Origin of the sequence: Caballeronia telluris, assembly GCF_001544495.1 — a bacterium.
Classification (GTDB): domain Bacteria; phylum Pseudomonadota; class Gammaproteobacteria; order Burkholderiales; family Burkholderiaceae; genus Caballeronia; species Caballeronia telluris.
The window spans coordinates 55,405-169,874 of record NZ_FCNZ02000009.1; the positions used below are offsets into that span (position 1 = coordinate 55,405).

Consider the following 114,470-nt stretch of genomic DNA (forward strand, 5'->3'; position numbering starts at 1 on the left):
TTCTGGCACTCGGCGAACTCGCGCCGCACGAGACGCCAACGGCTGCCGTGTGGGACGCGATCGAGCGGCGTCTGAATCTTGGCGGCGCGCGCCGCCCGGCGCCCGCCGCGCCGCCGCCGCGCTGGTTCGAGAGCCTGTCGTTCTGGCGCGGCTGGTCGATCGCGGCGACCGCCGTGGCGGCGATCGCGCTCGTCGTCGCGCTGCGGCAACTGACGCCGGTTCCGGCGCCCGTGCCCGCGCCGCAGGTCGCGGAGGAACCGCACGTCGGCTACGTCGTGACGCTCGCCGACAAGGAATCGCGCACGACGATGCTCGTCACCTGGGACGACCGTACGTCCGAGATGACCGTGCGCCGCATGAGCGGCGTCACCGATCCCGCCGGCAAGTCGATGCAGCTCTGGGGCTTGCCGAAGGAAGGTCATCCGGTGTCGCTCGGCGTGCTCCCGCCGGGCGGAACGGCGCGCTTCAAGGCGGCGTCGGTGAACACGTTCCCGGCGCTCGCGGTGTCGGTCGAGCCGCCGGGCGGATCGCCGAACCCGAACGCGCCGACCGGACCCGTCGTCTACACCGGCAAGGTAGTTCCGGCCGCGTGATAGCGTGCTTCGCGGCGTGCGCCGGGCCGGCGCACGCCGCGTAATGGGAAAGCGCCGATGTTAAAATCGCGGATTCCCCGGCTTCGCGCCGCCTGCTGCCGCTCTTTCCCCGAATTCACATCACCATGACGTCCCAACTGCACAAAAAAGGCGAAGCCTGGTCGGCTCGCTTCTCCGAGCCGATGTCGGAACTCGTCAAACGCTATACGTCGTCGGTGTTCTTCGACAAACGGCTCGCGCTCGTCGACATCGAAGGATCGCTCGCGCATGCGTCGATGCTCGCCGCGCAGAAGATCATCGGCGCGGACGATCTGCAAGCGATTCAACGAGGCATGGCGCAGATCAAGGGCGAAATCGAGCGCGGCGAATTCGAGTGGAAGCTCGATCTCGAAGACGTCCATCTGAACATCGAGGCGCGCCTGACGGCGCTGATCGGCGATGCCGGCAAGCGTCTGCACACGGGCCGCTCGCGCAACGACCAGGTCGCGACCGACATCCGCCTGTGGCTGCGCGGCGAAATCGACCGCATCGGCGGTCTGCTGAAGGACCTGCGTCTCGCGCTGATCGATCTCGCCGACCAGCACGCCGGCACGATCATGCCCGGCTTCACGCACTTGCAGGTGGCGCAACCGGTGACGTTCGGGCATCACCTGCTCGCCTACGTCGAAATGTTCGGTCGCGACAGCGAGCGCATGCGCGACTGCCGCGCGCGCGTGAACCGCCTGCCGCTCGGCGCGGCGGCGCTCGCGGGCACGAGCTATCCGATCGACCGTCACGCGGTGGCGAAGACGCTCGGCTTCGACGGCATCTGCGCGAATTCGCTCGACGCGGTGTCGGATCGCGATTTCGCGATCGAATTCACGGCGGCGGCCGCGCTCGTGATGACGCACGTCTCGCGCTTCTCGGAAGAACTCGTGCTGTGGATGAGCCCGCGCGTCGGCTTCATCGACCTGGCGGACCGCTTTTGCACGGGTTCGTCGATCATGCCGCAGAAGAAGAATCCGGATGTGCCCGAACTCGCGCGCGGCAAGACCGGGCGCGTGAACGGGCACCTGATGGCGCTCCTCACGCTGATGAAGGGCCAGCCGCTCGCGTACAACAAGGACAATCAGGAAGACAAGGAACCGCTCTTCGACACGGTCGATACGGTCGCCGATACGTTGCGCATCTTCGCGGAAATGGCGGCGGGCATCACGGTGAAGCCGGACGCGATGCGCGCGGCGGCGCTCCAGGGCTTCTCGACGGCCACCGATCTCGCGGATTATCTGGTCAAGCGCGGCCTGCCGTTTCGCGACGCGCACGAGGCCGTCGCGCATGCGGTGCGGATCTGCGTGGACCGCGGGTGCGATCTCGCGGACTTGTCGCTCGACGAGATGCGCGCGGAATTGCCGAAGGTCGCGCATCTGCTCGGCGACGATGTGTTCGAATACCTGACGCTCGAAGGGTCGGTCGCGAGCCGCAATCATCCGGGCGGAACGGCGCCGGAGCAGGTTCGCGCGGCGGTGAAGGCGGCGCGGGCGGCGTTGGCGTAAGCCACGACGCACGCGAACGGCGCCTGGAACGTAGCCAAAAAAGCTACGTTCGTAGCCGACCTTGCTACGTTTTCCCGCCGGCCCTGACCGATGATCATCCGCCCCAAGCTCCACTGGTTCCGTCTGCTCTTCGTCTGGCGCGGCTCCGTCCTCCCGCAGTTGTTGCCGCGGCTCATGCTGATTCTCGCGCTGTCGATCGTCGCGATCTTTCTACACGATCACATGCGTAATTATCCCGTCGGTCTCGGCACGCCGCCGTTTGCGCTCGTCGGCATCGCGCTCGCGGTATTTCTCGGCTTTCGCAACAGCGCCAGTTACGAGCGCTGGTGGGAAGGCCGCAGGCTCTGGGGCACGCTCGCGATCACCGCGCGCTCGCTGACGCGTCAGGCGCTGACGCTGCCGAGCCCGCGCCAAGCCGCGCATACGCGCGAGTTCATTGCCGCGCTCGGCGGATTCGCTCACGCGCTGCGCCACCAACTGCGCGGCACCGACGCCTGCGACGACCTCGCGCCGCGCCTGCCGCCCGATCTCCACGCGCGCGTGATGGCCGCGCGGTTTCGCCCCGCGACGATCCTGCTCTGGCACGGCGAATGGGTCGCGGCGCGCTCGCGCGAAGGCGCCATCGACGGCTACGCGCTGCTCGCGTTCGAGCACAATCTGAATGCGCTGTCGGAAGTGATCGGCGGATGCGAGCGGCTGGCGAACACGCCGCTGCCCTTCTCCTACTCGGTGATGATCCACCGGACGGTCTATCTCTTTTGCGCGCTGTTGCCGTTCGGTCTCGTCGATGGAGCGGGTCTGCTCACGCCGCTCTTCGCGCTCCTGCTCGCCTATGCGTTCATGGCGCTCGAAGCCATTGCCGCGCAGATCGAGGACCCGTTCGGAATGGAAGAGAACGACCTCGCGCTGAATTCGATGTGCGAGACGTTGGAGATTGCCCTGCACGACATGGCCGCCGACACCGCGTTCGAACGCGCGCCGAAGCCGCCTTCGCGCGCGAGCGACTATTTGCTCGATTGACCGGCTGCCGTCAGTCAAACAACTTTCGTCTCTTGCGCTGACACAGTTTATTGCACGGCTTGCGGTCCACCGCGTGTCTCGCATCGACCATAATTCTCCGGTTCCACTCTGGAGATATGACTTGAAACTGTTCTACAAAGCGGGCGCCTGTTCGCTCGCGTCGCATATTGCTCTGCGGGAGTCGGGCCTGCCGTTCGACATCGAAGCCGTCGACCTTCAGAAGAAGCTCACCGCGAGCGGCGCCGATTTCCTGCAAATCAACGCGAAGGGCTACATCCCCGCGCTGCAGCTCAACAGCGGCGAAGTGCTGACCGAAGGCGCCGCCATCCTGCAATACATCGCAGATCAAACGCTCATCGCGCGGCTTGCACCGGTGAACGGCTCCATCGAACGCTACCGCCTGCAAGGCTGGCTGAATTTCATCGGTACGGAGTTGCACAAGAACTTCTCGCCGTTCTTCAACCCGGCCGCGAACAGCGAATGGAAAGCCGCGGCGATGGCGAATCTGGAACGCCGTCTCGCCTACGTGGCGCAGCAGCTCGAAGCCACGCCTTATCTGCTCGGCGACGCATTCGGCATTGCCGACGCGTATCTCTTCACCGTGCTCGGCTGGGCAAAGCACATCGACCTCGACCTCGGCAAGTGGCCGGCGCTGGTCGCCTACCAGACGCGCGTGGGCGCGCGCGCTAGCGTGCAGGCAGCGATGAAGGCGGAAGGGCTGATCTGAGCGATCAGCGGTTCTTCGCCTCAAAACGAAACGGCCCTCGCGGGCCGTTTTTTCATTGCAGCACGTCACGCGGACATCAATCCCGCACGCAGTCCACGAAATACTCGATGCGCCCGTTGATCATCTCGCCCACGAGGCCGTGGATATCCGTATGGAAGCCCGGGAAGCGTTCGTTGAACTCGCGCGCGAAGCGCAAATAATCGACGATCGTGCGGTTGAAGCGCTCGCCCGGAATCAGGAGCGGAATGCCCGGCGGATACGGCGTGAGCAGGATGCTCGTCACGCGGCCTTCGAGTTCGTCGATCGGCACGCGGTCGATCTCGCGGTGCGCGAGTTTCGCGAACGCTTCGGACGGCTTCATCGCCGGCTCCATGCTGGAGAGATACATCTCCGTCGTCAGGCGCGCGATGTTGTTCGCACGATAGACGCTGTGAATCTGCTCGCACAGATCGCGCAGCCCGATGCGCTCATACGACGGATGCTGCGCGATGAATTCCGGCAGCACGCGCCAGAGCGGCTGGTTGTTGTCGTAGTCGTCCTTGAACTGCTGGAGTTCGGTGACCATCGAGTTCCAGCGGCCTTTCGTGATGCCGATCGTGAACATGATGAAGAACGAGTACAACCCCGTCTTCTCCACGATGATGCCGTGCTCGGCCAGATACTTCGTCACGATCGCGGCCGGAATGCCGGACTCTCCGAACTCGCCGTCCACGTCGAGCCCCGGCGTGATGATCGTCGCCTTGATCGGGTCGAGCATGTTGAAGCCTTCCGCGAGCGGCCCGAAGCCGTGCCAGCGGTCGTTCGGCTTCAGAACCCATTCCTCGCGGTCGCCGATGCCCTCTTCCGCCAGCGCGTCCGGGCCCCAGACCCTGAAGAACCAGTCGTCGCCGTATTCGGCGTCGACCTTGCGCATCGCGCGCCGGAAATCGAGCGCCTCCGCGATCGATTCCTCGACGAGCGCCGTGCCGCCCGGCGGCTCCATCATCGCCGCGGCCACATCGCACGACGCGATGATCGCGTACTGCGGGCTCGTCGACGTGTGCATCAGGTACGCCTCGTTGAAACGATGCCGGTCGAACGTGCTGTTCTCGCTGTCCTGCACGAGAATCTGCGACGCCTGCGAAATGCCCGCGAGCAGCTTGTGCGTCGAGTGCGTCGCGAAGACGAGCGCGCCGGTGCGCGGACGGCCCGCGCCGATCGCGTGCATGTCCTGATAGAACGAATGGAACTCGGCGTGCGGCAGCCACGCTTCGTCGAAGTGCAGCGTGTCGAGCAGGTCGCCGAGCAGGTCCTTGATCATCTCGACGTTGTAGATCACGCCGTCGTAGGTGCTTTGCGTAATTGTCAGAATGCGCGGCTTGACCTTCGGATTCTTCGCAAGCGCCTCGCGTGCGAACGGATTCGCCTCGATCTTCTTGCGAATGTTCTCAGGCTTGAATTCGTCGCGCGGAATCGGACCGATGAGGCCGAAGTGATTGCGCGTCGGCGTGAGGAACACGGGGATCGCGCCCGTCATCGTGATCGCGTGCAGGATCGACTTGTGGCAGTTGCGGTCGACGAGCACGATGTCGCCAGGCGCTACGGTCGCGTGCCAGACGATCTTGTTCGACGTCGACGTGCCGTTGGTCACGAAGAACAGATGGTCCGCGCTGAAGATGCGCGCCGCGTTGCGCTCGGACGCGGCGACCGGCCCGGTGTGATCGAGCAGTTGGCCGAGTTCGTCGACCGCGTTGCAGACGTCCGCGCGCAGCATGTTCTCGCCGAAGAACTGGTGGAACATCTGGCCGAGCGGGTTCTTCAGGAACGCGACGCCGCCCGAGTGGCCGGGACAGTGCCACGAGTACGAGCCCTCTTCCGCGTACTGCACGAGTTCCTTGAAGAACGGCGGCGCGAGCGAATCGAGATAGACCTTCGCCTCGCGGATGATATGGCGCGCGACGAACTCCGGCGTGTCCTCGAACATGTGGATGAAGCCGTGCAGCTCGCGCAGGATGTCGTTCGGCAGATGGCGCGAGGTGCGCGTTTCGCCGTAGAGGAAAATCGGGATGTCGGCGTTGCGGCGGCGCACGGCCGTGACGAACGCGCGCAACGCGACGATCGCGGCCGCGAGTTCCGGCGTGTCGCCTTCCGCGACCACGACGTTTTCCGCGTACGGCAGCAACTCGTCGTCGTCGATCGACAGGATGAAGCACGACGCGCGGCTCGACTGCTGCGCGAACGATGTCAGGTCGCCGTAGCTCGTCAGGCCGAGCACTTCGGCGCCTTCGCGCTCGATCGCCTCGGCGAGCGCGCGGATTCCAGAACCCGAGATGTTCTCGGAGCGAAAGTCTTCGTCGATGATGACGACGGGAAAACGGAACTTCATTGGGCGAATCTCCAAATGGAACGACCGCTGGCCGGGCGCTCGATGCCCGATTCCAGCGGTCTTTCGTCAACCGGTGCGGGTTCAACTCCCGGTTCGACTTGCTTCACGACGCTTCGTGCGGTCCCGCTCAGGTTTTCGGCAGCGTCACGCCGTGCTGCCCCTGGTACTTGCCGCCGCGATCCGCATACGACGTCTCGCAGACCTCGTCGCTCTCGAAGAAGAGCACTTGCGCCACGCCTTCGTTCGCGTAGATCTTGGCAGGCAAAGGTGTCGTATTCGAGAATTCGAGCGTCACATAGCCCTCCCATTCGGGTTCGAACGGCGTCACGTTGACGATGATCCCGCAGCGCGCGTACGTCGATTTGCCGAGACACACGGTCAGGCACGAGCGCGGAATGCGGAAATACTCGACCGTGCGGGCGAGCGCGAACGAATTCGGCGGAATGATGCAGACGTCGCCCTTGAAGTCGACGAACGACTTCTCGTCGAAATTCTTCGGATCGACGATGGTCGAATTGATGTTCGTGAAGATCTTGAATTCGTCGGCAACGCGGATGTCGTAGCCGTAGCTCGACGTCCCGTAGGAGACGATCTTGCGGCCGTCTTCGGCCACGCGCACCTGATCGCGCACGAACGGCTCGATCATCTTGTGCTCTTCGGCCATGCGCCGAATCCACTTGTCGGACTTGATGCTCATAAGGGACGCTACCAACGGTGAGCGGCGCGGACACGAAATCCGGCGCCTTGCGTGAAACGGGGCATGGCCGGACGGCGCTTCGGGAAGCCAAAAGGCGCTGCCGGACAAACGAAAGCGCGTATTTTACTTGAATGACGTGACGGTTCGCCGCGCGCCGGGAAGCGGCCGTTATTGTCTTACGACGCCGCACGCGAGCGCCGGGCCGGCGCTGTGCGGGCCGATCACGTAGGGGTCGGAAGCATCGCGATGCAGGATGAGCGCGCGCGACACCACGGAGCGCACGCCGTCGAGCGACACGTCGGTCGCGACGATAAAGCCGGTTGCCGTGCCGTTCGCGTCGGAGCGGATGTTGGCGAGATCGCCTTCGGCGCGCGAACTCGACCGCCTGCGGTCGGCCGCCAGCGCGAAGACGGGGCCGGCGTCGGGCTGGCTCGTGACGATGCAGTCGCCGCGCTCGTGCACCTGCAACGCGTGCTCGCTGTTCGGCGGCATGCCGGCAAGGTTATAGGAGATCTGGACGCCGTCCGCGCGTTCGATCAGTGTGACAGTGCCGCGCGTGGCGCTGCCGGGCGTGGACAGAAGCGTCGCGTCGGCGCGCTTCTCGTGGTTCTGAAAAATGATGCCGCAGCCCGAGAGCAGGAGCGTGCTCGCGGCCATCGCGATCAAGGCGGCGCGCGACCATCCGTCGAATCTCTGTCTCATGCGATCCTCTTGGCGGCCGCGCACGCCCCATGCATGCGCGCTGCCGCACCAATCGAAGGCAACATGATACCGCGAGCCGCACGGCGTCAGGCTCGCGCCAGAGGGGTCGATCAGGTGTTCTGCACGACGATGCTGGGGAACTTCGACGTCATGTCGCGCTGACGCTCCGCGATACCGATCGCCACCTTGCGCGCGATGGCCCGATACGTCTCGGCGGCGCGGCTTTGCGGATCGGACACGACGGTCGGCGCGCCCGCGTCGGTGCGCTCGCGGATCGCGATGTCGAGCGGCAACTGGCCGAGTATGTCGACGCCGTATTCCTTCGCCATGCGCTCGCCGCCGCCCGCGCCGAAGATGTGTTCCTCGTGGCCGCAGTTCGAGCAGACGTGCGTGCTCATGTTCTCGACGATGCCGAGGATCGGAATGCCGACCTTCTCGAACATCTTGAGGCCCTTCTTCGCGTCGAGGAGCGCGATGTCCTGCGGCGTCGTGACGATCACGGCGCCCGTCACCGGCACCTTCTGCGAGAGCGTGAGCTGGATGTCGCCCGTGCCCGGCGGCATGTCGACGACGAGGTAGTCGAGGTCCTTCCAGTTGGTCTGGCGCAGCAGCTGTTCGAGCGCGGACGTGACCATCGGGCCGCGCCAGATCATCGGATTGTCCTGCTCGATCAGAAAGCCGATCGAGTTCGCCTGGATGCCATGGCCGACGAGCGGGTTCATCGACTGGTTGTCGGGCGACTCGGGGCGGCCGGTGATGCCGAGCATCATCGGCAGCGACGGGCCGTAGATGTCCGCGTCGAGCATACCGACCGACGCGCCCTCGGCCGCGAGCGCGAGCGCGAGGTTCGCGGCCGTCGTGCTCTTGCCGACGCCGCCCTTGCCCGATGCCACCGCGATGATGTTCTTGACGTTCGGCAGCAGTTTCACGCCGCGCTGGACCGCGTGCGCGACCACCTGCGACGATACGTCCACCTGCACCTCGCCCACGCCCGCGACCTGCCGCAGCGCCTCGCCGACGAGCGCGCGGACCGCCTCGAACTGCGACTTCGCCGGATAGCCCAGCACGACACTCAACGAGACTGTCGAACCGTCGACCGCGATGTTGCGAAAGGCCTTGGCGTCCGCGAACTTGCGATGGGTGTTGGGATCGATCAAGGTAGCGAGTGCGGTGTCGATCTGGGCGCGGTCAATACTCATCGAAGCTCCATGGAACGGTGGTTGCTGGCGCCAGACGGCTACCCATGACCACGCAAAATTGAAAGGAATTGTTAAGTGCGGTTGCGCACGGCACGGCCGCGCTGCACTATCCGACGCGGCAATTGGCCTGGAACCAGCGCCTTGTCCCGTGCGCAAGCTAGAAGCTTATTGTAGTGTCTGCGGCGCGGGACCGCCGGAAGACCCCTCGGACCGCGTGTCCGCGATCGTCCGGATCGTTAGTTGATTACTGGAGAATACTGAAAATGAATGCAAAATTGTTGACCCGCTTGTCCGTTTTCGCCGTGGCAGGCGCGCTCGTCGCGGGTTGCGCCTCGCAGCAAGGCAACAACACGGCGGTCGGCACGGGCGTCGGCGCGGCCACGGGCGCGGGTCTCGGCGCGATCTTCGGCGGCGGCAAGGGCGCGGCGATCGGCGCAGGCGTGGGCGCGGCGGTCGGCGGCATCACGGGCTACAACTGGCAGGCGATCAAGGGCAAGATTTCGGGCGACGCGAAGGGTACCGGCACGCAAGTCACCGAGCAGCAGGACGGCTCGCTCAAGGTGAACATCCCGAATTCGATTTCCTTCGACACGAACAGCTACGCAATCAAGCCGTCGTTCGATCCGGTGCTCAATTCGGTCTCGCAGACGCTCACGCAGCATCCCGAGCTGATCGCGTCGGTCGTCGGCCATACGGACAACACCGGCCAGCCGGCTTACAACCAGACGCTGTCGCAGAATCGCGCGCAGAGCGTCACGCAGTATCTGGGCGGACACGGCGTCGCCGCGCAACGTCTGTCGGCGCAGGGCATGGGTCAGAACCAGCCGATCGCGGACAACTCGACCGAAGCCGGCCGGGCGCAGAATCGTCGCGTGGAAATCTACCTGCGCGCGACGGCGCAGCCGGGCCAGGTGCAGTAAGCGCCTGATCTGAAAGGAGAAATGGGACGCGCCAGCGGCGCGAACCGACGTCGGTCGAGCGAATCGAAAAAAATTTTGAAACTTGGCCGCGCGTCGCGTGTCTCTCATTACGGTGGGTGGCTGGCGATGCCGCCACCCGCCATTCTCCTCTTGTCGTTGTTGCTCCGGGGCCGATCATCGAGCCCCGGTTTTTTTTTGGGCGCGCGGTTTTAGCGGGCCCGTTTTCTCCGGTGGACAGCCGCCGCTGGTTCCCCGCAACCGTCGCACCTGACCGCCTCCCCGCGTCGCCATTGCCACCCCTGCTAGAATCGTGATTCCGTTTTTCACGCAATCACGCAACTCAACCCGCAGGCCCGCGTCTTTTATGTCAGCACCGATCTCCGCCACCGCATCCACCGCGGCTCCGGCCCAAGCCGGCCGCCGCCAGGTTCTCGTCACGTCCGCGCTTCCGTACGCGAACGGCCAGATTCACATCGGCCACATGGTCGAATACATTCAGACGGACATCTGGGTTCGGGCGCTGCGAATGCACGGTCATGAGGTCTACTACGTCGGCGCCGACGACACCCACGGCACGCCGGTCATGCTGCGCGCCGAGAAAGAAGGCATCACGCCGAAGGCGCTGATCGAGCGCGTCTGGAAGGAACACAAGCGCGATTTCGACAGCTTCGGCATCTCGTTCGACAACTACTATTCGACCGACGCCGACGAAAACCGCCTGCTGTGCGAAAAGATCTACGGCGCGCTCAAGGAAGCCGGGCTGATCGAGGCGCGCGACATCGAGCAGGCCTACGATCCCGTCAAGGAAATGTTCCTGCCGGACCGCTTCATCAAGGGCGAGTGCCCGAAATGCGGCGCGAAGGATCAATACGGCGACAACTGCGAAGTCTGCGGCTCGACCTACCAGCCGACCAAACTGATCAACCCGTACTCGGTGGTCTCGGGCGCGACGCCGATCAAGAAAACCTCGACGCACTACTTCTTCCGCCTGTCCGATCCGCGCTGCGAAGACTTCCTGCGCGGCTGGGTGAGCGGCCTCGCGCAACCGGAAGCGACCAACAAGATGCGCGAATGGCTCGGCGACAAGGGCGAAGCCAAGCTCGCCGACTGGGACATTTCCCGCGACGCGCCCTACTTCGGCTTCGAGATTCCGGGCGCGCCGGGCAAGTACTTCTACGTGTGGGTCGATGCGCCGGTCGGCTATTACGCGAGCTTCAAGAAGCTCGCCGACGAGCGCGGCATCGACTTCGATGCCTGGGTCGCGCCCGGTTCGAAGGCCGAGCAGTATCACTTCATCGGCAAGGACATCCTGTATTTCCACACGCTCTTCTGGCCCGCGATGCTGCAATTCTCCGGCCATCGCACGCCGACGAACGTGTTCGCGCACGGTTTCCTGACCGTCGACGGCGCGAAGATGTCGAAGTCGCGCGGCACGTTCATCACCGCAGAGAGCGTGATCGACACCGGCATCAATCCGGAATGGCTGCGCTATTACTTCGCGGCGAAGCTGAACAACACGATGGAAGACATCGACCTGAACCTCGACGACTTCCAGGCGCGCGTGAACAGCGATCTCGTCGGCAAGTACGTGAACATCGCGAGCCGCGCGGCGGGTTTTCTCATCAAGCGTTTCGACGGCCGCGTGCAGGACAGCGCGATGCATCATCCGCTCGTCGCGCAGTTGCGCACGGCGATTCCGGCGATCGCGGGCCTGTACGAATCGCGCGAATACGGCCGCGCGCTGCGCACGACGATGGAACTCGCCGACGCCGTGAACCATTACGTCGATGCCGCCAAACCGTGGGATCAGGCGAAGGACCCGGCGAATTCCGTCGCGTTGCACGAGACGTGCAGCGTGAGCCTGGAGGCGTTCCGCCTGCTGTCGCTGGCGCTGAAGCCGGTGCTGCCGAAGCTCATCGAAGCGGTCGAGGCGTTCCTCGGCATCGCGCCGCTCGTCTGGGCCGATGCGGCGAAACCGCTGAGTTCGGAACAGACGATCAACGCGTACAAGCACCTGACGACGCGCGTCGATCCGAAGCAGATCGAGGCGTTGCTCGCGGCGAATCGCGAATCGCTGCAGCCGGGGCAGGAAGGCGCGGCGGCGGCTTCGGCTGCATCCGCTTCCTCGACCGAGGCGGCCAAGGCGACCAAAGCGGTGAAGGCGAAGGAACCAGAAGCTGAAGGCACGATTTCCATCGACGATTTCGCCAAGATCGATCTGCGGATCGCGAAGATCGTCGACTGCAAGGCGGTCGAGGGTTCCGACAAGCTGCTGCAACTGACGCTCGACGTCGGCGAGGACAAGACGCGTAACGTGTTTTCCGGCATCAAGTCGGCGTATCAGCCGCAGGATCTCGTCGGCAAGCTGACGGTGATGGTCGTGAATCTGGCGCCGCGGAAGATGAAATTCGGCTTGTCGGAAGGCATGGTCCTGGCGGCGTCCGCGACGGACGAGAAAGCCGAGCCGGGGCTGTATATCCTCGAACCGCACAGCGGCGCGAAACCGGGGATGCGGGTGAAGTAAGCGTCACGAACGCGAGACCAACAGGGCACGCCAGCGGCGTGCCCTTTTTTTACGGCCCGCCCCTTCTCGACCACGAATCGAAGCGCCGCGTATACAGCAGATCGACGCCCTGGAACGTCCCGCCGTAAGCTGCCACCGACCAGAATCGCGAGAGGTTGATCGTCGCCTTGACGGCGTTGCTGGCCGACTGCAAGCCCTGCTCGTACCCGATGACGAGTCGCTCGTTGATCGCCTTCGAAATCATCACGACCTGCGGATCGGTCAGCCCGACCTCGCTCGTCCCGATCGAAAACTCGTCGAGCCCGAACGTCTGCGCGATCCGCTTGCCGCTCGCGCTGCCGAGCAGCGCGAGCGCGTTGGTCATCGCGCTCTGCTGGCCGAGGTTGTTGCCCTGATCCGTGCCATGACCGAACAGCAGCCACGAGAGCTTTTCGTTATCGGGCACGTTCGGCTCGGAGATCAGCTTCGCGTTCGGCGACTGCACCGTGCCCGTCACCTGCACGCCGGCCTCGATCTCCTGATTGCGCCGCATCGCCAGAATGTTGATGCCCGGATTCGCGACCGGTCCGTTGAACGTGAAGAAGCCGTTCTCGATATTGAGCTTGCGCCCAAACGCCGTGTAGGTGGACCCCGGCGTCACGCGCACGTTGCCGATCGCGCGCAGCGGCATGTTTGGCGCGCTCATCGCCGTGATCGTGCCGGCGAGGCCCAGGTCCGCGCCCGCGCCGCGAAAGCGGAAGTTGCCGCCCAGGTCGACGTCGACGTTGGCGCGCGGCGCGAACTTCACCGGCTTGTCCGTGGTGGCGACGACCTGCTGGTTGTTGCGGTCCTCGCCCTTCACGGTGCCGTCGGGCCGCACGATCACGACGTCGTCGCCGAGCGATGGCGCCGACTTCTCCGGCAAGTCGAAGAGCGCGTGATCGACCTTGAACTTGCCGTCGATCATCATGCCGCCCAGCACGCCGCCATTCGCGATGCTCGCGCTGCCCGAGAGCGACAGTTGCCGGTCGGGCGAAGCGAACAGTTCGAGCTTGTCCGCGACCACGCTCGCGGTCAGGTCCGGCTCGTTCTGGTCGAGGCGCACCTTGCCGGTCGCGCGCAGCGTTCCGCTCGCGCCGTGGAACTCGACCTTCTGCAAGTCGACGAGATTCTCCGAAAGCGCGATGCGGATCACGCCGTCCTTTAGCTGGACGCCCTGTCCGACGAGCGTCGCCGAAAGTTCGTCGCCGGTCAGCATGCCCGACAGGTTCGGTTTCGCGACGATCCCCGCGATCGTCAGCTTGAGCGCCATCCGTCCGCCGAGCAGATACGTCGGTCCGAGCAGACCGCCCGTCGTGCGCAACTGCGGAATGTTCGCGTCGATGCCGCCCGTGAGCGGCGATTCGTCGGCGACCGTGAGAATGCCGTCGCGCACGACGAGCGGCGTGTGCACGTTCGCGTCGATCGTGCCGATGCGGCTCGCCTGCGCGCGAAACGTCGCGTTCAGGCGATGGCCCTCGGTGAAGTCGGCGCGCGCGACGATATCGGTGATGCCGAGCGCCGCCACGCCGCGCGCGGCGTCGATCGACACGTCGCCGCTGCGGCGCTTGACCTGAAGGTAGCCGGTCGCGGTGGTGCCGAGCGAGAAGTTCCAGTCGCCGTCGAACACGAGATCGCTTTTCACGGGCGGCTCGGCGCCCGTCAATTCCTGGCGGATTTCGAGAATGCGGGCGACCGACACGTTCGTGAGCGTCCCCGCCGACTGCATGCGCCCGCCTTCGAACGCGAACGACTTCAAATCGAGGACGGCGCCCTCGGCCGAAAGCCGCGTCGCGCCGAGCACGATGCGATTGGGCGCGTAGCTCACCGAAAGCGGCGATTCGAGATTCACCGCGGGCGTGCCCTTGTTCGTGAGCCGCGTGATGCTGCCGTCCCAGTGCGGGCCGTCGCGGGCATCGACGAGCTTGCCGTTCGCCGCGAGCGTCAGGTTGACCGCCTCGCCGCGCACCTTGCCGGTCGCGCTGGCGTCGAGTTTGTGGTTGGCGCGCGTGCCCGTGAGGCTGGCGTCGAGCGTCGCGAGTTCGACGCCTTCGGTGGTGAAATCGCGCGCTTTCGTCGTGAAGACGAGCGCGCCGTTCGCGCCGTCGCGCAATTCCGCGCGCCCTTCCGCGTGTCCGAGCCGGTTCGGGCCGAACACGACGCCATCGGCTTCGTAGTTCGCCGCGACGTTCGGATGCGCGAACGAGCCGGTCAGGTCGCCGTCGGCCTTCACGAGACCCGCGAGGCCGAACCCGAGCCGCTCCAGCGCGGGCGCATCGATGCGAAAACGCAGCCGGTCGCCGGGCGCGCCGAAGCTGCCGTTCAGATCGACGTCGTTGCCCGCCACCGACAGCTTCGCCGTGCTCGGCAAAATCCGCGTGCCCGCGACCTGCACGGTGCCCGCGCCCGTCAGCGGCAGGTCGTCGTAGACGCTCTCGCCGAGCTTGAACTGCGCTTTCGTGGTGAGCACCGGGGCGAGCACGCCCGTCGCAGCGAGCGTGCCGTTCACGCGCGCCTCGATCGTGCGCGCGGGCGGCGCCGCCTTGCCCTTACCCTTGCCCTTCCCTTTCGCGGGCGCGGCGGGCTTCTGCTGCACGAGCAAGAGCGGATTGAACTCAACGAGCGTCGCCTTCAGGTCGTAGCTCGAACTGGCGTCCTTCTTCAGCGCGCCTTTCAGTTCGACGCGCCCTTTGCCCACGGTCAGCTTCACGCCGTCGAACGCGGTCTCTTTCGCGTCGAGCTTGACCTTGCCCTCCGCGCGGATCGCGGCCTTCGGATCGTTCAGATCGAGCGTGATGGTCTGCGTGTCGCCCGCGAGCGTGACGCCGATCGGCCCGGCGAACTGCGTCGGCCGGATGGCGGACGAAATCGCGTTCAGATCGAGCTTGGCGACCTTCAGGTCGAACTGGCCGCGACTGCCCGTGAGCTTGCCGCCGCCCGTGACCGTCGCGTCCTTCACGAGCCGCACGGACAAATCGGAGATGGTCTGCGCCGACGCGTCGAGCCGCACGTTCGCGTGCGCGTCGATGAGCGGGAGCAGCTTGTCGTCGATGGAACCCGGCTTCGCGTTGACGATCGACACCGGCCCCGTCACGACGAGCGCGCCGGGCTTATCCGTTTGCGCGGGCTTCACCTCGGCGCGCACGGCGAGATCGGCGAACGGCGCGCCCGGACTGAACGCCTGCGGATTCACGTGATCGACGGTGATGAGGGCGTTCTTCAGCGGCACGTCGTCGAACGGCGTCGCTTCGACGTGCGCGTTGCCATTCAGCTTCATGCCGCTCGCCTGCACGTCGGCGAGAAGCGTCGCAAGCGAGCCGCCCAGATGCGCGCCGACCTGCACGGCCTCGCCGTTCACCTTGCCCGAGTAGCCGGCGTCGCCCGACAGCGGAAACGGCCGCGCGCCGCCATCCAGTTTCAGCGCCGCCGTGACGCCGCCGAACGGCGTATCGAGCCGCTCGATGCTCGCTTCGTGATGACGGCCGTCGCTGCGTCCGTGGAACAGCAGGCGCGAGAATTCGGTCGTCGTCGCGCCTTGGAGCAGACGCAGCTTCGCCACGCTCACATCGCGGATCGCGAGCTGGATCGGCAGGCGCAGGTCCTTCGGCAACTCGGTCTTCGTGGTCGGCGAAGGCGACGGCGCGATACGCGCGTCGATCGTCCCGATATGCAGATAGTCGATCGTGAAGCGCCACGGCTCGCGCGTCAGCGCCCAGCGGCCCGAGACGCTGTCGACGGCGATATCGGTGCCATCGGGACCTTTCCAGTGGACGTTGCGCAGACGCACGCCGGTGGCGATCGCGCCGCCGTCGAGCGTGCCCGAGAGCTTTCCGCGAAGCAGCGACGTCGCCGCCTGCCAGACGTAATGCGTGCCGCGCTCGCTCGTGAGCGCGTAGAAGATCAGCCCGACGCCGAGCGCGAGACACAGCACGAGGACGAGCACGATCCCGCCGAGCCACTTCGCGAGCCGCCGCCCGCCGCCGCGGCGGCGCGGCGGCGGCGTGTCGGGCGTGCCGGCGTCCCCGTTGCTGCCGGGTTCGTCTGCGTTCGCTTCGGTGGTCGGTTCGCTCATGCGTCGTGGATTCGAGAAAAATCAGAAGGCGATGCCGAGCGTCAGATACGGCTTGACGCTCTTGTTCTTGAAACCGTACGCCAGGTCGATGTTCACCGGCCCGACCGGACTGCGCCAGCGCACGCCGAGGCCCGCGCCCGGCTGGAAGACGCGCTCGCTCCAGGTGTCGGTGGCGGTGCCGATGTCAAAGAACGTCGCGCCGCCCCAGTCGTGCGTGAACCAGTGCTGGAACTCGGCGCTGCCCGTGACGAGATACTTGGTCGGCAGGATCGAGCCGTCGACGTTATTACCGATGCTCTGATAGCTGTAGCCGCGCACCGAGTTCGAGCCGCCCGCGCGAAACAAGAGCGACGCCGGAATGCTGTTGGTCGGACCGCTCGTGAACACGCCGCCGAACTCCGCGCGGAACACGAAGAGATCGCGCTTCGTGATCGGCACGTACTGCAGCAGGTTCGTGTAGAGCCGCCCGAAGGTCTGCTCGGTCGCCACGCCCTTGATCGCGAAGCCCGCCTCCGCGCGGATCAGGTTGCCGCTCCTCGGAAACAGCGGATCGTCGACGTTGCGGCGAATCCACTGCCACGCGGGCACCAGCGCGCGCGCATTCGACGGGTTCGGCGCGTTCTGCGTCAGGCGGTCGTCGTAGAAGATCAGCGAATAGGTCGTGTCGATGTTCTGCGTCGAGCGCGAACGCTGCACGCCCACGCGCGCGCTGTAGATGCGCGTGTCCGACACGTTCGTGTTCGTGTACGACGCGAGCACGCTGTTCACCCAGCCGCGCGTGCCCGGCGGCATCGCGAGCGTCACCTGGCCGTACTGCTGGGTCTGGTCGAGCCGCCCGGAGACCGTGAACGGATAGGCCGCGCCGAACGTGTCGAGATAGCTGTACGAGCCCTGGATGTGCGGGCCGGTATCGGTCGCGTAGCCGACGCCGTAGCGCACGCTGTTATACGGATACTCGCTGACCTTCAGGTGGATCGGCGTGCGCTCGGGCTTGTTGACGTCGTTGTCGGCGTCGATCGCGACGCTCGCGTAGTACGGCGTGTTCTGCAACTGGCGCTGGAGTTCGTTCACGCGCGCGATGTCGTAGATGTCGCCGGGGTGGATCGGGTCGACGTTGTGGATGATCTGTTCCGGATAGCGGCGCACGCCGCTCACGTCGAGATCGCCGAACGTGAAGGTCGGGCCGCTGTCGAACACCACCGACAAATCGACGATATGCGTGCGCGGGTTCACCCGCGCCTGCGAGCGCGCGATTTTCGCGCCCAGATAGCGGCGCGCCCGGAGCGCCTTGAGCGAGGCGTTCTTGGCGTCGTCCCACGCGCTCTCCGAGAACGGATCGCCCTCCTTCACCGAAAAGGCGAAGCGCGCGGCGTTCTCCCGCGCGCGGTCCTCGGTCGTCACGGCGCCCTTGAACGTCAGGTTGACCGAGGCGACCTTCGTCTGCGGCCCGGGATCGACGCTCACCGTGACCGATTTCTTGTCGTCGACCGTCTTGACGTCGGTGCGCACGACCGGCGTGAAATACCCCTCGGTCGCGACGAGACCGCGCACCGACTGCGGCGCCGCCGTGACGAGGAACTCGAACTGGTCCTCGCTGATGTCGTCGCGTTTCGCAAAGCGCGACAAATCGAGATGGTCTTTCAGCAAGGAGCGCACGCTGCGCGGCGCTTCGATATCGACGTCGTATTTCGCCCAGGCCGGATGCGCGGCAGCGAGGAGAACCAGCGGCAAGAACAGGCCGCGCACACGCGCCGCCGCGGCTCGCCGCCAGCCGGCTGTGGCGCGCGCGTGGCGCAGCGGATCGAACAGGCCAAACAGGCGCCCCGCCAAACGTGACCTCCGGCGTTGGGATGGTTATCGAGAAAAAAATGAATCGCGGAATCGATTCGTCGGATTGCTCCGGCGGACGGCTGCCCGGGCGGCCGGATATCGACGGGCTGCACGCTGCAACCGAATGGCGCAGGCGCTATTTCACCACATCGGTAAGACCTGCCGTCCTAAAAACGACTCGGTGAGAAGCCGCGACGGGCCGCAGAGCCGGCCGCAAAGCGTCGGAAAGGTCAGCCGAAACGCGGACCGTGCGCCGTTGGACGATTCGCCCGCGCACTTGTTCCGCGCGCGAGCATGGCGCGGGGCCGCCTTTTTCGGCGTGTTCCGATAGACCTTCGGCGAATCATGCCTTTCCGTCCCGCCGATATCGAACCGGGGCGGGTCGCTTGCGGTAAAATTGCGACGATACATCGCGCCGGTCCTGACGCTATAACAGGGCCGCCGCCACCCGGACGCAACGTCCCGGCCCCACGCGGACCTTAACGGAAGTCGAACCATGTACCAGTCGGACATCACCCAGTTCATCAATCAGCTGAAAACGCAGAAGCCGTCGCTGGAAGAAGAACAGCGCCGCGGCCGCGCGCTCCTGTGGGACAAGCAGCCCATCGACCTCGACGAGCGCACGAAGCAGCAAACCTCGCGCGTGCAACAGACGCCCTACGTCTACTACCAGAACTTCTGAACGTGAGTTCCGCCCGCGAGGCGCAGCCGGCAACGGAACCGCCTCACCCGGACGCGCGCCACGGACATGCGCGCGATGAGCGCGCAGAAGCGCTCGCCACGCCCGCCACCGATTCGACGCCCGATACCATCGACGGCGTCGCTTTCGCGCATCTGTACGGCGAACCGCTCTGGAAGCTCCCGACGGATCTGTACATTCCGCCGGACGCGCTCGAAGTCTTTCTGGAAGCGTTCGAAGGTCCGCTCGACCTGTTGCTCTACCTGATCCGCAAGCAGAACTTCAACGTCCTCGACATTCCGATGGCGGACGTCACCGCGCAGTATCTCGGCTACGTCGAGCAGATCCGCGAGTCGAATCTGGAACTTGCGGCGGAATACCTGCTGATGGCGGCGATGCTGATCGAGATCAAGTCGCGCATGCTGCTGCCGGTGAAGAAGGCGGACACCGGCGAGGAAGCCGAAGACCCGCGCGCCGAACTCGTGCGGCGCCTGCTCGAATACGAGCAGATGAAGCTCGCCGCGATGCGGCTCGACCAGTTGCCGCAGCTCGGGCGCGACTTCCTGCGCGCCGAGGTCTATATCGAGCAGGCGCAGACGCAGCGTTTCCCCGACGTCGAAGTCGCCGACCTGCGCGCCGCCTGGGCCGACGTCATCAAGCGCGCGAAGCTCGTGCAGCATCACAAGATTTCGCGCGAAGAGCTTTCGGTACGCGAGCACATGAGCGTGATTTTGCGGCGTCTGCAAGACACGCGCTTCATGGAGTTCTCCGAGCTCTTCGACACCTCGCGCGGCGTGCCCGTCGTCGTGGTGAATTTCATCGCGATGCTCGAACTGTCGCGCGAATCGCTGATCGAGATCACCCAGGCCGAACCGTATGCCCCCATCTACGTGAGACTGGCGTATTCGCCTGCCTGAGCGCCCTTGCGCCCTTGCGCCTCCAATAAACCTTGTGCCCCGGAACAGCCTTCGCGGGCAACCCAGGAGACACCCGCTCGATGAAAGTCATCAGCTCGATCCATGAACTGCGCGACCAGTTGCGCGGCCAGAACCGAACCGCCTTCGTCCCGACGATGGGCAATCTTCACGAAGGCCATCTCTCGCTGATGCGGCTCGCGCGCCAGCATGGCGATCCGGTCGTCGCGAGCATTTTCGTGAACCGCCTGCAGTTCGGCCCGAACGAGGATTTCGAGAAATATCCGCGCACGCTCGAAGCCGACATCGATAAGCTGCAGAAGGAAAACGTCTACGTGCTCTTCGCGCCGACGGAAAAGGAACTGTATCCGCAGCCGCAGGAATATCGGGTGCATCCGCCGCACGATCTCGGCGACATCCTCGAAGGCGAGTTCCGCCCGGGCTTCTTCCAGGGCGTGTGCACGGTCGTGATGAAGCTGATGTCGTGCGTGCAGCCGCGCGTCGCCGTGTTCGGCAAGAAGGACTACCAGCAGTTGATGATCGTGCGCCAGATGTGCGACCAGTTCGCGCTGCCGACCGAAGTGATCGCCGCCGAAACCGTGCGCGACACCGACGGCCTCGCGCTCAGTTCGCGCAACCGCTTTCTCTCGACCGGCGAGCGCGCCGAAGCGCCCGCGCTCGCCGCCGCGCTCAACCGGGTGCGCGATGCGGTGCTCGCCGGCAATCGCGATTACGCGTCGGTCGAAAAGGACGCGATGAATTCGCTTGCCGTGCGCGGCTGGCAGCCGGACTACATCGCCGTGCGCAAGCGCTCTAACCTGCTGCCGCCGGGCGCCGGCGACACGGACGCCGACGCGCCGCTCGTCGTGCTCGCCGCGGCGAAGCTCGGCACGACACGCCTTATCGACAATCTGGAAATCTGAGCAAGACAAACGACATGCTGCGAACCCTGCTGAAATCGAAGATTCACCGCGCGACCGTCACGCATTGCGAGTTGCATTACGAAGGCTCGTGCGCCATCGACGAAAACCTGCTCGAAGCGGCCAATCTGGTCGAAAACGAGCAGATCGACATCTGGAACGTGAACAACGGCGAACGCCTGACCACTTACGCGATCAAGGGCGAGCGCGGCAGCGGCATGATTTCGCTGAACGGCTCGGCGGCGCGGCGCGCGCAACTGGGCGATCTGGTGATCATCGCCGCGTTTGCGCAAGTCGATGAGGCGGAACTGAAGGCGGGCTGGAAGCCGGATCTCGTCTTCGTCGACGAGAACAACCGCATCAAGGGCAGCCGCGACCACGTTCCCACGCAGAACTGGACCTGAACGCGCGGGCGGACGCGCTCAACGCCCCGCCCACGCGACGATCGGCTGCCACTGCTCCAGATCCTTCTCGACGCGGCTTTTCGCGACGTCCCACACCGTCAGCCCGTGCGCCGCGAGTTGCACGTAATTCTGCGTATCGCGCAAGAATCCCAGCACCGGCAGATCGAGCCCTTCGACGAACCGGTGCAACTGCTCGGCCGAGCGCGTGCGCGCATCCACGCGCATGCCCACCACGCCGATTTCGATCGTGCCCTTTCGCACCGCCTTTTCCTTCGACAATTTCTGCAGGAAATCCTGCGTCGCGAGAATGTCGAACATGGATGGCTGGAGCGGCACGATCACCTTGTCCGCTAGTTCGAGCGCGAGCGCGAGCCGATTGCCGTGAACCCCGGCGGGCGTATCGACGACCGCTTTCTCCAGACCTTTCGGCGGCTTCGCGGGCGCATCGACGTCGAGCGTCCATTCCTCGATTTTCGCCAGCGTGTCCGGCCGCAAGGCGAGCCACGCGTGAGCGGAGCGCTGCTTGTCGAGGTCCGCGAGCGCGACCCACTCGCCGTTCGCCGCGAAATACCCCGCCAGATTGGTCGCGAGCGTGCTTTTGCCGACGCCGCCCTTCGGATTCGCCACCACGATCACCGTCATGAAGTTTCCCGAGTGTTCTGACGACGGCCGGCATCGCCCGGAACTGCGGCGATCCCGCCCGCCGGTTCATTGTTTTGGAACCTGCAATGCGCGAGCCGTTGATATTATCGGTAAAACCGGCGCGACCGGAACCTCTCCCGAACAGCCAACCCGCTCCCCATGACCCTACTTCGTCCCGATGTCACGCTCGAATACCTGCGCAAGCGCCAGCGCGGCTGCCTGCCGGAGCTTTTGGGCGTCGAGCTTGTGTCGCTCGAAAGCGGCGCGCTCGTCGGCGAACTGCCGATCCGGCCCGAACTGCTCGCCCCGAACGGCTTTCTGCATGCCGCGAGCGTGATCGGCCTCGCGGATACCTGCTGCGGCTACGCGTGCATCGCGCATCTGCCCGAAGGCGCGAAGAATTTCACGACCGTCGAGCTGAAAAGCAACCACGTGGGGACCGCGCGCGAAGGCAAAATCATCGCGAAGGCAACGGCCGTGCACCTCGGCCGCAGCACGCACGTCTGGGACGCGACGGTGACGAACGCCGACGGCAAGACCGTCGCGCTCTTTCGCTGCACGCAGATGATTCTGTATTGATCCGCTTTGATCGGCTCCCGGCGCGTCAGCCGAACGCCGCCGCGACCTTATCCAGATCGAGCGATTGAGCGAGCGTATCGGCGAGCCGGTCGAGCGACGCTTCGCGCAGCGCCGGATAGTCGAGCGCCTCCGCCCCGTCGACGCCCGCCCACGCGAGCAGCGCCGCGCACGCCTCGGGCGTGTCGAAGAGGCCGTGCAGGTAGGTGGCCGCGATCTGGCCGTCTTCCGATACGGCGCCGTCCGGCCGTCCGTCGGCGAGCCGCACCGCCGGCCGCGCGAGCGCCGCGCCGCTTGTACGCCCCATGTGGATCTCGTAGCCGCGCACGGTGGCCGCATCGTCCCCGAAAGCGAGCCGCCCGCCGACGTTCTCGAGCAGCTTGTGCGGCGTGAGCGTCGTCGACAGATCGAGCACGCCGAGCCCTGTTACCCGCCCCGCCGGACCTTCGATGCCGTCCGGATCGTCGATCTCGCGTCCGAGCATCTGCATGCCGCCGCAAATGCCGAGCACCTTGCCGCCATAGCGCAGATGCCGCCCGATCGCGCGATCCCAGCCGTTCTCGCGCAGCCACGCGAGATCGCGCTGCACGCTTTTCGAGCCGGGCAGCACGATCAGATCGGCCGGCGGCGGCGCCATGCCGCCGCGCACGTATTCGAATTCGACCTGGCGATGAGCGCGCAACGCGTCGAAATCCGTGTGATTGCTGATGCGCGGCAGCGCGGGCACGATCACCTTCAGCGCATGGCGCGCGCTGCGCGTGCGGGACTCGCGCGGCAGCATGTCCTCGGCGTCGAGCGTGAGACCGTGCAGATACGGCACGACGCCCAGCACCGGCTTGCCCGTCCGCGCTTCGAGCCAGTCGAGCCCGGGCTGCAACAGGCCGATGTCGCCGCGAAACCGGTTGATGACGAAACCGCGAATCCGCGCGCGCTCGCTGTCGGAGAGACACGCGAGCGTGCCGACCAGATGTGCGAACACGCCGCCGCGATCGATGTCCGCGACCAGCACGACCGGACAATCGACGCGCTCCGCAAAACCCATGTTCGCGATGTCGCGATCGCGCAGGTTCACTTCGGCGGGACTGCCCGCGCCTTCGACGATCACCGTGTCGAAGCCCGTCGTAAGGCGCCCGTAGGACGCGAGCACGGCCTCGAACGCGACGCTCTTGTACTCGTGATACGCCCGCGCGTCGAGGTTCGCGTGCGCGTGGCCGTGGATGATGACCTGCGCGCCGCGATCGCTCGTCGGCTTGAGGAGCACGGGATTGAAGTCGATCTGCGCATCGACGCCGGCCGCGAGCGCCTGCAACGCCTGCGCGCGGCCGATCTCGCCGCCGTCGACGGTGACCGCGCTGTTGAGCGCCATGTTCTGCGGCTTGAACGGCGCGACCCGCACGCCGCCGCGCCGCGCGAGCCGGCACAGGCCAGCGACGAGCGTGCTCTTGCCGGCATCGGAGGTCGTGCCCTGGATCATCAGCGTGCCGTGCGGGGCGAAGTGCATGGGTTGGTTTTCCGTGTGATGCGCGGGTTAGGACGGGCCCGATATCTTAGCCCGCCGTTACAATGTCGCGATGACCTCCTCTGCTCCATCGCGCGATCTCACCTTCGTGCTCGGCGGCGCGCGCTCAGGCAAGAGCGCGCATGCCGAGCGGCTCGCCATCGAAAGCGGCCTGCCCGTGACCTACGTCGCGACCGCGCACATCGGCGACGCGGAGTTCGAAGCGCGCGTGGCGCTGCATCGCGAGCGGCGGCCCGCGCACTGGTCGCTCGTCGAGGCGCCGCTCGATCTCGCGGGCGCGCTCTCTTCGGCGGCGCGCGCCGGCCATTGCGTCCTGATCGACTGCCTGACGCTGTGGCTCGCCAATCTGTTGTGCCCCGCCGAAGACACCGCAAGCAACGAAGCGCCCGCCGTCCCCGAGCACACCCTGAACGCCTTCGATACTGCCTTGGCCGATGCGCCGGGCAAGATCATCGTCGTGAGCAACGAAATCGGCATGGGCGTCGTGCCGCTCGGCTCGGTGACGCGTCTTTACGTCGACGAACTCGGGCGCCTGAACCAGCGCGTCGCCGCCACGAGCACCCGCGCGCTCCTGATGGCCGCGGGGCTGCCGCTCGTGCTCAAGGGCTAGCCGCGATGCTCGTCCTCTCCTTCTACGCCATGGCGATGCTCGCGATTGCGGGCGTCGTCGTCGACCGGCTGATCGGCGAGCCGCGCACACGCCATCCGCTCGTCGGCTTCGGCACGCTCGCGGCGCGCCTCGAAGCGCGCATGAACAGCGGTTTTCGCGCGCGGCCGGCGGGAATACTCGCGTGGTTCGCCGCCGTCGTGCCGCCCGTCGCGATTGCGTGGCTGCTGGTGAGCGTGCTGCCGTTCACGCTCGCATGCATCGTCCACGTCGTGCTGCTGTGGTTCGCGCTCGGCGCGCGAAGCCTGCGCGACCACATCGCGCCGATCGCGCGCGCGCTCGGCCGCGGCGACCTCGACGAAGCACGCATGCTCACCGCGCGCATCGTGTCGCGCGAGACCGCGAACGCCGACGAAGGCGCGCTGTCGCGGGCGGCGGTCGAATCGGCGCTGGAAAACGGCAACGACGCGATCTTCGGCGCGCTCTTCTGGTTCGCCGTCGCGGGCGGTCCGGGCGCGCTCGCGTTTCGTCTCGCCAATACGCTCGATGCGATGTGGGGCTATCGCACGCCGCGCTATCTGCGTTTCGGCTGGGCCGCCGCGCGCTTCGACGACGTCCTCAACTTCGTGCCCGCGCGGCTCACCGCCGCGAGCTACGCGCTCCTCGGCGACACGCGCACGGCGTGGCACTGCTGGCGCACGCAGGCGCCGTCGTGGGACAGCCCCAACGCGGGCCCGGTAATGGCGTCGGGCGCGGGCAGCCTGAACGTGCTGATCGGCGGACCGGCCATCTATAACGGGACGCTGGAATCGCGTCCGGTGCTCGGCGCGGGAATGGCCGCGATGCCCGTGCACGTGGTCGCGGCATTGAAGCTCATCGAGCGCTCGACGGTACTGTGGCTCGCGCTTTTGCTCGTGGCCGCGTTCATCAGCGTGGGCGCGCATGTCTGAGCCGATTCATGAGCCGATCCGCCACGGCGGCAACCTGCGTGAAGCTGCGCGCCGCTATTCGATTCCGCTCGAAGACTGGCTCGACCTCTCGACCGGCATCAATCCGCTCGGCTTTCCGGTGCCGCCGGTGCCGCCCGACGCGTGGCGGCGTCTGCCCGAAGACGACGACGGTCTCGCCGAAGCCGCCGCGCTTTATTACGGCGCGAAGGCGGCGCTGCCGGTGGCGGGAAGCCAGGCGGCGATCCGCGTCCTGCCGACGCTTCTTGCGCACGGCGAGGCGGCGGTTGCACCGCTGACCTACGGCGAGTACGCGCCCGCCTTCGAGCGCGCGGGACATCGCGTCGTGCCGCTCGATGTGTCGGCGCACGAATTGCCCTTGCACGTCGATCACGCGATCGTCGCGAACCCGAACAATCCGACCGCCGAACGCATCCCGCGCGACACGCTGCTCCGCTGGCATGCGCAGCTCGCGAAGCGCGGCGGCACGCTGATCGTCGACGAAGCATTCGCCGATGCCTTCGATCCCGCCGGTCCGCACGCGTCGCTCGCCAACGAGACGGATCGCGAAGGTCTCGTCGTGTTGCGCTCGGTCGGCAAGTTCTTCGGTCTCGCGGGCATTCGCGCGGGTTTTGTGCTCGCCGCCGCGCCGTTGCGCGCCGCGCTCGCCGGGACGCTCGGCGCGTGGACGGTGAGCGGCCCGGCGCGTCACGCGGTCGAGGCCGCGTTCGCCGACCGCGCATGGCAACGCGCGACGCGCGAGCGGCTCGCCAACAACAGCGCGCGTCTCGCCGCGCTGATCGCGCAGCACGGTTTCGACGACGTGAAGTCAACGCCGCTCTTCGTCTGGTTTCAGGACACCGATGCCGCGACGCTGCAGCACGCGCTCGCCACGCGCGGCATCTGGACGCGCCTTTTCGACCGCGCCGGAATGACGCCGAGCCTGCGCATCGGCCTGCCCGGCTCCGAGGACGACTGGGCGCGACTTTCGCGTGCCTTGTCGGAGAGTCGCGCATGATGGCGCGAGGGGTGGCGCGATGGGCGGCGATGTTCGCCGCGTTGGCGTTCTGCGTTCAAAGCGAGGCCGCGCTCACCGTCACCGACGACACCGGCGCCGCCGTCACGCTCGACGCACCCGCGCAGCGCGTCGTGAGTCTCGCGCCGCACGTCACGGAACTGCTCTTCGCGGCGGGCGGCGGCGCGCGTGTCGTCGGCGCGGTGACTTACAGCGATTACCCGAGTGCCGCGCAGTCGATCCCGCGCGTCGGCGACAACAAGGCGCTCGATCTCGAACGCATCGTCGCGATGAAGCCGGACCTGATCGTCGTGTGGCGGCATGGCAATGCGGCGCGCCAGACCGAGCGTCTGCGCGACCTGCACGTGCCGCTCTACTTCAGCGAGCCGCAGCATCTAGCCGACATCCCCACGACCATCGACAGGCTCGGCGTCCTGCTCGGCACGAAAGAGGCCGCGGCGAGCGCATCGAATGCATTTCGCCGCGACATCGCGCAGTTGCGCGCGCGGTATGCGAGCCGTCCGGCGGTCGGCGTGTTCTATCAGGTCTGGGACGATCCGCTGATGACGCTCAACGGCGCGAGCGTCTTCAACGAAGTGATCGAATTGTGCGGCGGACGCAACGTGTTCGCGAACCTGAAGCCGAACGTGCCGACGATCTCGACCGAGGCCGTGCTTGCAGCCGACCCCGAGGCGATCGTCACGGCGACCGTTGGCGCGACGGGTTCTGACCGGCCGTTGCCGGCATTCGAGCGCTGGAAGAAGTGGCCGTCCTTGATGGCGGTTGCGCGCAACAACCTCTTTGGCATCGACGGCGATCTGATCAGCCGCCCGACACCGCGGCTCGCGCTCGGTGCAGCGCAACTCTGCGAAGACCTCGACGCGGCGCGGGGGCGGCGTCCGAAGTAATCAAGCGTTCCAGCGCACGAGAAACCACTCGCCACGCGTGCGCCTGAGCCACACGATGCCGCCATGATCGATCGCCCATTGCAGCACGCGCGCCGTTCTCGCTTCGATGAGCCGCGCCGTCAGCACGCGAATCACGCCCGCATGCGTGACGACATGAACGGGCGCATCGCCTTCGCGGCACGTCTCGTCGAACCATCGGCCGACGCGCGCGCTGAACTGCGCGAGACTCTCGCCGCCATGCGCGCGCGCGTGTTCGAGATCGTCGGCCCATGCATCGAGCGACGCGCGGTCGATGTCGTCCCACGCGCACCCTTCCCAAGCGCCGAAGTCGATTTCCATGAGACGCGCATCGGCGTGCGATGCGCCGAGCGCGTCGGCAAGCAACGCACAGCGTTGCAGCGGACTCGTATGCCAGACGCCTGCGCACGCGGGCACCTTCAGTGCGCGCATCCGTTCATCGAGCCCGCGCGCCGACGCCGCGACATCGTCCGCGAGCGGCACATCGCTTCGACCGTAGCACATGCCCGCTTCGACGCCGACGGCGGGATGACGTATCAGGACGAGATCCATCCGAGTCCGATCAGGTAGATCGCCAGTTCGAAGAGTTGCTGCGCGAAGCCGAGACAATCGCCCGTATAGCCGCCTAAGCGCCGCACGAAGTACCGGCCGATGAGAAAACGCAGCGCGGCGAGGACGGCCAGCGTCAGACAGCCGAGCCGCCAGTCGGGCCAGAAAAGCCACGGCAGCCCGCAGACCGCCGCGAGCGCAAACGCCGTCGCACTCATGCGTTGCGCCACTGGCTTCGCCTTGCCTTCGGCGCGCACGTAATCGAGCGTCAGCAGATAGCTGATCGCGAACGTGCGGCTCGCGGCGTGCGCGGCGAGCATCAGCCATACCGCGTGCATCAGCGGTAACGCGGCGAGCGTCTGCCACTTCAGCGCGAGCGAGACGACGAGCGCAATCGCGCCGAACGCGCCGATGCGCGAGTCATGCATGATACGCAGCACGTCGTCGCGCGTGTAGCCGCCGCCGAAGGCATCGACGCAGTCGGCGAGACCATCTTCATGGAAGGCGCCCGTCAGAACGAGCGTCGCGGCCATCGAGAGCAGCACGGCGACGCTCGCCGGCAACACGCGCAACGCCGCGAGATAGACCAGCGCGGCAACGCCGCCCACCATCAGCCCGACGAGCGGAAAGTAGCGCGCCGCCGCGTTCAGATAGTGCCGCTCGAAGCCGACCCAGCGCGGCACCGGCACGCGCGTGAAGTAGCCGAGCGCGGTGAGGAAGTAGCGCAGTTCGTCGAGCAGACGCGGCGTGGGATCAGGCATCGCGGTCCGAGACGCCGGCGGATTCGAAGCTCGCCATCTCGTCGACGAACGCGACGGCCGCGCGCAGGAGCGGTAACGCGAGCGCCGCGCCCGTGCCTTCGCCGAGACGCAGGTCGAGTTGCAAGAGCGGCGCGGCATCGATGTACTGAAGCATGCGCGCGTGCCCCGCTTCGTTCGATGCATGCGCGAACACGCAGTAGTCGAGCACGTCACGCGAGATCGCATGCGCGACGAGCAGCGCGGAGCTGGCGATGAAGCCGTCGACCAGAATCGTCATGCGCGCTTTCGCGGCGGCGAGGCAGGCGCCCGCGATCATCGCGATTTCGAAGCCGCCGAAGGTCGCGAGCGTATCGACGGGATCGGCGCTTTTCGCGTGACGTTCGAGCGCCGCCGCGAGCACGTCGCGCTTGTGGCTGACGCCCTCGTTCGACAAACCCGTGCCGCGCCCGACGCAGACGTCGATCGGCAAGCCGCACAAGCGGCTCATCAGGCACGCCGCCGCCGAGGTATTCGCGATCCCCATCTCGCCGAAGCCGATCACAGTGGTCCCGAGCGACGCGTGATGACGCACGCGCGACGCGCCGCGTTCGATTGCCTGCAAGGCTTCGTCGCGCGTCATCGCCGGCTCGTGCGCGAAGTTGCACGTGCCGCCGCGCCGGATCGCGATGTCGACGAGACCTTCCGTTGCGGGCAGCGCTGTCGCGACGCCCGCATCGACCACTTCGAGCGTCATGCCGACCGAGCGCGAAATCGCATTGATCGCGGCGCCGCCGGCAAGAAAATTCGCGACCATCTGCACGGTCACTTCCTGCGGATACGAACTCACGCCTTCAGCGGCGATGCCGTGATCGCCTGCGAACACGATCATCGCGGGACGTTCGATGCGCGGCTTCGTCGTCTGCTGGATCAGGCCCATTTGCAGCGCGAGCGATTCGAGGCGGCCGAGACTGCCGGGCGGCTTCGTCTTCGTGTCGATGATGCGTTGCAGCTCGGCCTGCAAAGAGCGGTCGAGCGGTTGCGGCAGGTCCTGGATGAGAGACATCGGTTCGTCCTTTGAAGGCGGTTCAGTTCGGGAAGCGGGGCACGAGCGCTTCGTGACCGCCCTCGCGGATCAGCGTGAGCGGATAGCCGAACGCAGCGCTCGCGCGCTCCGCGCTCAGCACGTCGCGAGCGAGGCCGGCGTGCGCGCGGCCCGCGCCATCGAGCAGGAGCGCATGCGTCGCGTAACGGCGCGCGAGGTTCAGATCGTGACACGAGAAGATCACCGTGCGCGTATCGCCGCGCTCGCGCATCCATGCGTTCAGCGCGTGCAGACAGTCGATCTGGTGATGCAGGTCCAGATGCGAAAGCGGTTCATCGAGCAACAAGAGCGGCGCGTCCTGACACAGCGTCGCGGCCAGCGCGACGCGCTGCCGCTCGCCGCCCGACAGCGACAGCACGTCGCGCGCCGCGAACGCAGCGAGCCCGAGCCGATCGAGCGCCGCGTGCGCCGCGTGGCGGTCGGCTTCGCTCTCCCAGCCCCAGCCGGTCAGATGCGGAAAGCGGTTGAGCATCACGATGTCGAGCACGGTCGCATCGAACGCATCGTGGCTGCTTTGCGGCATCAGCCCGCGACGGCGCGCGAGGTCGGCGGCGCGCCAGTCGGCAAGATCGACGCCATCGAGCGATACCGAGCCTGCCGCGGCCTTCGACAAACCGGCCAGCGCGCCGATGAGCGTGGTCTTGCCCGCGCCGTTCGGCCCCGCGATGCACCACATTTCGCCGGGCGCGAAGGTCTGCGTGAGCGATTCGACGAGCGTGCGGCTCGCGGCCTTCAACATGAGGCCGGTGACGCGAAGGCGCGCGTTCATCGCGGCCTCCGCAGCAGCATCCAGAGAAAGACGGGCACGCCGATCAGCGCCGTAATCACGCCAACCGGCAACTGCGCCGGCGCGATCGCCGTGCGCGCGATCAGGTCCGCGCCCATCACCGCGACGCCGCCGCCGAGCGCGGCGGCGGGCATCAGCATGCGCTGGTCGTTGCCGAACGCAAGCCGCAGCATGTGCGGCACGACGAGCCCGACGAAGCCGATCGTGCCCGCCGTCGTCACGGCCGCTGCCGCCGCGAGCGACGCCACGAGATAGATGAAGAGGCGCAGGCGCACGACGGGCACGCCGAGCGCCTGCGCCGCGGCATCGCCGCGCAGCAGCACGTTGAGCTGCGGCGCGACGGGCACGACGACGACGAACGCGACAGCGAGCGCGACGAGCGCGGTCCACGGCGTCGCGACGCCGTTCAGGTCGCCGGTCAGCCAGAAGACCATGCCGCGCAGCCGGCTCTCCGGCGCGAGCGCGAGCATCAGCGTGATGAGCGCGCCCCAGCCCGCGGCGATCACCGCGCCCGTCAACAGCAAGCGCGGCGAGGCGTCCTGCGGCTCGCCGCGCCACAATTCGCGGCGCGCCAAGCCGAGCACGAGCAGGATCGACAGCAAGGCGCCTGCGAACGCGGCGACATCGACGCCCCACCACGGCGTCGACACCAGCATCGCGCCGAGCGCGAAGGTCGCGGCGCCGCCGGACACGCCGAGCACGTAGGGCTCCGCAAGCGGATTGCGCAGCAGCACTTGCAGCAGCGCGCCGGCCATCGCCAGCAGCGCGCCGGAGGCGAACCCGGCGAGCGCGCGCGGCAGGCGCAGACTCAGCACGATCTCGTCGATCACATCGGACGACGATGCGCGCGCATGCAGCAACGCGTCGATCACCCGCAGCGGCGACAGCGCAATGCTGCCGAGCGCGAGCGACGCCACGAACACGACGAGCGCCGCTACCGCGAGCGCCGTCCAGATCGCGGCGGCGCGACCCGCGTTCATGCCGCGCGCGCTCGGGCGCCCGGCGCTCACGTTAGCGCGCACCGTTCGCATCAAAGCTGCCGCCAGCCGATCGTGAGATACGCGCCGCGACGCGGCGTGTTGTACGAGTAAGCGAGTTCATAGTCCTTGTCGAACAGGTTGTCGATGCGCGCGTCCACGTACCACGACTTCGTGATGTCATAACGCGCCGACAGGTTCACGAGGCCGTAGCCCGCGAGCGTCGACTCGTAGTCGCTGCGCGCGCCGCTCACGATCCATTCGCCGCCCACGCGCCAGTGGCCGATCGAACGATGCGCCGTGAACGCTGCGAAACGGCGCGCGCGGCGCGTGAGTTCCTCGTGATTGGTCTCGTCGACGGGATTTTGCAGCGTGAAGCTCGCGCGCACGTCGGTGGCGCCGACCTGCCCCGCCCACGATCCCTCGATGCCCTGCACCTTCGCGCGCCCCACGTTCTGCGCGATATAGAAACCGCTGCCATCGGCGACATAATCGATCAGGTTCGAATAGCGCGTCTGGAACGCCGTGAGACGCAGCACGCCAAGCCGCGACGACGCGTACTGCAACGCCGCTTCCACCGAATGACTGCGCTCGGGCTGGATCGACGGATTGCCGGAGAACGGATAGTACAGATCGTCGAAGCTCGGCGCGCGAAACGATGCGGCGTAGCTTGCGCTCGCCTTCCAGTGCGCGTCGAAGTTGTAGCCATAGCCGAGATAGTAGCTGTTCGCGCCGCCGAAATCGGAGTACTGGTCGCGCCGCAGGTTCGCCTGGAACTGGCTCGCGCCGATGCGCCCCACATAGCCCGCGAAGATCGAATTCACATGACGGTCGGGCGCGTCGAGCTGGTCGGAATCGAGCGACTGGTCCGTGTGCTCGTAGCCGAAGAGCAGCTTGTGACCGGCCGCGAGCCGCACATCGTTCTGCCACAGGTACTGCCGGTTCTCCGAGTTGAAGCGGTTCGTATAGACGCCGTTCTGTTCGATGTTCGCGCGGTCCTGGCCTTGCGCAATCGTGAAGTGCGTGGTCCAGCGGTCGGTCAGCCGGCCGTTCGCGAATACCGATGCCGAGCGCACGCGGTCGTGCGATTCGTTGAGATCGGACGGGCGGCCGTAGGCGTCGTCGAAACTATTGATGCCGTTCGACTGCAAGAATCGTACGCCGCCGTCCCACGTGTCGCTGAATGTATGGCGCAGCGTCGCGGCGACGCTTTCATTCAGATAGCCGTTCGCGTTCGGGTTCGCGCCGGGTGCGAGCGCCGGATCGATCGACGAGAAGCCGTCGGTCTTTTCGCGCGAGACGGTGAAGTCGAAAGTCGTGCGGCCTTCGCGGTCGAGCGCGCCGTTCACGCCGAATTGCTGGCGCTGCGTGTGATAGCTACCGTATTCGGCTTCGACGTTCACGCGCGGCGGATGATCGCCGCCCTCTTTCGTGAAGATCTGCACGACGCCGCCGATCGCGCCCGATCCGTACAGCGCGGACACGTTGCCGTTCACCACTTCGATGTGGTCGATTTCATCGAGCATCAGTTGCGAGAGCTGCGCGGCGCCGACTCCCGCCGACTCGACGCGCACGCCGTCGATCAAAACGAGCGACTGCGCCGACGACGCGCCGCGCACGTAGAGGCCCGAGGTCGCGCCCGGCCCGCCGTTGCGCGTGATCTGCACGCCGGGTGCGAGGGCCAGCAGGCCGAGCGCATCGGAGGCGTTGGTATCGGCGATGTCCTGCGCGTCGAAGAGCGAGGTCTGCGCGATCGTGTCGGCGAGCGGCTCGCTCGCGCGCGTCGCGGTCACGACGACGGGCGCGAGCGTCGTCGTGCCTGCATGGCGGTCAGCGGAATCGATGGATTGCGCGGACGAAGCGAACGGCATGCCACAGGCGACGAGCAGCACCGGACGCGCCGCGCGGGCGAAGATTGAAGACATGTGTGAAGCGTTTCCTGTCGATGACGAGCGCGGCCCGCTCCCCGCGGGCTTCATGCGCGTATCGGCACGGCGCGCGAACAAAGCAACGCGCGACGCACCCGACTCCTGGCCGGTATCCGGGCTGGCGACAGCATCGTCCCGCCTTCCCGCGCGTTGGCGCAGTGGCATTTAACGTTTGCCTCGGCCGCCTATTTCAAGTGACGAAAAATGCGGGCAAAAACGCGGGCAAAACGTATCGGGGACGACTTGCAACTTGCGTTGCGGTCGCTTACCGTTGCGGGGGCAGCACAGGTCGGCTCGTCCTTGCCGGACTTCGCTCCCTGTTTCCCGTTTGACTGCGTCCGCTTCGAAGGCGGGCGCGAGCACCAAAAGTGCGGCAAGTTTAGGAGCCGAGCCCGTGAGCGTCAAGAAAGCGGCGCGGATGCAAGCGGTCGGCGCGCGCTGCGATTGACGCGACGCAACGACCCGCTCTTTCCACACGTATTGCGCTGAAGAAATGCGTTTTTACGCATGAAGGCGTGCTGTTACGTCTCGAAACGAGACATTTATCGGAAGCCCGGTTGAACCGCGCTAAAATGCGAGGTCTTTAGAGGACGCAGCACATGCTCAACGAACTCGAATCACTTTCACAGAACATCGGCCGGCTGATCAAGATCAGCGAGCGCCATCATCAGGCCCGCCGCGCACTCGAAGAACAACTCGACCAGGTGCGTGCCGACTTCGCCGCCGTGCAGGTCGAACTCGCGCAGGTGCGCGAAGAGCGTGACACGCTGCAGGCGGAACGCGACGGACTCTCGGCGAAAATCGACGACGCGCAGGTGCGCCTGAACGCCATCCTCGAAAAACTGCCGCGCGCGAAAGCCGCGCCCGAGCCCGACAATCAACTGGATCTCCTTGGCCCCGCTGCGTCGTCCGATTCTTCGTCCGCTGCGCCCGAACACGCGCACGCCGGCGAGATGAACGGTGAACACAGCCACGGAGAAAAAGCATGAGCACCAAACAGATCGAAGTCTCCATTCTCGGCCAGCAATACCGTCTCGCGTGCTCGGCCGAAACCGAAGACGCATTGCGCGAAGCCGTGGCGCGCGTCGATGCAGAGATGAACAAGGTGCGCAATGCAAGCAGCGTGCGCGGTACGGACCGCATCGCGGTGATGGCGGCGCTCTCGCTGGCGTCGGAATTGCTTAAGCTGCAGAACAGCGTGCGTCATGGCGAGGCCTTCCCCGCCGAAGAAATCCGCCACACGGTGCACCGGATGAACGAGCAACTGGGTGCTGTCATCGCGCAATATGAAGCGCAGTAAGCACACTCTCGCGACGAGCGTGCTCATCACGTGGCCGCCAGCGTGACAAGCGTCCTTAAATCGCGAAAGCTTAAAGTCGTTGCTGCATCCGGCTGGCGATTGGTGTAGAGTTAGTACTCCCTGCCTGGTTCGCCAAGGTCATATATTCCTTGAACCAATGCCATTGTGCACGGTTGCGGAAATTTGTAGCACGGGCGCGCGCGTCACTCTGTCTGATGTACCCGAAGTGCTGCTTACTGCGACCAATCTTGAACCCCGGTTCAGGATGCCGGCCTAGCGGCTGAGGCGGGGACCTTATTTGAAACGGCATCGGTTTTTCCGATGCCGTTTTTCTTTGGCTGCTCGGTTTGGCAGGCTGCTCAACACGCCCTCACATTCAATCGATCATGCGTTACTGGCTGATGAAGTCCGAACCGGACGAAGCGAGCATCGATCATCTCGCACACGCGCCGAAGAAAACCCTGCCGTGGACCGGCGTGCGCAACTATCAGGCGCGCAACTTCATGCGCGACGCCATGCAGGTCGGCGACCGCGTGCTCTTCTATCATTCGAGCTGCCCGCAGCCTGGCATCGCGGGTCTCGCGGAGGTCGTCTCGACGGCTTATCCCGATCCCACGCAGTTCGATCCGAAGAGCCCCTACTACGATCCGAAGTCGACGCAGGAAACGCCGCGGTGGCTGCTCGTCGATGTGCGCTTCGTGAAGAAGACGCCGCTCGTCGCGCTCGCGACGCTGCGCGAACACAAGGAGCTTGCCGACATGCAGGTGCTCGCGCGAGGCAATCGTCTCTCCATCACGCCCGTGACCGAGGCGCAATGGCGTTTTATCACCGAGCATCTCGTCTAAAAGCGCGCAGGAACTTCGCGCGCTCGCGAGCCGCCTAAGTGACGTCGCAAATCAAGCGATTCAACGCTCCCGGAGTTCCACGATGATCAAAAACAAAACCGCGTTCGCGCTCGCAGCCGCCGCCATTTCGAGCGCGGCGCTCACGATGTCGGCGACGGTCGCCGCGCAAACCGTGCTCACGCAACCGCAGCCTTCGGGCGTGCTGTCGCTGTCGGCGCAGGCGAGCACCGAAGTGCCGCAGGACACCGTCAACATCACGCTTTTCTACGAGCAGGAAGCGCAGGACGCATCGTCGCTCACGACGACGCTCAACCAGCGCGCCGACACCGCGTTGCGCGCGGCAAAGGGCGTCGAGGGCGTGACGGCGCGTAGCGGTTCGTTCACCGTGTTCCCGTCGACCGATCGCGACGGCCGCATTTCCGCCTGGCGCGGCCGCACGGAAGTCGTGCTGGAATCGCATGATTTCGCGGCGGCATCGAAGCTCGCGGGCAAGATGAGTTCGTCGATGCAGGTCGGCAATGTCGCGTTCTCGCTGTCGCCGCAGGCACAGCGCGCGGCCGCGCAGAAGCTCTCGACGCAGGCGATCGAATCGTTTCGCCAGCAGGCGCAGGCCTCGGCGCAGGCGTTCGGCTACAGCGGTTATTCGATCCGCGAAGTCAGCGTGAATCACGACGGCTCGTCGCCGCGACCCGTGATGATGATGCAGGCGCGCGCGATGAGCGCCGATGCGAAGATGGCCGCGCCCATGGCCTTCGAGGCGGGCACGTCGACGGTGACGGTCAACGTGTCGGGGTCGGTGCAGATGGCGCGCTAAAACGGAACGACGCCTCGCGATGGCGAGGCGTCGTTCATGGATCAGGCGGCGTTCGCGGGCGTCGACGGCAACCGCCCGTCGCGCCGGTAGGCCCAGATCATCACGACGATGCCCGCGACGATCATCGGCAGCGAAAGCCACTGCCCCATTGAGAAGCCGAGCGCGAGGAGGCCGAGATAATCGTCCGGCTCGCGCGCGAATTCCACCGTGAAGCGCGCCAGTCCATAGCCGATCAGAAAGAGCGCCGAGCCGGCGCCCACGGGACGCGGCTTGCGCGAAAACGTCCAGATCACGATGAAGAGCACGAGCCCTTCCAGCGCGATCTCGTACAACTGCGACGGATGGCGCGGCAGCATGTGATAACGCTCGAAGATCTCCGTCAGATGCCAGCGCACATCCGCTTGCGGGTGCTTGGCGAGCCAGATCGCGTCGTCGTTCGATGCGCCCGGAAAGAGCATCGCCCACGGCGCGTTCGGATCGGTCACGCGGCCCCACAGCTCGCCGTTGATGAAGTTGCCGAGACGCCCCGCCGCGAGCCCGAGCGGCACCATCGGCGCGACGAAATCGGTGACTTGCAGCCAGGTGCGCTTGCGCTGATACGCGAAGAGGACCATCGCGAGCGTCACGCCGAGAAAGCCGCCGTGAAACGACATGCCGCCTTCCCACACCTTGAAGATATCGAGCGGATGCGCCGCATACCAGCTCGCCTTGTAGAAGATCACATAGCCGAGCCGGCCGCCGAGGATCGTGCCGAGCACGCCGTAGAACAGCATGTCGTCGATGTCGCGCGCGGTCCAGCCTTGCGCCGCGACATGCGGCAGCCGCAGCCGCAGCCGGCCGACGACGACCGCCGTCACGAACGCAACCAGATACATGAGGCCGTACCAGCGCACGGCGAGCGGGCCGAGATGAATCGCGACGGGATCGAAATTGGGGTGTATGAGCATCGTAAGTTGTAGTAGCGGTTCGAGATGCGCGAACTATAAAGCGCGAACTATGAAGCAGGCAGCGCCGCGCCGTGGGCGCGCACGATGTCGATGAAACCGGCGAGCACGGGACTCACCTCCGCCGCGCGCCACACGAGACCGGTCTCGACGAGCGCGCCGTTGCCCGCGCCGGATTCAGCAAGCGGACGATACACCACGCCCGTGCGCCGCAGATTACGAAGCGACTGCGGCACGAGCGCGACGCCCATGCCGGCGGACACGAGACTCACGATGGTCTGCATCTGGATCGCCTCCTGTCCGATGCGCGGCGTGAGTCCACACGCGCCGTAGCAACCCATAATGATGTCATAGAAACCGGGCGCGAGCCGTCTCGGAAAGACGACGAGGGGCGTGGACGCCAGTTCCCGCAAGCTCACGGGCGTGTCGGCCCATTCGGGCGCGCCCTGCCCGAGTTGCGCGGCGAGTTCCGCCGGCAGCGCGACGACGAGCGGCTCGCGCGCGACCGGCAGATACGAGAGCGCCGCGACATGGCGCGGCGGCAGCGGCGGAATCGCGAGGCCCGCGTCGATGCGGCCCGCGATCAGTTCCTCGATCTGCACGTCGCTGGTGGCCTCGGTGAGTTGCAACCGCACGCCGGGATAACGCGCGCCGAAATCGCGCAAGAGCGACGGCAGGAGGCCGTAGTCCGCCGTCGAGACGAACGCGAGCGACAGCACGCCCGCCTCGCCGCGCGCGAGCGATTGCGCGAGCGGCCTGAGCGCCTCGGCGGCCGACAGCAGGCGCCGGACTTCCGGCAGCAGGTCGTGGCCGACCGGCGTAAGCTCGACAGATCGCTTCGTGCGCGCGAAGAGCGCGACGCCGAGCGCGTCTTCGAGCGCGCGAATCGCCTGCGACAGCGGCGGCTGCGTCATCGCGAGGCGCGCGGCCGCACGGCCGAAATGCATTTCTTCCGCGACGGTCACGAAGTAGCGCAGCAGCCGCAATTCGACGGGGGGATTGCGCGGGTCCATTGATATGTCTGGCGACCTAATAAACCCTGAATAATATATTGGACAGACACTTGCCGACGCTGCATTCTTCCGGCACTAGACGAAAAAATCCTCAAGGAGCCCCCAAATGGCCTTCAATCGCCGCTCGAAAAACATCACCCAGGGCGTGGCGCGCTCGCCCAATCGCTCGATGTACTACGCCCTTGGCTACAAGGAAGAAGACTTCGACAAGCCGATGATCGGCATCGCCAATGGTCACTCGACGATTACGCCGTGCAACGCCGGCCTGCAGCGTCTCGCCGACGCCGCCATCGAATCGATCAGGAAATCGGACGCGAACCCGCAGATCTTCGGCACGCCCACCATCTCCGACGGCATGTCGATGGGCACCGAAGGCATGAAGTATTCGCTCGTGTCGCGCGAAGTGATCGCCGACTGTATCGAGACGGCCGTGCAAGGCCAGTGGATGGACGGCGTCGTCGTGATCGGCGGCTGCGACAAAAACATGCCGGGCGGCATGATCGGCCTCGCGCGCATGAACGTGCCGGGCATCTACGTGTATGGCGGCACGATCCGTCCGGGCAACTGGAAGGGTAAGGATCTGACCATCGTGTCGTCGTTCGAGGCGGTCGGCGAATTCACGGCCGGACGCATGTCGGAAGAAGACTTCAAGGGCATCGAGAAGAACGCGTGCCCGTCGAGCGGTTCGTGCGGCGGCATGTACACGGCCAACACGATGAGTTCGTCGTTCGAGGCGCTCGGCATGTCGCTGATGTATTCGTCGACGATGGCGAACCCGGATCAGGAAAAGGTCGACTCCGCCGCCGAATCGGCGCGCGTGCTGGTCGAAGCGGTCAAGAAGGACCTGAAGCCGCGCGACATCATCACGAAGAAATCGATCGAGAACGCGGTCGCGCTCATCATGGCGACGGGCGGCTCGACCAACGCGGTGCTGCACTATCTGGCGATCGCGCATGCGGCCGAAGTGGAATGGTCCATCGACGACTTCGAGCGCATGCGCAAGAAAGTGCCGGTGATCTGCGACCTGAAGCCGTCGGGCCAGTTCGTCGCCACCGACCTGCACAAGGCCGGCGGCATCCCGCAAGTGCTGCGCATCCTGCTCGACGCGGGCATGCTGCACGGCGACTGCATCACGATCACGGGCCGCACGATCGCCGAAGAACTGAAGGACGTGCCGGGCAAGCCGCGCGCCGACCAAAAGGTGATCTACCCGATCGACCAGGCGCTCTACGACGAAGGCCACCTCGCGATCCTGAAGGGCAATCTCGCGCCGGACGGCGCCGTTGCCAAGATCACCGGCCTGAAGAACCCGGTGATCACGGGCCCGGCGCGCGTCTTCGAAGACGAGCAAAGCGCGATGGAAGCCATTCTCGGCGACAAGATCAAAGCGGGCGACATCGTCGTGATGCGCTATCTCGGACCGAAAGGCGGCCCGGGCATGCCGGAGATGCTCGCGCCGACATCGGCGATCATCGGCAAGGGACTGGGCGAATCGGTCGGCCTCATCACCGACGGGCGCTTTTCCGGCGGCACGTGGGGCATGGTGGTCGGCCACGTCGCGCCAGAAGCGTTCGAGGGCGGCACGATCGGACTCGTGCAGGAAGGCGATTCGGTCACCATCGACGCCCACAAGCTCTTGCTGGAACTGAACGTCGATGCCGCGGAAATCGAGCGCCGTCGCGCCGCGTGGAAGCAGCCGGCGCCGCGCTACACGCGCGGCGTGCTCTCGAAGTACGCAGCGCTCGCGCTGCCCGCCAACAAGGGCGCCGTGACAGGCTGACGATCCGTCGCTGAGGTCTGAACGCCGACGAACGAAGGGGCGCACGATGCGAATCGTGCGCCCCTTGTCATTGGGCCGCGGCTTTTATAATGCCGCGAAAAAAGCCTGCACGCGGCGCTCGCCCGCAAGATCGTGGAAGGCGGCGCGGGCGTCTGAGGCCCGGTGCCGATGCCCGCGAATGCGCAATTGACCGCCGCTCAGGCGCTCCGGCGCCGCTGCAGCTCTTCGTCCACCGCCTCGCGCACCCAGTCCGTCATCTCCGCTTCCAGCGCGAGCGCGACTTCGCGCGTGATCTGATGCACGAGCCAGGTCGAATGCTCGCGCAGCGCGTCGCGGCAACGCGACTCGATCAACTCGCGGCCATCGCCCGTCAAGAAGTTCGTGAAGCGCCCGTGCAGGCGCTCGGCGAGGAATTCCGCGTCGTAATCCGTGCCGTGCGCGGGCGCGGGCGTGCCCTGTCCCGGCGTGCGCGCGTATTGCGCCTTGCCCGGCATGACGACCTCGGTGAGAACGGGGATCGAGGTATCGAATTCTTCTGGCGTTTTGGACACGTTCTGCTCCGTCTCTCTGTAGGTGTGCGGCCGATCTTATCGCGACCCGTCGCGCGACTTATGTTCGGTCAACCGCCTTGCTTGTGCATGTTGAGCGCGTAGCCGCGGTCGCGGTAGAAGCGAAAGCGCTGGCGGCCGGCGGCGAGTTCGTCTTCGTCGTCGCCGATGACTTCGATCAGCCGCTCGAAACGCGCGAACTGCGCCGGCACACTCTGCGCCAGATTGATGAGGATGCGATGGTGCGGCGCGTCATCGAGAGTGGCCGCGAGCACGACGGGCGTATCCTTCGCAAGCGCGCTGCCCGCCATGCAATGCGGCACGAAGTCGAGCGGCGAGAAGGTCCAGAGCTGCTCGTCGAAGGCCGCGAGCCGCGCGGGCTCGGCGAGCACGATGATCGGCTCGCCGCTCAGATACGCCTTGCGCACGAGGCGGCACGCATAGGCCACCGAATCGCCGACGTTCGTATGAAAGTCGATGCGCGTCATGCGTGCGCCCCGCTCAACCGCACTGCGCGAGAAAAGCCGGCCTTCATTGGCCCGCGCGGTCGATCAGGAACTGGGCGAGGAGCGGCACCGGACGGCCGGTCGCGCCCTTCGCGGCGCCGCTCTTCCATGCGGTGCCCGCGATGTCGAGGTGCGCCCACGGATAGTTCTGCGCGAAGCGCGACAGGAAACACGCTGCCGTCACGCTGCCCGCCGGGCGGCCGCCGATGTTCGCGAGATCCGCGAAATTCGACTTCAGCTGGTCCTGATATTCGTCGTCGAGCGGCAGGCGCCACGCCGGGTCGACCGCTTCGCGCGACGCGTCGAGCAGTTCGCCCGCGAGCGCGTCGTCCTTCGAGAAGAGGCCCGAGTTGTGATGGCCGAGCGCGATGATGCAGGCGCCCGTGAGCGTCGCGATGTCGACGACCGCCGCCGGCTTGAAGCGCTCCGCGTAGGTCAGCGCGTCGCACAGGATGAGGCGGCCTTCGGCGTCGGTGTTGAGCACTTCGATGGTCGTGCCGTTCATCGCGGTGATGATGTCGCCCGGTTTGAGCGCGTTGCCGGCCGGCATGTTCTCGCAGGTCGGCACGATGCCGACGACGTTGAGCTTGAGCCCCATCTCCGCGACCGCGCGCAGCGTGCCGAACACCGATGCCGCGCCGCACATGTCGTACTTCATCTCGTCCATGGCTTCGCCGGGCTTGATCGAGATGCCGCCGGAGTCGAACGTGATGCCCTTGCCGACCAGCACGATGGGCGCGCCCGCGTTCTTGCCCGCGCCTGCGCCCTGATACTGCATGACGATGAACGCCGGCGGCTCGACCGAGCCCTTCGCGACCGCGAGGAACGAGCCCATGCCGAGCGCTTCGATCTGCTTCTGGCCGAGCACCTCGACCTTCAGCTTCCAGTCGCGGCCGAGCTTCTTCGCGGTCTGGCCGAGATAGGTCGGCGTGCAGACATTGGGCGGCAGATTGCCGAGATCGCGCGTGAGGTCCATGCCGTTCGCGAGCGCGGCGCCCTGCTTCGCGGCGAGCTTGGCCGCCTTTTCTTCGGCCGGGTCGATGCTGAACACGATCTTCTTGAGCGCGCGCGCACCGTTCTCCGGCTTGCTCTTCATCTGCGTGAACCTGTAGGTCAGTTCGCGCAGCGCGAGGATCGCGGCGCGCACGGCCCAGTCGCCGGTGCGCTCCAGCACGGGCAATTGCGCGAGCGTAAATGTGACCTGCGCGATCTTCGTGCCGAGAATGGCGCGCCATGCCGCGCGCGCGGCTTCGGCATAAGCCTTCTGACTGAAGGCATCCTGCTTGCCGAGTCCGACGAGCAGGATGCGCGATGCGCCGATGCCCGTGATCTCGTGCAAAAAGAGCGTTGTGCCCGCCTTGCCGTTCATGTCGCCGGCCTTCACGACACGCGTGATGAGCCCTTTGGTAGCCAGGTCGAGCTCGAGTGCGGCGCCCGTCAGCGTCTGCGCTTCGAACACCCCGACCACCATGACGTCGGCCTTCCCGTTGAGGAAACCATTTGCCGCGCCTTTGCTCCAATCACAGGCTTTTATGCTAAAGTCCATCGCGCTTATCCTCGGATAAAATCTGGGCTGAAGGATGAAAGCCGCAATTATCCGCTATTTTTTCCGCGGCGGTCACAGGCGGGAGTCTCCGGGAACGTTCACATCGCCCGGGCGTCTTTCAAAGCATGCGCTTGCAAAAGCATCGCCGCCGGCCATCACGCGGTTATCGACGCGGTTATCTGTTACCAATCAATGATCTTCGAACGCTCCCTCCAGCGCGAACTCGCGTATACGGCCGGTGCCGTATTCATGGTGCTGCTCACGATCATGCTGACGACGATGATGATCCGCATCGTCGGCTTCGCCGCGTCGGGAGAAATCGATCCGCGCGATGTCGTCGTGCTGATCGGTCTCACCGTGATCGGCTATCTCGCCGTCATGCTGATCGTCACGCTGTTCGTCTCGATTCTCTTCGTGCTCACGCGCTGGTATCGCGATTCGGAAATGGTCGTGTGGCTCGCCTCGGGCGTGAGCCAGACGCAGCTCATCAAGCCGGTCGCCGTCTTCTCCACGCCGATCATCATCCTGATCGTGTTCTTCGCGTTCGTCGGCTGGCCGTGGTCGAATCAGCAGAGCAAACTCATCAAGCAGCGCTTCCAGCAGCGCGATGAAGTGTCGCTGCTCGCGCCGGGCCAGTTCCGCGAATCGCCCGGAAGCCATCGCGTGTTCTTCATCGAGAAGATGTCGCCGGACCAAGGGCAGGTCGAAAACGTGTTCGTCACGAGCACCGAAGGCGGCAAGGTCAACGTGATCGTCTCGAAGACGGGCCACACCGAAACGCACGAGGACGGCGACCGCTTCATCGTGCTCGAAAACGGCCGCCGCTACGACGGCGAACCCGGGCAGCCGAACTTCCGCATCATGGAGTTCGAGCGCTATGGTGTGAAGATACAGAGCCGCCAGGTCGTCAACACGCCGACCACCACTGGCATCTCCACGCCCGACCTGCTCGCCAATCCGACACACAACAATCTCGCCGAATTCGCATGGCGCGCGGGCCTGCCGCTCATCGCGATCAACCTGATGCTGCTCGCCATTCCGCTCTCGTACCAGAACCCGCGCCGAAGCCGCACGATCAATCTCGTGATGGCGGTGCTGATCTACCTGACGTACTCGAACCTGCTGAACGTGGTGCAGTCGTGGATCGAGCAGGGCAAGATGTCGTTTGGCGTCGGCATTGTCGGCTTGCATGTTCTCGTGGCGCTGCTCGTCGGCTTCATCTTCTGGCTGCGCATACGCAACCGGCCGCTCTTCAGGCTGTCGTCCTTGCGCCGTTCGAAGGAGGCCTGACGCAATGCGCATCTACGAACGGTATTTCGCGCGTCAGATCTACTTCGCGTTCATCTTCATCCTGTTCGCGTTCTCGGGCCTGTTCTTTTTCTTCGACCTGATCAACGAACTCAACACGGTCGGGCACGGCAACTACAAGTTCGGCCTCGCCGTGCTGCGCGTCGGCCTGCAGACGCCATCGCGCTTCTACGAGATCATTCCGGTCGCGGCGCTCATCAGCGCGATCTACGTGTTCGCGCAGATGGCAGCAGCCTCCGAGTTCACGATCTTCCGCGTGTCCGGCCTCTCGACGGGACAGGCGCTGCGATCGCTCCTGAAGATCGGCATCCCGCTCGTGTTCGTGACGTACATCATCGGCGAAGTGGTCGGGCCTTACTCGGACCAGCTGAGCGAGCGCGTGCGGCTGGAGGCGCTCGGTTCGTCGGTGTCGACGAACTTCCAGTCGGGCGTCTGGGTGAAGGACACGCTCACTGCCCGCGACAACGGCGAGCAGGTCACGCGCTTCGTGAACGTCGGGCAACTGAATCCGGACACGACGATCGCCAACGTGCGCATCTACGAGTTCGACTCGAAGTTCCGCCTGCAGAACGTGCGCATCGCGAAGACGGGCGTGTACCAGCCGCCGGGGCACTGGAAGCTCACGGGCGTGACCGACACGCAACTGATCGACGCGGCGCCGCAGGCGGTGAATCCGGGCGATGCGCTGAACCCGGTGTATCGCGCGAAGCAGACGACGCTGCCCGAATATTCGCTGCGCTCGGAACTCACGCCGCAGATTCTGTCGGTGCTGCTGGTGTCACCGGACCGCATGTCGATGTTCAACCTGTTCCGCTACATCCAGCACTTGACGGAGAATCATCAGGACACGCAGCGCTATCAGATCGCGTTCTGGCGCAAGATCCTGTATCCGTTCGCGGTATTCGTGATGCTGGTGCTCTCGCTGCCGTTCGCGTACCTGCACACGCGAGCGGGCGTCGTGGGCGTGAAGGTGTTCGGTGGCATCATGATCGGCATGAGCTTCCAGTTGTTCAACACGCTCTTTTCGCACATCGGCAACCTGAATACGTGGCCCGCGCCGGTCACCGCGGCCGTGCCGGCGCTCGCCTATCTCGTGATCGGGCTGGTCGGCCTCAAGTGGGTGGACCGGCACTAGTCCACGCGCAGGAGGAAGCATGAGCAAGCACGGCATCATCCTGTTCGGCCACGGCGCGCGCGATGCGCGCTGGGCAGAGCCGTTCGAGCGCCTCGCCGCCCGGCTGCGCGCGGCGCGCAGCGAACCCGTCTCGCTCGCCTTCCTCGAACTGATGACACCCGACCTGCCGGGCGCCGTCGCCGAGCAGGCCGCGAGCGGCTGCGATGCGGTGACCGTGGTGCCGGTGTTCTTCGGACAAGGCGGACACGTTCGACGCGACCTTCCCCAAATCATCGACGCCTGCCGCGCGGCGCACCCGGCCCTGACGATTCATTGCGCGACGGCAGTCGGCGAGGACGATGCCGTGCTCGATGCGATCGCGGCGTACTGTATGCGCCAGTTGGATGCCTAAAAAAAAACGCACCGTCGAGACGGTGCGTTCTTCATTGAAGCTCAGGCGTTTCAAGCTGCGAACTGCAACGCCTTCAGCTTGATCTTCGCCTTGGCCGATGCGCGCTCGGCAAACGCCTCGCCGATCATCAGGAGACTCGGTTGCGACGCATCGAGCCAGTCCTGCGCTTCGCCGCGCGCCATGCGTTCGAGCGTGAGCGTCAGCGTGCGTTCGCGCGGCGTGCTGCATGCCTCGACGATCGCCACCGGCGTCGATCCCGCACGGCCCGCGTCGATCAGTTGCTGCGCGATATCCGGCGCGCTATCGCGGCCCATGTAGAACACGAGCGAATCCGCGCTTGCCTGCTGGCGAATCTCGTCGCTGTCCGGCGCGCGGCTGTGCGTGGCGAGCGCGACGCTGCGCGACACGCCGCGCAGCGTGAGCGAGCGCTTGAGCGTCGCCGCACTCGCGAGCGCCGCCGTGATGCCCGGCACCACTTCGTATTCGATGCCCGCCGCTTCGAGCGCGCGCATCTCTTCATCCGCACGGCCGAAGAGCATCGGATCGCCGCCCTTCAGGCGCACGACGACATCATGCTCGCGCGCCGCATCGACAATCTGCTTGTTGATGAAATGCTGCGCCGTCGAGCGCTGGCCGCAACGCTTGCCGACCGCGATCCGGCGTGCGTTCGGCGCATAGTCGAGCATCGCGGGTTCGATGAGCGCGTCGTGCAGCACGACGTTCGCCCCGCTCAGGATGCGCGCGCCGCGAACCGTGATGAGGTCCGCCGCGCCCGGCCCTGCTCCGATCAGATAGACCTTGCCCATCGCGCTCACCCTTCGTCCGTCAAGCCGAGAACGAACGGATCATGCCGGCCGCGACCGTATGATGCGTCGCTTCGTCGATCAGCACGAACGCGCCGGTGCCCTGATGCGTGTCGTAAGCGTCGGCGACGAGCGGCTTTTGCAGCGTCAGCGCGACGCGGCCGATGTCGTTCATCGCGAGATCGCGGCGATCAACCGCGTGCGACAGCGTATGCACGTCGAGCACTTCCTTGATGGCGCCGATGCGCGCGAAGACCGTGTTCGTCGTCTGCTTGAGCAGGTACTTGCGTTGCAGCGAGAGCGGCTCTTCGTCGAACCAGCAGAGGTCCGCTTCGAGCTTCTTCGCCGGCTCGACCTTCGATGCGCTCGGCACGAACGTATCGCCGCGCGACACGTCGACGTCTTCCGTCAAACGGATCGTCACCGTCTGGCCGGCGAATGCGCGGTCCACTTGCGCGACGCCGCCCGGCACCGGCGCGATGATCTCGGCGACGGTCGCTTCGCGGCTCGCGGGCAGCACGGTGATCGTATCGCCCACGCGCACTTCGCCCGCTTCGACGCGGCCCATGTAGCCGCGGAAGTCGTCGGCCTGGCTGCCGTCCTGACGCGCGACCCATTGCACCGGAAAGCGCAGCGCCTGATCGGTCGGCTGCGTGACCGGCAGCGCTTCGAGCAGGTCGAGCAGCGGCTCGCCCGCGTACCACGGCATGCGCTCGCTCGCGGTCACGATGTTGTCGCCCTTCAGCGCCGACACCGGCACGAAGCGCACGTTCGAAATGCCGAGCTGGCGCGCGAGTTCGACATAGGCATCGCGGATTTCGTTGAAACGCGTCTCGCTGTATTCGACGAGATCCATCTTGTTGATCGCGACGATCACGTGCTGAAGCCCAAGCAGCTTCACGATCGCGCTATGGCGCTTGGTCTGCGGCAACAACTGTGCGACGCCATCGACGAACGTGACGCGCGTGGCATCGACGAGAATGATCGCGGCATGCGCCGTCGATGCGCCCGTCACCATGTTGCGCGTGTACTGCTCGTGGCCCGGCGTATCGGCGATGATGAACTTGCGCTTCGCGGTCGCGAAGTAGCGGTACGCGACGTCGATCGTGATGCCCTGCTCGCGCTCGGCTTCGAGGCCGTCGGTCAAGAGCGACAAATCGATTTCGTCGCCGACGGTGCGCTTGTTCTTAGCACGCGAGATCGCGGAGAGTTGGTCCGACAACACCGCCTTGCTGTCATAAAGCAGGCGGCCGATCAGCGTGCTCTTGCCGTCGTCGACGCTGCCTGCCGTGATGAATCGCAACACGCCGAGGTCTTCAGCTTGATAAATGCTCATGATCCGTTTTCCTTTGGCGTGATGCTTAGAAATAACCTTGCTTCTTGCGCTGTTCCATCGCGGCTTCGGACGCCTGGTCGTCCATCCGCGTCGCGCCGCGCTCCGTGATCTCCGTCACGGCCGTTTCCGCGATGATCTTCTCGACGTCGTCCGCATCGCTCGCGACCGGGCACGTGCAACTGATGTCGCCGACGGTACGGAAACGCACCTGCGCGACTTCGGCGGTTTCGCCTTCGCGCAACGGCGTGAGCGGCGTGAGCGGCACGAGCAGGCCGTTGCGGCGAATGATCTCGCGATCGTGCGCGTAGTAGATCGACGGCAGTTCGAGCTTCTCGCGGGCGATGTATTGCCACACGTCGAGTTCCGTCCAGTTCGAGATCGGGAACACGCGCAGGTGTTCGCCCGCATGCAGGCGCGCGTTATAGATGCTCCACAGTTCCGGGCGTTGCGCCTTCGGGTCCCATTGGCCGAATTCGTCGCGGAACGAGAAGATGCGCTCTTTCGCACGCGCCTTTTCTTCGTCGCGGCGCGCGCCGCCGATCATCGCCGTGTAGCCGTATTGCTCGATGGTTTCGAGCAGCGTCACCGCTTGCGCGGCGTTGCGCGAATCGGTCTCGCGGCGCAGGCGCACGGTGCCCTTCTTGATCGAATCCTCGACATGGCCGACCACCAGTTCCGCGCCGATTTCAGCAGCACGGCGATCGCGGAAGTCGATCACTTCGTCGAAGTTATGGCCCGTGTCGATATGCACGAGCGGGAACGGCAGCTGAGTCTTGCGGCCGCCGCCGAGACCGAACGCCTTCAACGCAAGATGCAGCACGACGACCGAATCCTTGCCGCCCGAGAACAGGAGCGCCGGCTTGCTGCACTCGGCGACGAGTTCGCGCAGGATGTGAATCGACTCGGCTTCGAGCCAGTCGAGGTGGTCCATCCGGGTCGCCGTGTTGGCGATCGGGGCGGTGACGGTTGAGTCGAGCGTGGTGCTCATGTTCGTCGATCCTTTTCTTTGCATCGCCTTCAGCTTGTGACGAAAGCGCTGCGTTTCAATGACAGAGGTTTGATGCGAGGCGCGTCTTGATGGGCGTCCTGGATGCGCGCCTTAGATCGCGGAGCTTGGCGCTTCTTCGACGATCCTGATGTTCGTGATGTGCAGGCCGCATTCCTTCGTGTCGCGCGATTCCCACCACCAGCGTCCGGCGCGGCTGTCCTCGCCCGGACGGATCGCGCGCGTACAGGGCTCGCAGCCGATGCTCGGATAGCCGCGCGCATGCAGCGGATTCACGGGCACGTCGAAGGCTTTCAGGTAGTCCCACACGTCGGCTTCGGTCCAGTCCGCGAGCGGATTGAACTTCGCGATGTTGCGCGGCGCGTCGTGCTCTTCCTCGTGCAACTCGACGCGCGTCACCGACTGTTCGCGACGCTGCCCCGTCACCCAGGCGCTCACGTCCTGCAAAGCGCGATTGAGCGGCTCGACCTTGCGGATGCCGCAGCACGACTTGCGCAGATCGACGCTCTCGTAGAACGCGTTCAGACCGTGATCGCGGACATAAGCCTCGACCGCTTCCGGCTGCGGATGAAACTGCTCGATGTCGTAGTCGTAGCGTTCCTTCACGCGATCGATCATGCCGAGCGTCTCCTGATGCAGACGCCCCGTGTTCAGCGAGAAGATGCCGATTTTTACACCGCGCGAAAGAATGGCATGCGTGAGCAGCATGTCTTCGGCGGCGAGGCTGCTGGCTAGCTTGACGTTCGCGTGGCGTTGCGCGATCGAATCGAGCAGCGCGTCGAGCCGTTCAACCTTGGCTTGCAGTTCGGGGGTCATCACGCGGCTCCGGATGCGGCCAGCACGGCGGCACGTCGACGGAAAAGCGGCTCGGGATTGTCCGTCGCGCCCTGATACCGCTCGCTGAATTCGCTAAACGCGTTCAGCGCGTCGTTGATGTCCTTGTCTTCGCGCACGGCGAAGGCGTCGAAGCCGCAGCGCGAGTGGAACAGCAACTGGTCGCGCAGCACGTCGCCGATCGCGCGCAGTTCGCCCGTCCACTGATAGCGCTCGCGCAGCAAGCGGCCGATGGAGAAGCCACGGCCATCGCGGAACACCGGGAAGTCGACGGCGACGAGCGCGATCCTGTCGAAATCGGCGACGAGATCGGCGGGTTCGTCATCGGGCGCTAGCCACACGCCGAGTTCGTCCCTCGAGCGCGCTGCAACGAGCGCGTCCTTGTGCTCTTTCCAGAGCGAAAACGGCACGAGGACGCGGCCGGCGGCAAGCGCATCGACTGCGGGCAATGCGCCGTCTTCAGCTGCACGCACCACGGTCCAGTCGTCGTTCACCACGGCGCGGTTCTTGATAATCAAAGCCATCTGCAATTTCCTCGATGAGGGCCGTGTCTTACGCGTGCGCCTGGCGCGACGCGTACACGCGATCCTTGAACGGCGCGATGCCGATGCGGTTGAACGTCTCGATGAAGCGCTCGCCTTCCATGCGGTTGTCGACGAACGTGTCGATCACCTGCGACACCACATCGGGCATCTCTTCCGCCGAGAACGACGGGCCGATCACACGGCCGAGATGCGCGCCGGTCGCGCCCGAGCTTTGCTCGCCGCCGAGCGTGACCTGATACCACTCCGAGCCGTCCTTATCGACACCCAGCACGCCGATGTTGCCGATGTGGTGATGTCCGCAAGCGTTAATGCAGCCCGAGATGTTGAGCGTCAGGTCGCCGAGGTCGTACACGTAGTCGAGATTGTTGAAGCGCTCCTGGATCGCCAGCGCGATCGGGATCGACTTCGCGTTCGCGAGCGAGCAAAAGTCGCCGCCCGGGCACGCGATGATGTCCGTCAGCAAGCCGATGTTCGCGGTCGCGAAACCCGTCGCCTTCGCGCGTTCCCACACGGCGTACAGATCGCGCTTCTTCACGTTGGCGAGAATCAGGTTCTGCTCGTGCGACACGCGGATCTCGCCGAAGGAGAATTCGTCGGCGAGGTCGGCGACGTCGTCCATCTGCTTGTCGGTGGCGTCGCCGGGGGCGATGCCCGACGGCTTGAGCGACAACGTGACCGATGCGTAACCCGCCACCTTGTGCGGACGCACGTTGCGCTCGACCCAGCGCGCGAACGGCTTGCTGTCGATCAGATGCTTTTCATACGAGGCGTCCGTGTCCGGCAGCTTTTCGTAGACGGGCGGCGCGAAGAACTTGGACACGCGATCGAGCTCTTCCTGCGTGATCGTCGACGGACCGTCCTTCAGGTGCTGCCACTCTTCCTCGACCTGCTTCGCGAATTTCTCCGGCGACAGCGCCTTCACGAGAATCTTGATGCGCGCCTTGTACATGTTGTCGCGGCGGCCGTAACGGTTGTACACGCGCAGCACGGCTTCGCAGTACGTCAAGAGATGCTGCCACGGCAGGTCTTCCTTGATCACCGCGCCGACGATCGGCGTGCGTCCCAGCCCGCCGCCCGCAAGAATGCTCGCGACGACTTCGCCCGCCGCGTTCTTCTTCAAATACACGCCGAGATCGTGCACCTGCACGGCCGCGCGATCCTCGACCGAGCCGTTCACCGCGATCTTGAACTTCCGCGGCAGCCACGCGAACTCGGGGTGGAACGTGGACCACTGACGCAGGATTTCAGCCCACGGACGCGGATCGACGATCTCGTCCGGCGCGACGCCCGCGAACTGGTCGGCGGTGATGTTGCGGATGCAGTTGCCCGAGGTCTGAATGGCATGCATCTGCACGGAAGCCAGCTTGCGCAGGATTTCCGGCGTTTCTTCGAGCTCGACCCAGTTGAACTGGATGTTGGTGCGCGTCGAAAAGTGGCCGTAACCGCGGTCGTGCTCGCGCGCGATGGTCGCCAGCACGCGCATCTGGTCGGAGCGCAAGTTGCCGTACGGAATCGCGATGCGATGCATGTACGCGTGACGCTGCATGTAGAGACCGTTCTGCAGGCGCAGCGGACGGAATTCCTCTTCGCTCAACTCGCCCGACAGCCGGCGGCGGACCTGGTCGCTGTATTGGGCGACACGTTCGTCGACGATGGTCTGGTCGATCTGATCGTATTGGTACATTCGGGGACCCCAAGTTTTTTGTCACACGCGAGCGTCGTGCACGACGCTGCATTGATACCCATTGAGTCGTCGCGCCGAGCGTCGTTCAGACGGAACGCTCATTAGCTAATGACAAATACAGATATGGATATTGGAAAAATTGGACAAATCGTAATAAACTTTCTTTATATAGCAAACGACTGAAAAATTACTTTGATATGCGGACGGGTTATAAATGAACCTGCATCAGTTCCGGTTCGTGCGCGAGGCCGTCCGGCAGAACTTCAACCTCACCGAGGCGGCGAAGGCGCTGTTCACGTCGCAGCCGGGCGTGTCGAAGGCGATCATCGAGCTGGAAGACGAGTTGGGCGTCGAGATCTTCACACGCCACGGCAAGCGCGTGCGCTCGCTCACGGAGCCGGGCAGGATCATTCTGGCGTCGGTGGAAAAAATACTGCAGGAAGTCGAGACGCTCAAACGCGTCGGTAAGGATTACGCGGCGCAGGATCAGGGCCGGCTCGTGATCGCCGCCACGCACACGCAGGCGCGCTATTCGCTGCCCGCCGCGATCGCGGAGTTCAAGAAGCGCTTTCCGAAGGTGCATCTCTCGATTCTTCAGGGCAGCCCGACGCAGGTCGCGGAAATGGTGATCCACGATCAGGCGGATATCGCCATCGCGACCGAGGCGATCGCCAACTATAAAGAACTGGTCTCGCTGCCGTGCTTCCAGTGGCAGCACCTCGCCGTGATGCTGCCGGATCATCCGCTGCTCGAACGCAAGCTGCTCGCGCTCGACGACCTCGTTCAGTACCCGCTCATCACCTACGACGCCGCGTTCGCGGGCCGCTCGAAGATCAATCAGGCGTTCGCGCTGCGCAATCTGGCCCCGGATATCGTCCTCGAAGCGATCGACGCCGATGTCATCAAGACCTATGTCGAACTGGGGCTCGGCGTCGGCATCATGGCGGACATCGCGTTCAATCCAGAACGCGACAAGCATCTGCGCGCGATGCCCGTCGGCCATCTGTTCGGGACCAACGTCACGCGCCTCGCGCTCAAGCAGGGCGCGTATCTGCGCAGTTATGTCTACACGCTCGTCGAACTGCTCTCGCCTTCGATGAACCGCAAGCTCATCGAACAGGCGCTTTCCGGGGAACATGAAAGCTACGAGCTGTGAGCGGTTCGATTCATCTAACAACCAACCCACCATCCGCCACGGAGACCAGCCCATGAAGTTGTCGAAGTCCCTTCGCCGCATCGCGCTCGCGAGCGCATTTTCGGCGTTGAGCGCCGCTGCACAGGCGCAACTGAAGGTCGGCATCGACCTGTCGAGCACCGGGCCCGCCGCGGCGATCGGCATCACGAGCAAGAACGCGATGCTGATGTGGCCGAAAACCATCGCCGGGCAGGACGCGCAATACCTGATCCTCGACGACGGCTCCGATCCCGGCGCCGCCGTGCGCAACATCAGGAAGCTGATCACCGAGGACAAGGTCGATGTGATCGTCGGCCCGAACATTACGCCGGCGGCGCTCGCGGCGCTCGATCCGGTCGCCGAGTACGAAACGCCGATGATCACGCTGATCGGTTCGGCGTCGGTGGTCGAGCCGCAGGAAGGCAAGAAGGTGTGGGCGTTCAAGATGGCGCAGACCGACCGCGCGATGGCCGACGTGATGACGCGCTACATGTCGAACCACGGCGTGAAGACGGTCGGTTTCATCGGTTTCGCGGATAGCTACGGCGACAGCTGGTTCAACGAGTTCTCGAAATTCGCGGACTTGCGGCATATCAAGATCGTCGCGAGCGAGCGCTTCAACCGCACGGACGCGAGCGTTACCGGCCAGATTCTCAAGCTGATGGCCGCGAAACCCGATGCGGTACTGATCGCGGGCGCCGGGACGCCGACCGTGCTGCCGCAGCGCACGCTCGTCGAGCGCGGGTTCAAGGGCGCGATCTACCAGACGCACGGCATCGCGACGCCGGAGTTCATCAAGCTCGGCGGCAAGGACGTCGAAGGCACGCTGTTCCCGACCCAGCCGGTGGTCGTCGCGCGCACGCTGCCGGCCGATCATCCGTCGAAGAAGGCGGCGCTCGCGTTCGTCAACGCCTACGAGGCGAAGTACGGGCCGGGCACGGTCACGCAGTTCGCGGGCGACGCGGCGGGCGTGTACCCGCGACTTCAGGATGCCGTCGCACGGGCGCTGAAGGCCGGCCAGCCGGGGACGAAGGCGTTTCGCGTGGCGCTGCGCTCGGAACTGGAACACGCGCATGAACTGGTGGTGCCGAACGGCGTCGTGAATACGAGCGCGACCGATCACGTCGGCCTTGATCAGCGGGCGAGCGTGATGGGCGTGATCAAGAACGGCTCGTTTACCTATCTGAGCCAGTAAGCGGGGTCGGAAACGCGGACGGCACTCTTGTCGCGGCCCGCGTTTTCCGACATAATCGCTGACTTGCCGATCGGCGTGCCTCTTCGCGGTGCGTCGGCCCGACAAATGAAAATGCAAGTGCCCAGGTGGTGAAATTGGTAGACGCAGGGGACTCAAAATCCCCCGCCGCAAGGCGTGCCGGTTCGATTCCGGCCCTGGGCACCAACAAATTTCCAAGCAACACCCAAGTTTCACCAGAAACCCCGACAGCGTAAGGCTCTCGGGGTTTTTTGTTTCTGATCGTCGTCGAGGTTCCACCATTGACGCTGGGCGCATTTTGCGGATACCCGCGGATCTATGCCTCCATAAGTGCCCTATTCCGCTCACGACGGCGTGCGCCATGGTTTCGTCGGCTCGATCCGCGCGGCCAGCTTCTTGATCTCGGTCGACATCGCGAGGAAGCGCAGAGCGCAGCCGGGAATGGGCGCCGTGTTCCTCATCCAGCGGATCGGCGTGCATAGTCGGCGTATCCGATAAACAACTACGTGCGGCAATCTGCTAGGTTTACGCCGTCATAAGCGACGGGGTTGCCGATGGGTGGAACTGAACTGAAGACGGATTCGTTTCAACGCTGGGTGCTTTACAGTAAGGACGCCTACGGAAGCGGGCGCATCTTTCTTTCTACCGAGGAGAAGCAGGCTGTTGAGCAAGGCAAGAAGTCGTGTCGGCGCGTGGTCACTGCATATCCAATGCGACTGGACAGCCGAGCAAGGCGCTACGGTCCTGGCGGCCTATCGTGATTTTGCGGCGTCTCAAACGAGCCCGCACGAGATAACGCATCGCATCCGCGACTTGATCGTCGACGATGGGCCGACCGCAGTTCAAGCGATTGAGGTCGGCGATAACGGTACGGTGCACATCGGCTTATCCAGAGATATCCGACTTTCCCTCACCACGGACGGAAGATCAGACGAGGAAGACTGGCGGTTCTTTGCTTCGGGCTCCGATGCGAAGCACTTTGTGATTACAGGTGGCAAGGTCGATCCTTGGTCCCTATCGTAACCGGCCGTCGCAAACAAAACCGTCTGGCCGGGGAGTTACGTTGCTTCGTACAACGGTACGGCCGCAAGGCGCAGAAACAGGGCGACCCGAATGACCCCCGATACGATAAGAAAGTTGAAAAGGCGATGCAACGCATGCTGCCCGCAGACTTGTCCGAGTTGCTCACCGGCGATGGCGACGACGAGTCGCGCGGTCGAGATTGATGAGTACCGGTGCGCGGCACCGACTCCTCCGCTCGCATTTCCAACGCACCTCGCCTCCAGTCCGTAAAAAGCCGTCCATATCCGTCTGAATCCGCCAATTGTCGGACAAGTGTGCGCAGCCGCGTAGTCGCGCTCAATTTTCGCTGACATACTCGTTTCGCCGCACGAACTCTCGCCGCAATTTATGCGGTGCGGCGAAACGTCGACAAGGGCGCGAACAATCAAAAATCTCGTCATTGTTGAGAAATTTGCCAGCGAACACGCCGATTGTTCGCCTTCCCGAGTTATTCTGCGGCCAAGTACGTTACGCCCGGCCATTGTTGTCCAGGCGAAAACTCAACGGGTGCGGCATGAGTCGCTCTAAGTATTCACTGCAGCTCGATTCGGTCATCTGCGCGCGCTGTGGCGCTGCGTCGAGAGCCGAAGACGATACCTGCCCGCAGTGCGGCGCCGATCGCGAAGGCGCGATCTTCAGCGCCGACGCCCTGCGCCTCGCCGAAGAGATGCCGCGCGCGGGCTGGCTCGTCACGAAAGTGCGTCGCAATGCGCTCGTGACCTATCCGAGCATCCGCGAACAGGGCGATGCCGCGCCGGCAATCGAAGCGCCGAAGAAGCGCTCGTTCCTCGGCGGCGTGCTCGCGACAGGCGGCGTCGTCGTGATCGGCTTTGCGGCCGGCGCGTTCATCCTCGCCAACATCGACACCACCATCCAGGCGCCGCGCGTTACAGAAGCACAAAGCTCGGGCGGTTCGATCGCGCCGGACCCGCGAAATCCGGCGCTCGCCGCCGCCCGGCGCGCGCCGCCGCCCGTGTCCAGGGGCGCAGTCGCCGCGACCCTACCCGCAGCGCCGGCGCACCCGGCAGCGGCCAGTTCCGCCAAACCGGCGAACACGACCGCGCTCGCCAATTCGCCCAGACCTTCCGGCGCATCGTCGGCGCACGCACCGTCGAGTCAGGTCGCGAACGCGCCGCCCTCCGCTCCCGCCTCGCCGAAGACCGCGCTTGCCAGCCCCCCTCTGACGATCGCACCGCCCGCCGCGCCGCGCACGGCGCCGCCACCGCCCGTTCTCGCCGAGACCGTGCCGCGCGACGCCCAGCCCGCCCGCAGCGCGTCGGCAGCTCGCAAGGCGATGGTCAATCGCGATCTCGCCGCCGCGCGCCGCTATGTCGACGAGGTGCCGGACAGCGAGCAAAGCAGCCCGGACGTGCAACGCGTCGCGACGCGCCTCACGCGACTCGAACGCCAGCGCGACGCCGCGCTGCAGCGCGCGAAGGCGTGCCCGACGAAGTCGTCGGCGTGTGTCGCGCGCAACGCGAATCAGGCGCTCGCGCTCGACGCGCGTAATCCGCAGGCGCTCGCGCTCGCGCGGCGCGTGTCGACGCGGACCAAACCCGCGCCGGCGCGGCCCGACATCGTCGCTGCGTCGCCCGCTCCGGCGCCGGAAGCGCATCCGAATCCGCCGAAACGCAAGCCCGACCCCGCGCCGCAGCCCGATCGCTCGTTCACCTGGTTCGGCTGGGGCGTCCCGACCGTCGCGAAGGGCCGCGGCGAAGCGCACTGAATCGGGTGCGCGAGCGACGCACTGCTTTCGCCGCCTGCGCCTGCCCGGCATCCGGATTGCGCCGAACCGCACCAAGCAAATCTCCCGCCGCACCGGAATAAGCCCCGCCCGGCGTCCGTTTAGAGATGACGACACACAACTACGGGCGCACCTCGCGCCAGGGAGTCGTCATCATGAAACCAGCAGCCATGCGCGCGCGTGCGGCGATCCTCATCGCATCGATGGCCGCGGTGGCGGCCCTGTCGGGCCTCGCCTCGTGCGGCGGTTCGGACGACAACCACCCGATGGCAACGCGTTTCAAATCGACGATCCTCGTCTCCGACGGCGCGGTCGCAGCGGCACACACGGACCCCAATCTCAAAAACGCGTGGGGCGTCGCGTTCAACCCGAACGGCTTCGTGTGGGTCGCGAACAACGCCACCCAGACGGCCACGCTCTACGACGGCAACGGCGTCGTGCAATCGCTCGTCGTGGCGATTCCCGCGACCACAATCGGCCTCGCCGGCCCGACCGGCATCGTGTTCAACGGCAGCACCACGGATTTCATGGTGTCGCAGACGGGCAAATCGGGCGCGGCGGCGTTCATTTTCGTCGGCGAAGGCGGCTCCGTCACCGCGTGGTCGCCAACCGTCGATCTGACGCACGCCATCACCGTGTCGGATTCCAGCCGGGCGGGCGCCGTCTACAAGGGCCTCGCCATCGCGACGGCGTCGACCGGCCAGCGGCTCTACGCGACGGACTTCCACAACAACCGCATCGACGTGTTCGACACCGCATTCCAAAAGGTCACGCTCGCGGGCGCGTTCCAGGACTCGCAGATACCCGGCAATTTCGCGCCGTTCGGCATTCAGGCGATCGGCCAGAAGCTCTACGTGACGTACGCGCAACAGGACGCGGACGCGCACGACGACGTCGCGGGCGCGGGGCTCGGTTTCGTCGACGTGTTCGATACGGACGGACATCTGCTGCAAAGGCTCGATCACGTCTCGGAACTCAACGCGCCATGGGGCATCGCGCAGGCGCCGGGCAACTTCGGGACGCTCTCCAACGACATCCTCATTGGCAATTTCGGCGACGGCACACTCCACGCGTTCGACCCGACGAGCGGAAAGCTCGTCGGCACGGTGACGAACCCGGATGGCACGACCTTCGCGCAGTTCGGTCTCTGGGGCCTCGCGTTCGGCAACGGACTCAACGCCCAGCCGACCAACACGCTCTTCTTCGCGGCCGGCCCGAATCGCGAAGCCGACGGCGTCTATGGCCGGCTCGACATGCAGTAACGCAAGCGTTTGGTCGGTTTCCCCGGCACGGCATCGGATTCGCCGTTGGAATCCGGTGCACGGTGCCCTTGACGCGCCGCCTGCTTAGCTGGCGGCGCGTTCTTTTTCGTCCTGATTCATCCGGCCGCCCGGGCCCGGCGCATTGTTAAAATGCGCGACTCACTCCCGACGCCTCCGATGGATCTCGAACGCATTCTCTTTTCCCAGGGTTTCGGTACGCGCCGCCAGTGCCGGGGCATCGTCGCGGATGCTCGCGTGCGGGTCGCGGGCGCGCTCTGCACGGACCCCGACGCGGATTTCCCGCTGACCGCGCCGCTCGATTTCGAAGTCGACGGCCAGCCGTGGCGCTATCGCGAGAAGGCTTATCTGGCGCTCAACAAGCCGGCGGGATACGAGTGCTCGCGCGATCCGCAACATCACCTGAGCGTGTTCCATCTGCTGCCGCCCCAGTTGACGACGCGCGGCGTGCAATGCGTCGGCCGGCTCGATCAGGATACGACCGGCCTGCTGCTCCTCTCCGACGACGGCGCATTCGTCTACGCCTTCACGTCGCCGAAGCGCAAGGTGCCGAAGGTCTATCTCGCGACGACGCGCCATCCGCTCGACGAAGCGCAACTCGCCGCGCTCGTCGAAGGCGTGCTGCTGCACGGCGAATCGAAGCCGAGCGCGGCACTCGCCGCCGTTCGGCGCGACGACCATCTGCTCGAACTGAGCGTGGTCGAAGGCAAATATCACCAAGTGAAACGCATGGTCGCGGCGGCGGGCAACCGGGTGGAAAAACTGCATCGCGAGAGGATCGGCGGCTTTGCGCTTCCGGCGACGCTCGCCGCCGGCGCCTGGTGCTGGCTCGACGAAGCGGAACTCGCGGCGCTGCGGCGCGAATAGCCGCAACGTCGCCGCGCGGCGTCGCGGCTGGAAAATCGAACGGTCATGCAAGTCCGTAAAAACCTGACGCCCTACGCTGCGGCGCAGCATGCCTTCTCGCCGGCGGACTCTTATACTCGTCTAACGGGTAGCTGAATAACGACTATCAAAAAAGGCAGGAGGGCATCATGGGCTCCCACATGACCGTCGCGCTCGTGGCGTTCGTCGCGCTGAGCGCAGTCCTGATCGGCGCTTTGCTCGTCGCCATGCATATGCGACACAAATACGCGCCGAACCTCATCGGCGCGCTGATCGGTGCCTTGCTCTGCTTCGTGCTGCTGGAGACGATCCCTGCGCTCATCTAGCGCGAAGGAAATCGTCGACGGTCGGATAGCGCAACGCGTAGCCGAGCTCGCGCTTGAGCCGCGCGTTGGTCAGGCGGCGCGACTCGCGCATGAAAGAAAGCGTCAGCGGCTCCAGTTGCGCCTCGGCGGCTTCCCGCGTGATGCGCGGCACGCGCGGCATGCCCTTCGCGTCCGCCACGCGATCAAAATAGTCTCCCATCGGCAGGTCGGTGTCGTCGGTCGCGTTGATCGCGCGCTGCGGCTTCGCGCGCCGGATCGCGCGCACGAGGATGGCGGCGAGGTCGTCGGCGTGGATGTGGTTCGTGAAGACGTCGTCGCGCGCGACGAGCGCCGGCATACCCTTTTCGATGCGCGCAAGCGGCAGGCGGTTGGCCGCATAGATGCCCGGAATCCGCACGATGGACACGCGCCAGCCGCCTCGCACGGCGGCGCGCCGCAATTGCGACTCGGCCGACACGCGGCGCTTCGCACGCGCGTTTGCGGGGCGCACCGGCCGCGTTTCGTCGATGAGCGCACCGCCGCAATCGCCGTAGACGCCCGTCGTGCTCGCATAGACGAGGCGGATCGGCGGGCGGCGGCGCGCTATCGCAAAAGGCTCGTCGGGTACAATGGGCGCTGTTCTGGCGGGGTTTTGCACGCGCGCCGATCTGTTTTCGGCATTCGCGCGGAACCATGCGCGCCATACGCGATGCGGCGCCACGGCGCTGACCGTCGCGCGCGCGACGCTGCGCCGTTTCGCGCAGAGCGTGGCAATGAGCGCGCGCGTGCGGCGGTCGCCGTCGCCTTCCTTTTGCGGGGGCGCGAGATGCACCACGGTCGACGAAAGGCCCGCGAGCCGCGCAAGGCTCGCACGGTCGTCGAGATCGCCGACAATGGGCGTCGTGCCCGCGGCGCGCAGTTCGGCGACGCGTCCGGGATGGCTCGTGAGCGCGATCACGCGAGGCGCTGCCGCCCGCTTCGTGAAGAGCGGCACGGCGCGCATTCCGACATCGCCGCAGCCGACGATCAGGACGCGCGCACGGCGCAGGTTTCGAGTGGCAATCATGCCGTGATTGTAGCCGCGGCATGCGAGGCTCATGCGGCACGCGAGCGCGGTCAGGCCGCGCTCCATGCCGATGAAACACGTATTCGACACACCCAACACATAACGATCTATGGCTTTCAACGTAACGCTGCGGCAAAGCGGCCGACAGTTTCAAGTAGAACCCGATGAAGCGGTGCTGATCGCCGCGTTGCGTCAGGGCATCGGCCTGCCGTACGGCTGCAAGAACGGCGCGTGCGGGTCGTGCAAGGGCACGGTCGTGAGCGGCGAAGTGGAGCAGGCGCCGCATTCGTCGTCGGCGCTGTCCAACGACGAGAAGACCCGCGGCATGGCGCTCTTTTGCTGCGCGACCGCGCAGACCGACCTCGAGATCGACGTGCGCGAAGTGGCGGGCGTCGGCGACGTGCAGGTGAAGAAGCTGCCGTGCCGTGTCAACGCGCTCGCACGCTGCGCCGACGATGTCGTCGAGCTGAAGCTGCAGTTACCCGCGAACGAACGCCTGCAATATCTCGCGGGCCAGTACATCGAATTCATCCTGAAGGACGGCAAGCGCCGCAGCTATTCGATGGCGAGCCCGCCGCATCACGAAGGCCCGCTCGAACTGCACATCCGCCACATGCCGGGCGGCACGTTCACGGATCACGTGTTCGGCGCGATGAAGGAGCGCGACATCCTGCGCTTCGAAGGCCCGCTCGGCACGTTCTTCCTGCGCGAGGATTCCGACAAGCCGATCGTGCTGCTCGCCTCGGGCACGGGCTTCGCGCCGATCAAGGCGATCATCGAGCATGCGACGTTCAAGAACCTCGGCCGCCCGATGACGCTCTATTGGGGCGGCCGTCGCAAGAAGGACCTGTACATGATGGACCTCGCCGAGCAATGGGCGAAGGAAGTGCCGAACTTCAGCTTCGTGCCGGTGCTCTCCGAACCCGACGCCGACGACGCCTGGACCGGCCGCACGGGCTTCGTTCATCGCGCGGTCATCGAGGATCTGCCGGACTTGAGCGCGTATCAGGTGTACGCGTGCGGTGCGCCCGTGATGGTGGAATCGGCCCAGCGCGATTTCACGAATCATCACCGGCTGCCGGAAGACGAGTTCTACGCGGACTCGTTCACGAGCGCCGCCGATCTCGCGCATCCCGTCTGACAGCAATCGTTCGCCGTGCGCCGCGCGGAGAAAAAATCCGCGCTGCACGGTTTACACGCACAAAGCTCGTATCGTATCCTTCGCGAATGATCGAAATCCAGACCAGCCTCCGACGTCGCCGCTCGCCGCTTCCCTAGGGATGCCGCTGGCTCGTCACGGATTCGCGCTCATGTCTTGATCGATGCGCACGAAATGAAGCCACGGGATACCGTGGCTTTTGTTTTTTCCGACGCCCTTTTCAACCCTCGCTGTCGCTCTCGTGGAGCCCGCTGTCATGAATTTCAATGAGTACCCCGTCGAATCGCTGATGTTCATCACGAACCGCCCTGAAATCGTGTTCACGCACGGCAAGGGCTCGTGGATCTACGACAACACCGGCAAGCGCTATCTGGACTTCATCCAGGGCTGGGCCGTGAATTCGCTCGGACATTGCAACGACGGCATGATCGAGGCGCTTGAAAAGCAGGCGCGCACGCTGATCAACCCGTCGCCGGCGTTCTACAACGCACCGATGGCGCAGCTCGCGGGCCTGCTCACCGAGCACAGCTGCTTCGACAAGGTGTTCTTCGCCAACAGCGGCGCGGAAGCGAACGAAGGCGCGATCAAGCTCGCGCGCAAGTGGGGCCGCAAGTTCAGGGACGGCGCCTACGAGATCATCACGTTCGATCACAGCTTCCACGGCCGCACGCTTGCGACGATGTCGGCGAGCGGCAAGGCCGGCTGGGACACCATCTATGCGCCGCAAGTGCCGGGCTTCCCGAAGGCCGAGCTGAACGACATCGCGTCGGTCGAGCGGCTCATCACGGAGAAGACGGTCGGCGTGATGCTCGAACCGATCCAGGGCGAAGGCGGCGTGATTCCCGCGACGCGCGAATTCATGCAGCAACTGCGCGCACTGACGAAGAAGCACAACCTGCTGCTGATGGTCGATGAAGTGCAGAGCGGCTGCGGTCGCGCGGGGACGCTCTTCGCCTACGAACTGTCGGGCGTCGAGCCGGACATCATGACGCTCGGCAAGGGCATCGGCGGCGGCGTGCCGCTCGCGGCGCTGCTCTCGAAGGCGGAGATCGCGTGCTTCGAACCCGGCGATCAGGGGGGCACCTACAACGGCAATCCGCTGATGACGGCCGTCGGTTATTCGGTGATCTCGCAACTGACGGCGCCCGGCTTCCTCGACGGCGTGCGCGAACGCGGCGAGTATCTGAAGTCGCAATTGCTCGAGTTGTCGGAGGAGCGCGGCTTCAAGGGCGAACGCGGCGAAGGTCTATTGCGCGCGCTCTTGCTCGATGCCGACAACGGTCCGCAGATCGTCGAGAAGGCGCGCGCGATGCAGCCCGACGGCCTTTTGCTGAACGCGGCGCGTCCGAACCTGCTGCGCTTCATGCCCGCGCTCAACGTGACGAAGGACGAGATCGACCAGATGATGTCGATGCTGCGTTACGTGCTGGATTCGCTGTGAAGATCCGCGTGTTCGACGCGCGCGACACCGGCACGGTGATCGCGCTCTGGCGCGAAGCGTTTCCCGAGTACGCGGATGCGTCGAGGCCGCAGCGCGATCCGCGTCTGTCGATTGCGAACAAGCTCGCGACCCAGCCGGATTTGTTCTTCGTCGGCGAGGTGGATTCGCGCGTGATCGGCACGATCATGGCGGGTTACGACGGGCATCGCGGATGGCTGTATTCGCTTGCCGTCGCGGAAGACATGCGTCGGCACGGGTATGGGCGCGCGTTGGTCCAACACGCGGAAAGCGAACTGGCGATACGCGGATGTCCGAAAGTCAACTTGCAGATACTGACAAGCAAATCCGGCGTGCAGGCGTTTTACGCGAAACTCGGCTACCGCGCCGATGAAGTCGTGAGCTTCGGCAAGCGGCTGCAAAGCGCATAAAAAAACCGCATGCGTTTGGAACGCATGCGGTTTTCTACCTGAAGCGGCGTGGCGTGTTTTACTCGCCCAGATAAGCCGCCCGCACCTTCGGATCGTTCAGCATCGTCTTGGCGTCGCCGGACATCGTCACCAGTCCGGAGTCCATCACGTAGCCGCGATTGGCCGCCTGCAACGCGAGCCGCGCGTTCTGCTCGACGAGCAGCACCGTCATGCCTTCGGCCGAAATCGCCCGCACCACTTCGAAGATCTTCTCGACCATGATCGGCGAGAGGCCCATCGAAGGCTCGTCCAGCAGCAGCAACTTCGGGCGCGAGATGATCGCGCGCGCCATCGCCAGCATCTGCTGTTCGCCGCCCGAGAGCGTGCCCGCGTACTGCGACGCGCGCTCCTTCAACCGCGGGAAGAAGCCGAACATACGTTCGGTGTCCTTCTGGATCTCGGCGGTGTCGTTGCGCAGGTACGCGCCCATCTGCATGTTTTCCAGAATCGACATGCGCGCGAAGATGCCGCGTCCTTCCGGCACCATCGCGAGACCGCGCTTCAAAAGCTCGTGCGTCGGCACGCCCCTGATCGACTGGCCCATGTATTCGATGTCGCCCGCCGAATACGGCTTGAGACCCGTGATCGCCTTCATCGTCGTGGTCTTGCCCGCGCCGTTCGCGCCGATCAGCGTGACGAGTTCGCCCTGCGCCACTTCGAGATCGACGCCCTTCACTGCCTGAATGCCGCCGTAATTGACCTGCAGGCCCTTGATTTTCAACATCGCGTTAGTTGTGGACATCAGTGGACCCCCGCACCCAGATATGCCTCGATCACCTTCGGGTCCTTCTGCACGTCTTGCGGCAGACCCTCGGCGATCACCTTGCCGTAATCGAGCACCGTCATGCGGTTGCACAATCCCATCACCAGTTTCACGTCGTGTTCGATCAAGAGAATCGTCTTGCCGTCCGAGCGAATCTTGTCGAGCAGGCGCGTGAGTTCGACTTTCTCCGTCGCGTTCATGCCGGCGGCGGGTTCGTCGAGCGCGAGCAGCTTCGGATCGGTCGCGAGCGCGCGCGCGATTTCCAGACGCCGCTGGTGTCCATACGACAGATTGCGCGACGTGTAATCGGCGTATTGCAGCACGCCCACGTATTCGAGCAGTTCGAGCGCGCGTTCCTTGATCTCGCGCTCTTCGCGACGTTCGGACGGCGTCTGGAACACCGCGCCGATCAGACCGTGCTTCGTGCGCACGTGGCGCCCGACCATCACGTTCTCCAGCGCCGTCATGCCGCCGAAGAGGCGAATATTCTGGAACGTGCGCGCGATGCCCGCCTTCGCCACCTGATAGACGGCGGTCGGCGTGTACGCTTCGCCATCGAGCTTGAAGACGCCGGAATCCGGCGTGTAGAGCCCCGTAATCACGTTGAAGAAGGTCGTCTTGCCGGCGCCGTTCGGGCCGATCAGGCCGTAGATTTCGCCTTCCTTGATTTCGAGGCGCACATCCGAGAGCGCCTGCAGGCCGCCGAAGCGCTTGTTCACGCCCGTCACGGACAATCGAGTTTGTTTATCGCTCATTTGAATTCCCCCGCCTTAGGCGCGCACCGGCTTCTTGCCAGCGCGCTTTGCGATCTTCGCGATCTTGTCTTCGTGTTTCGCGGCGGGCCACAGGCCTTCCGAGCGATACAGCATGATCAGCACCATCGCCAGGCCGTACAGCAACTGGCGGATGACTTCGGTATCGACGATCTGATGGCCGAAGATGGCGTGTTGCAGCGGACCCATCGTCGAGCGCAGGAATTCGGGGAACACGGCGAGCAGCACTGCGCCGAGAATCACGCCGGGAATGTGTCCCATGCCGCCGAGCACCACGCACGCCAGCACGACGATCGATTCCCAGAACGTGAACGATTCCGGCGACACGAAGCCCTGGAACGCACCGAACATCGCGCCCGACAATCCGCCGAACGACGCGCCCATCGCGAACGCGAGCAGCTTCACGTTACGCGTGTTGATGCCCATCGCCTTCGCGGCGATTTCGTCTTCGCGGATCGCGGCCCACGCACGGCCGATGCGCGAGTGTTGCAGACGCGTACACACCCAGATCACGAACAGCGCGCACAGCACGAACAGGTAGTAATACATGTACACGGACGGAAACTTCAGGCCGAACAACGTGTGCGTCTGCGAGAGATTGAAGCCTGCGACCGTCACCGGATCGATGCCTGTGATGCCTTTCGGACCGTTCGTGATGTTGATCGGACGATCGAGGTTGTTCATGAAGATCCGGACGATTTCCCCGAAGCCCAAGGTCACGATCGCGAGATAGTCGCCGCGCAGACGCAAGGTCGGTGCGCCGAGCAGCACGCCGAAAGTCGCCGCGACCGCCATCGCACAAGGCACGATCAACAGGAACGGCACGTGCAGTCCGCCGGGCGCGAGTTGCGCGATCCATTCGAACTGGTTCGTCAGCTGCGGCGAGGAGAGCAAGGCGGCCACGTAAGCCCCGACCGCGTAGAACGCGATGTAGCCCAGATCGAGCAGACCGGCGAAGCCGACCACCACGTTGAGGCCGAGCGCGAGCATCACGTAGAGCATCGCGAAGTCGAGCACGCGAACCCAGTAGTTGCCGCCGGCCGCGCCGATCACCATCGGCGCCATGATCACGAGCGCGGCGACCAGGATGGTGATCGCGTAGCTTTTCGCGCCTTTTTTCTCGGGGATGAGCGTCGTCGACGGCTCAATCGGTTGAATCGATGTCATTTTTTTATGCTCCCTGTTATGCGCGGTCAGCCACACGTTCGCCGAGCAAGCCGGACGGACGGAACACCAGCACGATGATCAGCACGACGAATGCGAACACGTCCTGATAGTTACTGCCGAAGACGCCGCCCGTCAGGTTGCCGATGTAACCCGCGCCCAACTGTTCGATGAGGCCGAGCAGCACGCCGCCGACCATCGCGCCGCCCAGGTTGCCGATCCCGCCGAGCACCGCCGCGGTGAACGCCTTCAGGCCCGGAATGAAGCCCATGTAGAAGTGCGCGTTGCCGTATTCGGAGGCGATCATCACGCCGGCGAGTGCGGCGAGCGCCGAGCCGATCATGAAGGTCGCGGAAATCACGAAGTTCGGGTTCACGCCCATCAGCGAAGCGACGCCGGGGTTCTCGGCGATCGCGCGCATCGCGCGGCCGAGCTTGGTCTTGTGCACGAGGAGCAGGAGGCCGCCCATCACGAGGAACGCCACCACGATGATCACGATCTCCGTCATCGAGATCACGGCGCCCGGACGCGTTTCGGTCGCGGTGATCACGTTGATCGGGTCGGTCGGAAGGAGCTGCGGGAACGGCAGCGGATTGCGGCCCCAGATCATCATCGCGAGGGTCTGGAGAAGGATCGAGACGCCGATCGCGGTGATCAGCGGGGCGAGACGCGGAGCCTTGCGCAGCGGGCGGTAAGCGACCCGCTCGATCGTGTAGCCGACCAGCGCGCAGACGACAGCCGCGACGGCCAGCGCGATCACCAGCATGATCGGCCCGGGCAGGCCGGGAAAGTGATTCGTCATGACGCCGATCGCGGAAAGCGCCACCATCGCGCCGACCATCAGCACGTCGCCGTGAGCGAAGTTGATGATGCCCAGAATGCCGTACACCATCGTATAGCCCAGTGCGATGATGGCGTAGACGCTGCCTAGCACCAGACCGTTCAAGATCTGCTGGATGAAAATATCCATTAAAAGCTCCTTAGCCCGTGCGACTGGATACCGCTTTATCACCGGCCGATAAACCGGTGTGAAGCGAAATCGAGAACGGCACCGCGCGTACGTGTGAAAAAACCGGTAAGGGTCAATCGCCTCGACCCGCGCCCGCTGCCGGATGTGGCGGCGAACACCTGTCGGACGGATACGGAAACGGCGCCACCGGGTAGCCGGCGCCGTCGAGGCTGCAAACAGGCTGCAAACGCCGCGCCATCACTGCTTCACGACATCGAGGACGTTCTTCTTCTTGTCCTTGAAGTCGTAAAGCGTGATCGTGCCTGCCTTCAAATCGCCCTTGTCGTCGAATGCGATGTGTCCCGTCAGACCGTTGTAGTCGGTCGACGCGATCGCAGCGAGCACCTTGGGCGCTTCGATGGAATTGGCGCGTTTCATTGCGTCGACGATCACGTACATCGCGTCATACGTGAACGGCGCGTAAATCTGCACCGGCGTGTGAAAGCGGGCCTCGTACTTCTGGGCGAAATCCGCTCCCTTGTCCATTTTCGAAAGCGCGAGTCCCGCTTCGGAACAGACCAGGTTTTGTACGGCGTCGCCCGCAAGCTCCGCGATCTTGTCGGTGCACACCCCGTCACCGGCCAGGATTCTCGTCTTGATGCCGGCCTCTGCCGCTTGCCGGATGAACGGGCCGCCGGTCACATCCATCCCGCCGTACATCACGACGTCGGGCTGGGCTCGTTTGATTTTTGTGAGGATCGCCTTGTAGTCGCGAACCTTTTCGCTGGTCGCCTCGCGAGACATCACCTTCAGGCCGCCCGCCTGCGCGCTCTTCGCAAACTCATCGGCGAGACCGCGGCCATATGCGGACGTGTCGTCGACGATCACCACTTTCTTCGCGTGCAGCGTTCTCATCGCGTAGTCGGCGAGCACCGGGCCTTGCAGCGCGTCGGTGGCGACGACGCGAAACGTCGTCTTGAACCCCTGCTTCGTGTAGTCCGGATTGGTCGTCGACGGCGAGATCTGCGCCACGTTCGCGTCGCGATAGATCTTCGACGCCGGGATCGACACGCCCGAATTCATATGACCGATGACGGCGACCACGTGGTCGTCGACGAGCTTCTGGGCGGCTTCCGTGCCGGTGCGCGGATCGGCGGCGTCGTCCTGGGCGTCGAGTTCCAGCTTGATCGGATGGCCGTCGATCGTGAGTCCCTGCGCGCTGATTTCTTCCATCGCGAGGCGCGCGCCGTTCTCGTTATCCTTTCCGAGATGCGCCTGCAAGCCAGTGAGGGGCGCGACGTGGCCGATCTTGACGACCATTACCGCCTCGCTCGGCGACGATGCCGCCGCCGCGGGCGCTGCCGCCGAACTGGCGGCCGATGCTCCCGTGCCCGCCTCGCCATCGCTCTTCTTGCCGCATGCGGTTGCCATTGCAACCGCAGCCGCAAACGTCACGGCGTAAGCAAACTTGACTCGCATTAAGTAGGTCTCCTGCGCCTCTGAAAGCCGATATTTCAAGCCCTTCCGGGCTGGAACGCGCGCATTGTAACTCTAATTATGGGACGGGCAATATTGTTCTGTGACAGGGGTTTTCCTGCATTGCAACCGCACTTTTCGACCGATTTTCGCGCGGAGGCGCAACCAGGTTGCGATCCGCATCTGTGCAGCAGTTGCACCAAAAATGTAAGTGTTTGCCAGGCGGCGGATTGTAAGGTTCGGCAAGGCTGAATGGGGTAAGGGAATGCCCTTACTTCGAAGCCATCCTCGATTTGAGCGAAACGCACCAGAAAAGTGCATTCGTCGGCTTGTGCCGTCGGATACATCGCGCTATGGAGTGTTATTTATCTTGTACGCGATATATTCGCGGCAAACAAAAGCGCCCCGAGGGGCGCTTCTATTGTGTGCAACGCTTTACTGCGGCAATGCCAGCCCGCGCGGCAAGGGGAAGGAAATCGTTTCCTCGATGCCCTCGAGCGGCCGCACGCTCGACACGCCGAGTTCGCGCAACCGCGCAATCACCGCCTGCGCGAGCACTTCCGGCGCGGACGCGCCCGCCGTGACGCCGATGCGCTTCTTGCCTTCGACCCATTTCGGATCGATCTGCGTCGGCGAATCGACCATGTAGGCCGGGATGCCGCGCTTTTCGGCCACTTCGCGCAGACGGCTCGAATTCGAGCTGTTCGGGCTGCCGACCACGATCACCACGTCGCACTGCGGCGCGAGAAACTTCACCGCGTCCTGGCGATTCTGCGTCGCGTAGCAAATGTCCTGCTTCTTCGGCTCCTTCACCGCCGGATAACGCGTTTTCAGCGCGTCGATGATGGCCGAGGCGTCGTCGACGGAAAGCGTCGTCTGCGTCACGTAGGCGATGCGCTCGGGATTCGGCAACGCGAGCGCCATGACGTCCTCGATATCTTCGACCAGATGCATGCCCTCGCCCGACTGCCCCATCGTGCCTTCCACTTCCGGATGGCCCTTGTGGCCGATCATCACGATATCGAAGCCTTCCTGGCGCATCTTCGCGACTTCCATGTGGACCTTGGTCACGAGCGGACAGGTGGCATCGAACACGCGCAGGCCGCGCGTTTCGGCTTCCGCCCGAACCGCCTTCGACACGCCGTGCGCGCTGAAGATCAGCGTGCTGCCGGACGGCACGTCCGCGAGGTCCTCGATGAAGATTGCGCCCTTCTTGCGCAGATCCTCGACGACATAGGCGTTGTGCACGATTTCGTGTCGCACGTAGATGGGCGCGCCGAACAGCTTGATCGCGCGCTCGACGATTTCGATTGCGCGATCGACGCCCGCGCAGAACCCGCGCGGCTGCGCGAGGAGGATTTCGACATCGGTCAGGGTGTCAGCGAGGCTCATGGCTACAGAATTCCGATGATTTTCACTTCAAACGCCAGCGCCTGGCCGGCAAGCGGGTGGTTGAAATCGAACAGCGCCGAGGTTTCGCCCACTTCCTTCAGCACGCCCGCATAGCGGCCGCCGCCCGGCGCATTGAATTCGACGAGATCGCCCGGAGAAAAATCCTCGTTGATCATGCTGTTTTCGCGCAGCGTCGCGAGCGACACGCGCTGGAGCAGCTCGGGATTTCGGGGACCGAACGCCTGCTCCGGCGTTAGCTGAAAGGTCGAATGGTGGCCGACCTTCAGGCCGAGCAGAATGTCTTCGAGCGGCGGCGCGAGCTGGCCTGCGCCGAGCAGGAGCGTCGCGGGCTTGTCGGTGAAGGTGTTGACGATGTCGGCGCCATCGGCCAGCGCGAGCCGGTAGTGAAGCGTGACGTGCGAACCGGGTTTCACCTCGGAGATATCGATGATGCTCATGTGTATTGGATGTAACCGAACAGTCAGAGACGGCGCGCGCGCAATATTCGCCGCGAATGCCATGCGCCGCGGCGCGCCAAACCGCCATTGTAAGCCAAGGTCGGCGACCGACGTGCCGCGCGGATTCATCGCGCGTGACGGGCCGTACTATATGGAGGCGCGGCTGTGTCTCACCGTGCGGAGGCTCGCATGACGGCCGCGCTGAGGCTGGTCGGGGGCGCCGACGACCTCGCCAAGCCGATGAAATCCGCGCCGCGCGTGTCCCCGATTCGCGACTGGGCCGAAGGCGAACGGCCTCGCGAGCGGCTGCTCGGCGCCGGTGCCGCTTCGCTCTCGGACGCGGAACTGTTCGCCCTCTTCCTTCATTCCGGCATTCCGGGCCGGACCGCCGTCGACCTCGCGCGCGAACTGCTCGCGCACTTCGGCACCCTGCGCAGCGTCCTCGATGCGTCCGCGACACAGCTTTGCGCGCTGCGCGGCATCGGGCCCGCGCGGGCGGCGCAGTTGCTGGCGGTGTCCGAGCTGTGCCGGCGCGCGCTCGCGGAGCGCGCCCGCGAGCGCGCGCTGCTGGATTCGCCGGGCGCGGTCGAAGACTATCTGAAGATGCTGATCGGCACGCGTCCGTATGAGGTCTTCGTGTGCCTCTATCTCGACGCGCGCCATCAGTTGCTGCTCGCGGAGGAATCGGCGCGCGGCTCGATTACGCGCGTCGCGGTGTATCCGCGCGAAATCGTGCGGCGCGCGCTGACGCTGAACGCGGCGGGTTTGATCGTCGCGCATAATCACCCGTCGGGAGGCGTCGCGCCGAGCGCCAACGACCGCCGGCTCACGCGCACGCTGCAGGACGCACTGACACTCATCGATGTCAGGCTGCTCGATCATCTGGTCGTCGCCTCGAACGATGTATTCTCTTTCGCACGACAGGGCTGGATTTGAGGCAAAAGTGCGCGGGCCGGGACGCCATCTCAATCGGAACGAAACCAAAAAGGCTTGATATTGCTGGGTTTTTGCTGCTAGAATCTCGGTTTGCTTCTTTCAACCAACCTGTTCCGAGCGCGGAATGTTAGTGGGGTTGCTCCTTGGTAATGCCGTCAAAGGCATGCGCACCGGGGGTTTCACCAGGCGTTCGAACTCAGAATTTCAGCGTATTAGGAGTGCTCTCATGGCACGCGTATGCCAAGTAACTGGGAAAGCGCCGATGAGCGGCAACAACGTTTCCCACGCGAACAACCGTACCAAGCGTCGTTTCCTGCCGAACCTGCAGAACCGTCGTTTCTTCGTTGAAAGCGAAAACCGTTGGGTCCGCCTGCGCCTGTCGAATGCCGGCCTTCGCCTGATCGACAAGAACGGTATCGACGCTGTGCTCGCAGACCTGCGCGCACGCGGTGAAGTCTAAGGAGCACTGAAATGGCCAAGGGCGCACGCGACAAAATCAAGCTCGAATCGACCGCAGGTACGGGTCACTTCTATACCACGACGAAGAACAAGCGCAACATGCCGGAAAAGATGTTGATCAAGAAGTTCGATCCCGTCGTCCGCAAGCACGTCGAGTATAAAGAAACCAAGATCAAGTAAATCTGGTTTCAGCGAGTTTGACGAAGACAGCAAAAAGCCCCGCGAATGCGGGGCTTTTTGCATTGGCTCGGCAAATGAGCACGCTATTGAGCGTTCGGCCGACTGTCCGTCCCGGAATTTGCCCGGTATCCTTGCTGGTTACTGTTCTCCGCGCAAGGAGGACGAGCGACTAGACGGCATAACGACGGAGAAGCGGTAGCATGAATTTCGACGTAGCAATCGTAGGCAGCGGCCTGGCGGGACTCAGCGTCGCGTTGAATCTCGCCCAGACACGGCGCGTCGCGATCATCGCCAAGCGCACCGTCAGCGACGGCGCGAGCGACTGGGCGCAAGGCGGCATCGCCGCTGTGCTCGACTCTGCCGACAGCACGGACAACCACGTCGAAGACACGCTCATCGCCGGCGGCGGACTGTGCGACGAGGCCGCGACGCGCTTCATCGTCGAGAACGGGCGCGCGGCCATCGAATGGCTGATCAAGGAAGGCGTGCCGTTCACGAAGGATGTGTCCGCCGAACTCGGCTTTCATCTGACGCGCGAAGGCGGCCACAGTCACCGGCGCATCATCCACGCCGCCGACGCAACCGGCCACGCAGTCGTCTCGACGCTCAACGAGCGCGTGCGCAATCATCCGAACATCACCGTCCTCGAAGATCACTACGCGATCGACCTGATCACGTCCGATCGTCTCGGCCTGCCGGGGCATCGCTGTCACGGCCTGTATGCGCTCGATCTGGCGAGCGGCCGCACGGTGACGATCGAGGCGCCGCAAACGGTCCTCGCGACCGGCGGCGCGGGCAAAGTCTACCTGTACACGACCAACCCCGACACGGCGACCGGCGACGGCATCGCGATGGCATGGCGCGCGGGCTGCCGCGTGTCGAACATGGAATTCATCCAGTTCCATCCCACCTGCCTGTTCCATCCGTACGCAAAATCCTTCCTGATTTCGGAAGCCGTGCGCGGCGAAGGCGGCATCCTGCGTCTGCCCGATGGCACGCGCTTCATGCCCGCGCACGACGAGCGCGCGGAACTCGCGCCGCGCGACATCGTCGCCCGCGCGATCGACTTCGAGATCAAGAAGCGCGGCATCGATTGCGTGTATCTCGACATCAGCCATCAGCCGCGAGCGTTCCTCGAAGAACATTTTCCGACGATCCTCGCGCGCTGCCGCGAGTTCGGCATCGACATCGCGAAGCAGCCGATTCCCGTCGTGCCGGCGGCGCATTACACGTGCGGCGGCGTCGTGACCGATCTGGCGGGGCGAACCGATCGCGCGGGCCTGTATGCCGTCGGCGAGACGTCGTGCACGGGGCTGCACGGCGCGAACCGGCTTGCGAGCAATTCGCTGCTCGAATGTCTTGTGGTGGGTCGCGCGGCGGCTCAGGCAATCGAAGCCGCGGGTTTCTCGGCGGGCTGTCACGCGCCGCTGCCCGACTGGGACGAGAGCCGCGTCTCCGATCCGGACGAGGAAGTCGTCGTCGCGCACAACTGGGACGAGCTGCGCCGGCTGATGTGGAATTACGTGGGCATCGTGCGCACCGACAAGCGGCTCGCACGCGCGCAGCACCGGATCGCGCTGCTGCGCGAGGAGATCCACGAGTACTACGCGAATTTCAAGGTGAGCCGCGATCTGCTGGAGCTGCGCAATCTGGTCGACGTGGCGTCGTTGATCGTGGAAAGCGCGTGTTCGCGGCGCGAAAGCCGCGGGTTGCACTTCAGCCGCGACTGGCCCGACACGCTGCCGAAGGCGCTGCCAACCGTGCTGACGCCGCCCGTAGCCCGCCGGCGTCAGGTCTGAGCGGCGCGGCCGGAATCAGACGAGCCGCATCGAAAAATCGGTTGCGCGCACGTCTTTCGTGAGCGCGCCGATCGAGATCCGGTCGACACCGGTTTCGGCAATCTGACGAACGGTCTCGAAATTGACGCCGCCGGACACTTCGAGCACGGCCCGCCCGGCGGTGATGCGCACGGCGTCGCGCATGGCGTCGAAGCTGAAGTTGTCGAGCAGGATCGATTCCGCGCGATGCGCGAGCGCCGACTCCAACTGTTCGAGCGTTTCCACTTCGATCTGGACCGGCACGCCCGCGTTCAGGGCAAGCGCCGCGTCCATCGCGGCGCCCACGCCGCCCGCCGCCGCGATGTGGTTTTCCTTGATCAGAATACCGTCGTAGAGCGCGAGCCGCTGATTCGCGCCGCCGCCGACGCGCACTGCGTACTTCTGCGCGAGCCGCAAGCCCGGCAGCGTCTTGCGCGTATCGAGGATGCGCGCACGCGAGCCCTCGATCGCATCGACGAAACGGCGCGTCGCGCTCGCCACGCCCGAGAGCAGTTGCAGGAAGTTGAGCCCGTTGCGCTCGGCGGTCAACAGCGCGCGCGCCGGGCCGTGCAGCAGCACGACCGGCGTGTTCGCGGCCATCCGGTCGCCCTCGCGATACTGCCATTCGACGTCGATCGACGGGTCGACGCGCCGCATTACTTCGTTGAACCACGGCACGCCGCACAGCACCGCTTCCTCGCGAACCGTGATGCGCGCGGTACGGCGCGTATCCGCGGGAACGAGACGGCCGGTCTGGTCGCCGCTGCCGATGTCCTCGGCGAGCGCATCGGTAACATTGCGGGCCAGCGCGGCGTCGAACGCCTCGCCGTACTGCGCCCGAATCTGCGCGTAGAGCGGCGACACGAAATCGCTCGAATCCTTCGTCGCCATCACGCCGCTCCCACGTTCGAGAACAGCGCGCCGTCCTTCGCGAGATCGCCGCTCGCCTGCACGCGCTTCTTGTGGCGCGCCGCGAAATCGAGCATTCGGTCGATCGGCAGACGCGCGCGCGCGCCGATCGCCGGATCGACAGAAATTTCGTTGTGGCCGCGCTCCAGCACTTCGGCCAGGTTGCTAAGGCCGTTCATCGCCATCCACGGGCAATGCGCGCAACTCTTGCAGGTCGCGCTGTTGCCGGCGGTCGGCGCCTCGATGAACGTCTTGCCCGGCGCCGCGAGCCGCATCTTGTGCAGAATCCCGAGGTCCGTCGCGACGATAAAGCGCGTTGCGTCCAGGCGGACGGCGGCATCGATCAGTTGCGTCGTCGAGCCGACCACGTCGGCGAGGGCCACGACTGCTTCCGGCGATTCTGGATGAACCAGGATTTTGGCGTCGGGATACTGGGCGCGCAGCAGGTCGAGTTCGATACCTTTGAACTCGTCGTGGACGAGACACGAACCTTGCCACAGCAGCATGTCGGCGCCCGTCTTCTTCTGGATGTAGCCTCCGAGATGGCGATCCGGCGCCCACAGGATCTTCTCGCCGCGCGCGTGCAGGTCGGCGACGATTTCGAGTCCGATCGACGACGTGACCATCCAGTCCGCCCGCGCCTTCACGGCCGCGCTCGTGTTCGCATACACGACGACCGTCCGGTCCGGATGCGCGTCGCAGAACGCGGAGAATTCGTCGGCGGGACAGCCGAGGTCGAGCGAACAGGTCGCGTCGAGATCCGGCATCAGCACGCGCTTTTCCGGGCTCAGGATCTTCGCGGTCTCGCCCATGAAACGCACGCCGGCGACCACCAGCGTACCCGCCGCGTGATCGCGCCCGAAGCGCGCCATCTCGAGCGAATCCGCGACACAGCCGCCGGTTTCGTCGGCGAGTTCCTGCAACTCCGCATCGACATAATAGTGCGCGACCAGCACGGCCTTCTCGCGTTTGAGCAATGCCCGGATCTGCTCTTTCAGTTCCCGCTTACGCGCGGCCGACGGCGCATCCGGCACTTTCGCCCACGCCTCGCCCACTCCGCACGTCAAGCCGTGCGGCCGATCGTATTCGACGCTCCTGATGCTTGCTTCCATGTTGTCCTCTGTCTCCTGTCGACCGGAGTACGCGCTGCGCCTTGCTCTGGTCCCATGCCACGGTTGCTGCCTTCTTTCTCGCGAAGTTCGGCCGCCCAAAAACAAAGACCCCGCCAGAGCGGGGTCTTGTGACGTCATCAAATTTTAACGGATAACGCGTACCTGAGCGCGTACCCGGGACAGCGATCGATCAGGCGTAGCGACGCAGACGAATCGCGAAATCCTGCAGCGCCTTGATGCCGCTTTGTTCAGCACGATGGCACCAGTCCTGCAATTGCACGAGCAGTTGTTCGCGCGAAGCATTCGACCGGTCCCACATCGCCGCCAGATCCTTGCGCAGTTCGATCAGAGTGCGCAGCTTCTGGTTGTCCGAGAAGATTTCCGGCAGTTGCTGGCGCTGCGGCTCGTTCAGGCCGTCTTCTTCCTTGTGGAACCAGTTGCGCGCGCCGTGCATCAACTGGTACTTTTCGCGGGCGCCGGCTTCCTTCAGCTTCGCGAGTTCCTGGCGATACGCGTGCTTCAGCGTCTTGCCGTAACGCGCCATCACTTCGTAGCGGTTCGCGAGCACGGCCTGCAGCGTGTCGTTGTCGAGCACGGGCTTGGTGGCGGCCAAGCGCGGCGTCGGCGCGACCTTCTTCACCTTCGCGAGCTTGAACGCCGACATGATGCGGATATACATCCAGCCGATATCGAACTCGTACCACTTGTTCGACAGCTTCGCCGACGTCGCGTACGTGTGGTGATTGTTGTGCAGCTCTTCGCCGCCGATGATGATGCCGAGCGGGAAGATGTTCGTGCTGGCGTCGCCGGAATTGAAGTTGCGATAACCCCACCAGTGCGCGAGACCGTTCACGACGCCCGCGGCCCAGAACGGAATCCAGATCATCTGCACGGCCCACACGCTCAGGCCCACGATGCCGAACAGCGCGACGTCGATAACCATCATGATGCTGATGCCGAGGATCGGATAGCGCGTGTAGATATTGCGCTCGATCCAGTCGTTCGGCGTGCCGTGGCTGAACTTGCGCATCGTCTCTTCGTTCTTCGCTTCCGTACGATAGAGTTCGGCGCCTTGGAGCAGCACTTTCCAGATGCCGCGCGTCTGCGGGCTGTGCGGGTCTTCTTCGGTTTCGCATTTCGCGTGGTGCTTGCGGTGAATCGCAGCCCACTGGCCGGTCAGCATGCCGGTGGTCATCCACAGCCAGAAACGGAAGAAGTGGCTCGCGATCGGATGCAGCTCCAGCGCGCGGTGCGCCTGGCAGCGATGCAAATAGACCGTGACGCCGATGATCGTGATGTGGGTCATCACGAGGGTGAAGAGCAGGATCTGCCACCAGGAAAAGTCGAGCAATCCGTTGGCGAGAAAATCAAGCGAGGAATTCAGCAAGGCAATTTACCTGTTGAGGCGGAAAAAATGGCCGGTCGAAAAGCATCTTCGACGTGTGTTGGGCGCGTGAAAGAAATGCGCAGGAGTTCGATCGCATTCTACTTCAAGCGTTCCAAGTCGTTGTGCCAAAGGAGAAATTTTTTGATTGGCGCCAAAATAAGGAAGATTCGAACTGCATCCAGACCACGCGTTTTCCGTGAGATCGGCGAGATTTCGGCGATCAGGCCGGCGATTGCCGACCGTTTGTGCTAGTGACAGATGCCGATCGCGTCACAATTTCCGAATTGGTCGGCGTCGCGGCCGCGCCGTCGATGATCCTGATCTCGCGCTGCGCGTAGGGAATTTCAATGCCGTGCTCGGAAAAAAGGCGCCAGATGTTCCGATTCACCTGCGATTTAACGCCACCCGTCCCCTTCGCGGCGTCCTCGATCCAGAAGCTCAGTTCGAGGTTGATGCCGTCCGCGCCGAAGCTCGCGAGAAGCGCGACGGGCGCCGGGTCCTGCAACACGCGCTCGACGCCTTGCGTGGCGTCGGCGAACAGTTTCATCGCGAATTCGACGTCGCACCGGTAGCTGACCTGCACGGCCACCTTCGCGTTGCCGCGCGTCAGGAACGACGAATGGTTCTGTACGACATCGGTGATGAGCTTTTCGTTCGGAATCAGCGTTTCGATGCCGTCGAGGCCGCGCACGATCGTGTAGCGCGTGCGGATCTGCGTGACCGTGCCCTGGAAGTTCGCGACGTTGATCATGTCGCCGAGCCTGAGCGAGCGGTCGAGCAGGATGATGAAGCCGGACACGTAGTTGCTCGCGATCTTCTGCAGGCCGAAGCCGAGCCCGACGCCCAGCGCGCCGCCGAACACGCCGAGCACGGTGACGTCGATGCCGACGATCGACAGGCTGATCAGGATCGCCGCGAGAATCATCAGCGCCCGGCCGACCCGCGCGAGCACGACCTTGACGTTGGCGTCGAGCGAGCGCGCGCGCATCAGGCGGTCGTCGAGCGCGGCGCCCGCCCACATCGCGACGATCAGCGTCACGCACACCCAGAGCACGCCCGACGCGAGCGACAGCAGCGTCATGTGCGCGTTCGCCAGGTTGAAGCGCACGCTCGCCATCCAGCGCACGACGTCTTCCTGGATGCCCATGACGGTAAGCAGCATCGCGACCCAGACGAGCGCCGTCACGACCTTCTCGAAGAGAAAGAGCAGCGCGCTCGCCTCGCCGCCGCGGCTGAAAACGCGCCGCGCGACGTAGAACATCGTGTAGATGACGGTGATGCCGAGGAGCGGCACGAGCGCGAGCCGCAGTAGCGCCGTGTGCATGAACTGCGACATCACGACCTGCGCGATCGAGACGAGCACCGTGCCGAGCAGCGGAAAGAGCGCCTTGTTGAGGCTCTCGGCGCCGAAGCGCAACGCCTCGAAGCGCGACTGGCGCCGTTCTTCGAGCCGTCGCCGCAGAATGCGCGCCAGCCACCACGCCACGGCGAGCGAGCCGAACAGCACGATCACCTGCCAGATCGCCGCGGCCTCGCCGAAATCGCGGACGATCCCGCTGAGCATGTGCGGAAAGTAGGCGTCCTGCATGCTCGCGGGCACGTCGCTTACTCCGAAGGCGCGTCTTCCGGCGCTTCCGGCGCTTCCGGTGTTTCGGCCGCCGCTTGCGCCTTGGCCGGCGCGGGCACGCGTTCGAGCACGGCGGCGAAGAAACCGTCGGTGCCGTGCTTGTGCGGCCACAGCGACAAATAGTCGCCGGTGTCGAGGTCGATGCGCTGTTCCGCGAGCACCTCGCGCGCCGGAATCAGCTTGAATTGCGGATGCGTCGCGAGAAATTGCGTGACGACGCCTTCGTTTTCCGCCTCGAGCATGCTGCAGGTCGCATACACCAGCCGCCCGCCGACTTTCACGAGCCGCGCGGCGCTCGACAGAATCGAGAGCTGCTTGGGGGCGAGTTCCGCGACCGAGTCCGGCGACTGCCGCCATTTCAGGTCAGGATTGCGGCGCAGCGTGCCGAGGCCGGAGCACGGCGCATCGACGAGCACGCGGTCGATCTTGCCCGCGAGGCGCTTGATCTTGGCGTCGTGCTCGCTGTCGATCAGCACCGGATTCACGTTCGACAAACCGCTTCGCGCAAGGCGCGGCTTGAGCTTCGCGAGACGCCGGTCGGAGACGTCGAACGCGTAGAGACGGCCGGTCGAGCGCATCATCGCGCCGAGTGCGAGCGTCTTGCCGCCCGCGCCCGCGCAAAAGTCGACGATCATCTCGCCGCGCTTGGGCGCCACGAGCGAACAGAGCAACTGGCTGCCCTCGTCCTGCACCTCGATCCAGCCCTCCTGGAACGCGGCCAGGCGCGTAAGCGCAGGCTTGCCGTCGACGCGCACGCCGAACGGCGCGAACGGCATTTCGCCCGCGTCGATGCCGGCTTCGGTCAGCGCCTTCACGACCGCGTCGCGGGTCGCCTTGATCGGATTCGCGCGCAGATCGAGCGGCGCCGGGTAATTCAGCGCGGCGGCGAGCTTCGCGAGTTCCTCGGCGTCGAAACGCTTCGCCATCGCGTCGTAGATCCACTGCGGCAGATTCGTGCGCACGCGCACCGGCAGGCTCGCCGGATCGATCTTCGAGACTTGCGTGAGCCACTGATGCTCGTCGGCGGAGACGAACGGCTTGATCGCCGAAAGTCCCGCCGTCTGCATCAGGCCGAGCAGCGCGAGACGCCGCGCCTGATTGCCGCTGCCGCTCTCGGCGAGGTGCGAAAACTCCATTTTCCGGCGCAGCACCGCGAACACCGCTTCGGCGATCACGCCGCGCTCGTTGTGGCCAAGCTTCGGATGCGCGCGGAAAAAGCGGCTCGTGGCGGCGTCGGCCGGGCCCGAAAACCGCAGTACGTCCGCAATCAGCGTTTCAGTTTGTCCAATCAGAAATCCATGCAGCCTCATACGCCCTCCCCGGCAATGTCGGCAAAGAGCCATTGCGGCTCCGGTGGCGTGAGCACGACGCGCTCGCCGTCGATGGCAAGACGCCCTTCGACGAACCAGCGCACCGCACGCGGGTAAATAGTGTGTTCGACGGCTAGCACGCGCGCGGCGAGCGCGGCCGCGTCGTCGCCGGCCATCACCGGCACGGCGGCCTGCGCCACGATCGGCCCGTGATCGAGCGTCGGCGTGACGAAATGGACGCTCGCCCCATGCACGCGCACGCCGGCGTCGAGCGCCTGCTGGTGCGTGCGCAAGCCCGGAAAGCACGGCAAAAGCGACGGATGGACGTTCAGCATGCGCCCGGCGTAGTGGTCGACGAAACCGTCGGTCAGGACGCGCATGAAGCCTGCCAGCACGACGAGATCGGGCGCAAACTGGTCGATGGCGGCGGCGAGCGCGCGGTCGAAGGCGGCGCGATCGGCGTAATCACGATGATCGACGACCGCGGTCTCGATGCCGTTGGCGGCGGCGAATCCGAGGCCGGCGGCGTCCGGCCGGTTCGATACGACGGCGCGAACCTCGGCCGGCCAGCCGTCGCGCGCAGCAGCGCGCACGACGGCTTCCATGTTGGTTCCTCGCCCGGAAATCAGAATGACGATTTTTTTCATCCGCGGATTTTATCATTCGGCGCTGCGAAAACCGTGCCAAAACGGGGCGCCGGCGCCGTGCATCCGTGTGAGCGTTTATAATCGAACGCTTTGCTGCATTCGCCCGAGCCCCGGTCCGGCCGAGGCGGCGAAGATCAGCCCAAAGAGCCCAACCACCGACCATCCGCCATCGTGAGAGTCTTTCGCGGCCTACCCAATGCCGAGAGCCGGGCGCCCTGCGCACTGACCATCGGCAATTTCGACGGTGTCCACCGCGGCCACCAGGCGCTGCTCGCGCGCGTGCGGGCCGCCGCCGACGCGCGCGGCCTGCCGGTCTGCGTGATGACCTTCGAGCCGCATCCGCGCGAGTTTTTCAATCCGGCCGGCGCGCCGCCGCGCATCGCGATGCTGCGCGACAAGCTGGAAGCGCTGCGCACGAACGGCGTCGACCGCGTGGTGGTCGAGCATTTCAACCGCACGTTCGCCGGGCAGTCGCCGGATACGTTCGTCGAAAACATCATCGTGAACGGCCTGCACGCGCGCTGGGTCATGATCGGCGACGACTTTCGCTACGGCGCGAAGCGCGCCGGCGATTTCGCGTCGCTCAAGGCCGCGGGCGAGCAGCACGGCTTCGAAGTCGAGCAGATGGCGACCGTCGCGCATCCGAACGGCGCGCGCATTTCGTCGTCGTCGGTGCGGGCCTCGCTCGTCGCGGGCGATCTCGAGGCCGCGCACGTCGCGCTCGGCCGTCCCTACGTGATCAGCGGGCATGTCGTGCATGGCGCGAAGCTCGGCCGCGATCTCGGCTTTCCGACGCTGAACCTGCCGATCGCCCACAAGCGGCCGGCGGCGGCGGGCATCTTCGTCGTGCGCGTGCATGGGCTTGCAGCCGAGCCGCTGCCGGCGGTCGCGAGCCTCGGCCTGCGCCCGACCGTCGACGACTCGGGCCGCGTGCTGCTCGAAGTCCACCTGCTCGACTGGCACGGCGACGCGTACGGCAAGCTCGTGCGCGTCGAATTCCTGAAGAAACTGCGCGATGAGGAGAAGTTCATCGACCTCGACACGCTGACGGCCGCGATCGCGCGCGATGTCGCCCATGCGCGCGAGTATTTCGCGACGAGCGGCGGCCGGCCCGGCAACGCCAACGGCCACGTGAGCGCGTCCACGGGCTCGAGCACGACGAGCAGCGCAAGCGGCTTCGCCACATCGGCGACCGACCGAATTAGGTGAGCGCGCGGCGCTGTTCCACACGCGCCGCCCGCTGCCTCGCTTAAAAGCCGTTCTCGGCGCGCCAACCCGACAACCCGGCGCCGCCCCACAGCATTCACACTGAGTCATCCATGAGCGACAAGAAAGCCTCTTCGAAGTCCGACGCCAAGCCGCAGTCGAAATACCCGGTCAACCTGCTCGACACCCCGTTCCCGATGCGCGGCGACCTGCCCAGGCGCGAGCCGGCATGGGTGAAGGAATGGCAGGACAACAAGATCTACGAGAAGATCCGCGCGGCGAGCCGTGGCCGCGACAAGTTCATCCTGCACGACGGCCCGCCGTACGCGAACGGCGACATCCACCTCGGCCACGCGGTCAACAAGATCCTGAAGGACATGATCGTCAAGGCGCGCAACCTCGCGGGCTTCGACGCGGTCTATGTGCCGGGCTGGGACTGCCACGGCATGCCGATCGAAATCCAGATCGAAAAGCAGTTCGGCAAGTCGCTGCCGGCCGCTGAAGTGATGCAAAAGGCGCGCGCCTACGCGAGCGAGCAGATCGAGAAGCAGAAGGCGGGCTTCCGGCGTCTCGGCGTGCTCGGCGACTGGGACAACCCGTACAAGACGATGAACTTCGCGAACGAGGCCGGCGAGATCCGCGCGCTCGCGAAGATCCTCGAAAAAGGCTACGTGTTCCGCGGCCTGAAACCGGTCAACTGGTGTTTCGACTGCGGCTCGGCGCTGGCGGAAGCGGAAGTCGAGTACAAGGACAAGACCGATCCCACCATCGACGTGATGTTCGCCTTCGCCGAACCGGAAAAGACCGCGCAGGCGTTCGGGCTCGCGTCGCTGCCGAAGGCGGAAGGCGGCATCGTGATCTGGACGACGACGCCCTGGACCATCCCCGCGAACCAGGCGCTCAACGTGCATCCGGAGATCGTGTACAGCCTCGTCGATACGTCGCGCGGCTTGCTGATCCTCGCCGAAGAACGCGTCGAGGAGTGCCTGAAGAACTACGACCTGAGCGGCACGACGCTCGCGACGGCGAAGGGCGAAAAGCTCGCCAACCTGCGCTTCCGTCATCCGCTCGCTTCCGCCCATCCGGGCTACAAGCGCACGGCGCCCGTCTATCTCGGCGACTACGTGACGACCGAAAGCGGCACCGGCATCGTCCACTCGTCGCCGGCGTATGGCGTGGAAGACTTCGTGTCGTGCAAGGCGCACGGCATGTCGGATTCCGACTTCATCAACCCGGTGATGGGCGATGGCCGCTACATCGAATCGCTGCCGCTCTTCGGCGGCCTCTCGATCTGGAAGGCGAATCCGCAGATCGTCGAGGCGCTCGCGGGTGCAAAATCGCTGCTGAAGTCCGAAAACTACACGCACAGCTACATGCACTGCTGGCGCCACAAGACACCGATCATCTATCGCGCGACGTCGCAGTGGTTCGCCGGCATGGACGTCAAGCCGCACGACAGCGCGAAGACGCTGCGCGAAACCGCGCTCGAAGGCATCGAGGCGACGGCGTTCTATCCGTCGTGGGGCAAGCAGCGCCTTTACAGCATGATCGCGAACCGGCCGGACTGGACGCTTTCGCGTCAGCGCCAGTGGGGCGTGCCGATGGCGTTTTTCGTGCATAAGGAAACGGGCGAACTGCATCCGCGCACGCTGGAGCTGCTGGAGGAAGTGGCGAAGCGCGTCGAGGTGAGCGGCATCGAAGCGTGGCAGACGCTTGAACCGCGCGAGCTGATCGGCGACGACGCCAACCTGTATGAAAAGAACCGCGACACGCTCGACGTCTGGTTCGATTCCGGCACGACGCACTGGCACGTGCTGCGCGGCTCGCACAAGGACGCGCTGCAATTTCCCGCCGACCTTTACCTCGAAGGCTCGGACCAGCATCGCGGATGGTTCCATTCGTCGTTGCTGACCGCGTCGATGCTCGATGGCCGCCCGCCCTACAACGCGCTTCTGACGCACGGCTTCACCGTCGACGGCGAAGGCCGCAAGATGTCGAAGTCGCTCGGCAACGGCGTCGATCCGCATGAGGTGTCGAACCGGCTCGGCGCGGAAATCATCCGCCTGTGGATCGCCTCGACCGATTATTCCGGCGAGCTCGCGATCTCCGAGGAAATCCTGAAGCGCGTGACGGAAACGTATCGGCGCATCCGCAATACGCTGCGCTTTTTGCTCGCGAACCTGTCGGATTTCGACGTCGAGAAAGACGCGCTGCCGGTCGGCGAGTGGCTCGAAATCGACCGCTATGCGATCGCACTCGCGCAGAACCTCCAGGACGACGCGCTCGCGCATTACGAGAAGTACGAGTTCCATCCGGTCGTGTCGAAACTCGCGACGTTCTGCTCGGAAGATCTGGGCGGCTTTTATCTCGATGTGCTGAAGGATCGTCTCTACACGACGAAGCCCGATTCGCGCGAGCGCCGTGCCGCGCAGACCGCGCTCTTCCACATCGCGCACGGTTTGCTGCGGCTGATCGCGCCGTATCTGTCGTTCACGGCGGAAGAGGCCTACAAGGTGCTGAAGCCCGGTCAGGACACGATCTTTACCGAGGTCTACCACGCCTATCCGCAAGTGCCGAACGCCGGCGAACTGCTCGACACGTGGACCCTCGTGCGCTCCGCTCGCAGCGACGTGACGAAGGCGCTGGAAGAGGCGCGCACGGCGAACGAGATCGGATCGTCGTTGCAGGCGGAAGTCGTCGTGCGCGCGAGCGGTGCGCGCTACGACGCGCTCGCCGGACTCGGCGCGGATCTCAAGTTCGTGCTGATTACGTCGGCGGCATCGCTCGAGAAGGTGGCGGGCGAAGCGGAGGAAGGCGTCGAGGTGATGGCGTCGAAGTATCTGAAATGCGAGCGCTGCTGGCACTACTGCGCGGACGTCGGCGCGAACGCCGAGCACCCGGGCTTGTGCGGACGCTGCATCTCGAACCTCTTCGGCGCGGGCGAATCGCGGAGCGCAGCATAATGGCAAGAACGATGTCGAAACAAAGCAGTGGTTCTCTTGCGCCGTGGCTCGGCGTCGCGGCAATCGTGATCCTCTTCGACCAGTTGACGAAGATCGCGGTCGCGCGCGTGTTCGCCTATGGCGAGCCGCACGCGCTTACGCCGTTCTTCAACTTGCTGCTCGTCTATAACCGCGGCGCCGCGTTCAGCTTCCTCGCGGCGGCGGGCGGATGGCAGCGCTGGGCGTTCACGGGACTCGGCATCGTGGCGACGATCGTGATCTGCTATCTGCTCAAGAAGCATGCGGCGCAACGGTTGTTCTGTACCGCGCTCGCGCTCATCATGGGCGGCGCGATCGGCAATGTGATCGACAGGCTCGCTTATGGGCATGTGATCGATTTCCTCGATTTCCACGTGAACACGTGGCATTGGCCGGCGTTCAATCTCGCGGATAGTGCGATTACCGTCGGGGCGGTGTTGCTCGTGTTCGACGAACTGCGGCGCGTGCGCGGAACGAAGTAGGCGCTGGCAAGCTTTTCAGAAGGTTCGACGATGTCACCGTCCGCGTCCGGGGAGGACGAATTGAACACAGCAGAACTTGCAGGCAAGCATCTTCTCTTGGGCCTGACCGGTGGAATCGCCTGCTACAAGATCGCCGAACTGACGCGCCTCTTGACCAAGGCCGGCGCCACCGTTCAGATCGCGATGACCGAAGCAGCCACGCAATTCATCACGCCCGTTACGATGCAGGCGCTCTCCGGCCGCCCGGTCTACACGTCCCAGTGGGACGCGCGCGTGCCGAACAACATGCCGCATATCGACCTGTCGCGTGAAGCCGATGCCATCGTCATCGCGCCCGCCTCCACCGACTTCATCGCCAAACTCGCGCACGGCCAGTGCGACGATCTGCTCTCGACGCTGTGCATCGCGCGCGATTGTCCACTGCTCGTCGTGCCCGCGATGAACCGCCAGATGTGGCAGAACGCCGCGACGCAACGCAATGTCGCGACGCTGCGCGGCGACGGCGTCGAAGTGCTCGGACCGGATTCCGGTCCGCAGGCGTGCGGCGAAATCGGCGACGGTCGCATGCTGGAACCCACGGCCACATTCGAAGCCATCTGCGCGTTCTTCCAGCCGAAGATCCTGCGCGGCCGACGCGTCCTGATCACCGCCGGTCCGACTTTCGAGCCGCTCGATCCGGTGCGCGGAATCACGAACCGCTCGTCGGGGAAAATGGGCTTCTCGCTCGCGCGCGCCGCCGCGCAGGCCGGCGCCGACGTCCACCTCGTCGCGGGACCGGTCGCGCTGGAAACGCCGTGGGGCGTCTTTCGCGAGGACGTGCAGACCGCGCAGCAGATGTACGACGCGGTCATGCAGGCGAGCGCCGACGCCGACATTTTCATCGCGGTGGCGGCCGTGGCCGACTGGCGCGTCGATCACGTCGCCGAGCACAAGATCAAGAAGTCGGCCGATGAAAAGCTGCCTACGTTCAGCTTCGTCGAGAATCCCGACATCCTCGCGGCCGTCGCGAAGCTTCCGAATCCGCCGTACTGCGTCGGATTCGCGGCGGAAAGCGGCGATCTCGACGTGCACGGCGAGGCAAAGCGCGTGCGCAAGAACGTGCCGCTCTTGATCGGCAACCTCGGCCCGCTGACCTTCGGACTCGACGACAACGAAGTCGTGCTCTTCGAAGCGTCGGGCAAGACGCGCCTGCCTCGCGCCGACAAGAAGCTGCTCGCGCGCACGCTGATCGGCGAAATTGCGAAGCGCGCGCCGCGCGGCGGCTCGATCCTCTCCTGAGCAATCCACGCACGGCAACCGCACGATGACGAAACTCTCCGTTCTCGACCAAACGCCGGTCATCCACGGTCACAGCACGGCCGACGCCATCGCGGCCACGCTCGATCTCGCCCAGCTCGCCGACGATCTCGGCTACACGCGCTACTGGTGCGCCGAACATCACGGGTTGCGCGGCGTGTCCAATCCCTGTCCGGAAGTTCTGCTCGCGCGCGTCGGCAGTCTGACGAAGCGCATCCGCATCGGCTCGGGCGGCATCATGCTGCCGTACTACAGCGCGTTCAAGGTCGCCGAGCAATTCCTGATGCTCGAAGCGCTGTTTCCGAATCGCATCGACTTGGGCGTTGGACGCGCGCCCGGCGGCGACATGCGCACGGCGCAAGCCGTCGCGTCCGGCGACTACAACCGCGGCGACATTTTTCCGCAGCAGGTTGCCGACCTCATCGGCCTCTTCAACGGCACGCTGCCCGACGATCACCTCGCGCACGGCGTCCTGCTGCAACCGCAGATCGACACGCGCCCGCAACTGTGGATGCTCGGTTCGAGCGACTTCGGCGGACTGCTCGCGGCGCAGCTCGGCATCCGCTACGCGTTCGCGCATTTCATCAACGCGCAGTATGGACATCGCGTGGCCGAGGCGTATCGCGAGCGCTTCACGCCCGGTAACGAAGCGAAGCCGTATCTCGCCGCCGCCGTGTTCGTGATCTGCGCCGACACCGACGAAGAAGCCGCCGCGCTCGAAAAGGCCGTCGACTTGCGCCGCGTGCAGATGGCATACGGCCTGAACATGCCGATTCCGTCGATCGAACAAGGCGCCGCGCAGCACTACGGCGAGCGCGAACTGAACGTGATCGCGCGCGAGAAGAACCGCAGCATCATCGGCACGCCGGAACGCGTCACGGAGGCGCTTCATGCGCTGCAGGAACGTTTCGACGCAGACGAACTCATCGTGCTGACCGTTGCGGGAAGCTACCGCGCGCGCAGCCGTTCCTATCAACTCCTGGCCGAAGCGTTCGACCTCGGCCGCCCGAACTGAACCCATGAAACTCGACGTCAAGATTCTCGATGCGCGCATGCGCGATTTCCTGCCCGCCTACGCCACGACCGGCAGCGCGGGCCTCGACCTGCGCGCGTGCCTCGACGCGCCGCTCGTCCTCGCGCCCGGCCAGACGGCGCTGGTGCCGACGGGCCTTGCGATCCATCTCGGCGATCCCGGCTATGCCGCGATGATCCTGCCGCGTTCGGGTCTCGGCCACAAGCACGGCGTCGTGCTGGGCAATCTCGTCGGCCTGATCGATTCGGATTACCAGGGCCAGTTGATGATCTCGACGTGGAATCGCGGCGACACGGCCTTCACGCTCAATCCGATGGAGCGTCTCGCGCAAATGGTGATCGTGCCGGTCGTGCAGGCGGAGTTGAATATCGTCGACGACTTCGAGACCAGCGAGCGCGGCGCGGGCGCTTTCGGGAGCACCGGCAAGCACTAAGCGCTCTCTGGCGCAAAAAAAACGGCGCGGATAAAAATCCGCGCCGTTTTTCATTGCGACGCGCCGTCACGGCGCGCCACGTTGCTTCGTCACTCGACCTCGACCGCTTCCGGATTCGGATTGCGCGGCACGGGGTTTTCATCGAACGTCAGTTGCACCTTGTCGTTCTCGTCCACATCGACGGTCACGCGGCCGCCCGACAGCAGCTTGCCGAAGAGCAACTCGTCGGCGAGCGCCCGGCGGATCGTGTCCTGGATCAGACGCTGCATCGGCCGCGCGCCCATCAGCGGGTCGAAACCGTGCTTCGCCAGGTGCTTGCGCAGCGCGTCGGTGAAGAGCGCGTCGACCTTCTTCTCGTGCAACTGATCTTCCAGTTGCATCAGGAACTTGTCGACCACGCGCATGATGATTTCTTCATCGAGCGAGCGGAAGCTGATGATCGCGTCCAGACGGTTACGGAACTCCGGCGTGAACATGCGCTTGATATCGGCCATTTCGTCGCCGGTTTCGCGGCGGTTCGTGAAGCCGATCACGGACTTGTTCATCGCTTCGGCGCCCGCGTTCGTCGTCATGATGATGATGACGTTGCGGAAATCCGCCTTGCGGCCGTTGTTGTCCGTCAGCGTGCCGTGGTCCATCACCTGCAACAGCACGTTGTAGATGTCCGGATGCGCCTTTTCGATTTCGTCGAGCAACAGCACGCAATGCGGCTTCTTCGTGACGGCTTCGGTCAGCAAACCGCCCTGGTCGAATCCGACATAGCCCGGCGGCGCGCCGATCAGCCGGCTGACCGCGTGACGCTCCATGTACTCGGACATATCGAAGCGCAGCAGTTCGATGCCGAGCGTGAACGCGAGCTGCTTCGCGACTTCCGTCTTGCCGACGCCCGTCGGACCCGAGAACAGGAACGCGCCGATCGGCTTGTCCGTCTTGCCGAGACCGGCACGCGCCATCTTGATCGAAGCCGACAGCGCGTCGATCGCCGGGTCTTGCCCGAACACGACGCTCTTCAGATCGCGATCGAGCGTCTGCAGCTTGCTGCGGTCGTCCTGCGAGACGCTTTGCGGCGGCACGCGCGCGATCTTCGAGATGATCTCTTCGATCTCGTTCTTGCCGATGGTCTTCTTCTGCTTCGACTTCGGCAGAATGCGCTGCGCCGCGCCCGCTTCGTCGATCACGTCGATCGCCTTGTCGGGCAGATGACGGTCGGTGATGAAGCGCGCCGACAGTTCAGCCGCGGCCGACAGCGCGCCCGACGAATATTTCACGCCGTGGTGCTCTTCAAAACGCGTCTTCAGGCCGCGCAGGATCGCAACGGTCTGCTCGACGGTCGGCTCGGTCACGTCGACCTTCTGGAAGCGCCGCGACAACGCCGCGTCCTTCTCGAAGATGCCGCGATATTCCGTGAACGTGGTCGCGCCGATGCACTTCAGCTGCCCCGACGACAACGCCGGCTTCAGCAGGTTCGATGCGTCGAGCGTGCCGCCCGATGCCGCGCCCGCGCCGATCAGCGTATGGATTTCGTCGATGAACAGAATGGCGTGCGGACGCTCCTTCAGCTCCTTCAGCACCGTCTTGAGACGCTGCTCGAAGTCGCCGCGATACTTCGTGCCCGCGAGCAGCGCGCCCATGTCGAGCGAATAAACCTGCGCATCGGCGAGAATGTCCGGCACTTCGCCGCGCGTGATGCGCCAGGCGAGACCTTCGGCGATCGCGGTCTTGCCGACCCCGGCTTCGCCGACGAGCAGCGGATTATTCTTGCGACGGCGGCACAGCACCTGCACCACGCGCTCGACTTCCGACTCGCGGCCGATCAGCGGATCGATCTTGCCGTCCTTCGCAAGCTGGTTCAGGTTCGACGTGAACTGCGCGAGCGGCGTTTCCTTTTGCGCGGCGGCGTCGTCCGTTTCCGGGTTCGCCTCGCTGCTCGCCTTCGCGGCGTCGCCGCTGTTCGTCTTCGCGATGCCGTGCGAAATGAAATTCACGACGTCGAGCCGCGTCACGCCCTGCTGCTGCAGGTAGTAGACCGCGTGCGAATCCTTCTCGCCGAAGATCGCGACCAGCACGTTCGCGCCAGTCACTTCCTTCTTGCCATTCGACGTCGACTGCACGTGCATGATCGCGCGCTGAATCACGCGCTGGAAACCAAGCGTCGGCTGGGTATCGACGTCGTCCGTGCCGGGCACGGTCGGCGTGTTGTCATGAATGAAATTGCGCAGGTTCTGACGCAAATCTTCTATGTTTGCTGCGCATGCGCGCAAGACTTCAGCCGCGGTCGGGTTGTCCAACAAGGCCAGTAAAAGATGCTCGACCGTAATGAACTCGTGCCGCGCCTGACGTGCTTCCATAAACGCCATGTGCAGACTGACTTCCAGTTCCTGGGCAATCATGCTTCCTCCATCACACACTGCAGCGGGTGCCCCGCTTGCCGTGCATGGCTAACGACTTGCTCAACTTTGGTCGACGCGATGTCCCGCGTGTAGACCCCACAAACTCCCCTGCCCTCGCGATGAACCTTCAGCATGATTTGCGTCGCGGTCTCACGATCCTTGTTGAAATATTCCTGCACGACCATCACGACGAATTCCATCGGCGTGAAGTCGTCATTCAGCAGCACCACCTTGTACATCGCAGGCTGCTTGAGCTTCTGCTCCTGCCGCTCCAGTACCGTGCCGTCCTGCTTGTTGGGATTGATCGCCATACACCCATTCTAAACAACTCGGACAGGCCCGCAATGCCTCCGGTAACGCCAACCGTCCGGTCGGAAAACTGGCACCGCGGATGCCCGCATCGAGCCCATCCTGCCTGAATTCTGCCGGCGCCGTCTGCGCGCCAGCCCGCTTGACCCTTCTGTGAATCCAGTATCGCACAGCTTCAAAAAAAACTGACTGCAGGGCGCGTCTCGCGACTACCACTCAAGTGAGACGATTATGCGACTTTTCAAGATGGCTTGCTTGCGCGGCCGCACACACGCAAAGCAGGAATAACCCTACGAATGTGCTCTTTACAACGGGCTTATCGGCTATCTCAAAATTTTCTTGACACGTGATTTAAGAGATTCAACAATCAAACTGGCACTTTTTTCCGAAGGCCATTCAGGCGAAAAAATGCCGAGGTGAGCTAGTGAGGAGGGCACGGTTCACATAGTGGCCGCTGAGCTTTTCGAGCGTGCTCGTGGAAGCGACGAGAGCTAGAGGGGAAGTAGGTATGTCAACTGGTACGGTCAAATGGTTCAATGACGCGAAAGGCTACGGATTCATCACGCCCGACGAAGGCGGCGAGGATCTGTTCGCACATTTCTCGGCTATACAGATGAACGGTTTCAAGACGCTCAAAGAAGGCCAGAAGGTCAGCTTCGAGATCGTCCAGGGACCGAAGGGCAAACAGGCTTCGAATATTCAGGACGCGGCCTGACCGTTCGATCGCACTTTTTTGCCTGCTGGACCCGGCCTCGTGCCGGGTTTTTTGTTTTTGGAGTGCGGATTATGTGCGGCCGCGGCGTCGGCGATTCGTGGAAAGCGCGATCAGTTTTCCGACGATCTGGACACCGGACAGGATTCACCAGCGTGCGCGTCGCGATTGCGAGATCGAGGACGCAAAAATGACCGATATACGCCGACTTCACTCCGGCGCACGGCGCACGGCGAAACGATTTCAGCCGCTATTTTCCGAGCGTTGATTCTTAACGATCCTCGATAACGCGCGGCATTGAATATCGGAAGTCATGAAAAAACCCCGGCGACACTTGCATGCCAGCCGGGGCCTTCTATCGCGTGAAGCCGATCCGCGACTACATATTCTCGATCATCACCTGCCCGAAACCGGAGCACGAGACCTGCGTCGCGCCTTCCATCAGCCGCGCGAAGTCGTACGTCACGCGCTTCGACAAAATCGACTTCTCCATCGAACTGATGATCACATCCGCCGCTTCGGTCCAGCCCATGTGACGCAGCATCATCTCCGCCGACAGGATCTCCGAGCCCGGATTCACATAATCCTTGCCCGCATACTTCGGCGCGGTGCCGTGCGTCGCTTCAAACATCGCGACCGAATCCGACAGGTTCGCGCCCGGCGCAATGCCAATGCCGCCGACTTGCGCCGCCAGCGCGTCGGACACGTAGTCGCCGTTCAGGTTGAGCGTCGCGATCACGTCGTATTCAGCCGGACGAAGGAGGATCTGCTGCAGGAACGCATCGGCGATCACGTCCTTCACGACAATGTCGTTGCCCGTCTTCGGATTCTTGAATTTCATCCACGGGCCGCCGTCGATGAGTTCCGCGCCGAACTCCTGCTGCGCGAGTTCATAGCCGTAGTCGCGGAACGCGCCTTCGGTGAACTTCATGATGTTGCCCTTGTGCACGAGCGTGACCGTGCGGCGGTCGTTGTCGATCGCGTACTGGATCGCCTTGCGCACGAGCCGCTGCGTGCCTTCCTTCGAAACGGGCTTGATGCCGATGCCCGATGTCTCCGGGAAGCGGATCTTCGTCACGCCCATTTCCTCGCGCAGGAACTTGATGACCTTCTTCGCTTCTTCCGACTGCGCGGGCCACTCGATACCGGCGTAGATGTCTTCGGAATTCTCGCGGAAGATGATCATGTTGATCTTCTCGGGCTCGCGCACCGGTGACGGCACGCCCTTGAAGTACTGCACCGGCCGCAGGCAGACGTACAGGTCCAGTTGCTGGCGCAGCGCGACGTTCAGCGACCGGATGCCGCCGCCGACAGGTGTCGTGAGCGGACCCTTGATCGAGACGATGTATTCCTTCACCACGTCGAGCGTTTCTTCCGGCAGCCACACGTCCGGGCCGTATACCTTGGTCGCCTTCTCGCCTGCGTAGATCTCCATCCAGTGGATCTTCTTCTTGCCGCCGTACGCCTTCTCGACCGCCGCATCGACGACCTTGATCATCACCGGCGTGATGTCGAGGCCCGTGCCGTCACCTTCGATGTACGGAATGATCGGCTGGTCGGACACGTTGAGGGAGTAATCCGCGTTGACGGTGATCTTGTCACCGCCCGTCGGAACCTTGATGTGCTGATACGGCATGGTCGACTCCAAAGAAGGCTGGCTGGTTGATACCTGGCTTACGAGCTGGCTGAAGCAGATTGCGACGATGCATGGAACTGCGCGCTCCGGTGAGCGTCCCCGCGCGCGCCCTTGGCCGGCCGGGCATCCAGGATAATATTCTAGACCACCGAAGCGGGCGGTCGCGCAGCGTCCGGAGCGGCGCCGGGCGCGCGCGAGACTGCGCGGGCAAGGCCGGACGCAACTCCTATGTCTTATATAAGACCTGCGAGTTACAGAGTCGGATTATGCATTAATATGCCGCCATCCGCCAGCACGCAGACGAGCCCGAAGCCAGCCAGAAGGCGCGTGAATCAAGGCCCGGCGCCCTCTTCCCGATTTTTCTCATCCCAGCCATGTCGCTCATCGCCCTCAACAAACCGTTCGGCACGATCTGTCAGTTCTCCGCGCACGAGACGCGCGCGTCGCTCGGGGACTGGGTGAAAAAACCGGGCGTCTATCCCGCGGGCCGGCTCGACGCCGACAGCGAAGGCCTCCTGCTCCTCACCGACGACGGCGCATTGCAGACGCGCATCGCCGAGCCGCGTCACAAGCTCGTCAAGCGTTATTGGGCGCAAGTGGAAGGCGCACCTGACGAGACGGCGCTCGCGCGCCTTGCGAGCGGCGTCGATCTCGGCGACTACGTCACGCGCCCGTGTCATGCCGCGTTCGTCGAGTTAACGAAGGCCGACGCGCAACTCTGGTCGCGCACGCCGCCGATCCGCCATCGCGCGGCGATCCCGACGACGTGGATCGAACTGTCGATCACCGAAGGCAAGAACCGCCAGGTCCGGCGCATGACGGCGGCGGTCGGCTATCCGACGTTGCGGCTCGTGCGCGTCGGCATCGGCGCGCTCGATGTATTCGCGCTCGGGCTCGCACCGGGCGAGTCGACGGAGTTGCCGCCGCGCGCGCCGTGGAACGGCATCGCATGAACTTCGCCGTGCTTCAAACTCCTGTCACGAAAAAGCGCTAACGCACGACCCACCAAGCGATTTAAAGCAATCCGCAATATCAAAAAAGATTTTCGTCAACCGGTTGTCGCCACCCTGCGTTAGTGGTCGCAGATGCCTTGCAAAGCTATCCGGCATTAGCGAATGACCGCACCAAACACCTGCTTGAGACAGGCTTTTTGTAAGGTTTTAGCGCTCGCAGCGATACCGGTTTATTTATCGATATCACTGTCAACCGAAAGGTGGATGGCTCGTTTACCGACATGACTCCAATAACCGGGTCGTTTGGTTAATTTACTCAAGCTGAGGATTCACAGATGAACAAACTGATCGCTGCTCTCGTCGCTGGCCTGTTCGCAACGGCTGCATTCGCACAAGCTTCGGACGCAATGGCTCCGGCAGCACCGGCAGCGGCTTCGACGGCCCACAAGTCGACGCACCACAAGAAGACGTCGCACAAGAAGTCGCACAAGAAGGCAGCTTCGTCGGCTGAAGCAGCACCGGCCGCTGCTACGGGCGCATCGCAGTAAGTTTGTTGTAACTCGCTTTAAAGCGAAGCCAGAAAAACAGCCGTACCGCTACCGCAGTACAGCCGTCTTCATGGCGTTAAAAGGCAGAATGCCCTCGGGTACTCTGCCTTTTTCTTTTGCAGGTGCATCGAGTAACATGCGCGGGTCATGTCGGCTTTTGCGGCTTTTTCCCCGATCTTTTCTGTTACCAGGGCTTCCAAGGAGTTTCGTCGTGCGTCTTTCGCTGCGCTCATTCAAACCGCTCGCTTCATTCGATCCGCTCGCCTCGTTTCGCCAATCCGGTTTCGGGCGGCGTCTCTGCGCGCTGGCCGTCGCGCTCCTTCTGCCGATCGCGGCGATCTCCACGGTGCACGCGCAGCAACTGCCGCCGGGCGCGAAGCAGCCGGGCGAATTTCCGCGCGCGCGGCTCACGGCTGGCATGTTCGTGATCGACGCAGCGGTCGCGGCCAACGATGCCGATCGCGAGCAGGGACTCATGTATCGTACGAAACTCGCGCCCAACGAAGGTATGCTCTTCGTCTTCAACGAAACCGCCGTGCATTGCTTCTGGATGAAGAACACGCTGATCCCGCTGTCGATTGCATTCATTCGCGGCGACGGCACGATCACCGACATCGACGAAATGCAGGCCGAGACGACGGACAATCACTGTCCGCGCAACAACGGCGTCTATGCGCTCGAAATGAGCAAGGGCTGGTTCACGTCGAAGGGCATCAAGCCGGGCATGAAGATGCAAGGGCTTCCCGCAGCGCACTAGGCCTGCCGCAGTCGCCCGCTGCGAACGAGATCAGCCGAGCCGGCGCGTCCACCCGACGCGCCGGTTTTTTTTCGCCCGCGGCATCGCTGCGCCGCGCCCGGCCGCGTCGCGCGCGGCGCGTATCGGCGGCCGGCCGCGCCTGGCAAGAATCCTGCAAGAAGCGTGTCGAAGCGCTATCCTGATAGACCGCGAGAGACCAGCGAGACGCTGTCCGGCGCTTTCCCGGCCGCGCGCGAGGGCGGCCAGCCTGCCTTTCGCCGCTTCAGGGAAAGTCGCCATCCGCTCGACCCATCCACAGGAGGTTCACGTGCCCCGCAAGACTCCCATCGAGCGCTATCGGAACATTGGCATCAGCGCTCACATCGATGCCGGCAAGACCACCACCACCGAACGCATTCTTTTCTACACCGGTGTGAACCACAAGATCGGCGAGGTTCACAACGGCGCGGCCACGATGGACTGGATGGAACAGGAGCAGGAGCGCGGCATCACGATCACCTCCGCTGCCACGACGGCCTTCTGGAAAGGCATGGCCGGCAATTATCCGGAACACCGCATCAACATCATCGACACCCCCGGGCACGTCGACTTCACCATCGAAGTCGAGCGTTCGATGCGCGTGCTCGACGGCGCCTGCATGGTCTACGACTCGGTCGGCGGCGTGCAGCCGCAATCGGAAACCGTCTGGCGCCAGGCCAACAAGTACAAGGTGCCGCGCATCGCGTTCGTCAACAAGATGGATCGCGTCGGCGCCGACTTTTTCCGCGTGCAGCGCCAGATCGGCGACCGGCTGAAGGGCGTCGCGGTGCCGCTGCAGATTCCCGTCGGCGCGGAAGACCACTTCCAGGGCGTGATCGACCTCGTGAAGATGAAGGCGATCATCTGGGACGAAGCGAGCCAGGGCGTGCTGTTCGAGTATCAGGAGATTCCGGCGAACCTGCTCGCGACCGCGCAGGAATGGCGCGACAAGATGATCGAGGCCGCCGCCGAAGCGAACGAAGCCTATCTGGAGAAGTACCTCGGCGGCGAGGAACTGACCGAGGAAGAGATCAAGAGCGGCATCCGCCAGCGCACGATCGCCAACGAAATCGTGCCGATGCTCTGCGGCAGCGCGTTCAAGAACAAGGGCGTGCAGGCGATGCTGGACGCCGTGATCGATTACCTGCCCTCGCCGGTCGACGTGCCCGCCATCCTCGGTCACGACGAGTACGACCGGCAAGCGGAACGCCATCCGACCGACGACGAGCCGTTCTCCGCGCTCGCGTTCAAGATCATGACGGACCCGTTCGTCGGGCAACTCATCTTTTTCCGCGTGTATTCGGGCGTGGTGAATTCGGGCGATACCGTCTACAACGCCGTGAAGGAAAAGAAGGAGCGGCTCGGGCGGATTCTTCAGATGCACGCAAACGAGCGCAAGGAAATCAAGGAGGTGTACGCGGGCGACATCGCCGCGGCCGTCGGTCTGAAGGAAGCCACCACCGGCGACACGCTCTGCGATCCGAATCACGTGATCATCCTCGAAAAAATGATCTTCCCGGAGCCGGTCATCTCGCAGGCCGTCGAGCCGAAGACGAAGGCCGACCAGGAAAAGATGGGCATCGCGCTCAACCGGCTCGCGCAGGAAGATCCGTCGTTTCGCGTGCAGACGGACGAAGAATCCGGCCAGACCATCATCTCCGGCATGGGCGAGCTGCACCTCGAAATTCTTGTCGACCGGATGAAGCGCGAATTCAACGTCGAGGCGACCGTCGGCAAGCCGCAGGTCGCGTATCGCGAGACGATCCGCGTGCCGATCGAAGATGTCGAAGGCAAGTTCGTCAAGCAGTCGGGCGGACGCGGGCAGTACGGCCACGTCGTCATCAAGATGGAACCGCAGAAGCCGGGCGGCGGCTATGAATTCGTCGATGCGATCAAGGGCGGCGTCGTGCCGCGCGAGTACATTCCGGCCGTCGACAAGGGTATTCAGGAAACGCTGAAAGCGGGCGTGCTCGCGGGCTATCCGGTCGTCGACGTGAAGGTGACGCTCACGTTCGGTTCCTACCACGACGTCGATTCGAACGAAAACGCGTTCCGCATGGCCGGGTCGATGGCGTTCAAGGACGGCATGCGCCGTGCGAAGCCCGTGCTGCTCGAACCGATGATGGCGGTCGAAGTGGAAACGCCCGAGGAGTTCATGGGCAACGTGATGGGCGACTTGTCCAGCCGGCGCGGCATCGTGCAGGGCATGGAGGACATCGCGGGCGGCGGCGGCAAGCTCGTGCGCGCGGAAGTGCCGCTCGCGGAAATGTTCGGCTATTCGACGACGCTGCGCTCGCTCTCGCAGGGCCGCGCGACCTACACGATGGAGTTCAAGCACTACGCGGAAACGCCGTCGAACGTCGCCGAGGGCGTCGTGAACGCGAAGTCGAGATAAGCTGCGTTGCTGTAACGAGTCCGTTGTATGCCCGTGCTTCACGAGTGGCCGCAACGGACTTTTTTTATCCGCGCGCTTTACCTGACCTGAACGGGAGACGACGATGAGCGACGAACCGAAGATCGACTGGCGCGAGCACGGCGTGAAGGTGATCCGCGCTGGTCAGCTCGATACCAACACGCCGCAGACGCCCGGCATGAACCGGGCGGCCGCGATCGACGCGGCGCGGGTCGGGGCGCAGAAGATCTGGGCCGGCACCGTGACGATCCATCCGAACGCGAAGACCGGCGCGCACCATCACGGCGCACTGGAAAGCGTGATCTACGTCGTGCGGGGCCAGGCGCGCATGCGCTGGGGCGAGCATCTCGAATTCACCGCCGAAGCCGGTCCGGGCGACTTCATCTTCGTGCCGCCGTACGTGCCGCATCAGGAGATCAACGCGCGCACCGACGAGCCGCTCGAATGCGTGCTCGTGCGCAGCGACAACGAGGCCGTGGTGGTGAACCTGAACATCGACGCGGTGGAGCAACCGGAAGAGGTTTTCTGGGTCGATCCGATCCACAAGCATCCGCACGATCACTGATGCGGCACGCGCGGCGCGGGACTTGCTAGCTGTCGCTTCCTGAGCCGGCGCGAAGCGAATACGGCGAGTCGCGTCGGACGAATTCTGCCCGGCTACACTGGCGAGGCGTCGGCAGGCCCGGCGAACCGGCGGCGCCTCTTATCGCGCTGCCCGCAACAATGACAACATACGGAACGGAACGCCCACTGATGAAGACATCGACCGATCACGATCAAGCCTTCGACCGCGCCCTCGACGATGCGCGCACCTCGGCCGGCGAACTGGGCAATCACGCCATCGACGAATTCAAGGCCGGCCGGCTCACGCGGCGCGAACTGCTGCGGCACGCGAGCATGCTCGGACTCGCGCTCGCGCTCGGCGGCGCGATCGACATCGGCGGCGGATTGGGCGGATTGGGCGGATTGGGCGTACTGGGCACCCCGCGCGCCCGCGCACAGGGCACGGGCAAGCCCGGCGGCACGATCCGCGTCGCGCACCTGACGCCTGCGGGCGCGGTCGATCCGCTCACCGTGACCGACGCCGCCGGCCTCGCGCTCATCAACCAGACGGGCGAATTCCTGATCGACGACGACGGCGAGAAGCTCACGCTGCGCCCGGCGCTCGCGCTGTCGTGGAAGTCGAACGACAAGGGCGACGTGTGGACCTTCAAGCTGCGCGACAACGTCAAGTTCCACGACGGCCAGAAGATGACCGCGAAGGACGTCGCCGCGACCTTCAACCGCCTCGCCGACCCGGGCAGCGGTTCGGCGGCGCTGTCGGTGCTGAAGGGCGTGTTGTCGAAGGATTCGGTGAAGGCCATCGACGCGCTCACGGTCGAATTCCATCTCGATGCGCCGAACGGCAACTTCCCGTTCTACGTTTCCTCCGACAACTTCAACGCGGTGATCTTGCCCGCGAATTTTTCGGGCAGCTACGAGAAGTCGTTCATCGGCACGGGGCCGCTCAAGTTCGAAAAGTACACGCCGAAAGTGGGCGCGTCGTTCGTGCGCAACCCGGACTACTGGGGCGAGAAGGCGCTGCCCGATCGCGTGACTTTCGCGTTCTACGCCGACCAGCAGGCGCAACTGCTCGCGCTGCAAGGCCGCCAGGCCGACGTGATGGGCGACTTCACCGTCCAGGGCGGCCTGTCCGTGCTGAACAACCGCGAGTTCAAGGTGCTCGGCGTGAAGTCGAGCGCGCATCGGCAGATGCACATGCGCAACGACATGGGCCCGTTCAAGGACAAGCGCGTGCGTCAGGCGCTCGCGCTCGCGATCGACCGCGAGATCATCGTCAAGGGCCTGTTTCGCGGCCGCGCCGCGCTCGGCAACGACAGCCCGTTCGCGCCGATGTTTCCGTCGAGCGACCTGTCGGTGCCGCAGCGCAAGATCGACGTCGCGAAGGCGAAGCAACTGCTCGCGCAGGCCGGCGTGCCGAACGGTTTCGAGATCACGCTCACGACCGAGAAGTACATGGAAATTCCCGATCTCGCCGTGGTGATTCAGAATGCGGCGAAGGCGATCGGCGTGAAAATTTCGCTGAAGGTGGAAAGCCAGGAGCTGTACTACGGCGCGGGCACGTTCGGCAAATCGGACTGGCTCGATTCGCCGCTCGGCATCACCGACTACGGCCATCGCGGCGTGCCGAACGTGTTCCTCAACGCGCCGCTCGAAAGCGGCGGCACGTGGAACGCCGCGCACTTCAAGAATCCGCAGTACGACAAACTGGTCGCCCAGTTCGTCGCGGCGCTCGACGTCGCCTCGCAGAAGAAGCTCTCCGCGCAGATCCAGACGCTGTTGTTCGACGAAACGCCGGTCGTGATTCCGTATTTCTACGATTATCTGGTCGTGACGCGGGCGAACGTGGCGGGCGTGCGCTTCAATGCGAATTCCCAGCTTTATCTCGATCGCGCGACGATTGGTGGCTGATCCGGTGGCTGATCCGGTAGCTGATCCGTCTCTCGGCCGCGCTGTTTGCGCGGCGCGCACATGGAGGGCCCCGCGACCATGAACACCGCGACGAAAGCGCTCCCGCCCGCACGCGCGAGCGGCCAGGCGTGGCGCATCGCCCGTTTCGTCGGCACGCGGCTCGTGCTGGCGCTGATCACGCTGTGGCTCCTTTCGGTGATCGTGTTCGCCGGCGGCCAGATGCTGCCGGGCGACGTCGGCCGCGCGATCCTCGGCCCGCTCGCCGATGCGCGCGCCGTCGCGGCGCTGAATCACCAGTTGGGCGTCGACCGGCCGCTCCTCACGCAATACACGGCGTGGATCGGCCATTTCCTCGCCGGCGACATGGGCCAGTCCTACGCGTTTCGCGCGGCCGTCGCGCCGTTCGTGCTCGAAGCGCTCGCGAACTCCGCGAAGCTCGGCGCGCTGGCGTTCGTCGTCGTGGTGCCGCTCGGCATCGCGGGCGGCGTGTTCGCGGCGCTGCACGCGGGCCGCTTCATCGACCGCGCGATCAGCATCACCGGGCTCTCGGCGACGGTCGTGCCGGAATTCGTCTCGTCGATCGTGCTGATCCTCGTGTTCGGCGTGTGGCTCCAGTGGCTGCCGATCGAGGCGACCTTCCCGCCCGACGCGAACGTGCTCGTGCAGTTGAAGCACCTGATCCTGCCCGTGCTGCCGCTCGTGCTGGTGTTCTTCGGCTATATCGCGCGGATGGCGCGGGCGGGCACGGTCGAAGCGCTCGACGCCGACTACACGCGCACCGCGATCCTCAAGGGCCTGCCGCGCCGCACGGTGATCTGGCGGCATGTGCTGCGCAACGCGCTCCTGCCGACGGTGACGGTCGCCGCGACGCAGCTCGGCTACATGATCGGCGGACTGGTCGTCGTGGAAACGCTCTTTCACTATCAGGGCATCGGCTCGCTGATCTACAACGCCGCGAAGGCGAAGGACTTTCCGATGCTCGAAGCCGGCGTGCTGACGGTCGGGGTGATCTACACGGCGGCGAACCTGATCGCCGATGCGCTTTATGTCGTGCTCAATCCGCGGCTGCGCGTGAAGGAATCGCGATGAGCACTCTGCCCTCGCCCACGGTCAAGACACCGCGTTTCCAACGCTCGGCGGCGCTCCTGCGCTCGCCGACCTTCCTGATCGGCGCGCTGATCCTGCTGTTCTGGGTCGCGTGCGCGCTCGTCGGACACGCGCTCGTGCCGCAGGACCCGTATGCCTCCGATCCGCTCAACTCGCTCACGCCGCCCGACGCCGCGCACTGGTTCGGCACCGATCAGCTCGGCCGCGACGTGTTCGCGCGCGTGATCGTCGGGGCGCGCGACATCCTCACTATCGCGCCGCTCGCCACGCTGCTCGGCACGCTCGCGGGCACGGCCATCGGTCTTATCGTCGGCTATTTCGACGGCTGGGTCGACAACGTGATCGGCCGCGTGATCGACGCGCTGCTCGCGCTGCCGCTCGTGATCGTGGCGCTGCTCGCGCTCGCGGCGGTCGGCGCGAGCAACGCGACGGTGATCATCGTGATCGGTCTCACCTTCGCGCCGATCACCGCGCGCACGGTGCGCTCGGCAGTGTTCGCCGAGCGCAATCTCGACTACGTGCTCGCGGCGCAACTGCGCGGCGAAAACGCTTTCTACATCATGTTCGCCGAGATCCTGCCGAACGTGCTGCAACCGATCATCGTCGAGGCGACGGTGCGGCTCGGCTACGCGATCTTCGCCGTCGCGACGCTCTCGTTTCTCGGCTTCGGCATCCAGCCGCCGTCCGCGGACTGGGGCCTCGCGCTCTCCGAAAGCTACACGCTGATGGCGGGCGGCGCATGGTGGACCGTCGTCTTCGATGCCGCCGCGATCGCCTCGCTCGTGGTCGGCGTGAATCTCGTGGCGGACGCCGTCGAAGGAGTGCTCGACCGATGAACGGACCTCCGCCCGCCGCCTTCCCCGCCTTCGACGTCGGCAAGCGCGACCGCGCCGATGCGCTGACCATCGTCGGCCTGACGGTCGCTTATCGGATGCGCGGACGCGAGCGCGACGTGCTGCAGGACGTGACCTTGCGCGTGAAGCGCGGCGAGGCGTATGGCCTCGTCGGCGAATCGGGCTGCGGCAAGTCGACGGCCGCGCTCGCGGTGCTGCGCTATCTGCCGCGCAACGGGCGCGTGAAGGCGGGCCGGATTTCGATCGGCGGACAGGACGTCGCGTCGCTCGACGCCGACGCGCTGCGCCGCATGCGGGCCAACGCGGTGTCGATGGTCTACCAGGACCCGGGCCGCGCGCTCAATCCGTCGCTGACCATCGCGCGGCAGGTGTCGGAGGCGTTCGAGGCGTCCGGCGCGACGGCCGCCGACGCGCTCGCGCGCACCGTCGAGATGCTCAGGCGCGTGCGCATCGCGTCGCCCGAGCGCGTGATGGAAAGCTATCCGCATCAACTGTCGGGCGGCATGCAGCAGCGGGTCGTGATCGCGATGGCGCTCGCGTGCAATCCCGAACTGCTGATCCTCGACGAACCGACGACCGGGCTCGACGCCACCGTCGAGGCCGAAGTGCTCGATCTGATCGCGCAATTGCGCGCGGAACTCGGCACGGCGGTGCTCTTCATCAGCCACAACCTCGCGGTGATCGGGCGCATGTGCGACCGCGTCGGCGTGCTGTATGCGGGCAAGCTCGTCGAGGAAGGCGCGACGCGCGACGTGTTCGCGCGGCCGCGTCATCCGTACACGGTCGGCTTGCTGCGCTGCCTGCCGAGCGCCGGACGCAGCAAGGACGCGGGCCGGCTCGACACGATTCCCGGCTCGCTGCCGCTGCCGGGCACCGTAACGCAAGGCTGCATCTACGCGGACCGCTGCAAGCTCGCCGACGAGCGGTGCCTGCGCGACGCGCCGCCGCCTTATCGCGTGGCAGCGTCGAACGGCGACCAGATGGCGCGCTGCCACTATCACGAACGCGCGATCGACCTGCCGCGCGCGACGCCCGACGCCGTGAGCGAATCGGCCGCGCCAAACCGCACGAGCGTCGCGCTGCGTGCGCGCAACGTATCGAAGACGTTTCGCGTCGGCAACGAACAGGTGCGCGCGGTCCACGACGTCTCGCTCGATCTGGCGGAAGGCGAGACGCTCGGCCTCGTCGGCGAATCGGGCAGCGGCAAGACGACGCTCGCGAAGCTGCTGCTCGGCCTGCTCTCCCCCGACGAAGGCGCGACGCTCGAACTTGACGGCGCCGCTCTGCCCGCGCGCGTCACGCGCCGCAACGACGCGCAGGTGAAGTCGCTGCAAATCGTGTTCCAGAATCCGGATTCGGCGTTGAACCGCGCACATTCGGTGCGCCGGCTGATCGCGCGTTCGCTCGCGAAGCTCGCGTCGCTGCGCGGCGCGGAGAAGGAAGCGCGGCTCCAGTCGCTTGCCGAATCGGTGCGGCTGCCCGAGCGCTATCTCGGCTCGCGCACGCGACAGTTGTCGGGCGGACTGAAGCAGCGCGTCGCGATCGCGCGGGCGTTCGCGGGCGATCCGCGCGTGGTCGTCTGCGACGAGCCGACGTCCGCGCTCGACGTCTCCGTGCAGGCGGCGATCCTCAACCTGCTCGCGGATTTGCAGCGCGAGCGCGGCGTGAGCTACGTGTTCATCTCACACGATCTCAACATCGTGCGTTACCTGTCGGACCGGATCGCGGTGCTGTATCTCGGCAGGATCATGGAAATCGGGCGCGCGGCGGACGTCTTCGGCGGGCCGCAGCATCCTTATACGGAGGCGCTGCTGTCGTCCGTGCCGACGCTCGGCGATGGCGCTCAGGAAAAGCGCATTCGCCTGTCGGGCGAATTGCCGAGCGCGGCGAATCCGCCTTCGGGCTGCGTCTTCCATACGCGCTGTCCGCGCAAGCTCGGCGCGATCTGCGAGCAACAGGCGCCGCCCGACGCCGACGCCGGCGACGGTCACCGGATTCGCTGTCATATCCCGGTCGAGGAACTGCGCGCGCTGCAATGGGCGCCAGGGCCGGCGCAACTTGACGGAACGCAAACTTGAAGGAACGCAGCTTGACGGAACCTATGCCGGCGCCGCGCCTCTCATTCGAACACCGTTCGATATGAGGATAAAAATGAAGCGACACATCTCGATTGCGCTCGTCATCAGCGCCTCTTTCGCCGCGCTCGGCATGGCCGCGTCTGCGAACGCGCAGCAGAACGCGCCCGCCTCCGTCGATCCGAGCTTCACCGCCTATTCGCTTGCCCAGCAGTGCGCGCAGAAAGGCGACAACACGGCGCAAGGCCAGTGCGTCGGCGCGGTGCGCGGCATCGTGCGCGGTTATCAGTACGGCGTGCTCTTTCTCGGCCAGCGTGCGTCGCTGCCCGCCAACGAAACCCAGCGCGTCTCGCTGTGCCTGAACGACGTGAAGGTATCGGCGATCGTCGACGACTTCCTCGCCGACGCGAAGCAGGTCAAGGACGACGACCTCAAGCGCACGCCGGCCGAAGTCGCGGTGCTCGGGTCCGTGCATTCGCATCACGCGTGCATGTGACGCTTCACTGAACCTCGGGCGCGACCGTATTGCCGGCCGCCGCGCCCGGCACGCTGACCGAAGCCGCCGCCGGCTCGTCCGCATGCCGGCGCGCAAGCCGCGCGCAATCGACCATCGGCAGGCGCCTGACCACCCTCCACGCGACGATCATCGCGATCAGCCCGAAGATCGCGCTGCCGACCGCCTGCCCGACGAGCACGCCGATCGGCCCGTGCTTGATGCCCGCCGCGACGAACGGCACCGTGCCGAGCGTCGTCCTTCCCCAGTTGAAGATCGTCGAGAAGAGCGGGCGGTCGAGATTGTTGAACGTCGCGTTGGCAACGAAAAGGCACCCGACGAACGCATAGCTCGCGACGAGCCACGAGCAGAACGTCGAGATGATCTCGGCCGTTACGCCCTGCGCCGAGAACGCGCGGATCAGCCCGTCCTGCGCGAACGCCAGCACGAGCCACGCGAGCGCGACCGTCGCCAGCACGAAGCCGAGACTGTTGAGAATCGTCTCGCGGATGCGGTCCGCGCGTCCCGCGCCCAGGTTCTGCGCGACGATCGGCCCGACCGCGCCGGTCAACGCATAGATCAGCGCGAAGGCGACGGGCGTGATGCGGTCGATGGTCGCCTGCCCCGCGATCGCGGCCGGCCCGAAGCGCGCCATCGCATGCGTGACGTAGGCGCTCGCGACGGGCGTCGCGAGATTGGTCAGCACCGCGGGCAGCGCGATCTTCAGCACGGGCCTGACGTCGTCCCAGGCGCGCCGCGCCTGAAAGCGGCCGATCAGCCGGTTCGCCCGCGCGACGCCGTAGAGCCCGACCCACGCGAGCGCGACGCGCGCGATCACGTTCGAAATGGCCGCCCCGGTCAAGCCGAGATGCAGGCCGAAGATCAGGATCGGATCGAGGATCGCGGTGACGATCGCGGCGGTCAGCGTGACCGTCATCGCGCGGCGCGCATCGCCGGTGGAACGCATCAGCGCGGACGTGCACATGCCGATGGCGAGCAGCGGCAAGGTCGGCGCGGTGATGTAGAGGAACTGGCGCGTGAGCTCGCGCGCCTCGCCAGTGGCGCCGAGCACGTCGAGGATCGGTTCGAGCAATAGCAGCGTCGCCGCGCTCAATACGACGGTCACGAGCACCATGAACGCGAGGCTCGCGGTCGCGACCTGCCGCGCCTTCGCGCTCTGACCCGCGCCGAGCAGACGCGCGACCGTCGCACTCACGCCGATCGTCATGCCGATCGAGATGGCGACGTGAAAGAAGTTGATCGTGCCCGCAAAGCCGACCGCGGCCGCGACCGAGGTATCGCCGAGCATCGAGACGTAGAACAGGTTGGCGAGATCGACGGCGAAGACGGCCATCAGGCCGATCGCGCCCGTGCCGGCCATGACGATCACGTGACGCAGCGTCGAGCCGGTGACGAAGCGGGCGGCCTGCGCCGCTGTCTTCGATGTCATTGTGCTGCCTTCATGGCGCTGCCCCGAAATTCGATCTGCGCATCATGGCACGAACGAGCATGCGTCGCGCCGCGCCGAACGCCGTGCAAAGCCTCGCTGCGACCCGCGACATTGCGGTTCGATTGAGGTTAAGGCCCGCCACACCAGCCGTTTGTCTTAGAATCGCCGCTTGGCCTCCCTTGCGTCCGCTTTATGAACTCGACATCGGAAGACCGCTGGCGCGACTTGCGCCCGGACCCGGACAGCGACACCCCGCTTTATCTGCAGCTCGCGCGCAAGCTCGCCAATGCGATCCACGAGAACCGCTGGAACGCCGGCGAAGCGCTGCCTTCGGAACGCGTGTTGTCGGAGGCGCTCGGGGTGTCGCGGATCACGTCGAGAAAGGCCATCGCGCTGCTCGTCGAACAGGGTCTGATCCGCCGCACGCAGGGCGCCGGCAGTTTCATCACGCCGCGCTACGAAGACCCGCTCTCGCGCCTGTCCAGTTTCAGCGAGATGCTGCGCCGGCGCGGCTTCACGCCGAGTTCGAAGTGGCTCTCGCGCGTGATCGAGCCCGCCAATCGCGACGAAGTGATCCAGCTCGGCCTCTCGCCCGCCGCGGCGGTGACGCGTCTGCGGCGGCTGCGTCTCGCTGACGGCATCGTGATGGCCGTCGAGAACTCGACGTTTCCCGCCTCCCTGATTCCCGATCCGCTCGCGGTCGGCGATTCGCTCTACAGCTTCCTCGACCAGCGCGGCCTGTCGATCGTGCGCGCGCTGCAGCATTTTCGCGCGGTCAACGCGAGCGACGAGATCGCGCAGCAGATGGGCATCGCGCCGCACGACGCGCTTTTGCTTATCACGCGCGTCGGCTATACGGCGGACCAGCGCGCGATCGAACTCACCGATACCTACTGCCGCAACGATTACTACGATTTCGTCGCGGAGTTGCGCAAATAGGCCGGGCGTTCACCAGCGCGGTTCGTCGGTGCCGATCGGCACGGGCGGCCGCGCCCAGCGCGGTGGCGTCTCGGGCATGCGTTCGGCCGGCTGCGTGCAGGTGAGCTTGCCGAAAGGCGAATCCATCGTCAGCAGCGCGTCCTGCACCTCGTCGAAAGCCGGGTCGTGGGTGCGCTGGCCGTCGTCGAGCGTGCCCATCGATTGCAGCCAGCGGCCGGTCTGCGCGAGCGACACCCGCACCAGCCAGCTTCCTCCTTCCCTCGCGCGGCGTTGCAGCGCGACCATCGCGCCGAACGCCGCGAGATAGCCCGTCGCGTGATCGAGCGCCTGGCACGGCAGATGGCGCGGCTTCGCCTGGCCGGCCGCGCGCGCCTCGGTCCACGCGATGCCGCTCGCCGACTGCACGAGACTGTCGAACCCGCGCCGGGTCGACCACGGTCCTTCGTGCCCATACGCCGACACCGTCACGTAGACGATGCCGGGCCTGATCCGCGCCGCATCGCCGGGGCCGAAGCCGCGCGCCGCGAGCGCGTCTGGCCGGTACGATTGCAGGAAGACATCGGCTTGACCGAGGAGCGCGCGCAGCGTATCGCGGCCGTTGGGCTCGCGCAGATCGAGCGTCGCCGAGCGCTTGCCGCGCCCGTTGTCGATCACGAGCGGCGCGATATTCGGCAGATGCGGGCCGTTGATGAGCAGCACGTCGGCGCCGTGCTGCGCGAGCGTGCGCCCGCCGACCGGCCCCGCGATGATCCGCGACAGGTCCAGCACGCGCACGCCCGAGAGCGGCGCGGCGCCCGCCGGATCGCCGATCGGCATGGCGGGCGCGTCGCCGATGCGTTCGATTTCCAGGAGCGGCAGGTTCGCCAGCGCCTGCGCCTGCGGCAGCGCGGCCCATTCGTCGGGCGAGCGGATCAGCGCGGCGCAGAGTCCCTCGTCGCCCAGCGCCTGATCGAGCTCGGCGCCATCGCGGTTGCGGATCGCCGCCGCGACCGAAGCGGGATCGTCGGCGCAACCGAGCAGTGTCACGATGCCCGCGCGATGGTGCGCGAAATTCGCGTGAAGCTGGAGCCAGCGGCCGTCGCGCGTTTCGAAGAAGCCCGTCAGCGGATCGCGCAGTTCGGGAGCGGGGCCGTCGTCAATGCGCAGATAGCGCTCGCTGCGAAACGCGACGCACGCGCGCCGTGCGGCGACTTCGACGTGCTGCTCGCGGCCCGTGCGCACGCGAAAGCACTCGGCGGCGGCGAGCGCCTCGGCAGCGATCACGGCCGTCGCAAGCCGCGCCACGCGATACACCGAAGGCAATTGCGGATCGCCGCCCGTCACCGTGACGCGCGACAGCGCGGCCGGATCGCACCGCGCCGCGTGCCAGACCTGTTCGAGCGGAGTCATCGAAATGCCCCTGACGGGTTGCCGGAACCGCCAGTCTACGGGCGGCACGAAGCGCGGATCAACCGTAAAATCATGGGCCTTCGCCCTTCAAAGGCCGCGCCGCGCCCGCCCTCATGCCCGACACCCTGACCTCGCCCGCTCCCGCCGCGCCCTCCGACCGGTCGCTCACGATCATGCTGTGGCTCGTCGCGACGGGCTTCTTCATGCAGACGCTGGACTCGACGATCGTCAACACCGCGCTGCCCGCGATGGCGAGAAGCCTCGGCGAAGCGCCGCTGCGCATGCAGGGCGTCGTGATCGCGTACTCGCTCACGATGGCGATGATGATTCCGTTCTCCGGCTGGCTCGCCGACAAGCTCGGCACGCGGCGCGTGTTCTTCAGCGCGATCCTCGTGTTCGCGATCGGTTCGCTGCTGTGCGCGAACGCGCAGTCGCTCACGCAGCTCGTGATCTACCGCGTCGTGCAGGGCGTGGGGGGCGCGATGCTCTTGCCGGTCGGGCGGCTCGCGGTGCTGCGGGTGTTTCCGGCCGAGCGCTATCTGTCCGCGCTCGCATTCGTCGCGATTCCGGGGCTGATCGGCCCGCTGATCGGCCCGACGCTCGGCGGCTGGCTCGTGCAGATCGCGTCCTGGCACTGGATCTTTCTGATCAACGTGCCGGTGGGCATCGCTGGCTGCATCGCGACGCATCTCTACATGCCCGACAGCCGCAACCCGGCGACGCCGCCCTTCGATCTCGCGGGCTATCTGCTGCTCGCCGTCGGCATGGTCGCGCTGACGATCTCCCTCGACGGCCTCGCCGATCTCGGCCTCGCGCACGCCATCGTGCTCGTCCTGCTGATCCTGAGCTTCGGCTGCTTCGTCGCCTACGGGCTGCACGCGACGCGCGCCGCCCAGCCGATCTTCTCGCTCGATCTCTTCAAGATCCACACGTTCAGCGTCGGCCTGCTCGGCAACCTGTTCGCGCGGATCGGCAGCGGGGCGATGCCGTATCTGATTCCGCTGCTCCTGCAGGTGAGCCTCGGCTATAGCGCGTTCCAGGCGGGCATGATGATGCTGCCGGTGGCCGCCGCGGGCATGCTGTGCAAGCGGCTCGTCACGCGCCTCATCGAGCGCCACGGCTACCGGCGCGTGCTCGTCGTGAACACCGTGCTCGTCGGGCTGATGATGGCGAGCTTCTCGCTCGTGAGCGTCGACCAGCCGCTGTGGCTGCGGCTCGTGCAACTGGCGATCTTCGGCGGCGTCAATTCGATGCAGTTCACCGCGATGAACACGCTCACGCTGAAGGACCTCGGCACGGGCGGCGCGTCGAGCGGCAACAGCCTGTTTTCGCTCGTGCAGATGCTCTCGATGAGCCTTGGCGTGACCGTCGCCGGCGCGATCCTCGCGACCTTCACCGGCATCCTGCCGCGCGTCACCGAGAGCAATTCGCTGCCCGCCTTCCACGCGACTTTCCTGTGCGTCGGCGTCATCACGGCGGCGACCGCGTGGATCTTCGCGCAGCTCGCGCCGGAGATCCGCGCGGCGGCGAAGCGCAAACCCGATCCGTCCGAATCGAACTAGGCGTTCCTGCGAATTCCGCCGTCCGGTCGTGCGCGACGCACACGAATAGTGCGCGCGGCACCGCCTCGCGTCACGACCGCGCATGGGGCGACGCAGCGCGCTGGGGCGCGTCGCGCGGGCGGCCCAATGAACACACAAAATCCGCCCGCCATCACGAATAAACGCCAGACGCGCATGGTTCTTGCTCGGACGGACAGGCGCCTATCCTGTAAACTCGATGGCTACGTCAACTCGCCAGCGCACCCGACAGCCCCGACACCATGAGCATGGTTGATCTCGACCCTCCCCGCTTCCAGCCGCCGCGCCCCGTCGCTGGCGACGACGGCTCGCGGCGCACCGTCCTGTACGGCGAATACACGGTGTTCAGCGTGTTCCAGCCGGTGTTCTCCGTGTCGCACCGGCGCGCGGTCGGCTATCACGCGTCGTTGCGCGCGCGCGACGATGCCGAGCGACACGTGCCGTCGCACGAGGTCTTCACGCAGGCCGCCCGGCGCGGCGACCTGCTGGAACTCGGACGGCTCGCGGAATCGCTGCATCTGGGCAACTTCTTCGCCTTCGACAGCCACGACGAGTGGCTCTTCCTGAGCCTGCACCCCGCCGCGCTGATGGACATGAGCTACGGCGACGCGCTGCTCGCCGCGCTGAAGGAACTCGGCCTGCCGCCGCAACGCGTCGTGCTGGAAGTGCCCGAGCAGGCGGGCGGCGAGACGACGCGCTTCACGGAGATCATCGATTCGCTGCGCAAGTCGGGTTTCCTGATCTCGCTCGACGGCTTCGGCGTCAAGCATTCCAACATCGACCGCGTGTGGCAGTTGCGGCCGGATATCGTGTCGCTCGACCGCTGCATCCTCCAGCAGGCGAGCGAGCACAAGCACATCGAGCGCGTCTTGCCGGGGCTCGTGTCGCTGCTGCACGAATCGGGGCAACTGGTGCTGATGGGCGGCCTCGCCACCGAGCGCGACGCGCTGATCGCGCTGGAATCGAATGTGGACTTCGTGCAGGGCGCCTATTTCGCCGGACCGAACGTCGATGCCGTCAAGCCGCAGGCCGCCGCCCATCTGATGGACACGCTTTCGGCCGCGTCGCGCGAACGCGCCGCGGCGCGCGAGCGCGCGCAGGCGGCGCGGCTCGAACCGTACGTCAGCGGGCTCGAGGGCGCGGCGGCGCGGCTCGTCGGCGGCGATTCGCTCGCGGCGGCCACGCGCGACCTGCTGCAATTGCTCGACACCGCGCGCTGCTTCCTGCTGGATCACGCGGGCCGCCAGATCGGCGACAACGTGGTGCCGGTCGTGCGCACGTCGCAGCGGGCGAAGCGCTTCAGTCCGCTCCTGCATTCCGAGGGCGCGAGCTGGGAGCGCCGTCCATATTTCATCGAGGCGCTGCGCGCCCCCGGCCGCGTGCACCTGACGGCGCCGTATCTGTCGATCAACGAGGCGCACCTGTGCGTCACGGCGTCGATCGCGGCACAGACGCCGCACGGCCTTCAGGTGCTGTGCGTCGACATCAACTGGGACGCCGCCATCCGGCGTGTCTGAAGCGCGGCGTTTCGCGCCATCGTCGGCGGCGGCCCGATGCGCCGCCGCCGACGTTCTCACCTCCCTCCCGCACTCCCCCGCAAGATCGTCCTAGCGATTCGTCAGATCGTCATAACGCTGCGAACCGGAAGCGCACTACGCTTGGGTTTAGCTTTCGGCAGCCTTGCGCGTCGGCTGCCGGGCTCGATTGACCTTTGATCCCCCTTTGATCCGCTCGCGTTCCGCTCACGCGTCAAGCGCGGGCGACGCGTCCGAGACAGGTCGCCCGATGCTTGAGTCAGATCGTGGCCGGGCTTGTCCCAACCCGTTTCATCCGGAGCCGTAAAACATGCCTTCACTGACCACCCTCCTCGATACCCCCGTGCGCTGGACGCAAGCCGCCGTCGACGCCGATACGCGCGCCTTTCTCGACGACCTGCAAGCGAACATCCTCAAGGGCCACGGGCGCCATCACAGCGCGCACGTGTTCATGAGCTTCCAGGGCCTCGACCCGGGCCAGACCGCGGGCATCGTCCGCGCGCTGGGACAGGCCTGCACGAGCGCCTACGAGCAACTGCGCGCCAACAAGCGCCTGCCGCCCTTTCTCGACGGCGGCACGCTGCGAACCCTCTTTCTCAGCGCGAGCGGCTATCAGGCGCTCGGGCCGAACGTCGAGATTCCGCCGGGCGAGGCATTTCGCGCGGGCATGGCCGATCGCGCCGCGGACCTGGGCGACCCGGATCGCTGCAAGTGGGACCACGAAGGCTGGGCGGACACCAAGCCCGACGCGATGTTCCTGATCGCCGACGCCGACCCGCAAGCCGTCGCGGCCGACGCCGACGCCGTCAAGGCATGGCTCGCGCTGACGGGCGTGACCGTCCTTGCCGTCGAGCGCGGCCTGCAGCAGACGCGCAATTTCCGGCCGGGCGTCGCGGAAGGCGTCGAACATTTCGGTTATGTCGACGGCCGCAGCCAGCCGCTTTTCCTGCAGGAAGACATCGACGAAGAAGCGCTCTCGACGGGCGGCTGGGACTTCCGCTTCAAGCCGTCGCAGTTTCTGGTCAACGATCCGAACGGCAGCGGGCCGATGTCGGCGGGCAGCTACTTCGTGTTCCGCAAGCTGGAGCAGAACGTGCGCGGCTTCAACGCGGCCGAGGACGCGCTCGGGCGCAAGCTCTTCGGCATCACCGCCGAAGAAGGCGATCTCACCGACGCGCAGAAGGTGCAGCTCGACCGCGCGGGCGCGATGGTCGTCGGGCGCTTCGAGGACGGCACGCCGCTCGTGCTCTCGGATCACGAGGCCGGTCTCGCGCCGCCGAACAACTTCGACTATGCCGCCGATCCGAATGCCGCGAAGTGCCCGTTTCATGCGCACATCCGCAAGGTGAATCCGCGCGGCGACATCGAGCGCATCACCGGCGCGACCGATCTGGAACCGGGGCGCCGGCCGATCATGGCGCGGCGCGGCATCACCTACGGCGCGCTGCGTCCGCACAGCGCCGACCTGAGCGAATTCGCCGATGCCGGGCACGAGCCGGAGAAGGACGCCGGGCTGCTTTTCATGGCGTACATGGCGAACATCGAGAACCAGTTCGAGTTCACGCAGAAGTCGTGGGCGAACAACAAGGCGTTCGTGGCGAACATCGTGCCGTCGCAGATGCGGCCGTCGACAGGGATCGATCCGATCATCGGCCAGACCGCCGATGCGCCCAGTCACGAGCACACCTGGCTCGACGGTCACACGCCGGGCGCGCAGCCGCAGACAATCGGCTTCGATGCGTTCGTCACGATGAAGGGCGGCGAATACTTCTTCGCGCCGTCGCTCACATTCCTGCGTGGAGTCGGGCTGCAGGCGGTGTAACGCGCGGCTTGCGATGCCGCTGATTTCGCGCTTCGGGCGGGCAACCGCCCGAAGCGCTTTTTATTACGCGCATGGCGGCGCTGGCCGCGTCTCGGGTCTGCCCTGCTGCTTACTTCGCCTCGGGGGACGCCGGCGGCTCGGTGTGCATCACGACCTCCTTCACGCCCGGCACGGTCTCGGCGGCGACGCGAATGGCTCGCCGTTCTTCGTCGCTCCGTGCAATCGCAAAGAGATGCGCGACGGCGTCCTTGACGATCACGCTCTCCCGAGGAAGCGCCCAGCGATGACCCGTCATCGCAACGAGAATGGCTTCGCGCAGACCGGCGTCGTCGCCCTCGGCCACGGCCGGCTGCTTCGGCACCACCGTCACGAGGGCGCGGATCAGGTTCGCCCGGCTGACCACACCCACCAGCTTGCCATCGCGGACGACGGGCACGCGCTTGATGCGCCGCGCGTCCAGCAACTCGGCGATCTCGGCGACCGGACACGCTTCGGCGATGGTGACGATGTCGGTGCTCATCACATCCTTGACCTTGGTCGCGTTCTCCTTGACATACATGTTCGCGAGATCGGTGGTCGATGCCAGCGATTCCAGCCACCACGACTGACGTTTGCCGGTGCCGATTTCCTCCCGGCGCATCAGGTCGCCTTCCGTGACCATGC

The 114,470-nt window shown here is 65.1% G+C and carries 103 protein-coding genes, 1 tRNA gene, 1 other RNA gene and 1 riboswitch (2 of these 106 only partly in view); of the genes, 60 read left to right on the forward strand and 45 right to left on the reverse strand.

From position 1 onward, the window contains the following. The 4 genes from AWB66_RS13425 to gstA form a co-directional block, all read left to right on the forward strand. Positions 1-593: the 3' portion of an anti-sigma factor gene (locus tag AWB66_RS13425; RefSeq protein ID WP_087630775.1), read on the forward strand. 151 nt of this gene lie to the left of the window's left edge; the window shows 593 of its 744 coding nt (coding positions 152-744); the start codon falls outside the window, past its left edge; it ends in the stop codon at positions 591-593. 125 nt (positions 594-718) lie between these two features. Then, positions 719-2,125, forward strand: coding sequence for an argininosuccinate lyase (gene argH / locus AWB66_RS13430; protein ID WP_087630776.1), 1,407 nt, complete (start codon positions 719-721; stop codon positions 2,123-2,125). A gap of 90 nt (positions 2,126-2,215) precedes the next feature. Continuing rightward, the gene (locus AWB66_RS13435; RefSeq protein ID WP_087630777.1) at positions 2,216-3,145 is read left to right on the forward strand and encodes a bestrophin family protein; all 930 of its coding nucleotides are present in this window, start codon (positions 2,216-2,218) and stop codon (positions 3,143-3,145) included. Positions 3,146-3,266: 121 nt separating this feature from the next. Continuing rightward, positions 3,267-3,872 (forward strand): glutathione transferase GstA, encoded by a 606-nt coding sequence (gstA, locus tag AWB66_RS13440; RefSeq protein ID WP_087630778.1) that lies wholly within the window; start codon positions 3,267-3,269, stop codon positions 3,870-3,872. A 76-nt stretch (positions 3,873-3,948) separates the two neighbouring features. On the opposite strand, the gene AWB66_RS13445 is transcribed toward gstA, so the two are convergent. The 4 genes from AWB66_RS13445 to apbC form a co-directional block, all read right to left on the reverse strand. After that, positions 3,949-6,237, reverse strand: coding sequence for an arginine/lysine/ornithine decarboxylase (locus tag AWB66_RS13445; protein WP_087630779.1), 2,289 nt, complete (start codon positions 6,235-6,237; stop codon positions 3,949-3,951). Between the two features lie 127 nt (positions 6,238-6,364). Next, complete coding sequence (gene dcd / locus AWB66_RS13450; protein ID WP_087630780.1) at positions 6,365-6,934, reverse strand: dCTP deaminase; 570 nt, start codon at positions 6,932-6,934, stop codon at positions 6,365-6,367. Positions 6,935-7,102: 168 nt separating this feature from the next. Next, positions 7,103-7,636 carry a superoxide dismutase family protein gene (locus tag AWB66_RS13455; RefSeq protein WP_087630946.1) on the reverse strand — a complete coding sequence of 178 codons (534 nt, stop codon included), beginning with the start codon at positions 7,634-7,636 and terminating at the stop codon, positions 7,103-7,105. Between the two features lie 110 nt (positions 7,637-7,746). Further along, positions 7,747-8,835 (reverse strand): iron-sulfur cluster carrier protein ApbC, encoded by a 1,089-nt coding sequence (apbC, locus tag AWB66_RS13460; RefSeq protein ID WP_087630781.1) that lies wholly within the window; start codon positions 8,833-8,835, stop codon positions 7,747-7,749. A 263-nt stretch (positions 8,836-9,098) separates the two neighbouring features. Here apbC and AWB66_RS13465 point away from each other — a divergent pair, with 263 nt between their 5' ends. Both AWB66_RS13465 and metG read left to right on the forward strand, forming a co-directional pair. Beyond that, positions 9,099-9,755: a YiaD family glycine zipper/OmpA-like lipoprotein gene (locus tag AWB66_RS13465; RefSeq protein ID WP_087630782.1), complete on the forward strand. Its 657-nt coding sequence runs from the start codon at positions 9,099-9,101 to the stop codon at positions 9,753-9,755. 364 nt (positions 9,756-10,119) lie between these two features. Then, a complete protein-coding gene (metG, locus tag AWB66_RS13470; protein ID WP_087630783.1) occupies positions 10,120-12,279 on the forward strand; it encodes a methionine--tRNA ligase in 2,160 nt (719 codons plus the stop codon). A gap of 49 nt (positions 12,280-12,328) precedes the next feature. On the opposite strand, the gene AWB66_RS13475 is transcribed toward metG, so the two are convergent. Both AWB66_RS13475 and AWB66_RS13480 read right to left on the reverse strand, forming a co-directional pair. Further along, positions 12,329-16,369, reverse strand: coding sequence for a translocation/assembly module TamB domain-containing protein (locus AWB66_RS13475; protein WP_087630784.1), 4,041 nt, complete (start codon positions 16,367-16,369; stop codon positions 12,329-12,331). Between the two features lie 21 nt (positions 16,370-16,390). Further along, positions 16,391-18,115 carry an autotransporter assembly complex protein TamA gene (locus AWB66_RS13480; RefSeq protein ID WP_235021111.1) on the reverse strand — a complete coding sequence of 575 codons (1,725 nt, stop codon included), beginning with the start codon at positions 18,113-18,115 and terminating at the stop codon, positions 16,391-16,393. 580 nt (positions 18,116-18,695) lie between these two features. Here AWB66_RS13480 and AWB66_RS13490 point away from each other — a divergent pair. From AWB66_RS13490 to panD, 4 genes are all read left to right on the forward strand, one after another. Then, a complete protein-coding gene (locus AWB66_RS13490) occupies positions 18,696-18,881 on the forward strand; it encodes a DUF3460 family protein (protein WP_087630787.1) in 186 nt (61 codons plus the stop codon). A gap of 128 nt (positions 18,882-19,009) precedes the next feature. Next, on the forward strand, positions 19,010-19,795 hold the full coding sequence (locus tag AWB66_RS13495; RefSeq protein WP_087630947.1) for a segregation and condensation protein A: 786 nt from the start codon (positions 19,010-19,012) through the stop codon (positions 19,793-19,795). Between the two features lie 80 nt (positions 19,796-19,875). After that, entirely contained in the window at positions 19,876-20,715 is an 840-nt protein-coding gene (gene panC, locus AWB66_RS13500) for a pantoate--beta-alanine ligase (RefSeq protein WP_087630788.1), read from the forward strand. A gap of 14 nt (positions 20,716-20,729) precedes the next feature. Then, positions 20,730-21,116, forward strand: coding sequence for an aspartate 1-decarboxylase (panD, locus tag AWB66_RS13505; protein WP_062635233.1), 387 nt, complete (start codon positions 20,730-20,732; stop codon positions 21,114-21,116). A gap of 18 nt (positions 21,117-21,134) precedes the next feature. Here the strand turns inward: panD and AWB66_RS13510 are convergent, their stop codons facing one another. Further along, the gene (locus tag AWB66_RS13510) at positions 21,135-21,758 is read right to left on the reverse strand and encodes a ParA family protein (RefSeq protein ID WP_087630789.1); all 624 of its coding nucleotides are present in this window, start codon (positions 21,756-21,758) and stop codon (positions 21,135-21,137) included. Between the two features lie 159 nt (positions 21,759-21,917). Here AWB66_RS13510 and AWB66_RS13515 point away from each other — a divergent pair, with 159 nt between their 5' ends. Next, positions 21,918-22,337, forward strand: a complete 420-nt coding sequence (locus tag AWB66_RS13515) for a PaaI family thioesterase (RefSeq protein WP_087630790.1) — start codon at positions 21,918-21,920, stop codon at positions 22,335-22,337. Between the two features lie 25 nt (positions 22,338-22,362). On the opposite strand, the gene AWB66_RS13520 is transcribed toward AWB66_RS13515, so the two are convergent. Further along, positions 22,363-23,835 (reverse strand): cobyric acid synthase, encoded by a 1,473-nt coding sequence (locus tag AWB66_RS13520; protein WP_087630791.1) that lies wholly within the window; start codon positions 23,833-23,835, stop codon positions 22,363-22,365. A gap of 70 nt (positions 23,836-23,905) precedes the next feature. Here AWB66_RS13520 and cobU point away from each other — a divergent pair, with 70 nt between their 5' ends. Genes cobU through AWB66_RS13540 form a run of 4 tightly spaced genes read left to right on the forward strand, consistent with a single transcriptional unit; the run spans position 23,906 to position 27,330 of the window. Then, positions 23,906-24,463, forward strand: a complete 558-nt coding sequence (cobU, locus tag AWB66_RS13525) for a bifunctional adenosylcobinamide kinase/adenosylcobinamide-phosphate guanylyltransferase (RefSeq protein WP_087630792.1) — start codon at positions 23,906-23,908, stop codon at positions 24,461-24,463. A gap of 5 nt (positions 24,464-24,468) precedes the next feature. Continuing rightward, the gene (gene cbiB / locus AWB66_RS13530; protein WP_087630793.1) at positions 24,469-25,410 is read left to right on the forward strand and encodes an adenosylcobinamide-phosphate synthase CbiB; all 942 of its coding nucleotides are present in this window, start codon (positions 24,469-24,471) and stop codon (positions 25,408-25,410) included. Next, positions 25,403-26,425 (forward strand): threonine-phosphate decarboxylase CobD, encoded by a 1,023-nt coding sequence (gene cobD / locus AWB66_RS13535; RefSeq protein WP_087630794.1) that lies wholly within the window; start codon positions 25,403-25,405, stop codon positions 26,423-26,425. The genes cbiB and cobD overlap by 8 nt, the downstream gene beginning before the upstream one ends. Positions 26,426-26,454: 29 nt before the next feature. Beyond that, the gene (locus tag AWB66_RS13540) at positions 26,455-27,330 is read left to right on the forward strand and encodes a cobalamin-binding protein (protein WP_235021112.1); all 876 of its coding nucleotides are present in this window, start codon (positions 26,455-26,457) and stop codon (positions 27,328-27,330) included. Here the strand turns inward: AWB66_RS13540 and cobC are convergent, their stop codons facing one another. From cobC to AWB66_RS13570, 6 genes are read right to left on the reverse strand one after another with little or no spacing between them, the layout of a single operon-like run. Beyond that, positions 27,331-27,900 carry an alpha-ribazole phosphatase gene (cobC, locus tag AWB66_RS13545; protein WP_087630795.1) on the reverse strand — a complete coding sequence of 190 codons (570 nt, stop codon included), beginning with the start codon at positions 27,898-27,900 and terminating at the stop codon, positions 27,331-27,333. Further along, positions 27,885-28,658 (reverse strand): adenosylcobinamide-GDP ribazoletransferase, encoded by a 774-nt coding sequence (locus AWB66_RS13550; protein WP_087630796.1) that lies wholly within the window; start codon positions 28,656-28,658, stop codon positions 27,885-27,887. Before AWB66_RS13550 ends, cobC begins: the two co-directional genes overlap by 16 nt. After that, positions 28,651-29,700, reverse strand: a complete 1,050-nt coding sequence (gene cobT / locus AWB66_RS13555; RefSeq protein WP_087630797.1) for a nicotinate-nucleotide--dimethylbenzimidazole phosphoribosyltransferase — start codon at positions 29,698-29,700, stop codon at positions 28,651-28,653. The genes AWB66_RS13550 and cobT overlap by 8 nt, the downstream gene beginning before the upstream one ends. Positions 29,701-29,722: 22 nt before the next feature. Next, on the reverse strand, positions 29,723-30,508 hold the full coding sequence (locus AWB66_RS13560; protein ID WP_087630798.1) for an ABC transporter ATP-binding protein: 786 nt from the start codon (positions 30,506-30,508) through the stop codon (positions 29,723-29,725). Beyond that, positions 30,505-31,506 carry a FecCD family ABC transporter permease gene (locus tag AWB66_RS13565; protein ID WP_087630949.1) on the reverse strand — a complete coding sequence of 334 codons (1,002 nt, stop codon included), beginning with the start codon at positions 31,504-31,506 and terminating at the stop codon, positions 30,505-30,507. The genes AWB66_RS13560 and AWB66_RS13565 overlap by 4 nt, the downstream gene beginning before the upstream one ends. A 50-nt stretch (positions 31,507-31,556) precedes the next feature. Then, positions 31,557-33,428 carry a TonB-dependent receptor domain-containing protein gene (locus AWB66_RS13570; RefSeq protein ID WP_087630799.1) on the reverse strand — a complete coding sequence of 624 codons (1,872 nt, stop codon included), beginning with the start codon at positions 33,426-33,428 and terminating at the stop codon, positions 31,557-31,559. Positions 33,429-33,518: 90 nt separating this feature from the next. After that, a riboswitch (cobalamin riboswitch) is annotated at positions 33,519-33,813 on the reverse strand. 217 nt (positions 33,814-34,030) lie between these two features. Between AWB66_RS13570 and AWB66_RS13575 the strand changes: the two genes are divergently transcribed. From AWB66_RS13575 to AWB66_RS13595, 5 genes are all read left to right on the forward strand, one after another. Continuing rightward, on the forward strand, positions 34,031-34,420 hold the full coding sequence (locus AWB66_RS13575) for an ATPase (RefSeq protein WP_087630800.1): 390 nt from the start codon (positions 34,031-34,033) through the stop codon (positions 34,418-34,420). Beyond that, entirely contained in the window at positions 34,417-34,731 is a 315-nt protein-coding gene (locus AWB66_RS13580; protein WP_087630801.1) for a cell division protein ZapA, read from the forward strand. The genes AWB66_RS13575 and AWB66_RS13580 overlap by 4 nt, the downstream gene beginning before the upstream one ends. Positions 34,732-34,845: 114 nt before the next feature. Next, positions 34,846-35,027, forward strand: a non-coding RNA gene (gene ssrS / locus AWB66_RS13585) — 6S RNA. A gap of 90 nt (positions 35,028-35,117) precedes the next feature. Next, on the forward strand, positions 35,118-35,576 hold the full coding sequence (locus AWB66_RS13590; protein WP_087630802.1) for an EVE domain-containing protein: 459 nt from the start codon (positions 35,118-35,120) through the stop codon (positions 35,574-35,576). 82 nt (positions 35,577-35,658) lie between these two features. Beyond that, positions 35,659-36,390 (forward strand): SIMPL domain-containing protein, encoded by a 732-nt coding sequence (locus AWB66_RS13595; protein WP_087630803.1) that lies wholly within the window; start codon positions 35,659-35,661, stop codon positions 36,388-36,390. A gap of 41 nt (positions 36,391-36,431) precedes the next feature. Here the strand turns inward: AWB66_RS13595 and lgt are convergent, their stop codons facing one another. Together lgt and AWB66_RS13605 are read right to left on the reverse strand one after the other, a co-directional pair. Continuing rightward, entirely contained in the window at positions 36,432-37,337 is a 906-nt protein-coding gene (gene lgt, locus AWB66_RS13600) for a prolipoprotein diacylglyceryl transferase (protein WP_087630804.1), read from the reverse strand. A 47-nt stretch (positions 37,338-37,384) separates the two neighbouring features. Beyond that, on the reverse strand, positions 37,385-38,347 hold the full coding sequence (locus AWB66_RS13605; RefSeq protein WP_087630805.1) for a LysR family transcriptional regulator: 963 nt from the start codon (positions 38,345-38,347) through the stop codon (positions 37,385-37,387). 106 nt (positions 38,348-38,453) lie between these two features. Here AWB66_RS13605 and ilvD point away from each other — a divergent pair, with 106 nt between their 5' ends. After that, a complete protein-coding gene (ilvD, locus tag AWB66_RS13610) occupies positions 38,454-40,127 on the forward strand; it encodes a dihydroxy-acid dehydratase (protein ID WP_087630806.1) in 1,674 nt (557 codons plus the stop codon). Between the two features lie 197 nt (positions 40,128-40,324). Here ilvD and AWB66_RS13615 read toward each other — a convergent pair whose 3' ends face one another. The 3 genes from AWB66_RS13615 to AWB66_RS13625 form a co-directional block, all read right to left on the reverse strand. Beyond that, the gene (locus AWB66_RS13615) at positions 40,325-40,678 is read right to left on the reverse strand and encodes a DUF2486 family protein (protein WP_087630807.1); all 354 of its coding nucleotides are present in this window, start codon (positions 40,676-40,678) and stop codon (positions 40,325-40,327) included. Positions 40,679-40,746: 68 nt separating this feature from the next. Next, complete coding sequence (locus AWB66_RS13620) at positions 40,747-41,163, reverse strand: DNA polymerase III subunit chi (RefSeq protein WP_087630808.1); 417 nt, start codon at positions 41,161-41,163, stop codon at positions 40,747-40,749. Between the two features lie 43 nt (positions 41,164-41,206). Continuing rightward, entirely contained in the window at positions 41,207-42,727 is a 1,521-nt protein-coding gene (locus AWB66_RS13625) for a leucyl aminopeptidase (protein ID WP_087630809.1), read from the reverse strand. 192 nt (positions 42,728-42,919) lie between these two features. Between AWB66_RS13625 and lptF the strand changes: the two genes are divergently transcribed. From lptF to AWB66_RS13640, 3 genes are read left to right on the forward strand one after another with little or no spacing between them, the layout of a single operon-like run. Continuing rightward, positions 42,920-44,017 carry an LPS export ABC transporter permease LptF gene (gene lptF / locus AWB66_RS13630; RefSeq protein WP_087630810.1) on the forward strand — a complete coding sequence of 366 codons (1,098 nt, stop codon included), beginning with the start codon at positions 42,920-42,922 and terminating at the stop codon, positions 44,015-44,017. 4 nt (positions 44,018-44,021) lie between these two features. Beyond that, positions 44,022-45,170 carry an LPS export ABC transporter permease LptG gene (gene lptG, locus AWB66_RS13635; protein WP_087630811.1) on the forward strand — a complete coding sequence of 383 codons (1,149 nt, stop codon included), beginning with the start codon at positions 44,022-44,024 and terminating at the stop codon, positions 45,168-45,170. 19 nt (positions 45,171-45,189) lie between these two features. Continuing rightward, complete coding sequence (locus tag AWB66_RS13640) at positions 45,190-45,561, forward strand: sirohydrochlorin chelatase (RefSeq protein ID WP_087630812.1); 372 nt, start codon at positions 45,190-45,192, stop codon at positions 45,559-45,561. Positions 45,562-45,611: 50 nt separating this feature from the next. On the opposite strand, the gene cobA is transcribed toward AWB66_RS13640, so the two are convergent. From cobA to AWB66_RS13670, 6 genes are all read right to left on the reverse strand, one after another. Continuing rightward, positions 45,612-46,367 carry a uroporphyrinogen-III C-methyltransferase gene (gene cobA / locus AWB66_RS13645; RefSeq protein ID WP_087630813.1) on the reverse strand — a complete coding sequence of 252 codons (756 nt, stop codon included), beginning with the start codon at positions 46,365-46,367 and terminating at the stop codon, positions 45,612-45,614. 19 nt (positions 46,368-46,386) lie between these two features. Continuing rightward, on the reverse strand, positions 46,387-47,700 hold the full coding sequence (locus AWB66_RS13650; RefSeq protein WP_087630814.1) for a sulfate adenylyltransferase subunit 1: 1,314 nt from the start codon (positions 47,698-47,700) through the stop codon (positions 46,387-46,389). Positions 47,701-47,725: 25 nt separating this feature from the next. Beyond that, positions 47,726-48,688 (reverse strand): sulfate adenylyltransferase subunit CysD, encoded by a 963-nt coding sequence (gene cysD / locus AWB66_RS13655; protein WP_087630815.1) that lies wholly within the window; start codon positions 48,686-48,688, stop codon positions 47,726-47,728. 111 nt (positions 48,689-48,799) lie between these two features. Further along, entirely contained in the window at positions 48,800-49,522 is a 723-nt protein-coding gene (locus tag AWB66_RS13660) for a phosphoadenylyl-sulfate reductase (protein WP_087630816.1), read from the reverse strand. After that, complete coding sequence (locus AWB66_RS13665; protein WP_087630817.1) at positions 49,522-50,064, reverse strand: DUF934 domain-containing protein; 543 nt, start codon at positions 50,062-50,064, stop codon at positions 49,522-49,524. The genes AWB66_RS13660 and AWB66_RS13665 overlap by 1 nt, the downstream gene beginning before the upstream one ends. A gap of 28 nt (positions 50,065-50,092) precedes the next feature. Continuing rightward, positions 50,093-51,769, reverse strand: coding sequence for a nitrite/sulfite reductase (locus AWB66_RS13670; RefSeq protein WP_087630818.1), 1,677 nt, complete (start codon positions 51,767-51,769; stop codon positions 50,093-50,095). A 214-nt stretch (positions 51,770-51,983) separates the two neighbouring features. On the opposite strand from AWB66_RS13670, the gene AWB66_RS13675 reads away from it, so the two are divergent. The 8 genes from AWB66_RS13675 (at position 51,984) to AWB66_RS34040 (ending at position 59,453) form a co-directional block, all read left to right on the forward strand. After that, positions 51,984-52,925, forward strand: coding sequence for a CysB family HTH-type transcriptional regulator (locus tag AWB66_RS13675; RefSeq protein WP_087630819.1), 942 nt, complete (start codon positions 51,984-51,986; stop codon positions 52,923-52,925). Positions 52,926-52,977: 52 nt separating this feature from the next. After that, positions 52,978-54,138 (forward strand): ABC transporter substrate-binding protein, encoded by a 1,161-nt coding sequence (locus AWB66_RS13680; protein WP_087630820.1) that lies wholly within the window; start codon positions 52,978-52,980, stop codon positions 54,136-54,138. Positions 54,139-54,257: 119 nt separating this feature from the next. After that, positions 54,258-54,342, forward strand: a tRNA-Leu gene (locus AWB66_RS13685). Positions 54,343-54,819: 477 nt separating this feature from the next. Beyond that, positions 54,820-55,179 (forward strand): hypothetical protein, encoded by a 360-nt coding sequence (locus AWB66_RS33675; protein ID WP_159462906.1) that lies wholly within the window; start codon positions 54,820-54,822, stop codon positions 55,177-55,179. Between the two features lie 553 nt (positions 55,180-55,732). Beyond that, positions 55,733-56,944 carry a hypothetical protein gene (locus AWB66_RS13700; RefSeq protein ID WP_087630822.1) on the forward strand — a complete coding sequence of 404 codons (1,212 nt, stop codon included), beginning with the start codon at positions 55,733-55,735 and terminating at the stop codon, positions 56,942-56,944. Positions 56,945-57,132: 188 nt separating this feature from the next. Then, on the forward strand, positions 57,133-58,224 hold the full coding sequence (locus AWB66_RS13705; protein WP_087630823.1) for a TIGR03118 family protein: 1,092 nt from the start codon (positions 57,133-57,135) through the stop codon (positions 58,222-58,224). A 177-nt stretch (positions 58,225-58,401) separates the two neighbouring features. Then, positions 58,402-59,109, forward strand: coding sequence for a pseudouridine synthase (locus AWB66_RS13710; RefSeq protein ID WP_087630824.1), 708 nt, complete (start codon positions 58,402-58,404; stop codon positions 59,107-59,109). A 167-nt stretch (positions 59,110-59,276) separates the two neighbouring features. Next, entirely contained in the window at positions 59,277-59,453 is a 177-nt protein-coding gene (locus AWB66_RS34040) for a hypothetical protein (RefSeq protein ID WP_165829943.1), read from the forward strand. Here the strand turns inward: AWB66_RS34040 and AWB66_RS13715 are convergent. Continuing rightward, complete coding sequence (locus tag AWB66_RS13715) at positions 59,446-60,498, reverse strand: NAD-dependent epimerase/dehydratase family protein (protein ID WP_087630951.1); 1,053 nt, start codon at positions 60,496-60,498, stop codon at positions 59,446-59,448. The genes AWB66_RS34040 and AWB66_RS13715 overlap by 8 nt on opposite strands. Positions 60,499-60,607: 109 nt before the next feature. On the opposite strand from AWB66_RS13715, the gene AWB66_RS13720 reads away from it, so the two are divergent. The 3 genes from AWB66_RS13720 (at position 60,608) to AWB66_RS13730 (ending at position 63,526) form a co-directional block, all read left to right on the forward strand. Then, positions 60,608-61,639 carry a CDP-6-deoxy-delta-3,4-glucoseen reductase gene (locus tag AWB66_RS13720; protein WP_087630825.1) on the forward strand — a complete coding sequence of 344 codons (1,032 nt, stop codon included), beginning with the start codon at positions 60,608-60,610 and terminating at the stop codon, positions 61,637-61,639. Between the two features lie 274 nt (positions 61,640-61,913). Further along, positions 61,914-63,098, forward strand: coding sequence for an acetylornithine transaminase (locus tag AWB66_RS13725; protein WP_087630826.1), 1,185 nt, complete (start codon positions 61,914-61,916; stop codon positions 63,096-63,098). Beyond that, on the forward strand, positions 63,095-63,526 hold the full coding sequence (locus tag AWB66_RS13730) for a GNAT family acetyltransferase (protein WP_087630827.1): 432 nt from the start codon (positions 63,095-63,097) through the stop codon (positions 63,524-63,526). Before AWB66_RS13725 ends, AWB66_RS13730 begins: the two co-directional genes overlap by 4 nt. A 58-nt stretch (positions 63,527-63,584) precedes the next feature. Here AWB66_RS13730 and AWB66_RS13735 read toward each other — a convergent pair whose 3' ends face one another. The 7 genes from AWB66_RS13735 to AWB66_RS13765 form a co-directional block, all read right to left on the reverse strand. After that, positions 63,585-64,289, reverse strand: coding sequence for an ABC transporter ATP-binding protein (locus tag AWB66_RS13735; protein WP_087630828.1), 705 nt, complete (start codon positions 64,287-64,289; stop codon positions 63,585-63,587). Positions 64,290-64,306: 17 nt separating this feature from the next. Beyond that, positions 64,307-65,083: an ABC transporter ATP-binding protein gene (locus AWB66_RS13740; RefSeq protein WP_087630829.1), complete on the reverse strand. Its 777-nt coding sequence runs from the start codon at positions 65,081-65,083 to the stop codon at positions 64,307-64,309. 15 nt (positions 65,084-65,098) lie between these two features. Continuing rightward, on the reverse strand, positions 65,099-66,268 hold the full coding sequence (locus tag AWB66_RS13745; protein ID WP_087630830.1) for an ABC transporter permease subunit: 1,170 nt from the start codon (positions 66,266-66,268) through the stop codon (positions 65,099-65,101). A 16-nt stretch (positions 66,269-66,284) separates the two neighbouring features. Continuing rightward, positions 66,285-67,235, reverse strand: a complete 951-nt coding sequence (locus tag AWB66_RS13750) for a branched-chain amino acid ABC transporter permease (protein WP_087630831.1) — start codon at positions 67,233-67,235, stop codon at positions 66,285-66,287. Between the two features lie 237 nt (positions 67,236-67,472). After that, complete coding sequence (locus AWB66_RS13755; protein ID WP_087630832.1) at positions 67,473-68,693, reverse strand: branched-chain amino acid ABC transporter substrate-binding protein; 1,221 nt, start codon at positions 68,691-68,693, stop codon at positions 67,473-67,475. Positions 68,694-69,125: 432 nt separating this feature from the next. After that, a complete protein-coding gene (gene ispH, locus AWB66_RS13760; protein WP_087630833.1) occupies positions 69,126-70,082 on the reverse strand; it encodes a 4-hydroxy-3-methylbut-2-enyl diphosphate reductase in 957 nt (318 codons plus the stop codon). Positions 70,083-70,084: 2 nt separating this feature from the next. Then, entirely contained in the window at positions 70,085-70,540 is a 456-nt protein-coding gene (locus tag AWB66_RS13765) for an FKBP-type peptidyl-prolyl cis-trans isomerase (protein ID WP_087630834.1), read from the reverse strand. 240 nt (positions 70,541-70,780) lie between these two features. Between AWB66_RS13765 and radC the strand changes: the two genes are divergently transcribed. The 4 genes from radC to nadB all read left to right on the forward strand — a co-directional run bounded on the left by radC (position 70,781) and on the right by nadB (position 73,914). Beyond that, entirely contained in the window at positions 70,781-71,476 is a 696-nt protein-coding gene (gene radC, locus AWB66_RS13770; protein ID WP_235021113.1) for a RadC family protein, read from the forward strand. A gap of 226 nt (positions 71,477-71,702) precedes the next feature. After that, complete coding sequence (gene rpmB, locus AWB66_RS13775; protein ID WP_087630836.1) at positions 71,703-71,936, forward strand: 50S ribosomal protein L28; 234 nt, start codon at positions 71,703-71,705, stop codon at positions 71,934-71,936. 11 nt (positions 71,937-71,947) lie between these two features. Next, on the forward strand, positions 71,948-72,115 hold the full coding sequence (gene rpmG / locus AWB66_RS13780) for a 50S ribosomal protein L33 (RefSeq protein WP_007180630.1): 168 nt from the start codon (positions 71,948-71,950) through the stop codon (positions 72,113-72,115). A 200-nt stretch (positions 72,116-72,315) separates the two neighbouring features. Further along, positions 72,316-73,914, forward strand: a complete 1,599-nt coding sequence (nadB, locus tag AWB66_RS13785) for an L-aspartate oxidase (RefSeq protein ID WP_087630837.1) — start codon at positions 72,316-72,318, stop codon at positions 73,912-73,914. A 15-nt stretch (positions 73,915-73,929) separates the two neighbouring features. Here nadB and nadC read toward each other — a convergent pair whose 3' ends face one another. The 6 genes from nadC to purN all read right to left on the reverse strand — a co-directional run bounded on the left by nadC (position 73,930) and on the right by purN (position 80,924). Next, complete coding sequence (gene nadC, locus AWB66_RS13790) at positions 73,930-74,823, reverse strand: carboxylating nicotinate-nucleotide diphosphorylase (RefSeq protein WP_087630838.1); 894 nt, start codon at positions 74,821-74,823, stop codon at positions 73,930-73,932. Further along, the gene (gene nadA, locus AWB66_RS13795) at positions 74,823-75,953 is read right to left on the reverse strand and encodes a quinolinate synthase NadA (RefSeq protein WP_087630839.1); all 1,131 of its coding nucleotides are present in this window, start codon (positions 75,951-75,953) and stop codon (positions 74,823-74,825) included. Before nadA ends, nadC begins: the two co-directional genes overlap by 1 nt. Positions 75,954-76,143: 190 nt before the next feature. Continuing rightward, positions 76,144-77,340, reverse strand: coding sequence for a DesA family fatty acid desaturase (locus tag AWB66_RS13800; protein ID WP_087630840.1), 1,197 nt, complete (start codon positions 77,338-77,340; stop codon positions 76,144-76,146). 220 nt (positions 77,341-77,560) lie between these two features. Then, entirely contained in the window at positions 77,561-78,928 is a 1,368-nt protein-coding gene (locus tag AWB66_RS13805; protein WP_087630841.1) for a mechanosensitive ion channel family protein, read from the reverse strand. Between the two features lie 17 nt (positions 78,929-78,945). Then, a complete protein-coding gene (locus AWB66_RS13810; protein ID WP_087630842.1) occupies positions 78,946-80,277 on the reverse strand; it encodes an RsmB/NOP family class I SAM-dependent RNA methyltransferase in 1,332 nt (443 codons plus the stop codon). Next, positions 80,274-80,924 carry a phosphoribosylglycinamide formyltransferase gene (gene purN / locus AWB66_RS13815; RefSeq protein ID WP_087630843.1) on the reverse strand — a complete coding sequence of 217 codons (651 nt, stop codon included), beginning with the start codon at positions 80,922-80,924 and terminating at the stop codon, positions 80,274-80,276. Before purN ends, AWB66_RS13810 begins: the two co-directional genes overlap by 4 nt. A 171-nt stretch (positions 80,925-81,095) precedes the next feature. On the opposite strand from purN, the gene AWB66_RS13820 reads away from it, so the two are divergent. From AWB66_RS13820 to dut, 6 genes are all read left to right on the forward strand, one after another. Continuing rightward, positions 81,096-82,133: a bifunctional riboflavin kinase/FAD synthetase gene (locus AWB66_RS13820; RefSeq protein WP_087630844.1), complete on the forward strand. Its 1,038-nt coding sequence runs from the start codon at positions 81,096-81,098 to the stop codon at positions 82,131-82,133. Positions 82,134-82,243: 110 nt separating this feature from the next. Then, positions 82,244-85,093, forward strand: coding sequence for an isoleucine--tRNA ligase (ileS, locus tag AWB66_RS13825; RefSeq protein WP_087630845.1), 2,850 nt, complete (start codon positions 82,244-82,246; stop codon positions 85,091-85,093). Beyond that, the gene (lspA, locus tag AWB66_RS13830) at positions 85,093-85,593 is read left to right on the forward strand and encodes a signal peptidase II (protein WP_087630846.1); all 501 of its coding nucleotides are present in this window, start codon (positions 85,093-85,095) and stop codon (positions 85,591-85,593) included. The genes ileS and lspA overlap by 1 nt, the downstream gene beginning before the upstream one ends. A 60-nt stretch (positions 85,594-85,653) precedes the next feature. Continuing rightward, a complete protein-coding gene (gene coaBC / locus AWB66_RS13835; RefSeq protein ID WP_087630952.1) occupies positions 85,654-86,871 on the forward strand; it encodes a bifunctional phosphopantothenoylcysteine decarboxylase/phosphopantothenate--cysteine ligase CoaBC in 1,218 nt (405 codons plus the stop codon). 25 nt (positions 86,872-86,896) lie between these two features. Then, positions 86,897-87,904 (forward strand): LLM class flavin-dependent oxidoreductase, encoded by a 1,008-nt coding sequence (locus AWB66_RS13840; protein WP_087630847.1) that lies wholly within the window; start codon positions 86,897-86,899, stop codon positions 87,902-87,904. Positions 87,905-87,908: 4 nt separating this feature from the next. After that, positions 87,909-88,355, forward strand: coding sequence for a dUTP diphosphatase (gene dut, locus AWB66_RS13845; protein ID WP_087630848.1), 447 nt, complete (start codon positions 87,909-87,911; stop codon positions 88,353-88,355). 89 nt (positions 88,356-88,444) lie between these two features. On the opposite strand, the gene clpA is transcribed toward dut, so the two are convergent. Next, positions 88,445-90,745 carry an ATP-dependent Clp protease ATP-binding subunit ClpA gene (clpA, locus tag AWB66_RS13850; RefSeq protein ID WP_087630849.1) on the reverse strand — a complete coding sequence of 767 codons (2,301 nt, stop codon included), beginning with the start codon at positions 90,743-90,745 and terminating at the stop codon, positions 88,445-88,447. Continuing rightward, positions 90,742-91,056 (reverse strand): ATP-dependent Clp protease adapter ClpS, encoded by a 315-nt coding sequence (gene clpS, locus AWB66_RS13855; protein ID WP_050453822.1) that lies wholly within the window; start codon positions 91,054-91,056, stop codon positions 90,742-90,744. The genes clpA and clpS overlap by 4 nt, the downstream gene beginning before the upstream one ends. A gap of 506 nt (positions 91,057-91,562) precedes the next feature. Here clpS and cspD point away from each other — a divergent pair. Continuing rightward, entirely contained in the window at positions 91,563-91,769 is a 207-nt protein-coding gene (cspD, locus tag AWB66_RS13860; protein WP_008351201.1) for a cold shock domain-containing protein CspD, read from the forward strand. A 376-nt stretch (positions 91,770-92,145) separates the two neighbouring features. On the opposite strand, the gene icd is transcribed toward cspD, so the two are convergent. Then, the gene (icd, locus tag AWB66_RS13865; RefSeq protein WP_087630850.1) at positions 92,146-93,402 is read right to left on the reverse strand and encodes an NADP-dependent isocitrate dehydrogenase; all 1,257 of its coding nucleotides are present in this window, start codon (positions 93,400-93,402) and stop codon (positions 92,146-92,148) included. A 374-nt stretch (positions 93,403-93,776) separates the two neighbouring features. Here icd and AWB66_RS13870 point away from each other — a divergent pair, with 374 nt between their 5' ends. The 10 genes from AWB66_RS13870 (at position 93,777) to AWB66_RS13915 (ending at position 105,095) form a co-directional block, all read left to right on the forward strand. Continuing rightward, complete coding sequence (locus tag AWB66_RS13870) at positions 93,777-94,355, forward strand: pseudouridine synthase (RefSeq protein WP_087630851.1); 579 nt, start codon at positions 93,777-93,779, stop codon at positions 94,353-94,355. Between the two features lie 335 nt (positions 94,356-94,690). After that, the gene (locus AWB66_RS13875) at positions 94,691-94,903 is read left to right on the forward strand and encodes a hypothetical protein (RefSeq protein WP_087630852.1); all 213 of its coding nucleotides are present in this window, start codon (positions 94,691-94,693) and stop codon (positions 94,901-94,903) included. A gap of 304 nt (positions 94,904-95,207) precedes the next feature. Beyond that, entirely contained in the window at positions 95,208-95,660 is a 453-nt protein-coding gene (locus AWB66_RS13880; RefSeq protein ID WP_087630953.1) for a DUF192 domain-containing protein, read from the forward strand. Between the two features lie 307 nt (positions 95,661-95,967). After that, complete coding sequence (gene fusA, locus AWB66_RS13885; protein ID WP_087630853.1) at positions 95,968-98,073, forward strand: elongation factor G; 2,106 nt, start codon at positions 95,968-95,970, stop codon at positions 98,071-98,073. A 103-nt stretch (positions 98,074-98,176) separates the two neighbouring features. Beyond that, on the forward strand, positions 98,177-98,656 hold the full coding sequence (locus tag AWB66_RS13890) for a cupin domain-containing protein (protein ID WP_087630854.1): 480 nt from the start codon (positions 98,177-98,179) through the stop codon (positions 98,654-98,656). Between the two features lie 188 nt (positions 98,657-98,844). Then, positions 98,845-100,563: an ABC transporter substrate-binding protein gene (locus AWB66_RS13895; RefSeq protein WP_087630855.1), complete on the forward strand. Its 1,719-nt coding sequence runs from the start codon at positions 98,845-98,847 to the stop codon at positions 100,561-100,563. A gap of 78 nt (positions 100,564-100,641) precedes the next feature. Next, complete coding sequence (locus tag AWB66_RS13900) at positions 100,642-101,652, forward strand: ABC transporter permease (RefSeq protein WP_087630856.1); 1,011 nt, start codon at positions 100,642-100,644, stop codon at positions 101,650-101,652. Next, positions 101,649-102,506, forward strand: coding sequence for an ABC transporter permease (locus AWB66_RS13905; protein ID WP_087630857.1), 858 nt, complete (start codon positions 101,649-101,651; stop codon positions 102,504-102,506). Before AWB66_RS13900 ends, AWB66_RS13905 begins: the two co-directional genes overlap by 4 nt. After that, positions 102,503-104,602, forward strand: coding sequence for a dipeptide ABC transporter ATP-binding protein (locus tag AWB66_RS13910; RefSeq protein WP_087630858.1), 2,100 nt, complete (start codon positions 102,503-102,505; stop codon positions 104,600-104,602). The genes AWB66_RS13905 and AWB66_RS13910 overlap by 4 nt, the downstream gene beginning before the upstream one ends. Positions 104,603-104,675: 73 nt before the next feature. Continuing rightward, positions 104,676-105,095 (forward strand): Rap1a/Tai family immunity protein, encoded by a 420-nt coding sequence (locus AWB66_RS13915; protein ID WP_125469723.1) that lies wholly within the window; start codon positions 104,676-104,678, stop codon positions 105,093-105,095. A 4-nt stretch (positions 105,096-105,099) separates the two neighbouring features. Here AWB66_RS13915 and AWB66_RS13920 read toward each other — a convergent pair whose 3' ends face one another. Then, the gene (locus tag AWB66_RS13920) at positions 105,100-106,542 is read right to left on the reverse strand and encodes an MATE family efflux transporter (protein ID WP_087630859.1); all 1,443 of its coding nucleotides are present in this window, start codon (positions 106,540-106,542) and stop codon (positions 105,100-105,102) included. A 192-nt stretch (positions 106,543-106,734) separates the two neighbouring features. Here AWB66_RS13920 and AWB66_RS13925 point away from each other — a divergent pair, with 192 nt between their 5' ends. Continuing rightward, on the forward strand, positions 106,735-107,481 hold the full coding sequence (locus AWB66_RS13925; protein ID WP_087630860.1) for a GntR family transcriptional regulator: 747 nt from the start codon (positions 106,735-106,737) through the stop codon (positions 107,479-107,481). A gap of 9 nt (positions 107,482-107,490) precedes the next feature. On the opposite strand, the gene AWB66_RS13930 is transcribed toward AWB66_RS13925, so the two are convergent. Continuing rightward, positions 107,491-108,870: a CoA transferase gene (locus AWB66_RS13930; RefSeq protein WP_087630861.1), complete on the reverse strand. Its 1,380-nt coding sequence runs from the start codon at positions 108,868-108,870 to the stop codon at positions 107,491-107,493. A 113-nt stretch (positions 108,871-108,983) separates the two neighbouring features. Between AWB66_RS13930 and mdtD the strand changes: the two genes are divergently transcribed. The 3 genes from mdtD (at position 108,984) to AWB66_RS13945 (ending at position 113,807) form a co-directional block, all read left to right on the forward strand. After that, entirely contained in the window at positions 108,984-110,432 is a 1,449-nt protein-coding gene (mdtD, locus tag AWB66_RS13935) for a multidrug transporter subunit MdtD (RefSeq protein ID WP_087630862.1), read from the forward strand. Positions 110,433-110,692: 260 nt separating this feature from the next. After that, complete coding sequence (locus AWB66_RS13940; RefSeq protein ID WP_087630863.1) at positions 110,693-111,967, forward strand: EAL domain-containing protein; 1,275 nt, start codon at positions 110,693-110,695, stop codon at positions 111,965-111,967. A gap of 328 nt (positions 111,968-112,295) precedes the next feature. Then, entirely contained in the window at positions 112,296-113,807 is a 1,512-nt protein-coding gene (locus tag AWB66_RS13945) for a Dyp-type peroxidase (RefSeq protein WP_125469724.1), read from the forward strand. A gap of 109 nt (positions 113,808-113,916) precedes the next feature. Here AWB66_RS13945 and AWB66_RS13950 read toward each other — a convergent pair whose 3' ends face one another. Further along, positions 113,917-114,470 carry the 3' portion of a CBS domain-containing protein gene (locus AWB66_RS13950; RefSeq protein WP_087630865.1) on the reverse strand. 136 nt of this gene lie beyond the right edge of the window, so only the last 554 of its 690 coding nucleotides appear in the window; its start codon lies beyond the right edge, outside the window; the stop codon is at positions 113,917-113,919.

Bases quoted from the DNA above. Each gene is read 5' to 3' on its own strand.
- AWB66_RS13870 (WP_087630851.1), top strand. From the start codon at position 93,777: ATGTCGCTCATCGCCCTCAACAAACCGTTCGGCACGATCTGTCAGTTC.
- argH (WP_087630776.1), top strand. From the start codon at position 719: ATGACGTCCCAACTGCACAAAAAAGGCGAAGCCTGGTCGGCTCGCTTC.
- AWB66_RS13900 (WP_087630856.1), top strand. From the start codon at position 100,642: ATGAACACCGCGACGAAAGCGCTCCCGCCCGCACGCGCGAGCGGCCAG.
- rpmG (WP_007180630.1), top strand. From the start codon at position 71,948: ATGGCCAAGGGCGCACGCGACAAAATCAAGCTCGAATCGACCGCAGGT.
- AWB66_RS13905 (WP_087630857.1), top strand. From the start codon at position 101,649: ATGAGCACTCTGCCCTCGCCCACGGTCAAGACACCGCGTTTCCAACGC.
- AWB66_RS13945 (WP_125469724.1), top strand. From the start codon at position 112,296: ATGCCTTCACTGACCACCCTCCTCGATACCCCCGTGCGCTGGACGCAA.
- AWB66_RS13650 (WP_087630814.1), bottom strand. From the start codon at position 47,700: ATGAGCATTTATCAAGCTGAAGACCTCGGCGTGTTGCGATTCATCACG.
- AWB66_RS13580 (WP_087630801.1), top strand. From the start codon at position 34,417: ATGAGCACCAAACAGATCGAAGTCTCCATTCTCGGCCAGCAATACCGT.
- purN (WP_087630843.1), bottom strand. From the start codon at position 80,924: ATGAAAAAAATCGTCATTCTGATTTCCGGGCGAGGAACCAACATGGAA.
- AWB66_RS13560 (WP_087630798.1), bottom strand. From the start codon at position 30,508: ATGAACGCGCGCCTTCGCGTCACCGGCCTCATGTTGAAGGCCGCGAGC.
- nadC (WP_087630838.1), bottom strand. From the start codon at position 74,823: ATGGCGACGAAGGATTCGAGCGATTTCGTGTCGCCGCTCTACGCGCAG.
- AWB66_RS13475 (WP_087630784.1), bottom strand. From the start codon at position 16,369: ATGAGCGAACCGACCACCGAAGCGAACGCAGACGAACCCGGCAGCAAC.
- AWB66_RS13640 (WP_087630812.1), top strand. From the start codon at position 45,190: ATGAGCAAGCACGGCATCATCCTGTTCGGCCACGGCGCGCGCGATGCG.
- cobA (WP_087630813.1), bottom strand. From the start codon at position 46,367: ATGGGCAAGGTCTATCTGATCGGAGCAGGGCCGGGCGCGGCGGACCTC.
- AWB66_RS13660 (WP_087630816.1), bottom strand. From the start codon at position 49,522: ATGACCCCCGAACTGCAAGCCAAGGTTGAACGGCTCGACGCGCTGCTC.
- AWB66_RS13725 (WP_087630826.1), top strand. From the start codon at position 61,914: ATGAATTTCAATGAGTACCCCGTCGAATCGCTGATGTTCATCACGAAC.
- mdtD (WP_087630862.1), top strand. From the start codon at position 108,984: ATGCCCGACACCCTGACCTCGCCCGCTCCCGCCGCGCCCTCCGACCGG.
- AWB66_RS13895 (WP_087630855.1), top strand. From the start codon at position 98,845: ATGAAGACATCGACCGATCACGATCAAGCCTTCGACCGCGCCCTCGAC.
- AWB66_RS13740 (WP_087630829.1), bottom strand. From the start codon at position 65,083: ATGAGCGATAAACAAACTCGATTGTCCGTGACGGGCGTGAACAAGCGC.
- AWB66_RS13840 (WP_087630847.1), top strand. From the start codon at position 86,897: ATGACGAAACTCTCCGTTCTCGACCAAACGCCGGTCATCCACGGTCAC.
- ilvD (WP_087630806.1), top strand. From the start codon at position 38,454: ATGGCCTTCAATCGCCGCTCGAAAAACATCACCCAGGGCGTGGCGCGC.
- cspD (WP_008351201.1), top strand. From the start codon at position 91,563: ATGTCAACTGGTACGGTCAAATGGTTCAATGACGCGAAAGGCTACGGA.
- AWB66_RS13675 (WP_087630819.1), top strand. From the start codon at position 51,984: ATGAACCTGCATCAGTTCCGGTTCGTGCGCGAGGCCGTCCGGCAGAAC.
- clpS (WP_050453822.1), bottom strand. From the start codon at position 91,056: ATGGCGATCAATCCCAACAAGCAGGACGGCACGGTACTGGAGCGGCAG.
- lspA (WP_087630846.1), top strand. From the start codon at position 85,093: ATGGCAAGAACGATGTCGAAACAAAGCAGTGGTTCTCTTGCGCCGTGG.
- AWB66_RS13715 (WP_087630951.1), bottom strand. From the start codon at position 60,498: ATGATTGCCACTCGAAACCTGCGCCGTGCGCGCGTCCTGATCGTCGGC.
- AWB66_RS13455 (WP_087630946.1), bottom strand. From the start codon at position 7,636: ATGAGACAGAGATTCGACGGATGGTCGCGCGCCGCCTTGATCGCGATG.
- AWB66_RS13515 (WP_087630790.1), top strand. From the start codon at position 21,918: ATGACCCTACTTCGTCCCGATGTCACGCTCGAATACCTGCGCAAGCGC.
- rpmB (WP_087630836.1), top strand. From the start codon at position 71,703: ATGGCACGCGTATGCCAAGTAACTGGGAAAGCGCCGATGAGCGGCAAC.
- AWB66_RS13590 (WP_087630802.1), top strand. From the start codon at position 35,118: ATGCGTTACTGGCTGATGAAGTCCGAACCGGACGAAGCGAGCATCGAT.
- AWB66_RS13595 (WP_087630803.1), top strand. From the start codon at position 35,659: ATGATCAAAAACAAAACCGCGTTCGCGCTCGCAGCCGCCGCCATTTCG.
- AWB66_RS13765 (WP_087630834.1), bottom strand. From the start codon at position 70,540: ATGAGCATCATCGATATCTCCGAGGTGAAACCCGGTTCGCACGTCACG.
- AWB66_RS13755 (WP_087630832.1), bottom strand. From the start codon at position 68,693: ATGCGAGTCAAGTTTGCTTACGCCGTGACGTTTGCGGCTGCGGTTGCA.
- AWB66_RS13810 (WP_087630842.1), bottom strand. From the start codon at position 80,277: ATGAGGCTGCATGGATTTCTGATTGGACAAACTGAAACGCTGATTGCG.
- dcd (WP_087630780.1), bottom strand. From the start codon at position 6,934: ATGAGCATCAAGTCCGACAAGTGGATTCGGCGCATGGCCGAAGAGCAC.
- AWB66_RS13490 (WP_087630787.1), top strand. From the start codon at position 18,696: ATGTACCAGTCGGACATCACCCAGTTCATCAATCAGCTGAAAACGCAG.
- ileS (WP_087630845.1), top strand. From the start codon at position 82,244: ATGAGCGACAAGAAAGCCTCTTCGAAGTCCGACGCCAAGCCGCAGTCG.
- AWB66_RS13550 (WP_087630796.1), bottom strand. From the start codon at position 28,658: ATGCCTGATCCCACGCCGCGTCTGCTCGACGAACTGCGCTACTTCCTC.
- clpA (WP_087630849.1), bottom strand. From the start codon at position 90,745: ATGATTGCCCAGGAACTGGAAGTCAGTCTGCACATGGCGTTTATGGAA.
- AWB66_RS13540 (WP_235021112.1), top strand. From the start codon at position 26,455: ATGTTCGCCGCGTTGGCGTTCTGCGTTCAAAGCGAGGCCGCGCTCACC.
- AWB66_RS13620 (WP_087630808.1), bottom strand. From the start codon at position 41,163: ATGACGCGCATCGACTTTCATACGAACGTCGGCGATTCGGTGGCCTAT.
- AWB66_RS13890 (WP_087630854.1), top strand. From the start codon at position 98,177: ATGAGCGACGAACCGAAGATCGACTGGCGCGAGCACGGCGTGAAGGTG.
- panC (WP_087630788.1), top strand. From the start codon at position 19,876: ATGAAAGTCATCAGCTCGATCCATGAACTGCGCGACCAGTTGCGCGGC.
- cobD (WP_087630794.1), top strand. From the start codon at position 25,403: ATGTCTGAGCCGATTCATGAGCCGATCCGCCACGGCGGCAACCTGCGT.
- AWB66_RS13710 (WP_087630824.1), top strand. From the start codon at position 58,402: ATGGATCTCGAACGCATTCTCTTTTCCCAGGGTTTCGGTACGCGCCGC.
- icd (WP_087630850.1), bottom strand. From the start codon at position 93,402: ATGCCGTATCAGCACATCAAGGTTCCGACGGGCGGTGACAAGATCACC.
- AWB66_RS13605 (WP_087630805.1), bottom strand. From the start codon at position 38,347: ATGGACCCGCGCAATCCCCCCGTCGAATTGCGGCTGCTGCGCTACTTC.
- metG (WP_087630783.1), top strand. From the start codon at position 10,120: ATGTCAGCACCGATCTCCGCCACCGCATCCACCGCGGCTCCGGCCCAA.
- panD (WP_062635233.1), top strand. From the start codon at position 20,730: ATGCTGCGAACCCTGCTGAAATCGAAGATTCACCGCGCGACCGTCACG.
- AWB66_RS13665 (WP_087630817.1), bottom strand. From the start codon at position 50,064: ATGGCTTTGATTATCAAGAACCGCGCCGTGGTGAACGACGACTGGACC.
- AWB66_RS13720 (WP_087630825.1), top strand. From the start codon at position 60,608: ATGGCTTTCAACGTAACGCTGCGGCAAAGCGGCCGACAGTTTCAAGTA.
- apbC (WP_087630781.1), bottom strand. From the start codon at position 8,835: ATGAGTATTGACCGCGCCCAGATCGACACCGCACTCGCTACCTTGATC.
- lptG (WP_087630811.1), top strand. From the start codon at position 44,022: ATGCGCATCTACGAACGGTATTTCGCGCGTCAGATCTACTTCGCGTTC.
- AWB66_RS13805 (WP_087630841.1), bottom strand. From the start codon at position 78,928: ATGCAGGACGCCTACTTTCCGCACATGCTCAGCGGGATCGTCCGCGAT.
- AWB66_RS13925 (WP_087630860.1), top strand. From the start codon at position 106,735: ATGAACTCGACATCGGAAGACCGCTGGCGCGACTTGCGCCCGGACCCG.
- lptF (WP_087630810.1), top strand. From the start codon at position 42,920: ATGATCTTCGAACGCTCCCTCCAGCGCGAACTCGCGTATACGGCCGGT.
- AWB66_RS13445 (WP_087630779.1), bottom strand. From the start codon at position 6,237: ATGAAGTTCCGTTTTCCCGTCGTCATCATCGACGAAGACTTTCGCTCC.
- AWB66_RS13940 (WP_087630863.1), top strand. From the start codon at position 110,693: ATGAGCATGGTTGATCTCGACCCTCCCCGCTTCCAGCCGCCGCGCCCC.
- cobU (WP_087630792.1), top strand. From the start codon at position 23,906: ATGACCTCCTCTGCTCCATCGCGCGATCTCACCTTCGTGCTCGGCGGC.
- AWB66_RS13750 (WP_087630831.1), bottom strand. From the start codon at position 67,235: ATGGATATTTTCATCCAGCAGATCTTGAACGGTCTGGTGCTAGGCAGC.
- AWB66_RS13670 (WP_087630818.1), bottom strand. From the start codon at position 51,769: ATGTACCAATACGATCAGATCGACCAGACCATCGTCGACGAACGTGTC.
- AWB66_RS13915 (WP_125469723.1), top strand. From the start codon at position 104,676: ATGAAGCGACACATCTCGATTGCGCTCGTCATCAGCGCCTCTTTCGCC.
- AWB66_RS13875 (WP_087630852.1), top strand. From the start codon at position 94,691: ATGAACAAACTGATCGCTGCTCTCGTCGCTGGCCTGTTCGCAACGGCT.
- dut (WP_087630848.1), top strand. From the start codon at position 87,909: ATGAAACTCGACGTCAAGATTCTCGATGCGCGCATGCGCGATTTCCTG.
- AWB66_RS13565 (WP_087630949.1), bottom strand. From the start codon at position 31,506: ATGAACGCGGGTCGCGCCGCCGCGATCTGGACGGCGCTCGCGGTAGCG.
- AWB66_RS13680 (WP_087630820.1), top strand. From the start codon at position 52,978: ATGAAGTTGTCGAAGTCCCTTCGCCGCATCGCGCTCGCGAGCGCATTT.
- cobC (WP_087630795.1), bottom strand. From the start codon at position 27,900: ATGGATCTCGTCCTGATACGTCATCCCGCCGTCGGCGTCGAAGCGGGC.
- nadB (WP_087630837.1), top strand. From the start codon at position 72,316: ATGAATTTCGACGTAGCAATCGTAGGCAGCGGCCTGGCGGGACTCAGC.
- AWB66_RS13625 (WP_087630809.1), bottom strand. From the start codon at position 42,727: ATGGACTTTAGCATAAAAGCCTGTGATTGGAGCAAAGGCGCGGCAAAT.
- AWB66_RS13745 (WP_087630830.1), bottom strand. From the start codon at position 66,268: ATGACATCGATTCAACCGATTGAGCCGTCGACGACGCTCATCCCCGAG.
- AWB66_RS13705 (WP_087630823.1), top strand. From the start codon at position 57,133: ATGCGCGCGCGTGCGGCGATCCTCATCGCATCGATGGCCGCGGTGGCG.
- AWB66_RS13920 (WP_087630859.1), bottom strand. From the start codon at position 106,542: ATGACATCGAAGACAGCGGCGCAGGCCGCCCGCTTCGTCACCGGCTCG.
- AWB66_RS13465 (WP_087630782.1), top strand. From the start codon at position 9,099: ATGAATGCAAAATTGTTGACCCGCTTGTCCGTTTTCGCCGTGGCAGGC.
- AWB66_RS13570 (WP_087630799.1), bottom strand. From the start codon at position 33,428: ATGTCTTCAATCTTCGCCCGCGCGGCGCGTCCGGTGCTGCTCGTCGCC.
- AWB66_RS13575 (WP_087630800.1), top strand. From the start codon at position 34,031: ATGCTCAACGAACTCGAATCACTTTCACAGAACATCGGCCGGCTGATC.
- AWB66_RS13735 (WP_087630828.1), bottom strand. From the start codon at position 64,289: ATGTTGAAAATCAAGGGCCTGCAGGTCAATTACGGCGGCATTCAGGCA.
- ispH (WP_087630833.1), bottom strand. From the start codon at position 70,082: ATGAGCCTCGCTGACACCCTGACCGATGTCGAAATCCTCCTCGCGCAG.
- radC (WP_235021113.1), top strand. From the start codon at position 70,781: ATGAAATCCGCGCCGCGCGTGTCCCCGATTCGCGACTGGGCCGAAGGC.
- AWB66_RS13700 (WP_087630822.1), top strand. From the start codon at position 55,733: ATGAGTCGCTCTAAGTATTCACTGCAGCTCGATTCGGTCATCTGCGCG.
- AWB66_RS13510 (WP_087630789.1), bottom strand. From the start codon at position 21,758: ATGACGGTGATCGTGGTGGCGAATCCGAAGGGCGGCGTCGGCAAAAGC.
- AWB66_RS13520 (WP_087630791.1), bottom strand. From the start codon at position 23,835: ATGCACTTCGCCCCGCACGGCACGCTGATGATCCAGGGCACGACCTCC.
- AWB66_RS34040 (WP_165829943.1), top strand. From the start codon at position 59,277: ATGGGCTCCCACATGACCGTCGCGCTCGTGGCGTTCGTCGCGCTGAGC.
- AWB66_RS13930 (WP_087630861.1), bottom strand. From the start codon at position 108,870: ATGACTCCGCTCGAACAGGTCTGGCACGCGGCGCGGTGCGATCCGGCC.
- cysD (WP_087630815.1), bottom strand. From the start codon at position 48,688: ATGAGCACCACGCTCGACTCAACCGTCACCGCCCCGATCGCCAACACG.
- lgt (WP_087630804.1), bottom strand. From the start codon at position 37,337: ATGCTCATACACCCCAATTTCGATCCCGTCGCGATTCATCTCGGCCCG.
- cobT (WP_087630797.1), bottom strand. From the start codon at position 29,700: ATGTCTCTCATCCAGGACCTGCCGCAACCGCTCGACCGCTCTTTGCAG.
- AWB66_RS13435 (WP_087630777.1), top strand. From the start codon at position 2,216: ATGATCATCCGCCCCAAGCTCCACTGGTTCCGTCTGCTCTTCGTCTGG.
- AWB66_RS13910 (WP_087630858.1), top strand. From the start codon at position 102,503: ATGAACGGACCTCCGCCCGCCGCCTTCCCCGCCTTCGACGTCGGCAAG.
- cbiB (WP_087630793.1), top strand. From the start codon at position 24,469: ATGCTCGTCCTCTCCTTCTACGCCATGGCGATGCTCGCGATTGCGGGC.
- nadA (WP_087630839.1), bottom strand. From the start codon at position 75,953: ATGGAAGCAAGCATCAGGAGCGTCGAATACGATCGGCCGCACGGCTTG.